This is a genomic window from Actinomadura spongiicola (assembly GCF_003432485.1).
In the GTDB taxonomy this organism is placed as follows: Bacteria; Actinomycetota; Actinomycetes; order Streptosporangiales; family Streptosporangiaceae; genus Spirillospora; species Spirillospora spongiicola.
The window spans coordinates 56,664-168,646 of the sequence record NZ_QVNQ01000006.1; the positions used below are offsets into that span (position 1 = coordinate 56,664).

Annotated in this window: 111 protein-coding genes, 1 pseudogene and 1 riboswitch (2 of these 113 cut by a window edge); of the genes and pseudogenes, 76 read left to right on the forward strand and 36 right to left on the reverse strand. The window is 69.8% G+C overall.

Going from position 1 to position 111,983, the window contains the following annotated elements; all coding sequences use genetic code 11:
• On the reverse strand, positions 1–400 hold the start of the coding sequence (locus D0T12_RS20020; RefSeq protein ID WP_117401181.1) for an EamA family transporter. It extends 521 nt beyond the left edge of the window; 400 of the gene's 921 nt are visible here — the first part of the coding sequence; it begins with the start codon at positions 398–400; its stop codon lies off the left edge, out of view.
• Positions 401–472: 72 nt separating this feature from the next.
• On the opposite strand from D0T12_RS20020, the gene D0T12_RS20025 reads away from it, so the two are divergent.
• From D0T12_RS20025 to D0T12_RS20060, 8 genes are all read left to right on the forward strand, one after another.
• Positions 473–1,399, forward strand: a complete 927-nt coding sequence (locus tag D0T12_RS20025) for a LysR family transcriptional regulator (protein ID WP_117401182.1) — start codon at positions 473–475, stop codon at positions 1,397–1,399.
• Positions 1,400–1,486: 87 nt separating this feature from the next.
• Positions 1,487–2,125 carry a histidine phosphatase family protein gene (locus tag D0T12_RS20030; protein ID WP_117401183.1) on the forward strand — a complete coding sequence of 213 codons (639 nt, stop codon included), beginning with the start codon at positions 1,487–1,489 and terminating at the stop codon, positions 2,123–2,125.
• Positions 2,126–2,189: 64 nt separating this feature from the next.
• Positions 2,190–2,777, forward strand: coding sequence for a TlpA family protein disulfide reductase (locus tag D0T12_RS20035; RefSeq protein ID WP_117401184.1), 588 nt, complete (start codon positions 2,190–2,192; stop codon positions 2,775–2,777).
• Between the two features lie 46 nt (positions 2,778–2,823).
• Complete coding sequence (locus tag D0T12_RS20040; RefSeq protein ID WP_117401185.1) at positions 2,824–3,567, forward strand: cytochrome c biogenesis CcdA family protein; 744 nt, start codon at positions 2,824–2,826, stop codon at positions 3,565–3,567.
• Between the two features lies 1 nt (position 3,568).
• Positions 3,569–5,308, forward strand: coding sequence for a cytochrome c biogenesis protein ResB (gene resB, locus D0T12_RS20045; protein WP_117401186.1), 1,740 nt, complete (start codon positions 3,569–3,571; stop codon positions 5,306–5,308).
• Positions 5,309–5,323: 15 nt separating this feature from the next.
• On the forward strand, positions 5,324–6,310 hold the full coding sequence (gene ccsB / locus D0T12_RS20050; protein ID WP_233526183.1) for a c-type cytochrome biogenesis protein CcsB: 987 nt from the start codon (positions 5,324–5,326) through the stop codon (positions 6,308–6,310).
• Positions 6,311–6,449: 139 nt separating this feature from the next.
• Positions 6,450–7,487 carry a hypothetical protein gene (locus D0T12_RS20055; protein ID WP_117401187.1) on the forward strand — a complete coding sequence of 346 codons (1,038 nt, stop codon included), beginning with the start codon at positions 6,450–6,452 and terminating at the stop codon, positions 7,485–7,487.
• Positions 7,488–7,536: 49 nt separating this feature from the next.
• The gene (locus D0T12_RS20060; RefSeq protein ID WP_117401188.1) at positions 7,537–7,815 is read left to right on the forward strand and encodes a hypothetical protein; all 279 of its coding nucleotides are present in this window, start codon (positions 7,537–7,539) and stop codon (positions 7,813–7,815) included.
• A gap of 111 nt (positions 7,816–7,926) precedes the next feature.
• On the opposite strand, the gene D0T12_RS20065 is transcribed toward D0T12_RS20060, so the two are convergent.
• Entirely contained in the window at positions 7,927–8,130 is a 204-nt protein-coding gene (locus D0T12_RS20065; RefSeq protein ID WP_117401189.1) for a BldC family transcriptional regulator, read from the reverse strand.
• Between the two features lie 246 nt (positions 8,131–8,376).
• On the opposite strand from D0T12_RS20065, the gene D0T12_RS20070 reads away from it, so the two are divergent.
• The 19 genes from D0T12_RS20070 (at position 8,377) to D0T12_RS20160 (ending at position 28,773) form a co-directional block, all read left to right on the forward strand.
• The gene (locus D0T12_RS20070; RefSeq protein ID WP_117401582.1) at positions 8,377–9,357 is read left to right on the forward strand and encodes a threonine ammonia-lyase; all 981 of its coding nucleotides are present in this window, start codon (positions 8,377–8,379) and stop codon (positions 9,355–9,357) included.
• A 19-nt stretch (positions 9,358–9,376) separates the two neighbouring features.
• Positions 9,377–9,616 carry a DUF4229 domain-containing protein gene (locus tag D0T12_RS20075; RefSeq protein ID WP_117401190.1) on the forward strand — a complete coding sequence of 80 codons (240 nt, stop codon included), beginning with the start codon at positions 9,377–9,379 and terminating at the stop codon, positions 9,614–9,616.
• The gene (locus D0T12_RS20080) at positions 9,613–10,314 is read left to right on the forward strand and encodes a demethylmenaquinone methyltransferase (RefSeq protein ID WP_117401191.1); all 702 of its coding nucleotides are present in this window, start codon (positions 9,613–9,615) and stop codon (positions 10,312–10,314) included. The genes D0T12_RS20075 and D0T12_RS20080 overlap by 4 nt, the downstream gene beginning before the upstream one ends.
• Positions 10,315–10,418: 104 nt before the next feature.
• Entirely contained in the window at positions 10,419–11,693 is a 1,275-nt protein-coding gene (locus D0T12_RS20085) for a geranylgeranyl reductase family protein (RefSeq protein WP_267900415.1), read from the forward strand.
• A gap of 160 nt (positions 11,694–11,853) precedes the next feature.
• Complete coding sequence (locus D0T12_RS20090; protein ID WP_117401193.1) at positions 11,854–12,213, forward strand: NADH-quinone oxidoreductase subunit A; 360 nt, start codon at positions 11,854–11,856, stop codon at positions 12,211–12,213.
• 2 nt (positions 12,214–12,215) lie between these two features.
• Positions 12,216–12,761 (forward strand): NuoB/complex I 20 kDa subunit family protein, encoded by a 546-nt coding sequence (locus D0T12_RS20095; RefSeq protein ID WP_117401194.1) that lies wholly within the window; start codon positions 12,216–12,218, stop codon positions 12,759–12,761.
• Complete coding sequence (locus D0T12_RS20100; RefSeq protein ID WP_117401195.1) at positions 12,761–13,507, forward strand: NADH-quinone oxidoreductase subunit C; 747 nt, start codon at positions 12,761–12,763, stop codon at positions 13,505–13,507. The genes D0T12_RS20095 and D0T12_RS20100 overlap by 1 nt, the downstream gene beginning before the upstream one ends.
• Entirely contained in the window at positions 13,504–14,850 is a 1,347-nt protein-coding gene (locus D0T12_RS20105; protein WP_117401196.1) for an NADH-quinone oxidoreductase subunit D, read from the forward strand. The genes D0T12_RS20100 and D0T12_RS20105 overlap by 4 nt, the downstream gene beginning before the upstream one ends.
• Positions 14,851–14,941: 91 nt before the next feature.
• Positions 14,942–15,721: an NADH-quinone oxidoreductase subunit NuoE gene (nuoE, locus tag D0T12_RS20110; protein WP_117401197.1), complete on the forward strand. Its 780-nt coding sequence runs from the start codon at positions 14,942–14,944 to the stop codon at positions 15,719–15,721.
• Positions 15,718–17,016, forward strand: coding sequence for an NADH-quinone oxidoreductase subunit NuoF (gene nuoF / locus D0T12_RS20115; protein ID WP_117401198.1), 1,299 nt, complete (start codon positions 15,718–15,720; stop codon positions 17,014–17,016). Before nuoE ends, nuoF begins: the two co-directional genes overlap by 4 nt.
• Before the next feature lie 41 nt (positions 17,017–17,057).
• Positions 17,058–19,457 carry an NADH-quinone oxidoreductase subunit G gene (locus tag D0T12_RS20120; RefSeq protein ID WP_233526218.1) on the forward strand — a complete coding sequence of 800 codons (2,400 nt, stop codon included), beginning with the start codon at positions 17,058–17,060 and terminating at the stop codon, positions 19,455–19,457.
• Positions 19,454–20,788 (forward strand): NADH-quinone oxidoreductase subunit NuoH, encoded by a 1,335-nt coding sequence (gene nuoH, locus D0T12_RS20125; protein ID WP_117401200.1) that lies wholly within the window; start codon positions 19,454–19,456, stop codon positions 20,786–20,788. The genes D0T12_RS20120 and nuoH overlap by 4 nt, the downstream gene beginning before the upstream one ends.
• A 43-nt stretch (positions 20,789–20,831) precedes the next feature.
• Positions 20,832–21,404 carry an NADH-quinone oxidoreductase subunit NuoI gene (nuoI, locus tag D0T12_RS20130; protein WP_233526219.1) on the forward strand — a complete coding sequence of 191 codons (573 nt, stop codon included), beginning with the start codon at positions 20,832–20,834 and terminating at the stop codon, positions 21,402–21,404.
• Positions 21,401–22,321 carry an NADH-quinone oxidoreductase subunit J gene (locus tag D0T12_RS20135; protein WP_117401202.1) on the forward strand — a complete coding sequence of 307 codons (921 nt, stop codon included), beginning with the start codon at positions 21,401–21,403 and terminating at the stop codon, positions 22,319–22,321. The genes nuoI and D0T12_RS20135 overlap by 4 nt, the downstream gene beginning before the upstream one ends.
• On the forward strand, positions 22,318–22,617 hold the full coding sequence (gene nuoK, locus D0T12_RS20140) for an NADH-quinone oxidoreductase subunit NuoK (protein WP_117401203.1): 300 nt from the start codon (positions 22,318–22,320) through the stop codon (positions 22,615–22,617). The genes D0T12_RS20135 and nuoK overlap by 4 nt, the downstream gene beginning before the upstream one ends.
• A gap of 13 nt (positions 22,618–22,630) precedes the next feature.
• The gene (gene nuoL / locus D0T12_RS20145) at positions 22,631–24,547 is read left to right on the forward strand and encodes an NADH-quinone oxidoreductase subunit L (protein ID WP_117401204.1); all 1,917 of its coding nucleotides are present in this window, start codon (positions 22,631–22,633) and stop codon (positions 24,545–24,547) included.
• Positions 24,544–26,124: an NADH-quinone oxidoreductase subunit M gene (locus D0T12_RS20150; protein WP_117401205.1), complete on the forward strand. Its 1,581-nt coding sequence runs from the start codon at positions 24,544–24,546 to the stop codon at positions 26,122–26,124. Before nuoL ends, D0T12_RS20150 begins: the two co-directional genes overlap by 4 nt.
• On the forward strand, positions 26,121–27,728 hold the full coding sequence (gene nuoN / locus D0T12_RS20155; RefSeq protein ID WP_117401206.1) for an NADH-quinone oxidoreductase subunit NuoN: 1,608 nt from the start codon (positions 26,121–26,123) through the stop codon (positions 27,726–27,728). The genes D0T12_RS20150 and nuoN overlap by 4 nt, the downstream gene beginning before the upstream one ends.
• A gap of 10 nt (positions 27,729–27,738) precedes the next feature.
• Positions 27,739–28,773 (forward strand): polyprenyl synthetase family protein, encoded by a 1,035-nt coding sequence (locus tag D0T12_RS20160; protein WP_117401207.1) that lies wholly within the window; start codon positions 27,739–27,741, stop codon positions 28,771–28,773.
• An 11-nt stretch (positions 28,774–28,784) separates the two neighbouring features.
• Here D0T12_RS20160 and D0T12_RS20165 read toward each other — a convergent pair whose 3' ends face one another.
• The 7 genes from D0T12_RS20165 to D0T12_RS20195 all read right to left on the reverse strand — a co-directional run bounded on the left by D0T12_RS20165 (position 28,785) and on the right by D0T12_RS20195 (position 36,982).
• Positions 28,785–29,414, reverse strand: coding sequence for a GTP-binding protein (locus D0T12_RS20165; RefSeq protein WP_117401208.1), 630 nt, complete (start codon positions 29,412–29,414; stop codon positions 28,785–28,787).
• Positions 29,395–29,838, reverse strand: coding sequence for a DUF742 domain-containing protein (locus D0T12_RS20170; protein WP_117401209.1), 444 nt, complete (start codon positions 29,836–29,838; stop codon positions 29,395–29,397). Before D0T12_RS20170 ends, D0T12_RS20165 begins: the two co-directional genes overlap by 20 nt.
• Complete coding sequence (locus D0T12_RS20175) at positions 29,835–30,260, reverse strand: roadblock/LC7 domain-containing protein (protein WP_117401210.1); 426 nt, start codon at positions 30,258–30,260, stop codon at positions 29,835–29,837. Before D0T12_RS20175 ends, D0T12_RS20170 begins: the two co-directional genes overlap by 4 nt.
• A complete protein-coding gene (locus D0T12_RS20180; protein WP_117401211.1) occupies positions 30,257–32,719 on the reverse strand; it encodes a sensor histidine kinase in 2,463 nt (820 codons plus the stop codon). Before D0T12_RS20180 ends, D0T12_RS20175 begins: the two co-directional genes overlap by 4 nt.
• 212 nt (positions 32,720–32,931) lie before the next feature.
• The gene (locus D0T12_RS20185; protein ID WP_233526184.1) at positions 32,932–34,737 is read right to left on the reverse strand and encodes a prenyltransferase/squalene oxidase repeat-containing protein; all 1,806 of its coding nucleotides are present in this window, start codon (positions 34,735–34,737) and stop codon (positions 32,932–32,934) included.
• Positions 34,734–35,615: a terpene synthase family protein gene (locus D0T12_RS36650; RefSeq protein ID WP_117401212.1), complete on the reverse strand. Its 882-nt coding sequence runs from the start codon at positions 35,613–35,615 to the stop codon at positions 34,734–34,736. Before D0T12_RS36650 ends, D0T12_RS20185 begins: the two co-directional genes overlap by 4 nt.
• Entirely contained in the window at positions 35,612–36,982 is a 1,371-nt protein-coding gene (locus D0T12_RS20195) for a cytochrome P450 (protein ID WP_117401213.1), read from the reverse strand. The genes D0T12_RS36650 and D0T12_RS20195 overlap by 4 nt, the downstream gene beginning before the upstream one ends.
• Before the next feature lie 595 nt (positions 36,983–37,577).
• On the opposite strand from D0T12_RS20195, the gene D0T12_RS20200 reads away from it, so the two are divergent.
• Both D0T12_RS20200 and D0T12_RS20205 read left to right on the forward strand, forming a co-directional pair.
• A complete protein-coding gene (locus D0T12_RS20200; protein ID WP_233526185.1) occupies positions 37,578–38,783 on the forward strand; it encodes a hypothetical protein in 1,206 nt (401 codons plus the stop codon).
• The gene (locus D0T12_RS20205) at positions 38,764–39,537 is read left to right on the forward strand and encodes an alpha-ketoglutarate-dependent dioxygenase AlkB (RefSeq protein WP_117401215.1); all 774 of its coding nucleotides are present in this window, start codon (positions 38,764–38,766) and stop codon (positions 39,535–39,537) included. Before D0T12_RS20200 ends, D0T12_RS20205 begins: the two co-directional genes overlap by 20 nt.
• A gap of 17 nt (positions 39,538–39,554) precedes the next feature.
• Here D0T12_RS20205 and rarD read toward each other — a convergent pair whose 3' ends face one another.
• Positions 39,555–40,439 carry an EamA family transporter RarD gene (gene rarD / locus D0T12_RS20210; protein ID WP_325050826.1) on the reverse strand — a complete coding sequence of 295 codons (885 nt, stop codon included), beginning with the start codon at positions 40,437–40,439 and terminating at the stop codon, positions 39,555–39,557.
• A gap of 75 nt (positions 40,440–40,514) precedes the next feature.
• Here rarD and msrA point away from each other — a divergent pair, with 75 nt between their 5' ends.
• Complete coding sequence (gene msrA / locus D0T12_RS20215) at positions 40,515–41,171, forward strand: peptide-methionine (S)-S-oxide reductase MsrA (RefSeq protein ID WP_117401217.1); 657 nt, start codon at positions 40,515–40,517, stop codon at positions 41,169–41,171.
• A 405-nt stretch (positions 41,172–41,576) separates the two neighbouring features.
• Here the strand turns inward: msrA and D0T12_RS20220 are convergent, their stop codons facing one another.
• On the reverse strand, positions 41,577–41,942 hold the full coding sequence (locus D0T12_RS20220) for a hypothetical protein (RefSeq protein ID WP_117401218.1): 366 nt from the start codon (positions 41,940–41,942) through the stop codon (positions 41,577–41,579).
• Positions 41,932–42,330, reverse strand: a complete 399-nt coding sequence (locus D0T12_RS20225) for a hypothetical protein (RefSeq protein ID WP_158581547.1) — start codon at positions 42,328–42,330, stop codon at positions 41,932–41,934. Before D0T12_RS20225 ends, D0T12_RS20220 begins: the two co-directional genes overlap by 11 nt.
• Before the next feature lie 173 nt (positions 42,331–42,503).
• Here D0T12_RS20225 and D0T12_RS37045 point away from each other — a divergent pair, with 173 nt between their 5' ends.
• The 5 genes and pseudogenes from D0T12_RS37045 to D0T12_RS20245 all read left to right on the forward strand — a co-directional run bounded on the left by D0T12_RS37045 (position 42,504) and on the right by D0T12_RS20245 (position 44,141).
• Positions 42,504–42,983: a Scr1 family TA system antitoxin-like transcriptional regulator gene (locus D0T12_RS37045; protein WP_158581549.1), complete on the forward strand. Its 480-nt coding sequence runs from the start codon at positions 42,504–42,506 to the stop codon at positions 42,981–42,983.
• Between the two features lie 22 nt (positions 42,984–43,005).
• Positions 43,006–43,308: pseudogene (locus D0T12_RS37050) on the forward strand (Scr1 family TA system antitoxin-like transcriptional regulator); the annotation flags it as partial.
• The gene (locus D0T12_RS20235) at positions 43,305–43,496 is read left to right on the forward strand and encodes a DUF397 domain-containing protein (RefSeq protein ID WP_117401221.1); all 192 of its coding nucleotides are present in this window, start codon (positions 43,305–43,307) and stop codon (positions 43,494–43,496) included. The pseudogene D0T12_RS37050 and the gene D0T12_RS20235, both read left to right, overlap by 4 nt.
• Before the next feature lie 226 nt (positions 43,497–43,722).
• Entirely contained in the window at positions 43,723–43,917 is a 195-nt protein-coding gene (locus tag D0T12_RS20240; protein ID WP_117401222.1) for a DUF397 domain-containing protein, read from the forward strand.
• Between the two features lie 38 nt (positions 43,918–43,955).
• The gene (locus D0T12_RS20245; RefSeq protein ID WP_117401584.1) at positions 43,956–44,141 is read left to right on the forward strand and encodes a DUF397 domain-containing protein; all 186 of its coding nucleotides are present in this window, start codon (positions 43,956–43,958) and stop codon (positions 44,139–44,141) included.
• 235 nt (positions 44,142–44,376) lie between these two features.
• Here the strand turns inward: D0T12_RS20245 and D0T12_RS20250 are convergent, their stop codons facing one another.
• Positions 44,377–44,883, reverse strand: a complete 507-nt coding sequence (locus D0T12_RS20250; RefSeq protein WP_117401223.1) for a pyridoxamine 5'-phosphate oxidase family protein — start codon at positions 44,881–44,883, stop codon at positions 44,377–44,379.
• Positions 44,884–44,976: 93 nt separating this feature from the next.
• On the opposite strand from D0T12_RS20250, the gene D0T12_RS20255 reads away from it, so the two are divergent.
• Positions 44,977–45,738 carry a methylenetetrahydrofolate reductase gene (locus tag D0T12_RS20255; protein ID WP_117401224.1) on the forward strand — a complete coding sequence of 254 codons (762 nt, stop codon included), beginning with the start codon at positions 44,977–44,979 and terminating at the stop codon, positions 45,736–45,738.
• Here the strand turns inward: D0T12_RS20255 and D0T12_RS20260 are convergent.
• Both D0T12_RS20260 and D0T12_RS20265 read right to left on the reverse strand, forming a co-directional pair.
• Positions 45,735–46,346: a response regulator transcription factor gene (locus D0T12_RS20260; RefSeq protein ID WP_117401585.1), complete on the reverse strand. Its 612-nt coding sequence runs from the start codon at positions 46,344–46,346 to the stop codon at positions 45,735–45,737. The two genes, D0T12_RS20255 and D0T12_RS20260, sit on opposite strands and share 4 nt — an antisense overlap.
• Positions 46,343–47,431 carry a sensor histidine kinase gene (locus D0T12_RS20265; protein WP_117401225.1) on the reverse strand — a complete coding sequence of 363 codons (1,089 nt, stop codon included), beginning with the start codon at positions 47,429–47,431 and terminating at the stop codon, positions 46,343–46,345. The genes D0T12_RS20260 and D0T12_RS20265 overlap by 4 nt, the downstream gene beginning before the upstream one ends.
• Positions 47,432–47,594: 163 nt before the next feature.
• Here D0T12_RS20265 and D0T12_RS20270 point away from each other — a divergent pair, with 163 nt between their 5' ends.
• From D0T12_RS20270 to D0T12_RS20280, 3 genes are all read left to right on the forward strand, one after another.
• Positions 47,595–48,881: a tannase/feruloyl esterase family alpha/beta hydrolase gene (locus D0T12_RS20270; RefSeq protein WP_117401586.1), complete on the forward strand. Its 1,287-nt coding sequence runs from the start codon at positions 47,595–47,597 to the stop codon at positions 48,879–48,881.
• 450 nt (positions 48,882–49,331) lie between these two features.
• Positions 49,332–49,727, forward strand: coding sequence for a VOC family protein (locus D0T12_RS20275; protein ID WP_117401587.1), 396 nt, complete (start codon positions 49,332–49,334; stop codon positions 49,725–49,727).
• A gap of 82 nt (positions 49,728–49,809) precedes the next feature.
• A complete protein-coding gene (locus D0T12_RS20280) occupies positions 49,810–50,427 on the forward strand; it encodes a TetR/AcrR family transcriptional regulator (protein WP_117401226.1) in 618 nt (205 codons plus the stop codon).
• On the opposite strand, the gene D0T12_RS20285 is transcribed toward D0T12_RS20280, so the two are convergent.
• From D0T12_RS20285 to pdhA, 3 genes are read right to left on the reverse strand one after another with little or no spacing between them, the layout of a single operon-like run.
• The gene (locus D0T12_RS20285) at positions 50,414–51,667 is read right to left on the reverse strand and encodes a dihydrolipoamide acetyltransferase family protein (protein ID WP_117401227.1); all 1,254 of its coding nucleotides are present in this window, start codon (positions 51,665–51,667) and stop codon (positions 50,414–50,416) included. The genes D0T12_RS20280 and D0T12_RS20285 overlap by 14 nt on opposite strands.
• A complete protein-coding gene (locus D0T12_RS20290) occupies positions 51,664–52,677 on the reverse strand; it encodes an alpha-ketoacid dehydrogenase subunit beta (RefSeq protein WP_117401228.1) in 1,014 nt (337 codons plus the stop codon). The genes D0T12_RS20285 and D0T12_RS20290 overlap by 4 nt, the downstream gene beginning before the upstream one ends.
• A complete protein-coding gene (pdhA, locus tag D0T12_RS20295; RefSeq protein WP_117401229.1) occupies positions 52,674–53,780 on the reverse strand; it encodes a pyruvate dehydrogenase (acetyl-transferring) E1 component subunit alpha in 1,107 nt (368 codons plus the stop codon). The genes D0T12_RS20290 and pdhA overlap by 4 nt, the downstream gene beginning before the upstream one ends.
• Before the next feature lie 108 nt (positions 53,781–53,888).
• Here pdhA and D0T12_RS20300 point away from each other — a divergent pair, with 108 nt between their 5' ends.
• Positions 53,889–54,410, forward strand: a complete 522-nt coding sequence (locus D0T12_RS20300) for an Lrp/AsnC family transcriptional regulator (protein ID WP_117401230.1) — start codon at positions 53,889–53,891, stop codon at positions 54,408–54,410.
• A gap of 118 nt (positions 54,411–54,528) precedes the next feature.
• Positions 54,529–56,040, forward strand: a complete 1,512-nt coding sequence (locus tag D0T12_RS20305) for an MDR family MFS transporter (protein WP_117401231.1) — start codon at positions 54,529–54,531, stop codon at positions 56,038–56,040.
• A 209-nt stretch (positions 56,041–56,249) separates the two neighbouring features.
• Here D0T12_RS20305 and D0T12_RS20310 read toward each other — a convergent pair whose 3' ends face one another.
• From D0T12_RS20310 to D0T12_RS20325, 4 genes are all read right to left on the reverse strand, one after another.
• Positions 56,250–57,260 carry an ArsR/SmtB family transcription factor gene (locus tag D0T12_RS20310; RefSeq protein WP_117401232.1) on the reverse strand — a complete coding sequence of 337 codons (1,011 nt, stop codon included), beginning with the start codon at positions 57,258–57,260 and terminating at the stop codon, positions 56,250–56,252.
• A 118-nt stretch (positions 57,261–57,378) separates the two neighbouring features.
• Positions 57,379–58,041, reverse strand: a complete 663-nt coding sequence (locus tag D0T12_RS20315) for a hypothetical protein (RefSeq protein ID WP_147339561.1) — start codon at positions 58,039–58,041, stop codon at positions 57,379–57,381.
• Between the two features lie 100 nt (positions 58,042–58,141).
• A complete protein-coding gene (locus tag D0T12_RS20320) occupies positions 58,142–58,915 on the reverse strand; it encodes a methyltransferase domain-containing protein (RefSeq protein ID WP_117401234.1) in 774 nt (257 codons plus the stop codon).
• 34 nt (positions 58,916–58,949) lie between these two features.
• The gene (locus D0T12_RS20325) at positions 58,950–60,155 is read right to left on the reverse strand and encodes an erythromycin esterase family protein (RefSeq protein WP_117401235.1); all 1,206 of its coding nucleotides are present in this window, start codon (positions 60,153–60,155) and stop codon (positions 58,950–58,952) included.
• Positions 60,156–60,294: 139 nt separating this feature from the next.
• On the opposite strand from D0T12_RS20325, the gene D0T12_RS20330 reads away from it, so the two are divergent.
• The 6 genes from D0T12_RS20330 (at position 60,295) to D0T12_RS35430 (ending at position 63,452) form a co-directional block, all read left to right on the forward strand.
• Complete coding sequence (locus tag D0T12_RS20330) at positions 60,295–60,609, forward strand: ArsR/SmtB family transcription factor (protein WP_117401236.1); 315 nt, start codon at positions 60,295–60,297, stop codon at positions 60,607–60,609.
• Positions 60,606–61,682 carry an ACR3 family arsenite efflux transporter gene (gene arsB / locus D0T12_RS20335; protein ID WP_117401237.1) on the forward strand — a complete coding sequence of 359 codons (1,077 nt, stop codon included), beginning with the start codon at positions 60,606–60,608 and terminating at the stop codon, positions 61,680–61,682. Before D0T12_RS20330 ends, arsB begins: the two co-directional genes overlap by 4 nt.
• Entirely contained in the window at positions 61,675–62,106 is a 432-nt protein-coding gene (locus tag D0T12_RS20340) for an arsenate reductase ArsC (protein WP_117401238.1), read from the forward strand. Before arsB ends, D0T12_RS20340 begins: the two co-directional genes overlap by 8 nt.
• Before the next feature lie 2 nt (positions 62,107–62,108).
• Positions 62,109–62,304: riboswitch (cobalamin riboswitch) on the forward strand.
• Positions 62,305–62,337: 33 nt separating this feature from the next.
• On the forward strand, positions 62,338–62,952 hold the full coding sequence (gene bluB / locus D0T12_RS20345; RefSeq protein WP_117401239.1) for a 5,6-dimethylbenzimidazole synthase: 615 nt from the start codon (positions 62,338–62,340) through the stop codon (positions 62,950–62,952).
• 98 nt (positions 62,953–63,050) lie between these two features.
• Positions 63,051–63,260: a hypothetical protein gene (locus tag D0T12_RS20350; protein WP_117401240.1), complete on the forward strand. Its 210-nt coding sequence runs from the start codon at positions 63,051–63,053 to the stop codon at positions 63,258–63,260.
• 18 nt (positions 63,261–63,278) lie between these two features.
• Positions 63,279–63,452: a hypothetical protein gene (locus D0T12_RS35430; RefSeq protein ID WP_158581551.1), complete on the forward strand. Its 174-nt coding sequence runs from the start codon at positions 63,279–63,281 to the stop codon at positions 63,450–63,452.
• An 80-nt stretch (positions 63,453–63,532) separates the two neighbouring features.
• On the opposite strand, the gene D0T12_RS20355 is transcribed toward D0T12_RS35430, so the two are convergent.
• On the reverse strand, positions 63,533–66,757 hold the full coding sequence (locus D0T12_RS20355; RefSeq protein WP_158581552.1) for an RHS repeat-associated core domain-containing protein: 3,225 nt from the start codon (positions 66,755–66,757) through the stop codon (positions 63,533–63,535).
• Between the two features lie 815 nt (positions 66,758–67,572).
• Here D0T12_RS20355 and D0T12_RS20360 point away from each other — a divergent pair.
• The 6 genes from D0T12_RS20360 (at position 67,573) to D0T12_RS20385 (ending at position 73,142) form a co-directional block, all read left to right on the forward strand.
• Positions 67,573–68,151 (forward strand): M15 family metallopeptidase, encoded by a 579-nt coding sequence (locus D0T12_RS20360; RefSeq protein WP_117401242.1) that lies wholly within the window; start codon positions 67,573–67,575, stop codon positions 68,149–68,151.
• The gene (gene alr / locus D0T12_RS20365; RefSeq protein ID WP_199487583.1) at positions 68,148–69,278 is read left to right on the forward strand and encodes an alanine racemase; all 1,131 of its coding nucleotides are present in this window, start codon (positions 68,148–68,150) and stop codon (positions 69,276–69,278) included. The genes D0T12_RS20360 and alr overlap by 4 nt, the downstream gene beginning before the upstream one ends.
• Positions 69,275–70,252 carry a D-alanine--D-alanine ligase family protein gene (locus tag D0T12_RS20370; RefSeq protein ID WP_117401244.1) on the forward strand — a complete coding sequence of 326 codons (978 nt, stop codon included), beginning with the start codon at positions 69,275–69,277 and terminating at the stop codon, positions 70,250–70,252. Before alr ends, D0T12_RS20370 begins: the two co-directional genes overlap by 4 nt.
• Positions 70,253–70,315: 63 nt before the next feature.
• Entirely contained in the window at positions 70,316–71,011 is a 696-nt protein-coding gene (locus tag D0T12_RS20375; RefSeq protein ID WP_117401245.1) for a response regulator transcription factor, read from the forward strand.
• Entirely contained in the window at positions 71,004–72,152 is a 1,149-nt protein-coding gene (locus tag D0T12_RS20380) for a sensor histidine kinase (protein WP_117401246.1), read from the forward strand. The genes D0T12_RS20375 and D0T12_RS20380 overlap by 8 nt, the downstream gene beginning before the upstream one ends.
• Positions 72,153–72,242: 90 nt before the next feature.
• Complete coding sequence (locus tag D0T12_RS20385; protein ID WP_117401247.1) at positions 72,243–73,142, forward strand: carbohydrate kinase family protein; 900 nt, start codon at positions 72,243–72,245, stop codon at positions 73,140–73,142.
• 21 nt (positions 73,143–73,163) lie between these two features.
• Here the strand turns inward: D0T12_RS20385 and D0T12_RS20390 are convergent, their stop codons facing one another.
• The 3 genes from D0T12_RS20390 to D0T12_RS20400 all read right to left on the reverse strand — a co-directional run bounded on the left by D0T12_RS20390 (position 73,164) and on the right by D0T12_RS20400 (position 77,207).
• Positions 73,164–74,717: an MFS transporter gene (locus D0T12_RS20390; protein ID WP_233526186.1), complete on the reverse strand. Its 1,554-nt coding sequence runs from the start codon at positions 74,715–74,717 to the stop codon at positions 73,164–73,166.
• Positions 74,714–75,280: a TetR/AcrR family transcriptional regulator gene (locus tag D0T12_RS20395; RefSeq protein ID WP_117401248.1), complete on the reverse strand. Its 567-nt coding sequence runs from the start codon at positions 75,278–75,280 to the stop codon at positions 74,714–74,716. The genes D0T12_RS20390 and D0T12_RS20395 overlap by 4 nt, the downstream gene beginning before the upstream one ends.
• 67 nt (positions 75,281–75,347) lie before the next feature.
• Positions 75,348–77,207 carry a PucR family transcriptional regulator gene (locus D0T12_RS20400; RefSeq protein ID WP_117401249.1) on the reverse strand — a complete coding sequence of 620 codons (1,860 nt, stop codon included), beginning with the start codon at positions 77,205–77,207 and terminating at the stop codon, positions 75,348–75,350.
• 596 nt (positions 77,208–77,803) lie between these two features.
• Here D0T12_RS20400 and D0T12_RS20405 point away from each other — a divergent pair.
• Entirely contained in the window at positions 77,804–78,100 is a 297-nt protein-coding gene (locus D0T12_RS20405; RefSeq protein ID WP_117401250.1) for a hypothetical protein, read from the forward strand.
• 262 nt (positions 78,101–78,362) lie between these two features.
• On the opposite strand, the gene D0T12_RS20410 is transcribed toward D0T12_RS20405, so the two are convergent.
• The 3 genes from D0T12_RS20410 to D0T12_RS20420 all read right to left on the reverse strand — a co-directional run bounded on the left by D0T12_RS20410 (position 78,363) and on the right by D0T12_RS20420 (position 80,413).
• Positions 78,363–78,830 carry a DUF3515 domain-containing protein gene (locus D0T12_RS20410; RefSeq protein WP_267900411.1) on the reverse strand — a complete coding sequence of 156 codons (468 nt, stop codon included), beginning with the start codon at positions 78,828–78,830 and terminating at the stop codon, positions 78,363–78,365.
• 69 nt (positions 78,831–78,899) lie between these two features.
• Positions 78,900–79,577 (reverse strand): hypothetical protein, encoded by a 678-nt coding sequence (locus tag D0T12_RS20415; protein ID WP_117401251.1) that lies wholly within the window; start codon positions 79,575–79,577, stop codon positions 78,900–78,902.
• Positions 79,574–80,413, reverse strand: a complete 840-nt coding sequence (locus D0T12_RS20420; protein ID WP_199487584.1) for an ATP-binding cassette domain-containing protein — start codon at positions 80,411–80,413, stop codon at positions 79,574–79,576. Before D0T12_RS20420 ends, D0T12_RS20415 begins: the two co-directional genes overlap by 4 nt.
• A gap of 471 nt (positions 80,414–80,884) precedes the next feature.
• Here D0T12_RS20420 and D0T12_RS20425 point away from each other — a divergent pair, with 471 nt between their 5' ends.
• The 17 genes from D0T12_RS20425 to D0T12_RS20505 all read left to right on the forward strand — a co-directional run bounded on the left by D0T12_RS20425 (position 80,885) and on the right by D0T12_RS20505 (position 99,834).
• Positions 80,885–82,423 (forward strand): ABC transporter substrate-binding protein, encoded by a 1,539-nt coding sequence (locus tag D0T12_RS20425; RefSeq protein WP_158581553.1) that lies wholly within the window; start codon positions 80,885–80,887, stop codon positions 82,421–82,423.
• A gap of 72 nt (positions 82,424–82,495) precedes the next feature.
• Positions 82,496–83,440, forward strand: a complete 945-nt coding sequence (locus D0T12_RS20430) for an ABC transporter permease (protein WP_117401253.1) — start codon at positions 82,496–82,498, stop codon at positions 83,438–83,440.
• Positions 83,437–84,372: an ABC transporter permease gene (locus D0T12_RS20435; protein ID WP_117401254.1), complete on the forward strand. Its 936-nt coding sequence runs from the start codon at positions 83,437–83,439 to the stop codon at positions 84,370–84,372. The genes D0T12_RS20430 and D0T12_RS20435 overlap by 4 nt, the downstream gene beginning before the upstream one ends.
• On the forward strand, positions 84,372–85,394 hold the full coding sequence (locus tag D0T12_RS20440) for an ABC transporter ATP-binding protein (protein ID WP_117401255.1): 1,023 nt from the start codon (positions 84,372–84,374) through the stop codon (positions 85,392–85,394). The genes D0T12_RS20435 and D0T12_RS20440 overlap by 1 nt, the downstream gene beginning before the upstream one ends.
• 74 nt (positions 85,395–85,468) lie before the next feature.
• Entirely contained in the window at positions 85,469–86,503 is a 1,035-nt protein-coding gene (locus D0T12_RS20445) for an ABC transporter ATP-binding protein (RefSeq protein WP_199487585.1), read from the forward strand.
• Positions 86,504–86,605: 102 nt separating this feature from the next.
• Positions 86,606–87,286: a GntR family transcriptional regulator gene (locus tag D0T12_RS20450; RefSeq protein WP_117401257.1), complete on the forward strand. Its 681-nt coding sequence runs from the start codon at positions 86,606–86,608 to the stop codon at positions 87,284–87,286.
• Positions 87,287–87,345: 59 nt separating this feature from the next.
• Positions 87,346–88,470, forward strand: coding sequence for a thiolase family protein (locus D0T12_RS20455; protein WP_158581554.1), 1,125 nt, complete (start codon positions 87,346–87,348; stop codon positions 88,468–88,470).
• 13 nt (positions 88,471–88,483) lie between these two features.
• Complete coding sequence (locus D0T12_RS20460) at positions 88,484–88,912, forward strand: Zn-ribbon domain-containing OB-fold protein (RefSeq protein WP_117401259.1); 429 nt, start codon at positions 88,484–88,486, stop codon at positions 88,910–88,912.
• 16 nt (positions 88,913–88,928) lie between these two features.
• A complete protein-coding gene (locus D0T12_RS20465) occupies positions 88,929–89,735 on the forward strand; it encodes an enoyl-CoA hydratase/isomerase family protein (protein ID WP_117401260.1) in 807 nt (268 codons plus the stop codon).
• The gene (locus D0T12_RS20470) at positions 89,732–92,056 is read left to right on the forward strand and encodes a CaiB/BaiF CoA-transferase family protein (protein WP_158581555.1); all 2,325 of its coding nucleotides are present in this window, start codon (positions 89,732–89,734) and stop codon (positions 92,054–92,056) included. Before D0T12_RS20465 ends, D0T12_RS20470 begins: the two co-directional genes overlap by 4 nt.
• The gene (locus tag D0T12_RS20475; RefSeq protein WP_117401262.1) at positions 92,053–93,225 is read left to right on the forward strand and encodes a thiolase domain-containing protein; all 1,173 of its coding nucleotides are present in this window, start codon (positions 92,053–92,055) and stop codon (positions 93,223–93,225) included. Before D0T12_RS20470 ends, D0T12_RS20475 begins: the two co-directional genes overlap by 4 nt.
• On the forward strand, positions 93,225–93,689 hold the full coding sequence (locus D0T12_RS20480) for a Zn-ribbon domain-containing OB-fold protein (protein ID WP_117401263.1): 465 nt from the start codon (positions 93,225–93,227) through the stop codon (positions 93,687–93,689). The genes D0T12_RS20475 and D0T12_RS20480 overlap by 1 nt, the downstream gene beginning before the upstream one ends.
• A gap of 38 nt (positions 93,690–93,727) precedes the next feature.
• Entirely contained in the window at positions 93,728–95,122 is a 1,395-nt protein-coding gene (locus tag D0T12_RS20485; protein WP_199487586.1) for a 3-oxoacid CoA-transferase, read from the forward strand.
• A 7-nt stretch (positions 95,123–95,129) separates the two neighbouring features.
• Positions 95,130–96,560: an amidase gene (locus D0T12_RS20490; protein WP_233526187.1), complete on the forward strand. Its 1,431-nt coding sequence runs from the start codon at positions 95,130–95,132 to the stop codon at positions 96,558–96,560.
• Positions 96,557–97,996, forward strand: a complete 1,440-nt coding sequence (locus D0T12_RS20495) for an aldehyde dehydrogenase family protein (RefSeq protein ID WP_117401265.1) — start codon at positions 96,557–96,559, stop codon at positions 97,994–97,996. The genes D0T12_RS20490 and D0T12_RS20495 overlap by 4 nt, the downstream gene beginning before the upstream one ends.
• Positions 97,997–98,005: 9 nt before the next feature.
• Positions 98,006–99,052, forward strand: coding sequence for an Ldh family oxidoreductase (locus D0T12_RS20500; RefSeq protein WP_117401266.1), 1,047 nt, complete (start codon positions 98,006–98,008; stop codon positions 99,050–99,052).
• The gene (locus D0T12_RS20505) at positions 99,049–99,834 is read left to right on the forward strand and encodes an N-acyl homoserine lactonase family protein (RefSeq protein ID WP_117401267.1); all 786 of its coding nucleotides are present in this window, start codon (positions 99,049–99,051) and stop codon (positions 99,832–99,834) included. Before D0T12_RS20500 ends, D0T12_RS20505 begins: the two co-directional genes overlap by 4 nt.
• A 118-nt stretch (positions 99,835–99,952) precedes the next feature.
• Here the strand turns inward: D0T12_RS20505 and D0T12_RS20510 are convergent, their stop codons facing one another.
• Positions 99,953–101,323 carry a carbohydrate-binding protein gene (locus D0T12_RS20510; protein ID WP_117401268.1) on the reverse strand — a complete coding sequence of 457 codons (1,371 nt, stop codon included), beginning with the start codon at positions 101,321–101,323 and terminating at the stop codon, positions 99,953–99,955.
• Positions 101,324–101,784: 461 nt separating this feature from the next.
• On the opposite strand from D0T12_RS20510, the gene D0T12_RS20515 reads away from it, so the two are divergent.
• The 4 genes from D0T12_RS20515 to D0T12_RS20530 all read left to right on the forward strand — a co-directional run bounded on the left by D0T12_RS20515 (position 101,785) and on the right by D0T12_RS20530 (position 105,509).
• Positions 101,785–102,684 (forward strand): helix-turn-helix domain-containing protein, encoded by a 900-nt coding sequence (locus D0T12_RS20515; protein WP_158581556.1) that lies wholly within the window; start codon positions 101,785–101,787, stop codon positions 102,682–102,684.
• 370 nt (positions 102,685–103,054) lie between these two features.
• The gene (locus D0T12_RS20520; protein WP_117401270.1) at positions 103,055–104,221 is read left to right on the forward strand and encodes an NAD-dependent epimerase/dehydratase family protein; all 1,167 of its coding nucleotides are present in this window, start codon (positions 103,055–103,057) and stop codon (positions 104,219–104,221) included.
• A gap of 14 nt (positions 104,222–104,235) precedes the next feature.
• On the forward strand, positions 104,236–105,003 hold the full coding sequence (locus D0T12_RS20525; protein ID WP_117401271.1) for a class I SAM-dependent methyltransferase: 768 nt from the start codon (positions 104,236–104,238) through the stop codon (positions 105,001–105,003).
• Positions 105,003–105,509, forward strand: coding sequence for a GtrA family protein (locus tag D0T12_RS20530; RefSeq protein WP_117401272.1), 507 nt, complete (start codon positions 105,003–105,005; stop codon positions 105,507–105,509). Before D0T12_RS20525 ends, D0T12_RS20530 begins: the two co-directional genes overlap by 1 nt.
• On the opposite strand, the gene D0T12_RS20535 is transcribed toward D0T12_RS20530, so the two are convergent.
• Both D0T12_RS20535 and D0T12_RS20540 read right to left on the reverse strand, forming a co-directional pair.
• Positions 105,398–106,225: a glycosyltransferase family 2 protein gene (locus tag D0T12_RS20535; protein ID WP_117401273.1), complete on the reverse strand. Its 828-nt coding sequence runs from the start codon at positions 106,223–106,225 to the stop codon at positions 105,398–105,400. The genes D0T12_RS20530 and D0T12_RS20535 overlap by 112 nt on opposite strands.
• A complete protein-coding gene (locus tag D0T12_RS20540; protein WP_233526188.1) occupies positions 106,222–107,169 on the reverse strand; it encodes an NAD-dependent epimerase/dehydratase family protein in 948 nt (315 codons plus the stop codon). Before D0T12_RS20540 ends, D0T12_RS20535 begins: the two co-directional genes overlap by 4 nt.
• Positions 107,170–107,266: 97 nt before the next feature.
• Here D0T12_RS20540 and D0T12_RS20545 point away from each other — a divergent pair, with 97 nt between their 5' ends.
• Positions 107,267–108,541: a hypothetical protein gene (locus tag D0T12_RS20545; protein ID WP_147339562.1), complete on the forward strand. Its 1,275-nt coding sequence runs from the start codon at positions 107,267–107,269 to the stop codon at positions 108,539–108,541.
• Here the strand turns inward: D0T12_RS20545 and D0T12_RS20550 are convergent.
• The 4 genes from D0T12_RS20550 to D0T12_RS20565 all read right to left on the reverse strand — a co-directional run.
• On the reverse strand, positions 108,484–109,179 hold the full coding sequence (locus tag D0T12_RS20550; RefSeq protein ID WP_199487587.1) for a family 16 glycoside hydrolase: 696 nt from the start codon (positions 109,177–109,179) through the stop codon (positions 108,484–108,486). The two genes, D0T12_RS20545 and D0T12_RS20550, sit on opposite strands and share 58 nt — an antisense overlap.
• 4 nt (positions 109,180–109,183) lie before the next feature.
• Entirely contained in the window at positions 109,184–110,389 is a 1,206-nt protein-coding gene (wecB, locus tag D0T12_RS20555) for a non-hydrolyzing UDP-N-acetylglucosamine 2-epimerase (protein WP_117401276.1), read from the reverse strand.
• A gap of 183 nt (positions 110,390–110,572) precedes the next feature.
• Positions 110,573–111,823 carry a glycosyltransferase family 2 protein gene (locus tag D0T12_RS20560; protein WP_117401277.1) on the reverse strand — a complete coding sequence of 417 codons (1,251 nt, stop codon included), beginning with the start codon at positions 111,821–111,823 and terminating at the stop codon, positions 110,573–110,575.
• On the reverse strand, positions 111,820–111,983 hold the 3' portion of the coding sequence (locus D0T12_RS20565) for a hypothetical protein (RefSeq protein ID WP_117401278.1). The gene runs 73 nt beyond the window's last position; 164 of the gene's 237 nt are visible here — the last part of the coding sequence; the start codon falls outside the window, past its right edge; it ends in the stop codon at positions 111,820–111,822. The genes D0T12_RS20560 and D0T12_RS20565 overlap by 4 nt, the downstream gene beginning before the upstream one ends.

A 111,983-nucleotide genomic window follows, 5' to 3' on the forward strand; every position in this document is an offset into this window, starting at 1 on the left:
GCACCGTGCCGAGCAGCGCCACCCCGCCGAACGCGACGGCCATGCCCGCGATCTGCCGGGCGCCGAGCCGTTCGCGCAGCAGCAGCCCCGCGAACAGCGCCGTGAAGATCGCCTGGACCTGGAGGACGACCGACGCCAAGCCCGCGGGCATGCCCATCCGCATGCCGAGGAACAGCAGCCCGAACTGCCCCACGCCGAGCGGAAGGCCGACCAGGACGAGCCAGCGCACCGGAACGGGCGGGCGCCGTACGAAGAACACGGCGGGCACCGCCGCGAGGACGAAGCGCAACGCGGCCATCAGCAGCGGCGGGACGTCTTCCAGAGCCCAGTGGATGGGCACGAAGTTGAAGCCCCACAGCGCCGCGATCAGGGTCGCCAGCAGGACATGGCGCAAACTCATAACTTGATCGTGAGGAAACACTTGCTTAAGGACAAGCGAGAACTTCTTGACACCTCGATTTAGTATTGCTTCATGCTTGATCTGGAACGGCTGCGCGCGCTGCACTCCGTCGCGACCTACGGCTCGGTCAGCGCGGCCGCCGACGTCCTGCACGTGACCACCTCGGCGGTCTCCCAGCAGCTGGCGAAGCTGGAGCGGGAGACCGGCCAGAAGCTTCTCGAACGCAACGGCCGCGGCGTCCGTCTCACCGACGCCGCCGAACTGCTCGTCGCCCACGCCGAGCGGATCCTGTCGCTCGTCGAGCAGGCGCAGGCCGACCTGGAGGCCCACCGCGGCTCCGTCGTCGGGCAGCTCACCGTGGCCGCGTTCCCCACCGCGATCCGCGGGCTCATGCCCGCGGCGCTGCGCTCGCTCGGCGCCGACCACCCCGACCTGCGCGTGCAGGCCATCGAGGAGGACCCGATGCGCAGCATGCCGCTGGTGTCGCGCGGCGACTACGACATGGCCGTCGTGCAGGACTGGAACAACGACCCCCTGCCGCTGCCCGAGGGCCTGCACAAGGGCGTCATCTGCGACGACGTCGCGGACGTGGCGGTCCCGGCGTCCCATCCGCTCGCCGGGCGCGACACCGTCGACCTGAAGGAACTGGCCGGCGACCCGTGGATCAGCTCCTCGCCGGACAGCATCTGCTGCCACTGGCTGCTGCGGACGCTGCGCGCCGTCGACAGCGAACCCCGGATCGACCACATGGCCTACGAGTTCGCCACGCAGCTCGCCCTCGCCGCCGCCGGTCTCGGCAACGTCATCCTGCCGCGCCTCGGCCGCTGCGACGTCCCGCCCGGCGTGGTGATCCTGCCGCTGGCGGCGCCGCTGTCGCGCCGCGTGTACGCGGTCTGGCGCGAGGAGGCCGCCCGCCGTCCCGCGATCCGCGCCGCCGTCACCGCGCTGCGCGCCGCCGTCCCCGCCGACATTCCCGCCGTCGCGCCCGTGCCGCGCTGACCGTGCCCGCGGGGAGACGAAGCGCACGTCGCCAAGGGCATGGTCGGTGGATAAGTGGAGGCAGGGGCGTAGGTAATCTGACGAGCGATGACCGAGAAGACGATCGTTCACCTGTTGCGGCACGGTGAGGTGCACAACCCCCAGGGGATCCTGTACGGGCGGCTGCCCGGCTACCGCCTGAGCGAGGACGGCGTCCTCATGGCGAAGGCCGCCGCGAAATGGTTCTCCGACCGGGACGTGGCCGCCCTGTTCTCCTCACCGATGCAGCGGGCCCTGGAGACGGCCGCGCCCCTGGCCGACGCGTTCGACCTGCCCGTGACGGTGGACGACCGGCTGATCGAGGCCGGCAACCACTTCGAGGGGCTGACGTTCGGGGCCGGGCCCGGTTCGCTGCGCCGCCCCGAGCACTGGCGGCACCTGGTCAACCCGTTCCGGCCGTCCTGGGGGGAGCCCTACAGGGAGCTCGCCGCCCGGATGCGCGGCGCCGTGATCAGGGCGCGGGAGGCGGCGCGCGGCCACGAGGCCGTCTGCATCAGCCACCAGCTGCCCATCTGGGTGCTGCGGCTGCACGCCGAACGACGCCGCCTCTGGCATCACCCGCAGCGGCGGGAATGCGGGCTGGCGAGCCTCACGAGCCTCACGTTCGAGGGCAGCCGACTGGTGGACGTCGCCTACTGTGAGCCCGCGGCCGGGATCGCGAAGGGCCCCAGTGTCGCGGGTGCCTGACCGCACCACTAGGTTGTGTACTACATCCTGTAGTAGCACATGGACGGTGAAGTAGGAGGGTCCGTTGAGCCCCCGAGTCTCCCCACCGCGCGCCCTCGTCGCCGTGGCGCTCTGCGGGCTGCTGGCCGGGTGCGCCGGGACCAGCGCCTCCGAGAACGGGCAGGGCGGCGACGACACGCGGTTCGTCTCCGGCGACGGCGCCCTGACCGAGTTCAAGCCCGGCGACCGTAAGAGCGTCCAGGGCGTCGGCGGTCAGCGCCTGGACGGGACGCCGGCCAGGCTCGCCGACCTCAAGGGCAAGGTCGTCGTCGTGAACTTCTGGGCGTCGTGGTGCGCGCCCTGCCGCGGCGAGGCGCCGTCCCTCCAGCAGGTGTACGACGAGAACAAGGCCAAGGGCGTCGAGTTCCTCGGCGTCAACTTCAAGGACTCCAAGGACAACGCGCTGGCGTTCGAGCGCCGGTTCAAGGTCACCTATCCGAGCCTGTTCGACGCCGACGGGCAGGTCACGCTGGCGTTCCGCGAGGTCCCGCCCAGCGCGATCCCGAGCACGCTCGTCCTCGACCGGCAGGGCCGCATCGCCGCCCGTGTCATCGGGGCGACGACGTTCTCGAAGCTGAACCCGCTGGTCACCAAGGTCCTCACGGAGAAATGAGCCGGTGAGCACGAGAGCATGAGCGCAGGATCATGAGCACGGGCACATGAGCGCCGTCACCGAGACGGTCGTCAGCGGGTCGCTGGTCGCGGCGGCGCCGCTGGCGGCGCTCGCCGGGCTCGTCTCGTTCGCCTCGCCGTGCGTCCTGCCGCTCGTGCCGGGCTACCTGTCGTACGTGACGGGCATGTCCGGCGCCGACCTCGCCGACCAGCGGCGCGGCCGGCTCCTCGCGGGCGCCGTGCTGTTCATCGCCGGGTTCAGCGTCGTGTTCGTCAGCTACGGCGCTGTCTTCGGCGGCCTCGGACGCTGGCTGCTGGAGTACCAGGATCCGATCACCCGCGTCCTCGGCGTCATCACGATCGTGTTCGGTCTCGCGTTCATGGGCCTCATCCCCGGGCTGCAACGAACCGTGAAGTCCAGTCGGCTGCCCGCGGCCGGGCTCGCGGGCGCGCCGCTGCTCGGCGTCCTGTTCGGGCTCGGCTGGACGCCGTGCATCGGCCCGACGCTCGGCGCGGTGCAGAGCCTCGCCGTCACCGAGGCCAGCGCCGGACGCGGCGCGCTGCTGTCACTGGCGTACTGCGCGGGGCTCGGCCTGCCGTTCATCGCCGCGGCGATCGCCTACCGCCGGGCGCTCGGTGCGTTCGGCGCGGTGAAACGCCACTACCCTCTGGTGATGCGGACCGGCGGCGGCATGCTCGTGCTCATCGGAGTGCTGCTGGTGAGCGGCCTGTGGGGCGACCTGACCATCGAGCTGAAGTCGTGGATCAGCGGCTTCCAACCCGTTATTTGAGATGACTGACATCTGGGACGACGTCAAGGAGTCCGAGCCCGAGTCGGGCACGCGGGCCCCCGCGGCGCGGCAGGCGCCGGAAGAGGTGCCGCGCCCCAGCGGCATCGGCCCGCTCGGCTGGCTGCGCTGGGGCTGGCGGCAACTGACCACGATGCGCACGGCGCTGATCCTTCTGTTCCTGGTGGCGCTCGGCGCGGTGCCCGGGTCCGTCCTGCCGCAGCGGGGACAGGCGCCGGAGAAGGTCGTGGCCTACCTGGACGAGCACAGAACGCTCGGTCCGTGGCTCGACCGGCTCTCCATGTTCGACGTGTTCGCCGCGCCCTGGTTCGCGGCGATCTACATCCTGCTGTTCGTGTCGCTCGCCGGGTGCGTCATTCCTCGTGCGGGCAAGCACTACCGGTCGATGCGGGCCCGCCCGCCGGCGGCGCCCCGCCGGCTGGAGCGGCTGCCGCAGTCCGCGCGGTTCGAGACGGACACGTCCCCGGACGACGTCCTCGCCGAGGCCCGCAAGGTCCTGCGCGGGCGGCGGTTCCGGGTGGACGTGTCCGACGGCGCGGCGTCCGCCGAGAAGGGCTACCTGGGCGAGACCGGCAACCTGCTGTTCCACCTGGCGTTGCTGGCGCTGCTGTTCGCGCTCGGCCTCGGGAACCTTTTCGGCTACCGGGGGGACGTGCTGCTGACCGAGGGCAAGACGTTCGCCAACTCCCTCAACCAGTACGACCAGTTCACGCCGGGACGGGCGTTCAACGACGGCGAACTCGCCCCGTTCACCATCAGCCTCGACGACTTCAAGGCGACCTACGAGACCAAGGGCAGCAAACGCGGCCAGGCCACCGGGTTCAACGCCGCGATCCGCTACCGGGCCGAACCCGGCGGCAAGGACGAGCGGCACGACCTGCGGATCAACCATCCGCTGAAGATCGGCGGCACCAAGGTGTACCTGCTCGGTCACGGGTACGCGCCGGTGTTCACCGTCCGGGACGCCAAGGGCGACGTCGCGTTCCGGGACGCGGTGCCGTTCCTGGAGATGGAGCCCCGGAACCTGACGTCCGAGGGCGTCATCAAGGCCCCCGACGCCCGGCCGGACCAGCTCGCCTTCTACGGCATCCTGTGGCCGACCGCGATGGCCGACGAGAGCGGCAAGCAGATCGTGTCGGCGTTCCCGGCGCCGCTGCGTCCGGTCGTCACCATCTCCTCGTTCAAGGGCGACATCGGCCTGGACTCCGGGACCCCGCAGTCCGTCTACCGGCTGGAGGGCATCGGCAGGACGCTCCAGCCCGTCAAGGACGGCCAGAAGCTCCTGGAGCCGGGCGAGACGTTCAAGCTCCCCGGCGGCGCGGGCTCGATCACGTTCGAGGGCCTCAAGGAGTACGCGACCCTGTCGGTGAACCACGACCCCGGACGCGTCCCGGCCCTGGTCGCGGCCATTCTCGCGGTGCTGGGCGTGGTGGCCTCCTTCATGGTGCGGCGGCGCAGGGTGTGGGTCCGTGCGAGCGCCGGAGAGGGCGGGCGTACGGTGGTCGAGGTCGGCGGCCTCACGCTGGGGAACCCGACCGCGGAGTTCGACGACATCGTGACCGCGCTGCGCGGCCCGGAACAGGAACCGGAGCCCGAAGCCGACCAGGACGCCGGCGACCAGGACGCCGGCGACCAGGACGCAGCCGCCGACCAGAACGACGACGCCGAGCCCGAATCCGACGCCGATCCGGAGTCCGGCCCGGCGACCGAATCGAAGGAGTGACGAGGTGAGCAACAGGTGAACAGCGCCGACCTCGCGAACCTGAGCGACAAGCTCATGCTGACCACCGTGGTGATGTACATCATCGCGCTGGTCGCCTACGCCGCCGACATGGGCTTCGGTCGTCGCGGCGCCGCGACGTCCGCCGTCGCCAAGGCGTCCGTCCGGGAGAAGGCCGAGGCCAAGGTCCTGGTCGGAGCCGGCGGCGCCGAGGACGTCGCCGACACCGCCGCCCCCGCGGACGAGGAGGAGCCGGAAGGCTCCCGGTTCGACTGGGCGCGCCTCGCGGTGTTCCTGAGCGTGCTGGGCGTCGGCGCGCACCTCGGGGTCCTGGTGAGCCGCGGGCTGGCCGCCGAGCGGTGGCCGTGGGGCAACATGTACGAGTTCCTCACCGCCATCTCGTTCGCCGCCGTGACCGCCTTCATGGTCGTGATGGTCAAGTACAAGGCGCGGTTCCTCGGCGTGCCCGTGATGTTCGCCGCCGTCATCGCGCTGGGCGTGGCGAACATCTACCTGTACGACTCGGTGGGCCCGGTCACCCCCGCGCTGGACTCCTACTGGATCGCCATCCACGTCACCGCCGCGATCATCGCGACCGGGGCGTTCACGGTCGCGGGCGCCGCGACCGTCCTCTACCTGCTGAAGGCCCGCGAGGACGCCCGCGGCGGCGCCCCGAGCGTCGCGCTGGCCCATGTGCCGTCGGCCGAGACCCTCGACCGGCTCGCGATGCGGGTCACGATGTTCGCGTTCCCGATCTGGACGGCCGCGATCATCATGGGCGCGATCTGGGCCGACCAGGCCTGGGGCCGCTACTGGGGCTGGGACCCGAAGGAGATCTGGTCCTTCGTCACCTGGATCATCTACGCCGCCTACCTGCACGCCCGCGCGACCGCCGGGTGGAGGGGCCGCAAGGCCGCGATCCTGTCGCTGGTGGCGTTCGCCGCGCTGCTGTTCAACTTCTTCGGCGTGAACTACATGTTCGAGGGTCTGCACTCCTACGCGTGAGATCCGCGCCTGGGAACTTCGTCCTTCGTGACTCCAAGGGATGACGGAGTGTCGGGTTCCGGCTTACCCTTCCTCCGGGACCCGGTCGCGCGGCGAACGCCGCCCGATCCCCCGCGGGTCCCGTGGACAGAGGAGCCCGATGCGCTTCAAAGGCGTCCATCGCAAGCCCCGGGTGCCTCGGCACCGGGAGTCGCCGCGCGGCGTGCGGAGCCGCCGGGACGGCCGCGCCGGGGGAGACGACGCCGCCTACGCGTCCTCGCCGCCCGACTCGGGGCAGGTGCGACCGCGCAGCAACCAGCCGCGTGACCGGTTCGGCCGGTTCCGCAAGGCGGGCCGCGACGACGACTTCGCGTTGGGCCCCGGCGGCGTGGCGGGCGACCGGGCCGCACCCGACGACCGTGGCGGCGGGGCGGGAGGTGACGGCCCGGACGCGGGCGACGCGGCGGGCGGGTTCACGGGCAGGTTCGGCAGGCGCAGGCGGGGCAGGCCGCGGCAGGGCGACTACTCGTGGAGCGACTTCGAGCTGGAGGACGACCGGCTGCGCGTGGAGCCGTACCCGCCGGGGACGCCGCACGTCGCCGACGGCCGCCGCCACTGCGGCGTCCTGGAGAACGTCCTGTACCGCCAGTGGGACGTCCGGGAGGGCCCGCCGAGCCCCGAGGTGATCGCGGCGGTGGACAGCCTGGCGTCGCTGCCCGAGCCGCTGAAGGAAAAGCTCGCGGGCGGGCTCGACGGCATCTATGTGGGCCCCGGTGGCGTTCCGCAGCTCGACGACATGGGCCATCTGCGCGACCGTCCGCTGCCGTCCGGCCGCGCCACCTGGGACATCTGCGCCGGCGCCTATGGCGACCACAAGATCATCGTCGGTGATCGGCCGTCGCCGACGCCGGACGTGATGCTCCACGAGGTCGGGCACGCGCTCGACGACCTCGACGGCGACGACGGCGAGTGGGCCTCCGACAGCCCCGCCTTCCAGCGGCTCTACGAGGAGTGCCTGCCGCATCTGGCGAGCGCCTTCCACCGCCAGCCGAACACGCTCGGCCGCCGGGAGTTCTTCGCGGACGCGTTCGCCGCGATCTCGTCCCGCCAGCGGCCCGCGCTCGTGGATATGCTCGCCGGCAACATCCGGATGGCATTGGAGGTCATGCTCTTCTTCAACCGCAGATTCGGGATCTAGGACACCGGCGAAGGTGGGCGGCAATGGGAAATCGCGAGGGTGATCGACGATGTATGTGATCCGGCTTCCCGACGGCACGCTCCGGGTACCGCACAGCGTTCTCGCCGATGTCGACGAGTCCGGGTCGCGGACCTCCCAGGGGCGGATCATCGCCGACGCCTATGTCGAGATCAAACCGGGCGACCCCGATTACGACCGGCTCCTCGCGGAGTCGCTGACGGAAGAGGAACTGGCGGACCGGCGGCGGCATTGGCGGGACGGTGACGCGGACCTGCTCCGCCGTTTCGAGGAATGGGCGGCGAACGACGCCGGGGAGAGCGCGGACTGAGCCCGGAAACGGAAGCGGCCCCGGCCGCCCGGGCGAGGACTTCCCCCGAAGGACTGCCTCACGCGGCGGTCCGGGCGGCAAGGGCCGAATACGTTCAGCGGGCCCCGCGGGTCAGTGCGCCGAATGCTCGGCGATGGGCTCCTCGCCGCGCAGCAGCGCGTGCACCTCGGACTCGCGAAAGCGCCGGTGCCCCCCCGGTGTCCGGATGCTGCTGATCCGGCCCGCGGCGGCCCACCGGGTGACCGTCTTCGGGTCGACCCGGAAGAGGGCGGCGACCTCTCCTGGGGTCAGCAGGCGCTCGCTCGTGCTCTCCACGTTTTCTCTCCCCCTTTGTCCCGCTCTCGGCGCGGGTGGACTGTTTAACAGTGTGGCGGGTCAAGACCGATTTCTCCCTATGTTTGGGAAAAGATCACGGAGAGTAGTCGACCTATCTGGACGGATCACCCACGGTGCGCGTCCCATGCGGAGCAAGCCTCCCTTTGACCCCATTCGACCTGCCAGGTCACCACCGGAAAGAGCTTAGGCCGCGACCGGTACGGCGCTCGAAGTAGTCTCTTGATCATGGCCGATCTGATATCGCTGCCGGAGATCGAACGGGCCGCCGAGCGCATCGCGGGCGTCGCCGTCCGGACCCCGCTCGTCCCGTTCCGCCACGACCCCGCCGCCACCCCGGCGGGCGCGCCGTCGCTGCTCGTGAAGGCGGAGTCGTTGCAGCCTATCGGCGCGTTCAAGATCCGCGGCGCCTACTCCGCCATCGCGTCCCTCACAGCCGAGGAACGGGCCCGGGGCGTCGTGACGCACTCCAGCGGCAACCACGCGCAGGCCGTCGCGTACGCGGCCCGCGCGCTCGGCGGCAAGGCCGTGCTGGTCATGCCGAACACCGCCCCGAGGGTGAAGGTGGACGCCTGCGTCGCGCTCGGCGCCGAGGTCGTGTACGTGGAGCCGACCCTGCGGGCCCGGGAGGAGACCGCGGCCAAGCTCGCCGCCGCGCACGGCTTCGCGGTGATCCCGCCCTTCGACGACGCCCGGATCATCGCGGGGCAGGGCACGGTCGGGCTGGAGATCGTCCAGGACCGCCCGGACGTGGACGTCGTGCTCGTCCCGGTCGGCGGGGGCGGCCTCGTCTCCGGGGTCGCCGCCGCCGTCAAGGCGCTGCGCCCCGAGGCGCTGGTGGTCGGCGTGGAACCGGAACTCGCCGCCGATGCCCGCGACTCGATGGCCGCCGGACATCCCGTCGCGTGGGAGTCGGAGCGGACCGGCCGCACCATCGCCGACGCGCTCCGCGTCCAGCGGGTCGGCGAGCTGCCGTTCGCGCACATGCGCGTCCATGTGGACCGTGTCGTCACGGTCACCGAGGACCAGATCCGCCTCGCCATGCGCCGACTCGTGCGCGAGACCCGCCTGGTCGCCGAGCCCGCCGGGGCGGTCGCCACGGCCGCGTTCCTCTACCGGCGCGCCGAACTCCCCGAGGGCCGCACGTACGTCTCGATCCTGTCCGGCGGGAACGTCGACCCGGCCCTGTTCCGTGACGTGCTGAGGTAGGCATTAGTCTCGAAGGACCATGCGTTCCGTCATCTTCTACACCGTCGCGCGGCTCGCGATCTTCGCGGCGACCGCGGGTGTGCTGGCGCTGTTCGGGGCCCGCGGGTTCCTGCTCCTGCTGCTGGCGCTGGCGATCAGCGGCGTCGTCAGCTATGTCCTGCTGTCCGCCCAGCGCGACCGGATGTCGGCCGCCGTCACGCGCGGCGTCCGGTCGCAGCGACGGCGGTTCGAGAAGTCGCTGACCAAAGAGGACGCATGAGCCGCGCATCCCTGGACAAGAAGCCCACCGACGTCGCCGCGATGTTCGACGGCACCGCCGCGCGGTACGACCTGCTGAACACGCTGATGACCGGCGGCCTCGACCGGCGGTGGCGGCGGGAGGTCGTCCGGGCGGTCGGCGCGCGGCCGGGCGAGCGGATCCTCGACCTCGCGGCCGGGACGGGAACGTCGTCGGTGCCGTTCGCCGAGGCCGGCGCCGAGACGGTGGCGTGCGACTTCTCGCTCGGCATGCTGCGCGTCGGGGTGCGGCGGCAGGCCGGGGTCAGGGGGTTGCGCTTCGTCGCGGGCGACGCGCTGCGGCTGCCGTTCGCGGACGGCTCGTTCGACGCGGTGACGATCTCGTTCGGCCTTCGCAACATCGTCGACACCGGGAAGGCGCTGCGGGAGCTGCGGCGGGTCGCCAAGCCCGGCGGGCGGCTGCTGGTCTGCGAGGTGAGCCACCCGCCGAACGCGCTGCTGGCGTTCGGGCACCGGACGCATCTGCGGTACGCGCTGCCCTTGCTGGCGCGGGTCAGTTCCAATCCCGACTCCTACACCTATCTCGCCGAGTCGACACTGGCCTGGCCCGACCAGGCGGGGCTGGCGCGGCTGATCCAGGACGCGGGCTGGGACGACGTGCGCTGGCGCGACCTGACGTTCGGTGTCGCCGCGATGCACCACGCGGTCAATCCGGGCTGAGCCGCGGGTCACTCCGAACCTGACCGGCCCCGAATTACGCACCGGTCGTGATAAGGGAATAGACTCCCCTCGGAACCTTGTGAAGTACTTCACAAGCGAACGAGCTGAAGAGGACATTCGCCGTGACCGACTCCGCCCGGCACGCAGATGTGATCGTCGTCGGGGCAGGCCCCGCCGGGGCGTCGACCGCCTACTGGTTGGCGCAGGCCGGCCTGGACGTGTTCCTGCTGGAGAAGGCCACCTTTCCCCGCGACAAGATCTGCGGCGACGGCCTCACCCCCCGCGCCGTGCGCGCGCTCATCGGCATGGGCGTCGACGTCAACGACCCGGCGTGGGGACGCAACCGGGGCCTGCGCATCTACGGCGGCGGCGTCAAGGTGGAGCTGCCGTGGCCGGAGCTCGCGAGCTTCCCCGACTTCGGGCTCGTCCGCAAACGCACCGACCTCGACCAGCTCCTCGCCGAGCACGCCGCCAAGGCGGGAGCCCGGCTGCTCCAGGGCTGCAACGTGACCGGCCCGATCGTCGACGAGCGCACCGACCGCATCGTCGGCGTCACCGCCGAACACGAGGGGGAGGAGGTCGAGTTCCGCGCGCCGCTGGTCGTCGCCGCCGACGGCAACTCGACCCGGCTGTCCCTCGCCATGGGGCTGCGGCGGCGCGAGGACCGTCCGATGGGCGTCGCGGTCCGCCGCTACTTCCAGACCCCGCGCCACGACGACGCGTTCATGGAGGCGTGGCTGGAACTGTGGGACGGCCAGCGCCTCCTGCCCGGCTACGGCTGGGTCTTCGGCGTCGGGGACGGGACGTCCAACGTCGGCCTCGGGCTCCTCAACACCAGCAGGGCGTTCCAGAACGTCGACTACCGCGGCATGCTGAAGCGCTGGTGCGCGCAGATGCCGGAGGACTGGCAGTTCGACGAGGACCACGCCACCTCCAAGATCCGCGGCGCGGCCCTGCCGATGGGCTTCAACCGGCAGCCGCACTACACCCGCGGGATGCTGCTCGTCGGCGACGCGGGCGGCATGATCAATCCGTTCAACGGGGAGGGCATCGACTACGCGCTGGAGTCCGGGCGGCTCGCCGCCGACGTCATGGTGCAGGCGCTCGCGCGCCGCACCCCCGCCCAGCGCGAACGGACGCTGTACGAATACCCGCGAATCCTGAAGGACGAGCACGGCGGCTACTTCACGCTGGCGCGCCTGTTCGTCCAGGCCATCGGCGACCCGCGCGTCATGAAGTTCCTCACCGCGCACGGCCTGCCGCACCCGACGCTGATGCGGTTCACGCTGAAGCTGCTCGCCAACCTGACCGACCCCAAGGGCGGCGACGCGATGGACCGCGTGATCAACGCGATGCAGAAGGTGGCTCCCGCGGCATGAGGCACGGCATGGAAAGGCAGGCTTCCGCAGGTGAGCGGACTACAGTGCAAGACCGACCCCCTGAGGGGAGTGCTATTGATCGCCTTGGCTAGGGTGGCGGCGGCTCGCGGAGGGCCCGTCCTGTACAGCGTTGTACATCGCGAGGAGAGGCTGTAGAGACATGGATCTCTATATTCCGGTCATTGTGCTGGGGGTGCTCGCCTTCGGCTTCGCCGGGTTCTCGGTGGTGATGGCCTCGCTCACCGGGCCGAAGCGATGGAACCGGGCGAGACTCGACGCCTACGAATGCGGAATCGAGCCGACTCCGCAGCCGGTCGGCGGCGGGCGCTTTCCGATCAAGTACTACCTGACGGCGATGCTGTTCATCGTCTTCGACATTGAGATCATCTTCCTTTACCCCTGGGCGGTCGCGTTCGACCGGATGGGGCTCTTCGGCCTTGTCGAGATGGTCCTCTTCATCGTCACCGTGCTCGTCGCGTACGCCTACATATGGCGGCGCGGCGGTCTGGAGTGGGACTAACCATGGGTCTTGAGGAGAAACTCCCCAGCGGCTTCCTGCTGACCACGGTCGAGCAGGTGGCGGGCTGGGCGCGAAAGAGTTCGGTGTGGCCCGCGACGTTCGGGCTGGCGTGTTGCGCGATCGAGATGATGGCGACCGGTGACCCCCGGCACGACTTCTCCCGGTGGGGCATGGAGCGCGCCTCGGCGACGCCCCGGCAGGCCGACCTGATGATCGTGGCCGGCCGGGTGAGCCAGAAGATGGCCCCGGTGCTGCGCCAGATCTACGACCAGATGACCGAGCCGAAGTGGGTCATCGCGATGGGCGTGTGCGCCTCGTCCGGCGGCATGTTCAACAACTACGCCATCGTGCAGGGCGTGGACCACATCGTCCCGGTGGACATCTACCTGCCCGGCTGCCCGCCGCGCCCGGAGATGCTGCTGGACTCGATCCTGAAGCTGCACGACAAGATCCAGAACACCAAGCTCGGCCCGCAGCGCGCGAAGCAGATCGCCGAGCTCGAAGAGGCGAAGCGGCGCAGGCTGCCGCTGCTCGGACAGGGGGCGTGATGAGTTCGCAGCACCCGGAGCAGCAGGCGGAGCAGGCGGCCGACCGGCTTCCCGCGCACGCCGAGGAGGACCGCCGGGAACAGCCGGTCGTCCGCAAGGGCATGTTCGGCGCGAAGACGACGGGCGACACGTCCGGGTACGGCGGGCTCGTCATCCGGCAGGGCCCGAAGGTGTCGGCGTCCCGCCCGTACGGCGGGCCCGGCGGCACCGCCGAACCCGGCGAGTTCGACGTGATCGCCGACGAGCTGGAGCGCGCCTACCCCGATTTCGGGGACGCCATCGAACGGGTCGTGGTCGACCGTGGTGAGCTGACGTTCTACGTGAAGCGCGAGCACCTCCGCGAGGTCGCGAAGACCATGCGGGACGAGCCGTCCCTGCGTTTCGAGCTGTGCTCGGGCGTGTCGGGCGTGCACTACCCGCAGGAGGAGGGCGCCGAGCTGCACTCCGTCACGCACCTGCTGTCGATCACCCACAACCGGCGCGTCCGGCTGGAGACGACCTGCCCGGACGCCGACCCGCACGTCCCGTCGCTGGTGCCCGTCTACCCGACGAGCGACTGGCACGAGCGCGAGGCCTACGACTTCTTCGGGATCGTCTACGACGGTCATCCCGCGCTCACGCGCATCGAGATGCCCGACGACTGGGTCGGCCATCCGCAGCGCAAGGACTACCCTCTCGGCGGTATTCCCGTCGAGTACCGCGGAGCGGAGATCCCGCCGCCGGACGAAAGGCGGTCGTACGTATGAGTTCGACCAAGTACACCGAGTACGACGCCTACGCCGCCGACGAGGCGGCCGAGGGCCGGGTGTTCGACGTCGGCGGGCAGGACTGGGACAAGGTCGTCGCCGGCGCCGAGGACCTCGGCGACGAACGGCTCGTCGTCAACATGGGGCCGCAGCACCCGTCCACGCACGGCGTGCTCCGGCTGATCCTCACGCTCGACGGTGAGACGGTGAACGAGGCCCGTGTCGGCATCGGTTACCTGCACACCGGCATCGAGAAGAACATGGAGTACCGCACCTGGACGCAGGGCACCACGTTCTGCACCCGGATGGACTACCTCGCGCCGATCTTCAACGAGACGGCGTACTGCCTGAGCGTGGAGAAGCTGCTCGGCATCACCGACCAGATCCCCGAGCGGGCCCAGATCATCCGCGTGATGATGATGGAGTTGAACCGGATCTCCTCGCATCTGGTCGCGATCGCCACGTTCGGGCTGGAGCTCGGCGCGACGACCGTCATGCTGAACGGGTTCGTCGAGCGCGAGTACACCCTCGACCTGTTCGAGGAGATCACGGGCCTGCGGATGAACATGGCCTACGTCCGGCCGGGCGGGGTCGCGCAGGACCTGCCGAGCGGTGCCACCAGCAAGATCCGCGACTACCTGGACCGGATGCCGAAGCGGATCCAGGCGCTGCGGAAGCTGATGGACGCCAACCCGGTGTTCCTGGCCCGCACGAAGGACGTCGCGTACCTGGACCTGACCGGCTGCATGGCGCTCGGCGTCACCGGCCCCGTCCTCCGCTCGACCGGCCTGCCGTGGGACCTGCGCAAATCGCAGCCGTACTGCGGTTACGAGACCTACGACTTCGAGGTCGCCACGCAGGACACCTGCGACGTGTACGGCCGCTACCTCGTCCGGATGGACGAGATGGAGGAGTCCCTGAAGATCGTCGAGCAGTGCCTGGACCGGCTCCAGTCCGCCAAGGGCCCGGTGATGATCGAGGACAAGAAGATCGGCTGGCCCGCGCAGTTGGCGATCGGCGCGGACGGCATGGGCAACTCGCCCCGCCACATCGCGCACATCATGGGCACCTCGATGGAGGCGCTGATCCACCACTTCAAGCTGGTCACGGAGGGCTTCCGGGTCCCGGCGGGGCAGGCGTACGCGCCGATCGAGTCGCCGCGCGGAGAGCTCGGGGCCCACGTGGTCAGCGACGGCGGCACCCGCCCGTACCGCGTGCACTTCCGCGAGCCGTCGTTCGTCAACCTGCAGGCCACGCCCGCGATGTCGGAGGGCGGCATGGTCGCCGACATCATCGCGGCGGTCGCCAGTTTGGACCCGGTGATGGGAGGCGTGGACCGATGAGCATTGCGCGTGGTTCGGCCTGCGGCATGGTCGCACCTGCCAGCTTCGCGGCGGTCGCCAGCCTCGATCCGGTCATGGGGGGAGTGGACCGATGACGTACGAACCCGACGTTCGCGCACGCCTGGAGCGGGACGCGAAGGAGATCATCGGCCGGTATCCGCGGCCGAGGTCGGCGCTGCTGCCGATGCTGCACCTGGTGCAGTCGGTGGAGGGGCATGTCACGCAGGACGGCATCGAGTTCTGCGCGGAGCAGCTCGGGATCACCCCGGCACAGGTGAAGGGCGTCGCGACGTTCTACACCCAGTACAAGAAGGCGCCGGTCGGCGAGTACCACGTCGGCGTGTGCATCAACACGCTGTGCGCGGTGATGGGCGGCGACCAGATCTGGGACGAGCTGAGCGAGCACGCCGGGGTCGGGCACGACGAGGCCACCCCGGACGGCAAGGTCAGCCTGGAGCGGATCGAGTGCAACGCGGCCTGCGACTTCGCGCCGGTGATGATGGTCAACTGGGAGTTCTTCGACAACATGACTCCCGAGAAGGCCAAGCGGCTCGTCGACGACCTGCGTGCCGGTAGCCCGGTGAAGCCGTCCCGTGGCGCGGAGCATCTCGCCACGTGGAAGGAGGCGTCCCGGGTGCTGGCCGGGTTCCCGGACGGACGCGCCGGAGAGGGCGTCCAGGCCGGGCCCGAGTCGCTGCGCGGCCTGAAGCTCGCCAAGGATCGGGGCTGGACGGCCCCACGCGCGGACGTCGACCGGGAACGCCCGGAGGAACCGGTGAAGCCGGAGGAGATGGGCGAGCCACCGCACGAGCCGGGCAAGCCCGTCACGGGTGAGGCCAAGCCCGGCAGCCAGGAGGGACGGAACCAGTGACCACGCTCACCCCCGTTCTCACCGGCAACTGGGACCAGGCCGACTCGTTCACCCGCGCGGGCTACGAACGCGACGGCGGCTACTCGGCGCTGCGCAGGGCCCTGCGGATGGAACCGGACGAGATCGTCCAGGCGGTCAAGGACTCCGGGCTCCGCGGTCGCGGCGGCGCGGGCTTCCCCACCGGCATGAAGTGGGGCTTCCTGCCGCCGACCAGCCCGAACCCGCGCTACCTCGTCGTCAACGCCGACGAGTCCGAGCCGGGGACCTGCAAGGACATCCCGCTGATGATGGCCAACCCGCATGTGCTGGTCGAGGGCATCATCATCAGCTCGTACGCGATCAAGTCGAACCAGGCGTTCATCTACGTGCGCGGTGAGGTGCTGCACGTGATCCGCCGCCTGCACCAGGCGGTCGCGGAGGCCTACGAGGCCGGCTACCTCGGCAAGGACATCCTCGGGTCCGGCTACGACCTGGACGTCGTCGTCCACAGCGGCGCCGGGGCCTACATCTGCGGCGAGGAGACGGCGCTGCTGGACTCTCTCGAAGGGTTCCGTGGCCAGCCCAGGTTGAAGCCCCCCTTCCCCGCGGTCGCGGGCCTGTACGGCGGGCCCACTGTCATCAACAACGTCGAGTCGATCGCGTCGGTTCCCTCGATCATCGGGAACGGGCCCGACTGGTTCGCGTCGATGGGCACCGAGAAGTCGCAGGGCTTCGGAATCTTCTCGCTGTCCGGGCATGTGACGCGGCCCGGCCAGTACGAGGCGCCGCTCGGCATCACGCTGCGGGAGCTGCTCGACATGGCGGGCGGCATCCGGGAGGGGCACCGGCTGAAGTTCTGGACGCCCGGCGGATCGTCCACGCCGATCTTCACCGAGGAGCACCTGGACGTGGCGCTGGACTTCGAGTCCGTCGGCGCCGCCGGGTCGATGCTCGGCACCCGGGCCCTCCAGATCTTCGACGAGACGACCTGTGTCGTCCGGGCCGTGCTGCGCTGGTCGGAGTTCTACGCGCACGAGTCGTGCGGCAAGTGCACGCCGTGCCGCGAGGGCACCTACTGGTACAAGCTCATGCTGAAGCGGCTGGAGGCCGGTCAGGGCACCGAGGAGGATCTGGAGACGCTCCTCGACATCTCCGACAACATCCTCGGCCGCGCGTTCTGCGCCCTCGGCGACGGCGCGACGAGCCCGGTCGTGTCGTCCATCAAGCTGTTCCGGGACGAGTACCTCCAGCACTTCGAGCAGGGCGGCTGCCCCTTCGACCCGGCCAAGTCCACCCTCTGGGGAGGTGCCAAGTGACCGTCACCGACGACAAGGGGGCGGTGGAGAAGGCCGTGGAGATGGTCTCCTGCACCATCGACGGCTTCGAGATCGAGGTGCCCAAGGGCACGCTGATCATCCGGGCCGCCGAGCTGCTCGGCATCCAGATCCCCCGGTTCTGCGAGCATCCGCTGCTGGACCCGATCGGGGCGTGCCGCCAGTGCCTGGTGGAGATCCCCGACGCGGGCAACGGCCGCGGGATGCCGAAGCCGCAGGCGTCGTGCACCACCGCCGTGATGCCGGGCATGGTCGTCAAGACCCAGCTCACCTCGCCGGCGGCCGACAAGGCCCAGCACGGCATCATGGAGTTCCTGCTCATCAACCATCCGCTGGACTGCCCGGTCTGCGACAAGGGCGGCGAGTGCCCGCTCCAGAACCAGGCGATGTCCAACGGACGCGGCGAGACCCGCTTCGTGGAGACGAAGCGGACGTGGCCGAAGCCCCTCCCGCTCTCCAGCCAGGTGCTCCTCGACCGCGAGCGCTGCATCCAGTGCACCCGCTGCACCCGGTTCTCCGAGCAGATCGCCGGGGACCCGTTCATCGACCTGTTCGAACGCGGCGCGAAGGAAGAGGTCGGGGTCGCCGACGACCGGCCGTTCCAGTCGTACTTCTCCGGCAACACCGTGCAGATCTGCCCGGTCGGGGCGCTGACCGGCGCCGCGTACCGGTTCCGGTCGCGCCCGTTCGACCTGGTGTCGACGCCGAGCGTGTGCGAGCACTGCGCGTCGGGCTGCGCGCTGCGGACCGACCACCGGCGTGGGAAGGTCACCCGGCGGCTCGCCGGGGACGACCCGCACGTCAACGAGGAATGGAACTGCGACAAGGGCCGCTGGGCGTTCACGTACACGACGCGGCCGGAGCGGCTCACGCACCCGCTCGTCCGCAACGAGGACGGCGTGCTGGAGCCGGCGTCCTGGCCGGAGGCGCTCACCATCGCGGCCGAGGGGCTCGCGGCGGCGCGCGGCTCCGCGGGTGTTCTCACCGGCGGCCGCGTCACCCTTGAGGACGCCTACGCCTACGCCAAGTTCGCCCGGATCGCGCTCGGCACCAACGACGTCGACTTCCGGTCCCGCCCGCTGTCGGACGAGGAGTCCCTGTTCCTCGGCTCGTCCGTCGCGGGACGCCCCATCGAGGTGTCGTACGCCGACCTGGAGAAGGCGCCCGCGGTCCTGCTCGCCGGGTTCGAGCCCGAAGAGGAGTCGCCGATCGTCTTCCTGCGGCTCCGGAAGGCGTACCGCAAGAACCGGCTGAAGGTGTACGGCGTCGCGCCGTTCGCGACGCGCGGGCTGAGCAAACTCGACGGCACGCTGCTGCCGGCGCGGCCCGGCGCGGAGGCCGAGACCCTCGGCGACATCGTCGGCGACTCGGGGCACGCCGACGTCCGCACGCTGCTGGAGACGCCCGGCGCCGTGATCCTCGTCGGTGAGCGGCTCGCGACCAGCCCCGGCGCGCTGACGGCGGCGGTGCGGCTCGCGCAGGTGACGGGCGCGAAGCTGGCGTGGGTGCCGCGCCGGGCAGGGGAGCGCGGCGCGATCGAGGCCGGGGCGCTGCCCGGGCTGCTGCCGATCGGCCGTCCGGTGACCGACCCGGACGCGCGGGCGGAGGTCGCCCGCAGGTGGGGCGTCGCGGAACTGCCCTCCGCGCCCGGCCGGGACACCGACGGGATCGTCGCGGCGGCGCTGGACGGTCGGGTCGGCGCGCTGCTCGTCGGCGGCGTCGACCCCTACGACTCCGCCGACCCGGAGGCGATGCTGCGGGCGCTGGACGCCACCCCGTTCGTGGTGAGCCTGGAGCAGCGGCCGAGCGCGGTCACCGACCGCGCCGACGTCGTGTTCCCCGTCGCGGCCGTCGCGGAGAAGTCCGGGACGTTCGTCGACTGGGAGGGCCGGGGCCGCCAGTTCGACGTCGTGCTGAAGGCGGCCGGGCGGATGTCCGACCTCCGGGTCCTGGACGCGCTCGCCGACGAGATGGACGTCCACCTGGCCCTCCCCGAACCGGCCGCGGCACGCCGCGAGCTGGCCGAGCTCGGCGCCCACCGCGGTGAGCGTCCCGAGCCGCCGAGCGTCGGGCAGCCGCTGCCGCCGCGGCCCGAGCGGGGCGAGGCGCTGCTCGCGACCTGGCGGCTGCTGCTCGACCGGGGCCGCCTCCAGGACGGCGAGCCGTTCCTGGCGGGCACCGCCAAGGCCGCGGTCGCCCGGCTGTCGCCCGCGACGGCCGCGGAGATCGGCGCGACCGACACGGTGACGGTGTCGGGGGCGCGCGGCGAGGTCACGCTCCCGCTGGAGATCACCGCGGACCTGCCCGATCGGGTGGTGTGGCTGCCGACGAACTCGGCGGGCTGCGCGGTGCATCGTGACCTGGGCGCGGTCGCCGGCGGCGTCGTGCGGATCGCGAGCGAGAACGCTGGAGGCGTGAAATGAACCCGTCGGCCCCCGCTCAGACGCCACTGGAGGGCTTCGGCAACGACCCGTGGTGGCTGATCGGCGGCAAGGTCCTCGTCGTCTTCGCGTTCCTCGTCGTGACCGTGCTGATGACGATGTGGATAGAGCGCCGCGTCATCGGCCGGATGCAGCTTCGCGTCGGCCCCAACCGCGCGGGACCGTTCGGTCTGCTCCAGGGCCTCGCGGACGGCGTGAAGCTGGCGCTGAAGGAGGACATCGTCCCCCGCCAGGTCGACAAGGTCGTGTTCGTCCTCGCGCCCGTCATGGCGGCGGTTCCGGCGTTCGTCTCGTTCGCGATCATCCCCTTCGGACCGCAGGTGTCGATCTTCGGGCATGAGACGGCGTTGCAGCTCACCGACCTGCCGGTCGCGGTGCTGCTCGTCCTCGCGATGTCGTCGATGGGCATCTACGGCGTCGTGCTGGCGGGCTGGTCGTCGATGTCGCCGTACTCGCTGCTCGGCGGGCTCCGCTCGTCCGCGCAGATGATCTCCTATGAGATCGCGATGGGCCTGTCGTTCGTCGCGGTGTTCATGTTCGCGGGCTCCATGTCCACCTCGGAGATCGTCGCGGCGCAGCAGGACAAGTGGTTCGTGATCCTGCTGCTGCCGTCCTTCATCGTCTACGTGATCACGATGATGGGCGAGTCGAACCGCATCCCGTTCGACCTGCCCGAGGGCGAGGGCGAGCTGGTCGGCGGGTTCCACACCGAGTACTCGTCGCTGAAGTTCGCGATGTTCTTCCTCGCGGAGTACATCAACCTCACGACGCTGTCCGCGCTCGCCACCACGCTGTTCCTCGGCGGCTGGCGCGCCCCGTTCCCGATCTCCACGGTCTGGGCGGGCGCCAACTCCGGGTGGTGGCCGGTCCTGTGGTTCCTGATCAAGATCTTCCTGTTCATCTTCTTCTTCATCTGGCTGCGCGGCACGCTCCCGCGGGTCCGCTACGACCAGCTGATGAAGCTGGGCTGGAAGGTGCTGATGCCCTTCTCGCTCGGCTGGATCCTGCTGGTCGCCACCATCCGCGCGCTGCGCAACGACGGCTACGACATGCGGCAGATCGTGATCTACGCCGCGGTGGCCGCGGCGGTGGTGCTGGTCGCCACGGTGATCTGGGAGATGGTCCGGGGCGGCGAGGACCGCAAGGAGGTCGCGCCGGGCGCGGCGGAGGCGGGCGGCAGGCCCGACCCGGCCGCCGGAGGTTTCCCGGTGCCGCCGCTGGACGCGCCCCACTACCACGGACGGGCCCGCGAGCCGGCCGGGGCTTCCACGTTCCCAACCCCTCCCGAGGAGGTCACCCGTGGGACTCACTGATTTCCTGAACCCGGTCAAGGGGTTCGGGGTCTCGTTCCACCAGATGTTCATGAAGAGCGAGACCGTTCAGTACCCCGAGGTGAAGAAGCCGACCGCCCCGCGCTTCCACGGGCGGCACCAGCTCAACCGGTGGCCGGACGGTCTGGAGAAGTGCATCGGCTGCGAGCTGTGCGCCTGGGCGTGTCCCGCCGACGCCATCTTCGTCGAAGGCGCCGACAACACCGCCGACGAGCGCTACTCGCCCGGCGAGCGGTACGGCCGCACCTACCAGATCAACTACCTGCGGTGCATCCTCTGCGGGCTGTGCATCGAGGCGTGCCCGACGCGGGCGCTCACGATGACGAACGAGTACGAGCTCGCCGACGACAGCCGCGAGAGCCTGATCTACACCAAGGAGATGCTGCTGGCGCCGCTGCGCGAGGGCATGGAGGCGCCCCCGCACGAGATGCGGCTCGGCGACACCGAGGAGGACTACTACCGCCTCGGCCTCCAGCAACAGGACGACGCCGGCGCCCCGACCGCCCCGACCATCCCGTCGGAGGACGGCGGCCGGGCAAGCGTCGACCAGGCCGTGAAGCGCGAGAAGGCGAAGCGCCGAGGCGGTGAGAAGAAGTGACCTCCGCTCACCTTCTCGCCGCACCTGTACTCGCCGCGGAGGTCGCGGACAAGCAGTCCGGGGAGCCGTTCTTCTTCTGGCTGCTCGCCGTGGTCTCGGTCTGCGGCGCGCTCGGCATGATCCTCGTGCGGAAGGCGGTGCACTCGGCGCTGCTGCTGGCGACCGTGATGCTGTCGCTCGCCGCGCTGTACGCGATCCAGAACGCGCCGTTCCTGGCGTTCGTGCAGGTGATCGTGTACACCGGCGCGGTGCTGATGCTGTTCCTGTTCGTGCTGATGCTCGTCGGCGTCACGTCCACCGACTCCCTGGTGGAGACGATTCGGGGGCAACGCTTCTGGGCGGTCATCGCGTCGGTCGGGTTCGTCGTCCTGCTGACGGTCGGGCTCGGGAACGCGGCGCTGAGCAACTCGGTGGGCCTGGACCAGGCCAACGCCGAGGGCAACGTCGTGGGCCTCGCCCGGCTGCTGTTCTCCAAGTACGTGTTCGCGTTCGAGGTGACCAGCGCGCTGCTGATCACCGCGGCGCTCGGCGCGATGGTGCTGGCGCACCGGGAGCGGACGGAGCCGAAGGCGACGCAGAAGGACCTGTCCAAGGGACGGTTCCTGTCCGGCGACCACCCGGGCCCGCTGCCCGGTCCCGGCACCTACGCCCGGCACAACGCCGTCGACATGCCGGCGCTGCTGCCCGACGGGACGCCGTCCGAACTGTCCGTCAACCCGGTCATCGCCGCCCGCACCGACACGGCGGAGCGGCACGCGGACCTGTACGGCGGCACCGAGGAAGAGGCGGTCGAACGCGACGTCCGCGCCGTGCGGGCCGCGACGGAGGAGGCGAGGGACGCGGACGCCGAGTCCCGCGTCGTCAAGTCCGGATCGCCCGCCGTCGGCGGCGATCGTGAAGGCGAGGCTGGTTCATGAGTCCGGGGCACTACCTGGCGCTCTCGGCGATCCTGTTCACCATCGGAGCGCTCGGCGTCCTCGTACGCCGCAACGCGATCGTGGTGTTCATGTGCGTCGAGCTCATGCTGAACGCGACGAACCTGGCGTTCGTGTCGTTCTCCCGCATGCACGGCAACCTCGACGGCCAGATCATCGCGTTCTTCGTGATGGTGGTGGCCGCGGCGGAGGTCGTGGTCGGCCTGGCGATCATCATGACCGTCTTCCGGACCCGCAGGTCGTCGTCGGTGGACGACGTCAACCTGCTGAAGTACTGAGAGGCCGGACGGAATGAAAGCGGAAGGCATCCAGGCCGCGTCCTGGCTCCTCATCGCGCTCCCGCTCGCGGGCGCCGCGATCCTGCTGCTCGGCGGGAAGCGCACCGACAAGTGGGGGCACCTGCTCGGCGTCACCATGTCGGTCGCGTCGTTCGCGGTGGGCGCGGCGATGTTCGTGCAGATGCTCGGGTACGAGGCCGAGGAACGGCGCCGCACCCTGCACCTGTGGGACTTCATCGACGTCGGCTCGTTCAAGGTCGGCATGGACCTGCTGGTGGACCCGCTGTCCATCAGCTTCGTCCTGCTGATCACCGGGGTCGGGTCGCTGATCCACATCTACTCCATCGGCTATATGGCCGAGGACCCCGAGCGGCGCAGGTTCTTCGCCTACCTGAACCTGTTCGTCGCGGCGATGCTGCTGCTGGTGCTCGGCGAGAACTTCCTCGTCATGTTCCTCGGCTGGGAGGGCGTCGGCCTCGCCTCGTACCTGCTGATCGGGTTCTGGCAGTACAAGCCGACCGCGGCGACCGCCGCGAAGAAGGCGTTCGTCGTCAACCGCGTCGGCGACATGGGGCTGATCATCGCGATCGCGCTGATGTTCGCCACGTTCGGGACGGTCGACTACGGCTCGATCCTCGGCACCGGCGCCGAGCACGCGGGGCTCGCGTCCAAGCTCAGCACCGGCACCGCCACCGCGATCGGGCTGCTGCTCCTGCTCGGCGCGTGCGGCAAGTCGGCGCAGCTGCCGCTCCAGTCGTGGCTGCTGGACGCGATGGAGGGCCCGACTCCCGTGTCGGCCCTCATCCACGCCGCGACGATGGTGACCGCCGGCGTGTACCTGATCGTCCGGTCCGGGCCGATCTTCGAGATGTCCGACACCGCGCAGCTGGTGGTGACGATCGTCGGCGCGGCCACGCTGCTGTTCGGTGCGATCATCGGGTGCGGCAAGGACGACATCAAGAAGGCCCTCGCCGGGTCGACGATGTCGCAGATCGGCTACATGCATCTCGCCGCGGGCCTCGGCCGGGCCGGGTACGTGTTCGCCATCGCGCACCTCATCGCGCACGGCTTCTTCAAGGCCGGCCTGTTCCTCGGCGCCGGTTCCGTCATGCACGGCATGAAGGACGACGTGAACATGCGCCACTACGGCGCGCTCCGCTCGGTGATGGTCCTCACCTACGGCACGTTCGGGCTCGGGTACCTCGCCATCATCGGCTTCCCGGGCCTGTCCGGCTGGTTCACCAAGGACGGCATCATCGAGGTCGCGTTCGACAAGGGCGGCACGTCCGGCGCGATCCTCGGCTCCTGCGCCCTGATCGGCGCGGGCATCACCGCGTACTACATGTCGCGGGTGATGTTCATGACGTTCTTCGGGGAGAAGCGGTGGTCGGAGGACGTCCACCCGCACGAGTCCCCGGCCGTCATGACCTGGCCGCTGATCCTGCTGGCCGTCGGGTCGGTCTTCGCGGGCGGGTTCCTCGTCCTCGGCGGGTTCGGCGACTTCATCGAACCGGTCGTCGGGGCGCCCGAGCACGCGCACGAGTTCAAGCCGCTCGCCGTTCCCGGCATCGCCACCTTCGTCCTGATGATCATCGGGGTGGCGATCGCGTGGCGGCAGTACGGCGCCCGGAAGGTGCCGCGTGAGGCGCCGAAGGGGTCGTTCGTCACCGTCGCGGCCCGCAAGGACCTGTACGGCGACGCGCTCAACGAGTCGCTGCTGATGCGTCCCGGCCAGTGGCTGACGCGGCTCGCGGTCTGGTTCGACGGACGCGGCGTCGACGGCGCCGTGAACGGCACCGCCGCCGGAATCGGTGGGACGTCCGGCCGGTTCCGGCGCGTCCAGACCGGCTTCGCCCGCTCCTACGCCCTGTCGATGTTCGTCGGCGCCGCCCTCGTCGTCGCGACGCTCCTGGTGGTGAACGTTTCATGAGCGACTTTCCGTGGCTGAGCGTCCTCATCGCGCTGCCGCTGGTCGGCGCGGTGCTGCTCAGCGTCATCCCGCGCGAACGGGAGACGCTGGTCAAGCAGTTCGCGCTCGGTGTCTCCCTCGTCGTCGCGGCGCTCACCGGCGTCATGGCGGCGGGCTTCGACCCGGACGGCGCCCGCTTCCAGTACGACGAGAAGTACTGGTGGATCAAGGAGTTCGGGGTCCACTGGGCGCTCGGCGTCGACGGTGTCGCGCTGGTGCTGATCCTGCTGTCGGTGATCCTCGTCCCGCTGGTGATGCTGGCGTCGTGGACGCAGGACGACCGGTCCGGCGGCGTGGACGTCCCCGCGAAACGGTCCGTGAAGACGTACTTCGCGCTGCTGCTGTCCCTCGAAGCGGCCATGATCGGCGTGTTCGCCGCGACCGACGTGTTCCTGTTCTACGTCTTCTTCGAGGCGATGCTCATCCCGGTGTACTTCATCATCGGGTACTACGGCGGCGCGCAGCGTTCCTACGCGGCGGTGAAGTTCCTGCTGTACTCGCTGTTCGGCGGGCTGCTGATGCTCGTCGCGGTGATCTGGCTGTACCCGCTGTCGAGCAAGCCCACCTCTGAGGGCGGGCTCGGACGCGGCACGTTCATGTTCGACGAACTGTCGCGGATGAACATCGACCCGACCACGGCGAAATGGCTGTTCCTCGGCTTCTTCATCGCGTTCGCGATCAAGGCGCCGATGGTGCCGGTGCACACGTGGCTGCCGGACGCGGCGCAGCAGTCCCCGCCCGGCGCCCTCGTGCTGATCGTCGGCGTCCTCGACAAGGTCGGCACGTACGGGATGCTGCGGTTCTGCCTGGAACTGTTCCCCGGCGCGTCGAAGTGGGCGACGCCGGTCGTGCTCGGGTTCGCGGTGCTCAGCATCATCTACGGCGCGGTCCTCGCGATCGGGCAGGTCGACCTGAAACGCCTCATCGCGTACACGTCGGTGTCGCACTTCGGGTTCATCGTCCTCGGCATCTTCGCCATGACGTCGCAGGGCCAGTCCGGCTCGGCGCTGTACATGGTGAACCACGGGTTCTCCACCGGCGCGCTGTTCCTCGTCATCGGCTTCATGATCGTCCGACGGCGGTCGGCGAAGATCTCCGACTATGGCGGGGTGCAGAAGGCGGCGCCGGTCCTCGCCGGGACGTTCCTCGTCGCGGGCCTGTCCGGACTGTCGCTGCCCGGCATGTCCACGTTCGTCTCGGAGTTCCTGGTGATCGTCGGGACGTTCGACCGCTACAAGTGGGCGGGCGCGCTCGCGGTCAGCGGTGTCGTCCTCGCCGCGATCTACATCCTGTGGATGTACCAGCGGACCATGGGCGGCCCGAAGGCCCCCGCCGTGGAGGGCATGAAGGACCTGAACGCCCGGGAGAAGTGGGCCGTCGCCCCGATCATCGCGATCATCATCGCGATGGGCGTGTTCCCGCAGCCGGTGCTGAACGTCATCAACCCGTCGGTGAAGGAGACCCTCGTCCGGGTCGAGAAACAGGACCCGGCGCCGGACATCACCGGCAACGTCGCCGAGAACGGAGCCCGCCCATGAACACCGGCGGTCAACTGAGCGCCCAGGCAGGCGCCGCCCTCGCGCCGGGGGGTGACATCCCCGCGCCGCACATCGAGTACGGGCAGCTCGCCCCGATGCTGCTCGTCTTCGGCGTCGCCGTGGTGGGCGTCCTGGTCGAGGCGTTCGTCGGGCGCCGCGCCCGCTACTTCATCCAGGTGCCGCTCGCGTTCCTCGGCCTCGCCGGGGCGTTCGCCTGGACGGTCGTGCTCGGCTGGCGCGACGACCCGCACCATGTCGCCGCCGAGGGCGCCCTCGGCGTGGACGGTCCCACCCTGTTCCTCCAGGGCACCATCCTGATTCTGGCGCTCGTCAGCCTTCTGCTGATCGCCGAGCGCGGCGACGGCCGGGCGGGCGCGGTCGGCGGGCACTTCGCCGCGCAGGCGTCCGCGCTGCCCGGCTCGGACGCCGAACAGCGCTCCGCCCAGGCGGGGATCACCCAGACCGAGGTGTTCCCGCTGATGATGTTCGCCGTCGGCGGGATGATGATGTTCCCGGCGGCCAACGACCTGCTCACGATGTTCGTGGCGCTGGAGGTCCTGTCGCTGCCGCTGTACCTGCTGTGCGGGCTCGCCCGCAGGCGGCGCCTGCTGTCGCAGGAGGCGGCGGTCAAGTACTTCCTGCTCGGCGCGTTCTCCTCGGCGTTCTTCCTGTACGGCGCGGCGCTGCTGTACGGGTACGCCGGGTCGGTGCGGCTGTCGGACATCTCCGCGCAGATCGGCAAGGACGCGGGCAACGAGACGCTGCTGCTCGCGGGTGTCGCGCTGCTGTCGGTGGGGCTGCTGTTCAAGCTCGGCGGCGTCCCGTTCCACATGTGGAAGCCGGACGTGTACCAGGGCGCCCCGACGCCGATCACCGCGCTGATGGCGTCCTGCACGGTCGTGTCCGCGTTCGGCGCGATCCTGCGCGTCTACTACGTCGTGTTCGAGACCCTCGCATGGGACTGGCGGCCGTTCATGTGGGCCGTGGCGATTCTCACCATGGCCATCGGGTCGATCATCGCGATCACGCAGACCGACATCAAGCGGATGCTGGCGTACTCGTCCATCGCGCACGCCGGTTTCCTGCTCATGGGCGTGATCGCCGCGTCGCCGAACGGCCTGTCGAGCACCCTGTTCTACCTGCTCGCCTACGGGTTCACCTCCGTCGGCGCGTTCGCGGTCGTCACGATGGTGCGGGACGCGGGCGGCGAGGCGGGCCACCTGTCGCGGTGGGCGGGGCTCGGCAAGCGGTCCCCGGTCGTCGCGGGCGTGTTCGCCTTCTTCCTGCTCGCGTTCGCGGGGATTCCGCTGACCAGCGGGTTCACCGGGAAGTTCGCGGTGTTCAAGGCGGCCGTGGAGGAGGGCGCGACCCCGCTCGTCATCGTCGCGGTCGTGTCGTCGGCCGTCGCCGCGTTCTTCTACGTCCGTGTGATCGTCGTCATGTTCTTCAGCGAGCCGGACGCGGACGGGCCGGTCGTCGTGGCCGGGCCCGCCACCGCGGTCGCGGTCGCGCTCGGCGTGACGGCTACTGTGGTACTCGGCGTGCTCCCACAGCCCGTGTTGGACCTTGCGGGACAGGCCACGACCCACATGTTCGTCCGGTAGGGAGACCTGGGTGAGCCACCCGTCCACCGAGAAACCCGGCGGGCCGGAGGAGACCGGCCCGTTCGGGCTTTCCCTCGACGCCGCGCTCGCGGCCGACGCCACGGAGCGTCTCGACGCCGTCGAGACGCTGCTCCTCGACTGCGTGCGCGGTGAGGACCCGCTGCTCACCGACGCGTCCAAGCACCTTCTGGAGGCGGGCGGGAAGCGGTTCCGGCCGATGCTGGTGCTGCTCGCCTCCCACTTCGGCGACCCGTCGGCGCCGGGCATCGTCCCCGCCGCCGTCGTCGTCGAGCTGACGCACCTCGGCACCCTCTACCACGACGACGTGATGGACGAGGCGACCGTGCGGCGCGGCCAGCCGTCGGCGAACCTGCGCTGGACGAACACCGTCGCGATCCTCACGGGCGACTACCTGTTCGCCCGCGCGTCCGACCTGCTCGCCGACCTCGGACCCGACGCGGTCCGCATCCAGGCCCGCGCGTTCGGTCGTCTGGTCCGCGGCCAGATCCAGGAGACCGTGGGGCCCGCCCCGGGAGCCGACCAGCTGGAGCACTACCTTCAGGTGGTCGCCGACAAGACCGGCTCGCTCATCGCGGTCTCGGGTCATTTCGGCGCGCTGCTCGCGGGCGCTCCGCCGGAGGTCGTGCGGACCGTCACGTCCGCGTGCGAGAAGATCGGCATCGCGTTCCAGCTGTCCGACGACATTCTCGACATCGCGTCCGAGACGGAGGAGTCCGGCAAGACACCGGGCACCGACCTCCGCGAGGGCATCCGCACGCTGCCGGTGCACCATGTCTTCGGCGGTGTCGGCTCCGGCCCGGACGACGCCCGGCTCCGGGAACTCCTCGTCCAGGATTTGACCGACGACGCGCTCCACGGCGAGGCGCTCGCCCTGCTGCGCGCCCACCCGGCCATGGACCGCGCCCGCGCCGACCTGCGCCGCTGGGCCGAGGACGCCCGCCGGGAGCTGCTGACCCTGCCCGCCATCCCCGCCCGGGACGCGCTGACCCACCTCTGCGACTACGTCGTCTCCCGGACGGGCTGACGGGCCGCGGCTCAGGCCTTCTGGGGCTGGGGCTCCTCGGTGAGCCCCCGGTACTTCATGGCGTGCAGGACGAGGTTGATCAGAACCTGTTTGCAGGACTCCAGGCTGCGGGCGTCGCAGAGCATCACCGGGACTCTCGGACCCAGGTTGAGAGCCATCTCGATCTCCGCGAGCTCGTACTGTTTCGCGCCCTCGAAACAGTTGACGGCGACGACGAACGGCGTCTTGCGGCGCTCGAAGTAGTCGACCGAGGGGAAACAGTCGGACAGGCGGCGCGTGTCGGCGAGGACGACGGCGCCGAGCGCGCCGAGCGTGACCTCGTCCCACATGAACCAGAAGCGCTTCTGGCCGGGGGTGCCGAACAGGTAGAGGACGTACTCGTCCTGCATCGTGATGCGACCGAAGTCCATCGCGACCGTGGTGGTGTCCTTGCGTTCCACGCCCGCGACGTCGTCCACGCCGATGCTCTGGTCGGTGAGGAGTTCCTCGGTGCGCAGCGGCCGGGTCTCGGAGACCGTCCCCACCATGGTGGTCTTGCCGACCCCGAAACCGCCCGCGATCACGATCTTCACCGCGGTGGGGAGCCGGCGGGCGCGCACACCGCGGGTCGGCGCGTCGCGTCTAGAGGGCCCGGAGACCATCGATCACCGCCTTGTAGAGCCTGATGTCGTGCATGTCCGCCTCCGGTTCCGGTTCCTGTAGGGAGACGAACCCCTTGTCGAGCAGATCGCCGAGCATCACCCGCACGGTGGCGACGGGAAGGTCGAGGTGTCCGGTGAGTTCGGCGACCGACATCACGTTCTGGCAGAGCCGGATGATCGCCAGGTGTTCGGGACCCAGCCCGATCGTGGTGTCGGGTTCCACGCCGACCGCGACCACCAGCGTGATCAGGTCGAACCTGCCGTGGGACGGCTCGATGCGGCCGCTCGTCATCACGTACGGGCGCACCATGGGGCCGGCCCGGTCGTCGAGCCACCGGTCGGCGTTGTTCTCCGGCGCCGGCGCGGGCGGCTGCGGCGGGTCCTCGGACCAGAAGTCTGGCGTGGGGTCCTCGGGCGGCATCATGTGGAGCGCGCCTCCGTGGCGACCTCCGCACGCGACGGGGACGTGAGATGGTGCCCCATCGCCGTGACGAGCATGGCCATCTCGTAGGCGATGAGGCCCACGTCGGCGTCCTCCTCGGCCAGCACCGCCAGGCAGGCGCCCTTGCCCGCCACCGTCACCAGCAGGTACGCCGACTGCATCTCGACGATCGTCTGCCGGACCGGTCCGCCGCCGAACCTGGTTCCGGCCCCCTTGGCGAGGCTCTGGATTCCGGCGGCGACGGCGGCCAGGTGCTCCCCGTCGTCCTGGGTCATGCCCTCCGACGCCGCCATGAGCAGACCGTCCGCCGACAGGACGACGGCGCTGCGGGCGTGCGGCAGCCGGTGGACGAGGTCGTCCAGCAACCAGCCCAGATCGGATGCGGCACCGGTCTTCTGCGTCACTGATCTTCCTCGCCTTCCGCTGCGTTGCTGTGGTCACGCTGCCGCGTCCGGGCGGCGTCAGAGCGGCCCTGCCTGCTGCCGCGCTGATAGGAGCCCATGATCCGCTGGATTTCCTCGGGAGAGCGGCCGGGATCGTCATGCTCCTCCGGCTCTTCGGCGACGACCGGCTCGTCGGTGCGCAGGGGCTCGGCGAGATTCGCCTGCGGCACCCGGACGGGAAGACCGGACGGGGTGGTGGGAGTGTCGGGCACGGGTGGCTGGTCCTCCGGCTGGGGATGCTGGTCGTCCTCCGGCTGGGGCCGCGGGTCCGCTGCGGGAGCCGGATCCGCCTGGGGCGCCGGATCCCGCTGGGACGCCGGGTCGGCCTGGCGGGGTTCGGCGGGTGGTTCGGCGGGTGGTTCGGTCTGGGGCGCCGGGTCCACGCGGGCCGGCGGCACCGCCATCAGCGCGGGCGGGGCGGGCGGGGAACCGGCGACCGAGGAGTGGCGCGTTCCCGTCGTGGCGCCGACCGTGGTGGGGCGGCGCACCTCCAGCCCGTTCTGGGTGGTGGCGCGGACCGGGGCCGCTGGGCGTTTCTCCTCGACGACGAGTTCCCTGGGGATGACGATGACGGCCGTGGTCCCGCCGTAGGCGGAGCGCTTCAGCGAGACCTGCACGTTGTACCGCTCGGCGAGCTTGCTGACCACGAACAGGCCGAGCTGGACAGAGCTCTGCAGGTTGAAGTCGGGCGGGTTCGCGATCCGCTCGTTGATCTCGGCGAGCTTCTCGTCGGTCATGCCGAGCCCGCGGTCCTCGATGTCGATGGCGTAGCCGCTGGCGACGAGGTGCCCGCCGACCTGGACGATCGTGTCCGGCGGGGAGAACGACAGCGCGTTCTCGATCAGCTCGGCGAGCAGGTGGGTGACGTCGCCGACCGCGCGTCCGACCAGCTCGACCGGTCCGAACGGCAGCACGGTGACGCGGGTGTAGTCCTCGACCTCGCCGACCGCGGCGCGGACGACGTCCACCATCGGGACGGAGTTGCGCCAACCGCGGGCGGGCAGCGCGCCGGACAGCACGATGAGGTTCTCGGCGTTGCGCCGCATCCGGGTCGCGAGGTGGTCGAGCCGGAACAGCTCCTCCAGCTCCTTGACCTCGATGTCGCGGCGGCGCTCCATGGTGTCGAGCATGGCGAGCTGCCGGTGCACGAGGGTCTGGGTGCGGCGGGCCAGGCTGAGCAGGACGTCCCGGATGCCGCGGCGCAGTTCGGCCTGCTCGACGGCGGTGCGGATCGCGGTCTCCTGGACGACGTTGAACGCCCGTCCCACCTGCCCGATCTCGTCGGTGCCGAACTCCAGCGGCGGCGCTTCGAGCGCGACGTCCACCTTCTCGCCGTGTCCGAGGCGTTCGACGACGCCGGGCAGCCGCTGCTCGGCCAGTTCCCGCGCCGCGTTGCGGAGCCGTTCCAGTTGCCGCACCAGCGCACGCGCGGTGGTGATCGACACGACGACGGACGCGATGACCGCGAGCAGCCCGAGCCCACCGGCGAGCGCCAGCCGGACGATGACCCCGATGGCGATCGGTTTGGCGCGTTCGACCAGCCGGTCACCGGCGTTCTGGATGGTGGTGCGCATCTCGGCGAGCGCGGGTTCGGTGGTCGTCCGCCACTCCTCGGCGGTGACCCGGAACCGGGGGACGGACCTGCTCGGTCTGGCCCGCGAGAGCAGGGAGTCCTCAAGGGCCCTGACCTCAGCGAGCCTCTTGTTGCCGGTCAGCTCGATCCAGGCCCGCCGGTCGGCGGGTTCGAGGTCGACCATGGCGCGGTCGAAGTGCAGCCGCCGGGCGCCGACGGTCTGGGCGATCTCCAGCTGGTCGGCGGCGGTGTACCGGCCGGTCGCGAGCACCCCGGCGATGACCGCGTCCTCGTGGGCGAGCAGCTCCCAGGACCGGTTGACGGCGATCTCCGCTCGCAGCGCGGTGGTGAAGCCCTTGTCGTCGAGCGTGGTCGTCCCGTCGTACATGCGGAAGATCGACTCGATGGCCGCGGAGTAGACCTGGATGACCTTGCGGCGGTCGGCGGTCCCGGCGTCGATCGCCTGACGGTCCCGGTCGAGCCCGCGCAGCAGCTCGACCATGGCGTCCAGCCGTTCCTCCATGGCGTCGTCCGCGGCGCGGTGGACGGACCCGCTGTTGGCCCGGTCGATCACGATGGACCGCTCCCGGTCGGTACGGGCGCGTTGGGCCGCGAGCAGGTCGGGACGGCGCTGTCCGGATGCGATCAGCGTCACCGTGAGGCGGCGTTCGTGCTGGAGTTCGACGAGCAGCGGGTCGCTCGGGCCCACCACGCTGTCGAGGGTGCTCACGAACAGCAGATTCACACCTTCGCGCAACGTCACCCAGGCGGCGAAGGCCCACAGCGCGGTCATGGAGACCAGCAGGGCCACAATCTTGGTCCGCAGCCGTGAGTTGCGGAAACGCATGATGATCGCCCCAACAATTGTCAAGGTGTCCGCAATGCGAGGGTGCTCTGGCCCGGCTGCGGAACACTGGTGGCGGTGAGTGCGGGTGGCGCTCTGCCGGGTGACCGGTCAGCGCACCGCTGAACCTTACCAACGCCACCAAATCACCTCAAGGTGAATGGTTTACCTTTCCCAGGTCGGGGCAGGCCGGGAGTGGAGTGGAGTGATGAAATTCACTTTCTGGAAACGTGGATGTCATCCACTTCCTGTCGGGCGCGGTGAAGAGCGCTGAGAACCGCCGCCTGCACGATCGTTATAGGACGATATAGGTCCTTATCGTGCCAAAGAGGTGATTTGTCGGAGTCGACGTCCCCGACCCCCTCGGTCGAGGCCGTGCGCAGGGACGTGCGGAGGGACGTGCGCACGGCCGCGCGGAGGTAGGCCGCGCCGTGCCGTACGGCTCGTCCGACCGCCGCCGTCCGTGAGGGGTCGCGTCCGGCCCGGGGGAGAGTCAGGATCTGGACGGCGTAGGCGGTCTCCTCGGCCGTGCCGCCCCATCGTCCCCAGGAGCCGTCGGCGAGTTGTCCATCCAGCACCCATCTGATCGCCCGATCCACGGCGTCCTCCGATTCCGGCCCGCCGAACGCGTTCAGCGCCAAAGCGCAGCAGGCGGTGGCGTACATCGGTGAGGCATGCCAGCGGTCCTCCCACCGACCGTCCTCCTTCTGCCGGCCGATCAGCCATGCCGTCACTTTTTGTGCGGTCGCCACGTAACGTTTACGAGGTCCGCTGTCCGCACACTCCAAGTAATGGCCGAACGCTTCTAGGACGTGGGCGTTGGTCGTGACCGAGCGCCCGTTTTCACCGGGCCAACTGCTGAAATGCGTGTCTGTTTCGTACTGCCAGAGCAGGTCGGGCGGGTGCGGTTCACCGAGCAGTGAGAGCGCGTAAAGGAGACCGGAACTCGTGTCGGCGTCGCGGGGCAGGCCCGGCCCGCCGGGTGCGCCGTCCTCCCCGAGCGCCGCCCGCATCTGGTCGACCAACTCCGGCGGCACGGTGAGCGGAATTCCGGCCCGCGCGAGCCAGCTCAGCACCCAGCCGCGCTCGAAGTTGGTCATCGGCGCCGTCACGGGCACCGGACCGTCATGCTGCTCGACGGCCGCCTCCAGGTAGCGCCGCACCGGTGCCTCGTCGCGCGGGGCGCGGCCGCAGTGCGCGGTCCGGACGCCCTGCGCGGCGCGGGGTCCGCCCAGCCAGGCGGCCGTGGCCGCGGTCGACGCGCCGACGGTCGCGAACGTCTCGCGTTCGTCGCCCGGAGCCGTTTCCGGCACCGGACGCGCCGGTACGGGGATCGGCACGGGACGGACCGCGCGGGCACGTCCGGCGACGGGACCCGCGATCTCCAGGGCGTGCAGCATCTTCGGCGGTACGGCGCCGCCCGTGCCGAGATGGTCCCGGACGGCGGCGACGACCGCGCCGTCCATTCCCGCGGGCGCGCTCAGCCGGCCGCTCGGGCACCAGAGGGCCAGGGCGCCGGGCGCATGCGGTCGCAGCCGGTCGAGGTGCCCGTTGATCTGCTCGACGAGCACCGGCGTGATGTGCTCGATGGCCGGGACGTCCGGGTAGTCCGCGGCCTTGCTGCCGTCGAGGCGGCGCGCCAGGGTCCGCAGGGCCCTGCCGACGGCCCGCACGATCTCGGTGTGCAGCGGGCAGTGCGGCCGGAGTCGTTCGCGCGGACGCAGGGTGGAGAGGAGGGCCTCGCTCGCGCTCAATGTCGGGACGAGCGCGTATCCCGGGTCGGGTGGCCCCCACGTGCCGTCCCGCCGCTGCGTGTCCAGCAGGAACCGGAGCCGTCGAACGTGCCCGGTCAGCCACGGGGCGAGGCTCACCAGCCGTCCGGTCTCGTACACCGACGGGGAGGACCGTCCCCAGGGTTCGCGGACGAGCCCGGTCACCAGCGCGGCGGCGGCCGCGGTCAGATCGTCGGGGTCGGCGGCGACCGTGTCGGCGGACGCCGGCTTCGCCTCTTCAACGGTCACAGTGACCCCCAGTAGTCGCTCAGGCCGTAGAACCCGGTGCTGTAGCCGATCTGTCGTTCGAGGTAGGCGACCGCGTCGGGGCAGTCGGCCCGAAGCGGTCGGAGCAGTTCCCGGCAGCGCGCCACGATCTCGTCGATCCTGGCGGTGATCGTGGCCCGGTCCACACCGAGCATCTGGGCGTTCAGGTCGCCCCATGTCACGTCGCGCTCGTAGGTCGCCAGGTCGTTCAGCAGCCGGAGGACGCGTTGCACCTCCCGGCTCACGACCTGGAGTTCGCCGATGTGGTCGAGGACGCCCTCATGGGCGTGGACGATCCAGTGCGAGACGTTCACCCAGGCCGAGCCGTAGTTGTCGGCGTTGTCCAGGTACTCGTCGAAGGTGGGCCGGTTCGCCCGGTCACCCGACTTCCACGTCCACTCCCGGGCCCCGCACTCCAGCAACCTGCGGAGCTGCGCCAGCCAGTCGTCGCGCAGCACCTCGAACGCGGACGATTTCGCGGCGTCGTCCCGGATCTCGGCCAGGAAACGGGTGAGACCGTCCCCCGGCACGGGCGGGCCGCCGGACGCGACGGCGAGGCACCGCCGGTTCACGTCGTCGACGACGGACCGCTCCGTGGCGACATGATCCACCAGCCAGTCCAGGCCGAAGATCCACAGCGAGGTGCGGGCCGCCATCCTGATGCCGGACGCGTCGAGGTCCGGCGACCCGAACGCGTTCGCGCAGGCGACCGCATTGAACAGCGTCTCGTCGATCGGCTTCGCGTCGAACAGGTCGGGGTAGGCCGCGGCGCGGTCGGCGAGGTCGCGGGCGCATCTCACGGCCCGGGCCATGACGGTCCCGGCGTCGCGCGCTTCCGTGAGTGCGTCCGGCCGCGTCACCTCTCCCGCCCGACGGGCGTCAGCGTCATCTCCAGCGACTGCCGCGGGCGCAGGGTCGCGCCGATCCGGGGCATGGCGGAGATCGTCTCCGACAGGGAGGGGCGGAACCGGCTGAGAATGCTCGTCAGGATCATCTGCGCCTCGACGTTGAACACGTGCCGGCCGAGGCATTGGTGCGGTCCACCACCGAACGGGAAATAGGCGTAGCGGTGCCGCTTGCGGGAGTTCTCGGGCGTGAACCGTTCCGGGTCGAACTCCAGCGGCCGGTCCCACACCGACGCCAGCCGGTGGGTGAGGAACGGACTGATGAGCACGGGATCGCCCGGCTCGATGGGGACGCCGCCGAGCACGGTCGGCCTGGTCGCCATGCGCGGGAACATCCAGCCGACGGGATAGAGGCGCAGGAGTTCCTGGACGACCCGGGTCACGTACGGCAACTCGGGCAGGTGCTCCGGGCGGACGCGTGCGCCGCCGACGACGCCGTCGATCTCCGCGACCAGCCGGTCCTCGACGTCCGGATGATCGTGTAGCAGCGGCCACAGCCAGGTCAGCGCCAGCGTCGTCGTCTCGGTGCTGGTGGCGAACATGGCGAGCAGGTTGTCGCGGATCCACCGGTCGTCGGGCGGGCCGCCGTCCTCGGTCGGGGCCTGGCAGAGCGCGGTGAAGATGTCGCTGCCGTCGCCCGGGTCGTCCCGGTACCGTGCCACGAGGTCGAAGAGCACCTCGTCCATCACCCGGACGGCGTCCTTGAAAGCCCGGTCACCGGGCAGCGGGATCGCCCGCGGGACGAACGGCAGCAGGAACCGGAACGAGATCGACGTCGCGATCTGGTCGAACGTGGGTATCAGCCGGTCGGCGTCGGCGGGCGAGATCTTGTCGCCGAACAGAACCTTGATCACGGTCTCGTTGACGATGCGGCCCATCTCCGGCAGCACGTCGATCGGCCGCCCCTCGCGTGCCGGTTCGTCGAGCGCGTCGACGGCGTCGTTGATCGCCTCGGCCATCAGCCCGGTGAGCCTGTTGACGTTGCGCGTGGTGAACACCGGTTGCAAGGTCCGCTTGCTGTGCTCCCACTCGGCGCCCTCGGCGAGGATGCTGTCGCCCATGAGGTCGCGCAGCGGGCGCCAGAAGACGCCGTCCCGCTGGAAGTTCTCCGCCTCGCGCCGGAGCACCTGCTGCACGTGGTCGGGATGGGTGGCGAGGTAGGGCCGCGAGGCGCCGAGGTCCAGCCGGATGAGCCGGCCGTCTCCCTCCGTGCTGATCCGCTCCAACTGTCGGAGTGGATCGCGAACGAACCCGGCGACCGTGCGATAGAGGGGGAAGTTCTTGGGCTTCTGGCGTGGAACCGCGCCGACGTCAACGGACATGTACCGATGGCCCCTTGTGTGAAGCGACTCGTCCTGTGGCTTGGGCACGGGGAGGTCCGCCGCTCGCAGCACAGGCCTCGGTCACCCTCCCCGTTGGTCGGATGGGTGTTTAGAGTCTTCTGTTGCTTCCTGCGTCCTATGGGCGATATGTAAGTTTCGTTGGAAGTATCACATGATCATTTAACATGAACAAGGTTTACCACGTTAGGTATTTTGGTCGCCACTGGTGTGCTCGTGTCACTATCTGGGTTGGTTGTCTCATTTGTTGAGGCAACTTGACGCGTCCGCCCAGGTGGGAGCGTTTCGGTCGGGTCGGGGCGTCCCGGCGGGCGGAGTTCGGGCCGACTCGGGCCAACCTCCTGAGGGCCGCCCCCGCCAGGAGGCCTCCGATCGGCGGTGCGGTGATCTTGAACGGCGTTGTCGAGAGCTCCGCCATCGCCATGATCATCTTCTGGGTCTCGGCGGCGGTGAGCGCCGTGGCCGAGGCATGATCGGCTGTAAGCTGCTGACCATACGTCCGCTACTGTCCGGATGTTTATGAGATGGGTCGGACGAAGTGCGAATGGCGAGTACGGGGTTGTACACGACAGAGCCGGTGGAAGCCGATATCGACGATGCGAGCAATATTCTGGTCGTGCCGTCGACGTTTCACGATGATGACCTGATCAGAGACTTCTTCGGGTCTGTGATCAGGCTGGAGGACCTCGCCTCCGGGTCGGTGGAGCTTGCGGAGAAGACCGTCTACCTTTGCGGCGATGTCTCCGGGATCGATGGCCGCCAACTGCACGAGGCGGCCCGGGTATTCGTGGTCCGGGAATTCTCGCACGGCTACCACGAGGAGGACGACAAACCTTGGACCGTCGTCGACCTCGGCCGAGTCCCCATCCGTGTACACGGCGTCGGCGTGTACTACCGTCGCTTTTTCGACCTCGACGCCGATCACTTCAACAAAATCTGTGCGGAGCACGAGTTCCAGTCACTGACGGAGTCCACCAAGCCTGGAACGGCCCGTCGCAGTGGCATCTATCTGACACCCGTCACACAGGACGGTGATAAACTACATTTCCGCCTGCTCCGATGCTCCACGAATCTTTCGGGGCCGACCGAGAACTTCGGTCCGACCGACACGCGCATCGTCGAGGCCCTGAATCGTGAGGCGGCCACCGTCTTCCGGAACCAGGCGCCGCTCAATCACGTCCTCGCGCAGATCTACCACAACACTCCCGCCACGGCCGGGCGCAAGCAGTCCAAGGCCAAGATCTCGTCCCATGCCGACAAGACCAAGGACATGCCCGCCAACGGCATCATGGCCTTCTGCACCTTCTATGACCGGCTCGACAGGTTGCGGCGCCGCGCCGAAGACCCCTTCGACCTCGGCGTGCGGGGAGCCAGCGGTCTGACCAAGCTCCACTTCCGCCTCAAAGAGCCGACCGAAGAACGCGACGGGCTCCCTCCGACGTTCAGCCTGACTCTCTATCCCGGCTCCGTGTTCTTCATGCCCCTGTCCACCAATCGCCTGTACACGCACGAGATCCGGCCCTCGGGGTTGGACGCGGAGTCGCTCCCGATCCGCCTGGGCTACGTGGTGCGCTGTTCGAGCGCCGAAGCCGTCCACAAGAATGGTCACACGTTCCTCAAGAAGGACGGAGACCTGGTGAAGCTGGGGCCGCCCACACCGGAGGGCATGAACGAGCTGCGCAGGCTATACGCCGAAGAGAACAGAACCTCGTCCTTCATCGACTACGGCGACGAGCTTCTCTTCAGTATGAACACGGGAGACTATGTTGCCCCCCGAGTCTAAGATCTCGGACGAAATCCTGACGTGCACGTTGCCGACCGAGAAGAACCTATTCTCGCAGCTGTCCGCGTCGGTTCGTTGGGAAGACGTGGGAAAAGGTCGGCGAAGCGCCGTGCTCACCAAGGTCGACGAAACCGGCGGCGTGCCTCTCGTACGCACCACCACGCGATACGGCAGCCCAACGCAGCGTTTCCAGCCGATACACGAACGCCTGGCGCGACAGGTTCAAGAACACGCGGCGCTTTCAGTCGACGTCAACAACGCCCTCATCGAGATCTACACGAACGCGTACAAGACCATGGGCAGCCACTCCGACCAGGCCCTCGATCTGGCCGACGGATCGTCCATCGCCGTCTTCTCCTGCTACGAGCACCCCGAAGCGGGCCCGCCAAGGAAGCTGATCTTCGAATCGAAGGCCCCCGGTGACGAGAGGTTCGAGGTCCCCCTCACCCACAACAGCATCGTCGCGTTCTCCATCGCCTCGAACCGACGGCTCAGACACAAGATCGTCGCAGACACGTCCGTCCCCCCGGCGGACAACCGATGGCTGGGAGTCACCTTCCGAACCTCGAAGACCCTCCTCCGCTTCCGCGACGGCCACGCCCACCTCCCCCAAGGCGAGCGCCTCGTACTGGCCGACGAAGAGCAAAGACGCGACTTCTACCGGCTACGCCGCCGCGAGAACACCGAAACGGACTTCACCTACCCCCCGCTCACGTACACCATCAGCGAGAGCGACCTGCTTCCCCCCACCTGACCAAACCGAAGAAGCATCTAAGGCGTTTCGAGGACGGCCTCCCGCCGCGCGGCGTTCAAGCCGTCCCAGGTCAACATCACCAGCGCGACCCACACCAGCAGGAACCCCGCCCACCGACTCGGAGGCATCTCCTCATGGTGGACGGTCAACCCGATGACGAACTGCAACACCGGCGCCAAATACTGCAACATGCCGATGACGGACAGCGGCAGCCTGATCGCCGCCGCGTTGAACAGCAGCAGCGGGACGGCCGTCACCACACCCGCCAGCGCGACCAGCGCCGCGTGCCCCACCCCGTGATGCCCGAACGCCGCGTCCCCCCGCCCCTCCAGCACGAGCACGAAGCCCAACGTGGGGAGGAACAGCATGGCCGTCTCCACCGCCAACCCCTCCGCCGAGGGCATGTCGGCGAACTTCTTGAGCAGCCCGTAGATCCCGAACGCGAACGCCAACACCAGGGCGATCCAGGGTGGACGCCCGTAGTCGACGGTCAGCACGAGCACCGCCAGCGTCCCCATCCCGACCGCGCACCACTGCCACGTCCGCAGCCGCTCCCGGAAGATGAGGACGCCGAACACCACGCTGATCAGCGGGTTGATGAAGTACCCCAGGGCCGACTCGATCGTCTGCCCGTTGTTGACGGCGTAGATGTAGGTGCCCCAGTTGAGGCTGATCACCACCGCGGCCAGCGCCAGCAGCACGCCCTGCCGCAAGGTCAGCGTCCTGACCCACCCCCACCGGCGCCGCAGGGCGAGCACCGCGACCACCGCGACCAGCGACCACATGATCCGATGCGCCAGGATCTCGACGGCCCCCGCGGGCTTCAGCAGCGGCCAGTAGAGGGGGAACAGCCCCCAGAGCGCGTACGCCCCGGCCCCGAACGCCATCCCCCGTTTCACCACGCAGGCAACTTACCAGGACGTAATCAGCCAAAAAGATCCACGCTCATGACTCCGTCCGCGAGCTAACCTGAAAGCATGTTCGGCTTCGCGAAGACCCAGATGGTCCCCCCGGAGAAGGCCCTCTCCGGCAGGGACCAGCCCCTCCCGGTACCGCCGCGCCACGAGGTCCTCGACGCCCCGCTGGCCCCGCCCTTCCCGGACGGCACGGAGATCGCCGAGTTCGCCCTCGGCTGTTTCTGGGGCGCCGAACGCAAGTTCTGGCAGACCCCGGGCGTCGTCTCCACCGCCGTGGGCTACGAGGGCGGCTACACGCCCAACCCCACCTACGAAGAGGTGTGCAGCGGCCGAACCGGCCACACCGAAACCGTCCGCGTCGTCTACGACCCCACCAGGGTCACCTACGAAGAGCTGCTCCGCGTGTTCTGGGAAGCCCACAACCCCACCCAGGGCATGCGCCAGGGCAACGACATCGGCACCCAGTACCGCTCAGCCGTCTTCTACCGCACCGACGCCCAACAGAAGTCCGCCGAAGCCTCCCGAGACGCCTACCAGGCTGTTCTTACGAAGGCAGGCCACGGCCCCATCACCACCGAAATCACCGAGGCCACCGACTTCTACTACGCCGAGGACTACCACCAGCAGTACCTCTCGGACACCAAAAACCCGAACGGCTACTGCGGCCTAGGCGGCACCGGCCTCTCCTGCCCCGTAGGCGTGGCCCGCGCCGAGTAACAACCGATCAATCGCGCCTCGCCCCGTCTGAGCCCTCCACCCAGACGAAGACCCCGGTACTTCTATGCAGAGCTGACGACGTCGGCCGCTCCCGGGGGCCTCTGCTTCGCGTCCGGCTCCTCCGCCTGGTGGAAGGGGGACACCGGGCCAAGGGCTGACAAAGATGGACAGGGTCACACGGACGGCCCCCGGGAGCGCCAAAGATCCCGGAGGCCGTCCTGCTGTCCGGGTGACCTCACCCGTACGGCCCACCCCACCTACTACGGGGGTCACGCGCCGGACAGCGGCCCGTCCACGCGCGTGAAGCTGCGAGACCTACACACGCGGGTCGGGACGAATGGATGCCCCGGGACTCGGATCGGGGGAGCTGAGTCCCGGGCGCTCACGCGAGGGGACGTTGGGGGATTACGTCCGCCGCATGAGGTCTCGGAAGCCAGGCGGAGACTTCGGGGCCGTTTCGGTTTCGTCCAGTGTGTCCCGCATGATCTCGGACGCCAGCGCCCGCAGCCGGTTCGCGGTGTCCGGAAGGTAGCCCCGCGTCAACAGGAGTGAACGCATGACCGGGTGCACCACATCGCACGCTGTTCTCAGGGCCTCACTGGCGCGCGTCTCCGCCGTCGCGGCCAGCAACCCCCGGGCCTCGTCTTCGGCGATCGCGAGAACGACATGCCCCAGCCTCATGGGCATCCGCTCTTGACGCCACGCCTGCTCGTACGCGGCGACCGCCAGGGGCACGAACGCCTCTGGACGCGCGGTCAGTTCACCGGTCACGACCCGGCCCTCCCACCAGGAGTTCAACGACTGCGCGCGCCGCGTAGGGGAGCCGATTCACGTCGGCGATCCAACGCGTGTTCTCGCCCCAGCCGGTCACGAACCGGTAGTACGCACAACCGACCAACAGGGACCCGCGCCCGTCCAGCCGTGCGACGCGCAACGCCGGGTACCCTCGATCCTCCGTGAGGACGGCTGCGAGCCGCCTATCCGGAGTCAGAATTTCCTGCAATTCTCTGAGCGCCGCCAGCCGCTCAGAATGCACCGGCGAAAGCACCTGAAGGATATCCGGCATCGCGGATGCATCCGGCACATCGGGCACATCCGGAATACGACGCGCGGTGTGCGGTCGCATCCCCTCACGGACATTCGGCTCCTGCCATGCCATTCCGGCCTGTGTCGTTTGAGCCTGCACCGGTTCTCGGCCGGAGTGCCTTCCATACATGCTCATGCCCGATCCCAACTCCCAGGGCAGAAGTTTGTATCTCGGACCACAAGAATGCGCTCTTCGGGTGTAGGTTCTCTACGTTCGCGGAACACCGGAAACGTGCGGAGCGAAACATGCCAGAACCCGAAGCGCTCGACCCGGACAGATCATTATGGGACTACATCGCCGTTGAACTGCGCAGACTGCGCGAGGCGCGCGGGCTGTCAGGAAACAAGCTCGCCGAGCGACTCGGATGCGATCGTTCGTACGTTTCCCGAGTAGAAAACGGACGGCTGCGCCTCTCTCCCGGCTACGCCCAGAAGCTGGATGCCCTCTGGGGGGCAACTTTTGCCCGGCGCGTCCGTTTGGCGGAGGCAAGTGACGACGGTGACTGGTTCACGGGGCTCACGGAGCACGAGGAACGGTCGACACGGCACCGTATCTGGGCCGCGCTGCTGGTCCCCGGCCTCCTTCAAACTCCGGACTACGCGCGAGCCATGCTGGCTACCGGAATGGTCTCCGGTGTAGAGGAGGCGCTGGAGCAGCGGCTGGCGCGACAGGCGGTCGTGTGGCATCGGGCCGAACCACCGCTAATGAGCGTCATATTGAACTGACCGTACTCGCGCAACCCGTGGGGGCTCGGACGTCATGCGCGCACAGCTCTCGCACCTGGCGGAACTCGCAGATGCGCCTAACGTCTCCATACGCGTCTTGGAAGGGGCCAGCGAAGCACATAATGGGCTGGACGGGTCGTTCCGACTACTGGCCGCGGGAGACAGGGAAGTCGCGTTCACAGACGCCCCCGAAAGGGGGCGACTGGTGACCATCCCAACGGAAGTGATGAAGTACGCAGTACGCTACGACCGACTAGGCGACGTAGCGGCACCTGTCGGCACGTCGCGAACCATCCTCGAAGAGAGCATGGAGACCTACCAATGACCGAGTGGCGTAAGTCGTCGCACAGCGGCTCTACTGCGCAGTCGGACTGTGTGGAGATGGCGGCCCTCCCCCGCGCGGTCGGCATCCGCGACAGCAAGAATCCGGATGGGCCGAGGTTCGCTCTCCCAACGTCCGCCGCGCGTGCGTTCCTGACCCGGATCAAGTGCGGGGACCTGGACAAGCTCTAATCGCAAGTCATGGCCCCGTTCCGGCAATGTCCTGGGACGGGGCCTCGCACGCGCAACGCGCGGTGGCCGTCAACGGTCGCGTGCTGCGGTGGGCGAGCCCGACCATCCCCCGGCGGACTCCCTGTCCAGATGTGGCCCTCGGTGTCGGATGTACCGAATAAGCGACACGCGCGGAGGGAATCGGCTCAATGCGGGCCATCCTCGAAGAAGCTCTGGAGACCTACCGATGATTGCTTGGCGTAAGGCGTCGCGTAGCAACACGTCCGGCGGTGACTGTGTGGAGGTTGCGCGGCGTCCAGGAAGCATCGGAGTACGGGACAGCAAGGACCCGAACGGCCCCAAGATCGCACTTCCCGCGGTGCGCTTCCATGAACTTGTGAACTCGATCAAGCGCGGGAGTCTGGACACGCACTCTCTGTAGGTGACTTCGAGAGGTGATCGAGGAGCATGGCAGTGATCATGTGGAGGAAGTCCAGCCGTAGCGCCAACTCTGGGGACTCGGGTTGTGTGGAAGTTGCGGCACTCGCCCGTGACATCGGCGTGCGTGACTCCAAGGACCCCCACGGTGCCCGCGTCGCGCTCCCTGCCCCGAAGTTCCGCGACCTCGTGACCGCAATCAAACGCGGCCAGCACGGCATGCCCTAGTAGGCAGGCAACGCCCCGATCAGCACGTATGGTCGGGGCTTTTGTGCGTATCGGTGCGGGGCTGCCTCGGGTGGCGCGGTGCGGTACGTGCGGGCCGTCTACTGTCCCGCCCTGCAGTCGTGGGCCCGACCACGCACCCGGCCTCCGCGGCGCAGATACCCAACTACCGTCCGCAACGCGAGTGTCGTTGGGGAACTTGTGCTTCGCGCGGGTTGGTCGTCGACGACTGGGATGCTCAGTCGAAGTTGTAGGTGGTTTGGGTGTAGGGGCTCTTGGTGAAGGTGAGGATTCTGGTTGGGTGTACGGCGAAGACCAGGGCGGTGGCGGAGGCTTCGTGGGAGAAGCCGGTGTCGGTGGCCTGGAATTGCCATTGGCCGTCCCACTTTGTCGCCCATGCGGTGGCTAGGCGTTCGAGGGTGGGGCGGTCGGTGATGCGGTGGGCCTTGCCTTCGACCATGACGTCCAGGCCTGTGTTCCAGGTGTTGCAGCCCGTGGTCAGGACTACGTGGGGATTTGTGGTCAGGTTGTGCGCCTTTTGTTCGGCGGGGCCGGTGCAGAAGTGGAGAGCGTCGTCTAGCCAGACGGCCACCAGGGGGGTGACGTGGGGGTGTCCGTTTGCGCGGACTGTTGTGATCCAGAAGAGTTGCGCGTTTTCTAGGGTTTCGCGGGTGGTCGGCCAAGGGGTGGCTTGTGTGTCAGGGTCGCTGAACCGGGAGTCCAGGGTGGGGATCGGGTCGGGCATGACACTCCTGAGTGAGATGTGAGTCGGCTGTCTGTGCCACGTTTCCTTGGTTGAGGGCGGACGGCAACGGACACGCCGGGGTAGGGTCGGGGGATGGGATTTGAGGTGGTGTGTGAGGTTGAGCCGCCCACGCGGCCGGATTTGACGCGGGTGCGGCATCAGATCGGGGTGTTGAGTCCGGTGGCGGACTCGTTTCTCATTCCGGACAACCACATTGGGCGGGCGACCGTGTCGAGTGTGGCGGTGGCGCATGAGGTGCAGGCGATGGGGGCGCGGGGGATCGCTTGTCTGAACTCGCGTGATCGTAATCTGCTGGGGTTTCGTCGGGATCTGTTGACGGCTGCCGCTTATGGGGTTGAGCGGTTTCTGTTTGTATATGGGGATAAGCCGTCTGTGGGGGGACGGACCAGTGAGTTGACCGTTCGGGCGATGATGGATGAGGCTCGGGACGCTGTTTTTCCTGGGTGTGAGCCCTTTCAGGTCGGGGTGGCGGCCGGGCTGCGGAAGGTGCCGGAGTGGAAGCGGGCGGCCGACTTCATGTTCGTGCAGGTCAGTTATTCGGTGGAGAAGCTGCTGCGGTGGCGGGAGAGTGTTGGGGTGGACGGGCCCGTGTACGCGGGTGTGATGGTGTTGGCCAGTGCGGGCATGGCCCGGAGACTGGCGGGGGCCATTCCTGATATCGAGATTCCCGAGGAGCTCGTCGACGCCGTCGAACGGGATCGGGCTGCGGGGGTCGCGGCGGCCTGTGAGCAGGTGCTCGCCATTCGGGACAGCGGCGCGTTCGATGGGGTGCATCTGGTGCCGGTCAGCCGGTATCGGGAGGTCGCCGCTGTTTTGGAACGGGAACTGGCTTAGAGGAGGTTCTGGTCGCGGGCGTAGAGGGCGGCCTGGGTGCGGTCGCGTAGGCCCAGGCGTTGCAGGATGCGGGAGATGTGGTTCTTGACCGTGCCTTCGCTGAGGTAGAGGCGTGCGGCGATCTCCTTGTTCGTGGCGCCTCCGGCGATCAGGCGCAGTACCTCCGTTTCGCGGGGGGTGAGGACGCCCGGGTCGGGGAGGGCGGCGGTCAGGCGGCGGGTGATCGTGGAGTCGAGTTGGGTGATGCCGGAGGCGGCCAGGCGGGCGGCGGCGGCGAGTTCGGCGGCCGGGAGGTTCTTGAGGAGGTAGCCCGCCGCTCCGGCCCGCATGGCCTGGACGACGTACTCGTCGTCGTCGAACGTGGTGAGTATGACGACCTTGCACGACGGGTGTCGGGCGAGGATCTGCGCGGTGGCGGTGACGCCGTCCATGCCGGGCATGCGGACGTCCATCAGGACGACGTCGGCGGACGCGGACGCGTCGACGGCGGTGGCACCGTCCGCGGCGGTGCCGATCACCTCGATGCCGGGTTGGATGCCGAGGAGCGAGGCGATGCCCTCGCGGACGAGTTCCTGGTCGTCCACGACGAGGACGCGGACGGGCCTCACCACGGCACCCGGATCGAGATCGTCGTCCCGGCGGGGGTGCTCGCCAGGTCGAAGTGGCCGTCCAGGACTTCGATGCGTTCGCGCATGCCGCGCAGGCCGAACCCTTCGCGCAGGTCGAAGCCTCGGCCGTCGTCGGTGACGGTGAGGCTCGCACCCGATTCGTCGTAGGACAGGGACAGGCGGACGTTGGTGGCGCCGGAGTGGCGGCACGCGTTGGTGAGGGCCTCCTGCGCGGCGCGATACAGCGCGTGGAGGGGGGTCAACGGGCGGCCGTCCTCGTCGCCGGTCACGTCCAGGCTGATGGTGAGGCGGTCGTCGTTGAGGTGGTCGATCAGTTCGGTGAGGGTGTCGGTGAGGCGGAACGGGCGTCGTCCGAGTGCCCGGACCGAATGTCTGACCTCGGTCAGGGCCCGGTCCGCCGACCAGCGGGCGCTGCCGACGGCGTTCCGGGCGCTGGCGGGGTCGAGGTCGGCGAACGCGGTGGCCTTCTCCAGCTGGACGGCGATCGCGGTGAGGTGGTGGCCGAGGCTGTCGTGGATCTCGCGGGCGAGCCGGTTGCGTTCCTGGGCGGCCGACAGCGTCTCGACCTCGCGCAGGGTCGCTTCGAGGCGGACGCGGGCCTCCCGTTCGCGGACGGCGACCGCCGCCATCGTGATCGCCAGGACGACGCCGAGCGCGAACATCACGACGTCGGACACGCGCTCCGCATTGGTCTGCCAGTTCGGGATGTTGAGGGTGAAGAGCAGCGGCAGCGCCGCGACGCAGCCCGTGCCGAGGACGATCGCGGTGCGGGGGCCGAAGGTGAAGTACGCGGTGAACGGCACGAGGACGATGAGGGCGCGCGAGATGCCGGAGTCGTCCAGCGTGTTGACGGCGATGTAGAGGGCGACCTGGACGAGGAGGAGGGCGGGCGCCGGGATGTGTCTTTCCAGGAAGTCGAGGCCGATGAGGACGAGCAGGAGGGCGGAGAAGCCCGCGAGGCGGAGTGACGGGCCGTCGTCCACGAGGGCGTAGTACCCGCCGCCGACCAGTACCGCCAGGCAGAGGAGGGGCGACACCCACGGCACCGGGCGCGTCGAGGACATGGACGGAGGCTACGCGGGGATCGGACGGCCCGGCCACCGGCGCGGCGAAATCCGGCCGAAGGTCATGTGCCGTTCGGAGGGGGCGAGTCCGGCCGTTTCGCACTTACCCGCGAAAGACGGCGCTCATTACGGTGCGTGAATTCCCTCACGAAAGGTGTTCGACATGGTGCGTGCCCTGATGCTCGTTCCCGTTCTGTTGGCGTCCCTGGCCGCTCCTGCCTCGGCGGCGGATACGGGATGTGGGGAGCGAGGGCTGCGGGTCCCCGGCGCCGCGCGGTCCGACGCCGTGTGCCTGCCCGATCTGACGACGGCCGGGACGGTTCGGGGCGGGCACACGGATCCGGCCGACTGGGCGGGGTTGGAGGCCCCCGGGACGGTCAATCCGTCCGGTGTTCCCGGAATCCAGATCGACGGCTATTTCCCTGACTCGTCCAGGAGTAATGCCACGCACGGGTGGAATCACGACTCGCAGTTCGTCATCCGGCTGCCACGGCGTTGGAACGGCGGGCTGGTCGTCAGCGGGCCGCCCGGCGTCCGGGAGCAGTACGCCAACGACCGGATCATCGGCGACCACGTCCTGGCCAGGGGATACGCGTTCGCGGCGACGGACAAGGGCAACACCGGGCCCACCATCTACAAGGACGGGCGCCGACCCGGTGACGCCATCCAGGAATGGCACTGGCGGATGGCCCAGTTGACGCGGGCGGCCAAGCGCGTCGCGGCGCAGAGGTATGGTCGTCCGCCGCGCCACACGTACGTCGCGGGGCTGTCCGCCGGGGGTTACCTCGTCCGGGGCCAGCTCGAACGATTCCCGTCGCTGTACAGCGGAGGCGTCGACTGGAACGCGTTGTTCTTCGCGGCCGAGGGGCCGAGCCTGCTCACGACATTGCCTCCGGCGCTGCGCGCCTATCCGCGGTATGCGGCGGGCGTGCCGGGGGCGCGTGAGGAGATGCTCGCCGCCGGATATCCGGCGGGATCGGAGCCGCTCTGGGACTACCACCACAAGAACCTTTGGGACTTCTTGCAGCGGATCGTCCGGGAGGAGTTGGACCCGTCCTATGACGGTGCCGGTGAGGCGGGAACACCGTTCTGCAAGGAGGGTTCGGGCGGGGGGTGCGACACCGACTACCGCCTTGAGGCGCGTCCAGGGGAGGTGCACGCGGCCGTTCGCCGGGTTTCGTTGACCGGGCGGATCTCTCGTCCGCTCATCAGCGTTCAAGGCACGCTCGACGTTCTGACGCCGAGCAGCGAGTACGGCGACGTATACGCCGGAATGGTCCGGAAGGCGGGACGGGAGAGGCTGCACCGCTACTACCGCGTGCCCGGCGGCACCCACACCGATGGGCTGAGCGGCGCGTTCCCCGGGCTCGTCCGGCCGATGCAGTCCGACTTCCTGACCGCGTTCGACCGGCTCGTCGCGTGGACACAGCGGGGTGTCCGTCCGGCGTGAGCGCGTGAAACGGCGCGGGTCTTCCCCGACCGGGAAGGCCCCGCCGGAGGGCCCCGTCGAAGGGTCGTGGAAGACGCCGCGAAGGAAACGGTCAGTACGGCAGGAGGCGGCCAGATGGGGTCCGAAGGTCGGGTGGGCTCGGTTGACGCGGGGGTCTGGGGCGCTTGATGAGCTGCTGCCGTGCCATGTTGATCATCTCCCCTCGCCGGGCCCGGATGTAACCCGGCGATTCGAGCCGATGTCGCCGCCGCACTAGGTAGGACGCGCTCACCGTGTGCGAGGTTCGCTGAGCTTATGCGACAACCTCTGCCTTTTCGACCGATTTTGAAGCCATGATCGTCGCGTTGCGTGGCCGGACGGCCGCACAGGGGGTCTGGTCAGGGCGGACCCGGGCGAAGCGGTCAGGAATCGAGAAGCGGCCGGAACAGGCCGGTCCCTAGCGTGAACCTCATGAACGAGAAACTGAAGGTGAGCGCCATCATGCTCGGCGTCACGGACGTGGCCCGGGCCAAGAAGTTCTACGCGGAGGGGCTGGGCTGCGAGATCGCCCAGGACCACGGCGACTACGTCAAATGCGACCTGGGCGACGGGTCCTCGTCGCTGGTCCTCTACCGGTGGGAGGCGGCGGCGCAGGACGCGGGCGTCCCGGCGGAGGGGTCGGGGTTCCGCGGCTGCTCGTACCACTTCGTCGCCGACTCCAGGGAGACGGTGGACGAGGTCATCCGCGCCGCGGTGGCCGCCGGCGGCGCCGTCGTCAAGGAGGCGGCGGCGGTCGAGTGGGGCGGGTACTCCGGCTACTTCAGCGACCCCGACGGCCATCTCTGGAAGGTCGCCACCGCCGCCTGACCGTCGGCCCGCCCGCCGGGCAACCTACCGGCCGTTCGGTCAGAGAGAGCGGCGGCGCTGCGATAATGGCGCCGTGAGCAATGTGCGCGACGGGCGGGCGACCCGGCGGGGGCGGCCCGGGTACGACAGGGAGTCGCTGCTGCGCGTCGCCGTCAAGGTGTTCAACGAACGCGGCTACGACGGCACCAGTATGGACGAGCTCGCCAAGCGCCTCGGCATCAGCAAGTCGGCGATCTACTACCACGTGTCCGGAAAGGACGAGCTGCTCAGGCTCGCCGTCGACCGCGCGCTCGACAGGCTGTTCGCCGCCGCCGACGAGGCCGCGGGCGTGGAGGGTCGCGCGATCGACCGGCTGGAACACCTGGTCAGGGCCAGCGTCGCCGTCCTCGTCGCGGAGCAGCCGTTCGTCACCCTGCTGTTGCGGGTGCGCGGCAACACCGCGGTGGAGAAGCGGGCGCTGGCCCGCCGCCGGGAGTTCGACCGGCTGGTGGCCGGGCTGGTCGAGCAGGCCGAGGCGGACGGCGACATCCGCCCCGACATCGACCCGGTGATCACGGCCCGGCTGCTGTTCGGCCTGGTCAACTCGTTGATCGAGTGGTACAGGCCGCGGCGCGGCGGAGCGGGCGCTGACGACATCGCCGACGCGCTGTGCAAGGTCGCGTTCGACGGGCTGCGCCGCCGGTCCGCTACAGGTGGGTGACGAGCGTCTCGGGACGCTCCACACAGTCGGCGACGAATCGGAGGAACCCTCCGGCGACGGCGCCGTCACAGACCCGGTGGTCGAAGGTGAACGACAACTGGGTCACCTTCCGCGACCGGACCTTGCCCTTGTGCGTCCAGGGCCGGTCGGCGATCCGGCCGACGCCGAGCATCGCGGCCTCCGGATGGTTGATGATCGGGGTGGAGCCGTCCACGCCGAACACGCCGTAGTTGTTGAGCGTGAACGTGCCGCCGGTGAGGTCGTCCGGTGACAGCCCGCCGTCGCGGGCCGCGGCGGTCAGCCGCTTCAGCTCGGCGGCGAGTTCCGCCAATGTCAGGCGGTGCGCGTCGCGGACGACCGGCACCATGAGACCCCGGTCGGTCTGCGCCGCGAACCCGAGATGGACCTGCGGCACCTGGACGATCTCGTGGCGTTCGACGTCCACGTGGGCGTTGAGCTCGGGGAAGCGGCGGAGGCCCGCCACGCAGATCCGGGCGAACAGGGCCAGCATCCCGACGGCCGCGTCCGGGTCGGTGCGCTGGATGTTCCTCTTGAGTTTCAGCAGGCGGGTGGCGTCCGCGTCGACCCAGGTGGTCGCGTCCGGGATCTCGCGGCGGCTGCGGGCCACCCTGTCCGCCGTCGTCCGCCGCACCCCCTTGAGCGGGATGCGCACCACGTCCGCGCCGTCCCGTGGGGAGGCCGTGGCGGCCTCCTTCTCAATGGCCTTCTCGACGTCCTTGCGGAGGATGACGCCACCCGGGCCGCTCGGGGTGAGCGCGGCGAGGTCGACACCGTGATCCTTGGCCAGACGGCGCACCACGGGGGAGATGACGCGCGGGGTCCCTACCCGTGGAGTCTCCGGGCGTGGGGGTGTCTGGGGACGGGCGGCGGCGCGTCGGGAGCGGCGGGTCGTGCTCGTTCCGTAGCCGACGAGGACGTTGCCGGAGCCGGCCCGTTCCTCTTCCCGGTACCGTTCGGCCGCCTCCGTCCCGGCGGTCTTCCGGGCGGTCACCGCGATGAGGGGCGCGCCCACGTCCATGACCGTCCCCGCGTCGCCGTACAGCCGTGTCACGGTTCCGGCGATCGGGACGGGCACCTCCACGGCCGCCTTCGCGGTCTCCACCTCGACGACGGCCTGGTCGACGGTCACGACGTCCCCGACCGACACCTTCCATTCGACGATCTCCGCCTCGGTGAGCCCCTCACCCAGGTCCGGCAGCCGAAAGATCGTTTCGCTCATGCGGCACCGTCCCGGACGTCGAGGTACCGGGTGTCGGGACGGTCGTCGCGCTGGAGCCGGTCGAGGGCGTCGAGGACGCGGTCGACGTCCGGCAGATGGTGGTGCTCCAGCATCGGCGGCGGGTACGGGACGTCGAAACCCGTCACGCGCAGCACCGGCGCCAGCAGGTTGTGGAAACAGCGTTCCTGGACGCGGGCGGCGATCTCCGCGCCGACCCCGGCGAAGCCCGCGGACTCGGCGACGACGACGCAGCGTCCGGTGCGGCGCACGGACTCGGCGACGGTCGCGTCGTCGAACGGGACGATCGTCCGCAGGTCGATGACCTCCAGGTCCCAGCCCTCGGCCGTGGCGGCGTCGGCGGCCTCCAGCGCGACCGGCACGCCCGGCCCGTACGCGACGACCGTCGCGTCGGTGCCGGGGCGGCGTACGGCGGCGCGGCCGAACGGTTCCGTGCGTTCCAACCGCTCGATGTCCGCCTTCGACCAGTACAGCTTCTTCGGTTCCATGAACACGACCGGGTCGGGGTCGTCGATCGCCTCCAGCAGGAGCGAGTACGCGTCCTCGACCGTCGCTGGAGTGACGACTTTCAGGCCGGGCGTGTGGGCGTAGTAGGCCTCGCTGGAATCGCTGTGATGCTCGACGCCGCCGATCCCGCCCGCGTAGGGGATGCGGATGACGAGGGGCAGTTCGATCCGTCCGCGCGTGCGGTTGCGCATCTTCGCCACATGCGAGGCGATCTGCTCGAAGGCCGGGTAGGCGAACGCGTCGAACTGCATCTCCACGACGGGCCGGTAACCGCCCATCGCCATTCCCACGGCGAACCCCACGATGCCGGATTCGGCGAGCGGGGTGTCGAAGCAGCGGTCGTCCCCGAATTTCGCGGCGAGCCCGTCCGTGACGCGGAACACGCCACCGAGCGCGCCGACGTCCTCGCCGAACACCAGGACGCGTTCGTCGCCGTCCATGGCGTCCTGGAGTGCCGTGTTGAGGGCCTGCGCCATTGTGGTCATGACAGCGCCTCCGGGGTGGACGTGGTCTCGAGTTCCGCGCGGAGCAGCGCCCGCTGCTCGTCGAGTTGCGGTGTCGGTGTGCCGTAGACGTGGTCGAACAGCCCCAGCGGGACGAGTTCGGGATCGGCGTTCATGCGGGTTCTGAGGCTCTCGGCGAACTCCTCGGCCTCGGCGGAGAACGCGGCGACGTCGGTGTCGGTGAGGTGGCCGCGACGCCGCAGATAGGCCTCCAACCGCGCGATCGGGTCGCGCCGCCGCCATTCCTCGGCCTCCGCCTCCGTGCGGTAACGGGACGGGTCGTCGGCGTTCGTGTGCGGTTCCAGCCGATAGGTCTGCGCCTCGACGAGGAACGGCCCGTTCCCCTCCCGGGCGTGCTCGACGGCCGCCGTCAGAACGGCCAGGACGGCGACCGGGTCGTTGCCGTCCACCCGCTCGGAACGGACCCCGTATCCGATTCCCTTGTGGGCCAGTGAGGGCGCGGCGGTCTGGCGTTCCAGCGGCACCGAAATGGCGTACCGGTTGTTCTGGACGAGAACGACCACCGGCGCCTTGAACACGGCGGCGAAATTGAGCGCCTCGTGGAAGTCGCCCTCGCTGGTGCCGCCGTCGCCGACGCACACCAACGCGACCCGTCCGGTCCCCTTGCGGCGCTCCGCGTACGCGAGGCCCGCAGCGTGCAGGGCCTGGGTCGCGAGCGGTGTGCACTGCGGCGCCGTGTGATGGCGCCGGGGATCGTATCCGCAGTGTGAGTCGCCCCTGAGGAGGGAGAGCACCTCGACCGGGTCGATGCCGCGCGTGACCAGCGCGACCGACTCCCGGTAGGTGGGGAAGAACCAGTCGTTCTCGTCGAGGACGAGTGCAGAGCCGACCTGGCAGGCCTCCTGCCCGCGGCTGGACGGGTAGACGGCCAGGCGACCCTGTTTGGTCAGCGCGGTCGCCTGCGCGTCGAACCGCCGTCCGACCACCATCGCCCGGTAGGCCCGGCGCAGGAGTTCAGGGTCTGGCGTCGGATAGTTCGTCCGTCCGCGCGCCGCCGCACCGCTGTCGGTCAGGAACCGCACGGGCTCCGCCGAGGGGAGCAGCGTCTCCGTCCGACCGGCCATCGACCCCACCTCCGAACTCCATCGATGCTAGAAATATGAACCGGACGGAACATAAGTCTCAAGACGCCGCCGCAATTTGGGACACTTGGCCGAACTCAGGGAGGGCGGATGGACCAATCGTCTTCCGGGGGACCGTTGCCGCCCGGTCCCGCCGGACGAACGCCGCCGCCGCTCGACGACATCGACCGCGCGATCCTCCGCGAACTCGCCGCCGACGGCCGCCTGTCCATGCGGGCGCTCGCCGAACGGGTCAACGTGTCGCGCTCCAACGCCTACACGCGTGTCGAGCGGCTGATCGCCGACGACGTCATCACCGGTTTCGCCGCCCGCGTGAACCCGGCCCGGGTGGGGCTCGGCACCGCCGCCTACGTTCTGATCAACATCGAGCAGAACTCGTGGCGCAACGTGTCGGCCCAGCTCCGGAAGATCCCCGGCATCGAGCACATGGCGTTCGTCGGCGGCGATGTCGATCTGATCATGCTGCTGCGCACGCCCGACAACGCCTCGCTCCGCGACATCGTCCTGTCCCGCATCCACACGGTGGAGGGCGTCCGCTCCACCCGCACCTGGCTGATCTTCGACGAGACCCCGCCGGTCCCCGACGACGACGGCCCCGCCGCGACCCCGTAGACGACGGCACGCCGTCCGCGGCGACGTATCGATCGAGGTTGCCGCCCGATTGACCAAAATCTGGCCGAAATCTGGCGTTGACCGATGAGTTCTCGCCGCGGCGCGGGTCTACCCCGGCATGAAGAGCTCACCCGAACCCGCCGCCCCCAAGCAGCGCGCCCGCCATGGCGCCCCGTCCGGCCCAACCTCCCAGACCCGCAAGACCCCCGCCGTGGTCCGGCTGCTGGTGCTCGCGACGTTCGTGGTCATCCTCAACGAGACCATCATGATCAACGCGATTCCGCGGTTGATGACGGACCTGGAGATCACCGAGCAGGCCGCGCAGTGGCTGTCGACGGCGTTCATGCTCGCCATGGCCGCCGTGATTCCGGTGACCGGTTGGTTCCTGCAGCGGGTCACCACGCGCCGCGCCTACGCCATCGCGATGGGCGTGTTCCTCGGCGGCACCACCCTCGCCACGGTCGCGCCGGTCTTCGAAGTGCTGCTGGCCGCGCGGATCGTCCAGGCGGCCGGCACCGCGGTGATGATGCCACTGCTGATGACGACCCTGATGACCGTCGTCCCGGAGGAGGACCGTGGCCGGGTGATGGGCAACGTCACCATGGCGATCTCCGTCGCCCCGGCGATGGGCCCGGCGATCTCCGGGGTGATCCTGCAACTCGGCTCGTGGCGGCTGCTGTTCGCGGCGGTCCTGCCGATCGCGGGGCTGATCACCTGGCGCGGCATGGCGAAGCTGGAGAACGTCGGCGAGCCGCGGCTCAGCACCATCGACTGGTTCAGCGTCGGCGCCGCGGCCTTCGGGTTCGGTTCCCTGGTGTACGGGCTGAGCCGCTTCGGTGAGGGCGGCGCTACCGCTCCCACGCTGATCGTCCTGGTCGGTCTGGCCACCATCGCGATCTTCGTCGTCCGTCAGCTCCGGCTCCAGCGCCGCGGCACGCCCTTGCTCGACCTGCGCATCCTCCGTCACCCGACCTACACGCTGTCGCTGGTGCTGATGTCGCTGGGCTTCATGGCGATGATGGGCTCGATGATCCTCCTGCCGCTCTACCTGCAGAACCTCCGCGATCTCACCCCGCTGGAGACCGGCCTGCTGGTGATGCCCGGCGGGCTCGCGATGGGCCTGATCGGACCGTCCATCGGACGGCTCTTCGACCGCTTCGGCGCCCGCAAGCTGATCATCCCCGGCTCCGTGGCCATCGTGCTCGCCCTGGCAGGCCTCACCCGGATCTCCTCGGCGATGCCGTACTGGCAGATCCTCGGCCTGCACGCCGTGCTGATGGTCGCGCTGGCCGCGACGTTCACCCCGGTGTTCACGCTCGGCATGGGCGCGCTGCCCGCCGACCTGTACTCCCATGGCAGCTCGATGCTGGGCACCCTCCAGCAGGTCGCCTCGGCCCTCGGCACCGCCCTGGTCGTGACCCTGATGGCGGGACGCGCGGAGAGCCGGATCGCGGACGGCGCCGCGGCGGCCGTCGCCCAACTCGACGGGATGCGGCTGGCGTTCGTCGTCATCACCGCGCTGTCCGTCGTGACGATCGGCATCGCGTTCCTGCTGCCGAAGCGTCCGAAGCCCGCCGAAACGCCGGACGCCGCCACCGCGGACGACCCGGAGCTCGAACCGGTCTGCTGACCGTCCCCCGGGCGCCGACGGCCACGGTCCCGATCACCTGATCGGGACCGTGGCCGTCTCATCGGCATCGAACGGGCGAACGACACTCCAGGAGTGTGAAATTCGAACGTCCGTGCCCCCGCATATGCCTCATCGAAACCGGCGATTGCGCGATTCCGGTTTTACCGACAGCACAATCCTGACCGGTCGCACCTGCCGCGACAATCCTTTCAACGCTCGCTAAAAGGATGCTCGACCGTCGTCAGGGGTGTGCTGGAAGGCCCGATGCCGCCATCGGCGAGAAGCGCGTCACCGGTCGTTGTCGTCGTGTGCAGGACGGCCTTTCCGACCCGTCGCGTGACGATGAGGCCCGCGTCTCGAAGCACGGCGGCCTGCTGGCTGGCCACCGAGATCGAGACACCGGCCCGGCGGGCCAGCCCACCGGTCGTGACCGGCCCGGCGGCCACCGCGCGCAACACCGCCGCCCTGGTCCGGCCCAGCAGTGTGGCGAGCGCGTCCCCGTCCGCGGCCCGATCGGTCAGCGACGCGGGAGAGGTGCCGGGCACGTCGGCGACGGGAACGAACAGCCACAACTCCGGAGCCTCGCCTTCTCCCTCGGGATAGTCGAGCATCGGAGCGGGCAGCGGGCGGCAGAACATCGAAGGGATCACGACCATCCCGCGGCCGCCCAGACGGAACTCACGCGCGTGCGGGCTCGGCATCTCCAGAACCGGAGGACGCCACCGCACGCTGGGGTGCAGACTCGCCAGCAGACGCTCGACGCCGAAGTCCGCCAGCGCCCTGCCGTGCCTGCCGCGTTCGGTGTTCAGGCACGCCCGGATCTGCGGCCAGTACGGCGCCACCGTCGCCCGGTGGGCTCCGCGGACGGCCGTTCCGAGCAGGTCGATCCATTCCCGGTCGGCCGCGGCGACGTGGCGCGTCCAGCCGGGCAGCGGCGTCACCGCGGCTGCATGGGCGACCTCGGCGGACAGGCGCTCCACCGTACGGCCGCGCAACGTCTCCACCGCACCGTCGACGGATCCGGTGAGCCCGCACAGGGTGAACAGGTCGAACGCCAATTTTCCAGGTGGCAGCAACGGCGCGAGCAGGGAAACCTCCTGGCTCCCCGAAATTCGGGCCCGGACGTCGACACGCCACTGACGGAACATTCCACGCTCGCCGCGCTGTTGCAGAAATCGGAGCGCGAACAGCGCCTCCGTCACCGGATCCGCCGTCGCCACCCGGACTCGCGCGAGATCTTCAAAGGTAAAATGGAAACGTACCGTCGCCACGCTTCTCACCCCGGCCGTCGTGCCAGCGACCAATACGCTACAACACTTCGATCGGCCGCCCTGAAGATCAGCCGGATCGGCCCGACGGGGTCAGTTCGTGGCTGACCAGGTAATGGACGACGGGCATGACCACGATCGACGTCGCCACCACGGCCGCCAGGACGCTGCTTCGCAGCCACAGCGGTTCCAGCAGGGCCGCGGCCCCTCCGATTCCGGCGGCGACCAGATAAAGGACGAACGCCACCGCGATCGCGGCCAGAACGCAGCCGTGCCGCCGCAGAGTGGGATCGAGGTCCTTGTAAAGGCCCTGGGCCCCGTCGATCTCGATCCGGTTCTTCGCCAGTTCTCCCATGCGGTCGGCGGCCATCCACCGGGCCACGCCGAGGCCCGTCGTCGCCAACCCCGCTCCGGCCCCGACCGCGGCGACCAGACGGGACCACCGTCTCTCGCGACCGAGCCACCGCGCGGCCAGCGCACCGGCGATCACGGCGCACACCTGGCCCACCTCGCTACCGGAGGTGTAGGCGAGGACGGCCGCGCCGCGCCATGCCGCCAGCCGCTGCCGGTCGTCCTGCGGGTCGGTAACGAAATCGAGCCCGAGATCGACACTGAATTCGAACAGGAGGACGGCCGAGAATCCGGTGACCAGAAGCAGGCACCCGTACGCGACTCCCAATGCGACATTGCTTCGCACGGCGGGTGACGACTGAACCGGCTTCAGGCTGGTCATCCACGCAGCCTACTCGCCGACGAAGCATTTGCGATCTTCATGGCGAGAACAGTGACCGGCGGGAGACCACGCCTTTTCGCAGCGTGGTCTCCGTCCGGTTTCACCGGCGCGTGGCGGCGGTCATGAACAGTGGAAGGGCGAAGAACAGCCGTCCGTTCTGGGCGCGGTCACGTTGTTCGTCGATCCAGGTTTCGGCCTCCGCGTCACTGATCGCTCCGGCCGCGTGCGCCTTTCCGGCGAGGTCGACCAGTACGGGCAGCATCGTCTCGTCGGTGAAGACCGCCGTGTGGACCTCGACGGTGATGTCGGTGAAGCCCGCGTCCAGCAGAAGGTTGCGGGAGCGGCGGACGACGCGAGGACTCACGACCTGGTCGGCACGGGCGTGCACGATGGTGCGCGTGAGCGCCGCGTCGTCGGCGTCGATGACGAAGGTGTCCCAGTCCTGCCCGACCAGCACGATGCGTCCGCCGGGGGCGAGCACGCGTCGCGCCTCTTCGACCGCGCGGGCGGGGTCGTCCAGGACGTGGAACACCTTGTCGGCCCGGTAACCGTAGAGCTCTCCGTCGTCGAAGGGCAGCTCGTAGGCACCGGCGACACGGAAGTCCATGGTGGGCCAGCGCTTCCAGGCCACTCCGATCATCCGTTCGTTGGGGTCGACGCCGACCGCCCGCGCGCCCCGTGCCGCCATTTCCGTGACCGCGCGTCCGGCCCCGCAACCGACATCGACCACGGCCGCTCCGGGGGTGATCGCGAGCGCCTCGTAGGAACGTTCGCGCAGTTCGCTCGCCTGCGGCAGGGTGTCCGCGAGGTCGAGCAGGGCGATGAGCGCGTCGGTGGCGTCGACGGGACGGTCGGTCGTCTGGTTCGTGTCCATGCCCCCGATCGTGCGACTTCAAGTCGACTTGAAGTCAAGGGAGCCGCGTCCGGGCGTCCTTGACGAACACGATCCCGTCCTCGTGCGCCACGCGGGCCGGATCCAGCGGGAAGTAGCCGAACCAGGGGGACACGCGGGGAGCGGGCGTCGCGTCGCCGAAGACCTCCATCAGCCGGCGGGGGTCGACGACGTATCGATCCTCGGGGAGCGCGTAGAGGTGCCCCTCGATGGTGTCAGGCGGCGGAGCCCCCACCCCTCGGTGCCAGATCGTGCCCAGGGCCGTCGCCACGAAGGCGTACTCCTCACCGAGCCGGGCGCTGACGATCGCCCCGGCGCACCACCATTCATGCGGCTGACCGCTCATCTGCATCGAGCTCCGGTGCCGCTGGAGATGGAGGTTGTGGGCGCTCACCAAGGTCGGGCCCCGGTCGGCGAGGGCGAGCAGGTTGGCGGCCATCATCGAGTCCCGCCCCGCCAGCAGCTTCGCCATGCGGGTCGGCGACGTGTCCGCCATCCAGTGGTGGTAGCGCAGCAACCCGGTGGCGGTCCGTCCGTACATGCGCGCACGATCCCAGTCGTCCGGTGAGGACGTCGCGACGAGGAGCGGTGTCTGCGCGTCAAGCAGGGCGACCAGGTCATCGACGAGCAGCCGCAGCCGCTGGGCCTCGGCCGTCCGCCCCACGGACTGGGACGGCTCCATCATCGCGGCCGGATTCGTCCATTGGTCGTCGGCGCCGAGTAGCTCGTCGAGTGTTTGCGCTGTACAGGGCAGCAGGCCGCCGTCGACCCGTTCGGCGAGATACGCGTGAAGCGCCGTGACGGCCTGTCGTGGGCTCGCGGCGCCGGTGATCTCCAGCGGGCCGTCGAACCCGGCGAACCGCAGCCGCTCGGACGCGGGACGCTCCGCGTTGTACGCGCGCATCCAGCGCACCAGTTCGCGATTGCCCGGGAAGGCGCCCCACTCGTGGCTGAACCCGCGCGTCATGACGTCGTCGAGGTCACCGGCGCCCGAGCTGACGTGGTCGTCGACGACCAGGCCCATCATGCAGTCGCTCTCGATCGTGATCGTCCGGTAGCCCTCCCGCTCGACGAGTCGCCGGAAGAGGTCGTTGCGCGCTTCGAGCAGATCCTCCTCGCCGTGCGTGGGTTCCCCGAGCGCGAGCAGCCTAGGCCGAGCCGAAAGCAGCCCCATGACGGCAGCGGCGTCGACGACATGGACGGCGTTCTCAATGGCAGTCATACCTTAAACGCTAGCGTTGAAGGTACGAGGAATACTTTGTCGAGCAAACGCCAGGAAAGCCGGTCAGAACTCTCAAACACGAGTACATGTCGGTCGGCGTGGTCGCTTTCGGGTGGGCGGTCGGATAACGTATCAGCCTATGGTGATGTCAGTAGAGGCTGATGTGTTGAGGGTGCTGGCGGATCCGCTTCGGGCCAGGATCGTGACGTTGCTCGCCGAGGAGGCGTTGTGCACGTGTCACCTGGTCGAGGAGACCGGGGCCAGACAGACCAACGTCTCCAACCATCTGCGGGTGCTGCGGCACGCCGGGCTGGTGGAGGCCGAGCCGTCCGGGCGGTTCACCTACTACCGGCTCCGGCCGGACGCGCTGGACGCGGTCGCGGTGTGGCTCGGTGACCTCGCCGCCACGGCCCGTGCCGTCCAGGGCGAAGGTCGCAGGAGGCCCTGCACATGACCGCGCGGACCGGAGCCGAGACCGGGCTGGTCGGAAGGCTGTCCATGCTGGACCGGCTGCTGCCGGCCTGGATCATGGTGGCCATGGCCGCGGGGCTCGGACTCGGCCGCGCCGTGCCGGGGCTGGACGACGTTCTGTCCGCGGTCGAGGTCGGGGGAGTCTCGCTGCCGATCGCGGTCGGGCTGCTGGTCATGATGTACCCGGTCCTGGCCAAGGTTCGGTATGACCGGCTCGACACCGTTACGGGCGACCGGCGGCTGATGGTCTCGTCGCTGTTGCTCAACTGGGTCGTCGGGCCCGCGGTGATGTTCGCGTTGGCGTGGGTCTTCCTGCCCGACCTGCCGGAGTACCGGACCGGGCTGATCATTGTCGGGCTGGCCCGCTGTATCGCCATGGTCATCATCTGGAACGACCTGGCGTGCGGTGACCGGGAGGCCGCAGCCGTCCTCGTCGCGTTGAACTCCGTCTTCCAGGTCGTCGCGTTCGGTGCGCTGGGCTGGTTCTACCTCAAGGTGCTGCCGGGGTGGCTCGGCCTGGCCACTGACGACCTGCACCTGTCGACCGGCAAGATCGTGGTGAACGTGCTGGTATTCCTCGGGGTGCCGCTGGCAGCCGGGTACTTCACCCGCCGCGCCGGGGAGGGGGCGCGTGGTCGGGACTGGTACGAGAACCGGTTCCTGCCCCGCGTCGGTCCGGTCGCGTTGTACGGTCTGCTCTTCACCATCGTCGTACTGTTCGCCCTCCAGGGCGAAACGATTACCGACCGGCCCTATGACGTCGCCCGCATGGCGGTGCCGCTGCTGATGTATTTCGCGGTGATGTGGGGCGGAGCGTTCATCGTCGGTCGCGCCGTTCGGCTGGCCTACGCACGGACGGCGACGTTGGCGTTCACCGCCGCCGGAAACAATTTCGAACTCGCCATCGCCGTCGCCATCGGCACTTTCGGTGTCACCTCCGGCCAGGCCTTGGCGGGTGTGGTGGGGCCGCTCGTCGAAGTGCCCGTCCTGGTGGCCCTGGTGTACGTCTCCCTGTGGGTTCGCCGCCGTACGGAAGCGAGGACGATCGATGCCTGACAAGCCCAGTGTCCTGTTCGTCTGCGTCCACAACGCCGGACGTTCGCAGATGGCCTCCGCATACCTCACGCACCTCGCCGGGGAGAGCGTCGAGGTGCGTTCCGCGGGGTCGATGCCTGCCGAGCACGTCAATCCGGTGGTGGTCGAAGTAATGGCGGAAGAGGGGATCGACATCTCCGCCGAGACGCCCAAGGTGCTCACCGTGGACGCCGTCCAGGCGTCGGACGTGGTCATCACCATGGGGTGCGGCGATGTCTGTCCTGTCTTTCCCGGCAAGCGTTACCTGGACTGGCGGCTCGATGATCCGGCAGGACAGGGGGTGGACGCCGTCCGCCTCGTCCGCGACGAGATCCGTGCCCGGGTCGAAACCCTCGTCGCGGAACTCGCCGCCGGACGCCACGGCGGCGGACACCGGTACCTTTGAGGCGGCATGTACTGATGCGAGGTGCCCCTTGCGGGGAGAATCGGGAAGCCGGTGGAATTCCGGCACGGGCCCGCCGCGGTGACCGGGGAGCCGTCGTCCATGCGCGATATCGCGCGGTCACTGACCGTCAGGTCGGGAAGGCGGACGAATAGGCGTCGATCCGGAAGTCCGAAGACCGGCCTCGCTCCGGCGGCCACCGTTCACGGTGGCCCGACGCAGCGGGAGCCTGCCTTGAACATCTACGACGTCATCCACCGCCGCCGCGACGTGCGCGCCGAGTTCACCGGGGCGCCGATCCCGGGCGACGCGCTCGACCGCGTTCTTGCGGCCGCGCATGCCGCGCCCAGCGTCGGGTTGTCGCAGCCCTGGGATTTCGTCCTCGTCAACGATCCGGCCGTACGGGGCGCCTTTCACGCGCACGTCCAGACGGAACGCGCGACGTTCGCCGCCACCCTTGAGGGGGACGCCGCCGCCCGGTTCGCCGGAATCAAGGTCGAGGGGATTCTGGAGTCGAGTCTCTCGATCGTGGTCACCTACGATCCCGAGCGCGGCGGCCCGGCGGTTCTCGGACGCCATGCGATCGCCGACACGGGCCTGTACTCGGTGTGCCTGGCCATTCAGAATCTGTGGCTGGCGGCGACCGCGGAACGGCTGGGCGTCGGCTGGGTGTCGTTCTACCGGGAGCCGTTTCTGCGTCGCCTGCTCGGCATTCCGGAGACGATCCGTCCGGTGGCCTGGTTGTGCGTGGGCCCGGTCGCCCGTCATCACGACACTCCGGACCTCGAACGGCACGGCTGGCGCCGTCGCCGCCCTCTGACCGAGGCCCTCCACCACGACCACTGGTGATCCACCGTCGAATTGTCGTGCCGGCCCGGCGCCGTTTGGTTCGACCAGCGAGGGAATAAGGGAAGATCGAACGCCGAACTCAGCGAGGGTGATACGGCATGGACGCGATCTTCGTGGTGATACTCGCCTTCATGATCATTGTGATGGCGGTGACGTTGCTGAGACTGCGGAAGAGGGGACCCGGGCCCGCCGTCTACTGGGTCCCGCGAGGCCTGCGTTCTCGCGTCAACCGCCATTACGCCGAGCAGGGCTGGTCAACGCCCTACGACGAGCGGGGCCACCGGAAACGGGACCGCGAACTTCCTTGATGCCGAGCGTCGGCGACGGTGACCGTCCACAATGATTGGAGGCTCGCGATGCGCGGTTCGATATCCGCCGAGAACATCATCGCAGCCAACGGAATCAACAGTCCGATAGCGGTGGTTCTGACCGCCGTGCTGATCGTGGGAATCCTCGTGATGACCCTCGTGACATTGTCCCGGATGGCGCGGCGGAAGTGACCAGGACCGGTGTGATCCCGGCCGCCGCTCCACGATGGGAGAACGGCCGGGATCACTCCGTCAGGGAAAGCCCGGGGATGTCACATGGTGAACGTCTCCTCCAGGGCACATCCGTACTCGGTGCCCGTGGTCACCCCCGCGCTCGCACCGGCCTCGCCGGTCATCGAGATCTCGGACGCGGCGGTGAGGCCCGGTGCGCTACAGCTACCACCGACCGTGACCCCTTGCTGGACCTGGCCGGTGTTGGCGGTCGCGGAGCCGCCGACGCCGACGTCCAGGCCGAGGCCCACCGTGCCGATCGGACGTGTCCCGCCGTCCCCGGTCGCGACCCCGAAACCGACACAGGCGAAGTAGCAGACATCGATCTTGAACTGCTCGTAGTAGTGCCCCGTGGGATCGAGGTTGTTGATGGGATTGTCACCGGCGTAGGCGTACCGGTTGCCGGTCCTGGGGTCGCCGACGGCGTTGACCGTGTCCTGCTGGGTGAAGCGGCCGTGACCGTAGTCATAGAAGCGGTCGCCGAGTTTGAGTAGGCCGCTCGCCGGGTCGTGCAGGCCGCCCGTGTAGCGCATAAGGTTGATGGCCGACTGCCAGCCGTTGTCCGCGGTGGTCTCGCCGTACGGACCGTAGGTGTAGGCGGCCGCCCGCGTGCCGGCCGGGGACACGATCGAGGTGACCGAGCCCAGGCCGTCGCTTCCGAACGCGTGGGGTTTGCCGTCCCAGAGGTAGCCGAGCGGGGTCCCGCCGCTGTCATGGATCATCCAGACGGTGGTGCTGCCGTTGGTGTAGGAGACGATTCCGCCGCTCGTGCTCGCGGACCGCCCGTAGACCACCGACAGGCCCTTCGCGGTGGTCATCTCGGCCTGGCCGGGACCGGCGTACGCGTAGGCGATCGTGCTGGTGCCCCTGGTGAACCGGGTGGTCTGGCGGGCCGCGTTGTAGGTGCCTTCGAGCCCGTTTCCGGCGGTGCGGTTGCCGGCGGCGTCGTAGGTCTCGCCGCCGGTCGTCACCTGGTTGGCGGAGTTGAAGGTCAGCCGCTGGGTCTCGGTTCCGTCCCTCGTGACGGAGGTGCGGTTGCCGCGTTCGTCATACCGGTATTCGTAGGTGTGTCCGGCGACGTTGGTGGCCTTGGTCAGGCGGTTGCCCTTGTCGTAGGTGTAGTCGCTGATCGTTCCGGTGAGGTTGTCCTTGCTCCACTGCCGCAGGCCGGTGTCGTTGGACTTGCCGGTGTCGCACGACGTGGCGGAGCCCCGTTCGGAGTAGCAGTAGGAGACATCGGAGATCTTCTTGCCGTCGTCGCCGGCCCGCGAGGTGACGACGCGGGTGATCCGGCCGGAGTCGTCAAAGGTGTTGCGGGTGTGCATCGCCCAGGCGGTGGCGGAGGTCCGGTTGAAGTAGGTGTCGGTGCGGTTGCCGTCGTCGTCGTGGTCGAACTCCCACGTCCCGCCCGCGTAGTCGGTCATGCTGGTCAGCAGGTTCCGGACACTGTGCACGTAGTGCAGGGTGCCCGCGTCGTTGAGCTGGTTGACCAGGTTCCCGGTGGCGTCGTACTGCCAGGTGATCTCACCGCCGCCAGAGGTGGAGTGCCGTCCGCCGAGCAGGTTGCGTTGGGTGTACGTCCATGTGGTCGTGCCGGTCGCGTCGGTCCGGGTACGGACGTTGCCGGCGCGGTCGTACGTGTAGGTGATCTCCGGGGTGCCGTCGGAGTAGGCGATCGTCAGGACGCGGTCGTTGTCGTCGTAGGTGTAGCTGGTCTTCTTGCCGTTGCCGTCCGTGAGGGTGTCGAGCCGCCCGTAGCCGTCGTAGGTGAGGCTCTTGCGTCCGAGGCTGTTGCCGGTCGGCGGGGTGACCGACTTCAACTGGTGGTTGTCGTCGTAGGAGTAGGTGGTGGAGTTGGTGCCGTTGCCGGGGTCGGTGGACTCCTTGACCGTTCCGTCGCCGTTGTAGGCGAGCTTGGCCTCGGCCGCGAGCGCGTTCTTGGCCGATGACAGATTGCCCGGACCGTCGTAGGTGTAGGCGCTGGCGTTCCCCTGGGTGTCGGACCCGGCCGAGGGCTGGTACGCGGCGGTCGGGTTCTGGCCCGTGGGCGAGTTGCCGTACGTGAGCGACGACGTGGCGCCGGTCGGCGACGCGGACCGGGTCGGCGACTCGCCCCCGTTGGCGCCGAAGGTGTTGGAGGTCAGGCCCTGGTTGGCGTTCTCGTACGAGGCGACGTCGCTGAACGGGGTGTAGGACTTGGAACGGGTCTTGCCCGCCGGGTCGACGGTCTTGGTGACCCGGTCGTTGGAGTTGAGCGTGTAGGTGGTGTGCGGGACGTCCTCGACGGGCTTGGACTGGTCGGTGTTGGGGTCGGCCACCTGCGTCTCGGTGTCGGACGGGTAGGCCAGTCTCGTCACCTGCCGGTCGGTGGACCCCACCCGCGTGACCGACAGGACGCGGTGGTCGCCGTCGTAGACCAGTTCGGTGACCGCGCCCTTTCCGTTGGAAACGGAGTTGAGCCGGCCGGAGCCGTCGTAACCGAACGACATCACCTCACCCGCCGGTTCCTGGATCCGCTGGAGCCGGTTGGCGGCGTCGTAGGTGTAGACCGCGACGCGGCGACCGCCCCCGGCCTTCTCCTGCGCGTACCTGGTGATGCGATCGCCGTACGAAGCGACGTTGATCTGCCGGCCGGTCGTTTCCCCCTTGGGTTTGTAGGTGATCGTGGAGATGTTCCCGGAGGTGTAGCCGAAATCGGTGACGTTGCCGTTGCGGTCCTCCAGTTTGGTCGGCAGGCCCGAGGAGTCGAAGTGATGCTTCCGGCCCGAGCCGTGGTCGGTGTACTTCCATCCGCCGCCTGACTGGGTCACCAGATCGCCCTTGAACTCCTTGGGCGTGGTGTAGCCCGATCCGGACGGGGTGAACACACCCGACACCCCGTCCGGTCCGGCGAAAGTGACCGAGTCGTCGCTGTTCTTGTATAACCGGACGTCCTGACCCAGGCGGGTGCGCCAGCCCGGCGAGACGACACCGGTGGGCACGTCGGCGGCATGCAACAGGCTGTTGTAAACGGCCCCCACGGTCACATTGCCGCCGACCCCGGGAAGCGACATGTCAGTGGTGCGCACCATCGCGTTGCCGGAGCCGGTGTTCACCTTGAGTTGCAGGTAGTCGGCCAGGTTGAAGGAGAGGAACGTGCCGTTGCGGACCGGGCCGATGCCCACCGGCACCGACGCGAGGGCAGCGGTCCCGGGGGTCCGGGCGCCGGACGGTGCGCGCGCCGGAATCCTCGTCTTGGAGGCGTCCGCGACCGTTCCCGGACTCACCAGACGTACTCCGCCGCGTCTGGACGGTCCTAACCTGGGATTGGCCGCGTTCGGAGATCCGATTTCCGAGTACAGGCGCTGGAATTGGTGGGCCCGCGGGGCGTCGGCGGCGGCGCCGGTGGTGGCGGGCAGGACGAAGCTTGAAACCGTGAGCGCCGAAACGGCCACCCACGTTGCAGGACTTCTGAACACGTTCCCTTCTTTCTTGCTCGGTGCATACTGCCGTACCGGTTTCACTCCAGGGCATGGCGAAAGACTTCCGCGTGTTTCTGTGTTGCCCGGGCGAAGCGAGAGGGGCATGGCCGTGCCGAAGACGATGCTCGTCGGGCAGGGCGGAACCCGGCCGGCCGGAAAGGAGGCCCTTTCTGCGGGGGTGGGGCAGATGTTTGTCGCCGTGATCTTGACGACACGAGTTATGGTGGACTTGAAATCATCAGAAGTAAACCCCCCGCAACAGGTTTAAACGGATGACCGCAGGTGGTTGTCGCATTTCTTTTTCGCGGAACCGCACCGAGAGCGGCGAGGCGCGACCCGCCTCCCGCGCGGTCAGGAGCGAGCAGAAGGTCCGCCGGGGCGAGGGCGGTCGGCGCCGGGGGGGCGGGCGATGTATCGCGGGTGTATCGAAAACCGGATACGCCCTGACAACGGCCTTCCGCCTTCAGTGGAGGCATGGACCACAGCGCATCACCGCCATCAGCGACCCGTTGCCCGCGCGGATCCGTCCCGGCCAGCCTGACGATCTTCTCCGACGGTCGAGGTCGAAGATCGGACGGTCGTCATGCCGTCCGGGTGTGGGTGCGCGGTGGCGGTGAGCGATGACGAGGTCCCTGGAGATCAGAGTTCGTGTCCTGGCCGTCGTCACCCGGCTCGTCGCGGTGTTGCTGGTGCCGGTCGCCTGGTGCCGCGCGCCGGGCCATGCCCGGTTCCTGGCCTGCCAGTGGGCGTTGGGGATGCGTTTTCCCGCCGAGGATCTGCGTGGGCTGGCACCGGAGGCGTTGGCGGCGTTCACCCGAGCGCGGGCCGAGGCGTTCTGGCGTGACCGGCAACTGATCGGTCTCACCTCGGGGTACCGGGACCCGGTCGAGCAGTACCAGATCTTCACGAAGGAGGTGCGGCGCACCGGCTCGGTGGCGGCGGCGCGGCGCCGGGTGCTGCCGCCGGAGGAGTCCAGCCATGTGCGGGGGCTCGCGATCGACGTCCGACCGACCGAGGGCGCGCGGTGGCTCGAACAGCACGGTGGAAGGTACGGGCTCTACCGCGTCTACGACAACGAATGGTGGCACTTCGAGTACCGAACGGTTCCCCCGGTCCGTTTGCCGCATCCGGGCGCGCGGCGTGCGCGTGCCGCCGACGACGGGTGCCCGCCGATGTACATGCAGGGGAGGCGGCCGTGAACCGGGGCCCGGTCGCGCTTGAGCGCCGCGCGGAGATCCTCCGGCCGCCGACCTTGCGGACGCTGCCGGTGGCGGTGACCGCGAACGTGGCCAAGGTCCGTGCGCGGACGCAGAGCCCCATCATGGCGGTGGTCAAGGCCGACGGCTACGGGCACGGTGCCGTTCCGGTCGCCAAAGCCGCGGTCGCCGCCGGCGCCGGGTGGCTGGGGACGACGAGCGTCGCGGAGGCGTGCGCGTTGCGCGCCGCGGGGTTGACGGTGCCGATCCTGACCTGGCTGCACCCCGGCGGCATCGACGTCGAGGCGGCGGTGGCCGCCGGGATCGATGTCGCGGTCGGGTCGGTGGACGAACTCGGCGCGCTCGTCGCCGGAGCCACGTCGCCGGTGCGGGTCCATCTCCATGTGGACACCGGGATGTCGCGCGGCGGTTGTCCGCGCGGGCGGTGGGACGAACTGGTCGATCTCGCCCGGCGTGGTGGCGAGGCCCGCAGGGTCCGCGTCGTGGGGGTCATGGGGCACCTCGCGCTGTCGGACCGGGCCGACCCCGCCGCGAACGTCCCGGCGGTCGCCGCCATGCGCCAGGCGCGGCGGACGGTCCGGGCGGCGGGGCTGGGATCGCCGCCGGCCCATCTCGCGGCCACGTCGGGGACGCTGACCGACCCGGCGACCCACTTCGACATGGTCCGCGTGGGGGCGGGGCTGGTCGGCATCGACCCCTCCGGAACCGTGGAGATGAACGGCGCGTCCCGTCTGACGGCACCGATCGTCCACACCACGGAGGCCGCTGCCGGCACGCCGGTCGGTTACGACGGCGCGTACGTCACCGATCGCGCCACCCATCTGAGCGTCCTGCCCGTCGGGTACGCCGACGGGATCCCGCGTGAGTGCTCGTCCGAGGCGGGTGTCGAGGTCCGCGGGCGGCGTTTCCCGGTCGTCGGACGGATCTCGATGGATCAGATCGTGATCGATACCGGTGCCGTGGCGTTCCCGGTCGGCACGTCCGCGACCGTGTTCGGGCCGGACGGGGGAGCGACGCCCACCGTCCAGGACTGGGCCCGCTGGGCCGGGACCATTCCGCACACCATCGTCACCGGCATCGGGCCGCGCGTGCGAAGGAGCATCGGATGACACGGCGAATCGCGGTGGTCGGCGGCGGCGAGAACGCCGAACACGACGTCTCCCTGGCCACGGCCAGAGCGATCGCGCGGGGGCTGCATGAGGGCGGGTTCGAGGTCGAGGAGTTGACCATCGACCGTGACGGGACGTGGCGAGCGGGGGCCGCCGCGCTCGGGTCGCGGGCGGCCGGTTCCCTGGCGGCGGCGTTGAGCGTCATCGAATGGGCCGACGTCGTCTTCCCCGCGGTGCACGGTCCGTCCGGCGAGGACGGCACCCTCGCGGCGTTGTGCGCCCTGGCGCACGTCCGGATGGTCGGCTCCGGCCTGCGCGCCGGGGCGATCGGCATGGACAAGTGGACGACGAAGCTCGTCGCGCGGGCCGTGAACGTCCGCACCGCTCCGGGCCGCCTGGTCGCGGCGTCGGACATCGCCGATGTCGAGTTCGAGAAAGAGGCTGTGGTGAAGCCCGTCTCGGCCGGGTCGAGTTTCGGTGTCGCCCTGGCCCGCGACGCCGCCGAGTTGCGCGAGGCGCTGCGCCACGCGGCGCGGTTCGACGACCGGATCCTGGTCGAGGACGTCGTGGCGGGACGGGAGATCGACGTGGCCGTCCTGCGGGAGGCCGATGGCCGTCGATGGGCGTCGCCGCCACTGGAGATCCACGCCGACGGCCTGTTCGACACCCGGGCGAAGTACGACGGGTCGGCCCGGTTCAGTGTGCCCGCCGACCTCGACGGCACGGAGTCGGCGGCGCTGACCAGGGCGGCGCTGCGGATGTTCGACGCGCTCGGCTGCGCCGGCGTCGCCCGCGTCGACTTCTTCCTCACCGACCACGGGCCCGTCCTCAACGAGGTCAACACCATGCCGGGCATGACGGCCCACTCTCAGGTGCCGAGGATGTTCGCCGCGGCCGGGCTGCCCTATCCGCGGCTGCTCGGGCGGCTGGTCGACGGCGCCACCGTGCCCCGCCCGGGGCAGGGAAAGTCATGATCCCTGGCGGGGGGTTCCGGTTCGAATATGCTGGCGATATGTCCTGTTGCATACCCTTCGGGGATGCGCGTGCTGATCGTGGAGGACGAGCCCTACCTGGCCGAGGCCATCCGTGATGGGCTGCGGCTGGAGGCGATCGCCGCGGACATCGCGGGCGACGGCCACTCCGCCCTGGAGCTGCTCGGCGTCAACTCCTACGACCTGGCCGTCCTCGACCGCGACATCCCCGGACCGTCCGGCGACGAGATCGCCCGCAGGATCGTCGCGTCCGGCAGCGGCATCCCGATCCTCATGCTGACCGCCGCCGACCGGATCGACGACAAGGCGTCGGGGTTCGAGCTCGGCGCCGACGACTATCTCACCAAGCCGTTCGATTTCCGGGAGCTGGTGCTGCGGCTGCGGGCGCTGGACCGCAGGCGCGCGCACGCCCGGCCTCCCGTCCGCGAGATCGCGGGCCTGCGGCTGGACCCGTTCCGGCGGGAGGTCTTCCGGGACGGACGCTATGTCGCGCTGACCCGCAAGCAGTTCGCGGTGCTCGAGGTCCTCGTCGCCGCCGAGGGCGGTGTCGTCAGCGCCGAGGAGCTGCTGGAGCGGGCCTGGGACGCCAACGCCGACCCCTTCACCAACGCCGTCCGCATCACCGTTTCCGCTCTGCGGAAACGTCTCGGGCAACCATGGTTGATCGCCACGGTGCCCGGTGTCGGCTACCGCATCGACACCGGCGGCGCCCCGGCCGGCCCCGGCGGCGCCGGTGACTAGGCCCCCGGGGCTCAGCGCCCGGCTGAAACTCACCCTGAGCTACGCCGGGTTCCTCATGGTCGCCGGGTTCCTCCTGCTGGCCGTGGTGTGGGTGTTCCTGCTGCGCTACGTGCCCGACGGGGTGCTCGTCGTCGAGCCGGGCCACCGGAAGGACGGCGGGCCGCCCCAGCCGTCCATGCCGAACCGCTCCGACCTCCAGGCCGCCTTCGTTCCCCGCGCGACCCAAGCCCTGATCTTCCTTCTGGGGTTCGGGCTCGTGGGAGGGTGGCTCCTCGCGGGCCGGATGCTCGCGCCCCTCAACCAGATCGCGGACGCGGCGCGCCGGGCCGCCAACGGATCCCTGTCCCACCGCATCCGTATGGAAGGCCCCAACGACGAGTTCCGCGAACTCGCCGACGTGTTCGACACCATGCTCGGGCGGCTTGAGGCCCACGTCACCGAGCAGCAACGGTTCGCCGCGAACGCCTCCCACGAACTGCGCACCCCGCTCGCCATCTCGCAGACGCTCCTCGACGTCGCCCGCAGTGACCCCGCCTGGGACCGCGGCGAACTCCTCAAACGCCTCCGCATCGTCAACACCCGGGCGATCGACCTCACCGAGGCCCTTCTGCTGCTCAGCCGCGCCGACCGGCAAAGTTTCACCCGCGAACCCGTCGACCTGTCCCTCATCGCCGAGCAGGCCGCCGAAATGCTGCTCCCGCTCGCCGAACAGCGCCAGATCACCCTGGACGTCACCGGCGAGGAGACGCGGACCTTCGGCTCCGCGGAGCTTCTCCTGCGGATGGTGACGAACCTCGTCCAGAACGCCATCGTCCACAACCACCCCACCGGCGGCACCATCACCGTCCACACCCGGACGGAGCGGGACGTGAGCGTGCTGTGGGTCGAGAACTCCGGTGAGCTGGTCTCGCCGGACCTCGTCCCGACCCTCACCGAACCCTTCCAACGCGGAACGCAACGGGTGCGCGCCGAGGAGCACGCCGGTGTCGGCCTCGGGCTGGCCATCGTGCACAGCATCGTCCGGGCGCACGGCGGAACCCTCGACCTCACGCCCCGTCCCACCGGCGGCCTCCTCGTCGCGATCCGACTTCCGCACACGCGGTTGACGCCGTCCCCGAACGGGACCCACCAGACCAGGTGACGGACCCGACCCCGGCTCGGCCACAGACGCGGCCGCCCGCACGGAGGAGAATGTGGACACGCCGGACGCCGGCTGCTGAGGAGGGACGCGATGGCCCGGATCGTGGTGGTCGGCGAGGCCCTGGTCGACCTGGTCGGGGACGCCGGTGGACGGCGGTTCCGGGCCGATCCCGGCGGCGGCCCCGCGAACGTCGCGGTCGGACTCGGGCGGCTCGGCCTCGCGGTGACGCTCGTGACGGGCCTCGGTGAGGACGCGTTCGGCCGCCTGGTCACCGAGCATCTGACCGCGTCCGGGGTGACGCCCGCCGGGTGGGCGGAGCCGTTCACCCCGCTCGCCGTCGTGTCGGTGGACGAGCTGGGCGTCCCGTCCTACGACTTCGCGATCTCCTGGGCGTCGGCCCGGCCGGAGCCGCCGCCGGACACGGCCGTCCTGCACGCCGGGTCCATCGCGGCGGCGCTCGCGGCGGGCCCGGTGGAGGCGGCGATGGCGGCGGCGCCCACGGTCGGCTACGACCCGAACATCAGGCCGCCGCTGCTGCGCGACCGGGCGTCCGAACGGCGGCGGGTCGAGCGGCAGGTGGCCCTCAGCGACGTGGTCAAGGCCAGCGACGAGGACCTCGCCTGGCTGTATCCGGGGGAGGACCCGGTGGAGGTCGCGCACCGGTGGGTCCGCCTCGGCCCAGCGCTCGCCGTGGTCACCCGCGGCCCCGGCGGATGCGTCGCCGTCACCGCGTCCGGGCAGGTCGAACGGCCCGCGCCGGTCGTCGAGGTCGCCGACACCGTGGGCGCGGGGGACGCGTTCATGTCGGGCCTGCTGTCCGGTCTCCTGGCGGGGGGCCTGCTCGACCCCGCCCGCCGCGGCGATCTGGCGCGCGGCGACGCGGCGTCGCTCTCGGGTCCGCTGGCCGCGGCGCTGGCCTCCGCCGCGATCACGTGCACGCGTCCCGGCGCCGACCCGCCGACCGCCGACGAGCTCGACGCGGTGCTCTGACAGCCGTCGGGACGAGGAGTCTCAGTGCTCGGCGTCGCCGATGTCCAGGTCACGGGGCGTGAGCGCCCAGACCACGCCCGCGGCGCCGAGCATCAGGGCGCCGCCCGCGAGGCTCGCCCAGCTCAGCGAGGTGGTGAACACCTCCTGGGCACGGGCGGCCAGCTCGTTTCCGGCCGCGCCGGCACCGCGGGCCACCTCCATCGCGCCGCCGAGCGACTCCCGGACGTCATGCGCCGCCCGCCCCGAGACGCCGTGCCCCGCGAGGTCGAAGCCGGAGAGCCCGTCGCGGTACACGGCGGCGGCGACGCTGCCCAGGACGGCGACGCCCAGCGTGGCGCCGAGCTCGTAGCCGGTCTCCTCGATCGCCGCCGCGCTGCCGGACCGTTCGGGCGGCGCCCCGGCCATGATGACCGCGGACGCGACGGCGAGCGCGCCCATGCCGACGCCGACCAGGAACGTCGAGGCCGCGACGGGCCAGTAGCCGAGCGGCTCCCCGGCCACGAAGATCACCAGATAGCCGATGCCGCCGACGGCCAGCCCGCCCGCGAGGACCGTCCGGGCGCCGAGCCGGGCGGCCAGCGCCGGCGCCAGCGGTGAGAACACGGCCGCGCCGACCACCTCGGGCAGCAGCCGGATGCCGGTCTCCAGCGCCGAATAGCCCTGGACGAGCTGCATCCACTGCGCCAGCAGCAGCATCATCGCCGCGATCGAGAGGCTGGAGATCAGCGCCACGGCCGTGCCCGCGGTGAACGCCCTGCCGCGGAACAGCCGCACGTCCAGCAGCGGCTCCGGGCGCCGCAGGCATCGCCGGACGAACCAGCCCAGCCCGGTGACGGCGACGATCCCGGTCACGAGGTTCGCGCCGGTGATCCCGTCCTCCCCGACGTCCTTGATCGTGTAGACGAGCGCGGTCATCCCGACGATGGACAGCACGGTGCCCGCCGCGTCCCAGCGACCCGGCCGGGGGTTGCGGGACTCGGGCAGCAGCCACAACGCCGCGACGATCGCGACCGCCATCACCGGTACGTGCACGAGGAACGCCGAATGCCAGCTGGATGCCTCCAGCAGTAGCCCACCGATGATCGGGCCGAGGGCGGCGCCGAGCGCGGCGGTGGTGGCCCACACGCCGAGCGCGGTGGCCCGTTCCCGGGGGTCGGTGAACAGGTGCCGGATCATCGACAGCGTGGACGGCATGATCATCGCGCCGCCCGCGCCGAGCAGCGCGCGGATCGCGATCACCTCGCCGGGGGAGCCGGCGACCAGGACCGCGAGGGACGCGAGCCCGAAGACCGAGAACCCGGCGACCAGCATCCGCCTGCGTCCCCACCGGTCCCCGAGCGCGGCGGCCGTCACCAGCAGCCCCGCGACGACCAGCGAGTACGCGTCCACCATCCAGAGCAGTTCGACCGCGCCGGGCCGCAGGTCGGCCGACATCTCCGGCAGCGCCACGTTCAGGATCGTGATGTCCATGACGATGAGGAGCAGGCTCGCGGACAGGACCGCGAGCCCCGCCCACCGGTGCGGGTGCGGCGGCGGGACGGCGCCGACGCCGCGCGGCGAGGCGGTGGCGGTCACGAGGTGGGCCCGCCGATACCGTCGCGCAGGGTGGTCAGGACGTGTTCCTCGATGTCGCGGCGGGCGACACTGCCCTGGTGGAGGCTTTCGCGGACGGCGACCATGAGCCCGTACACGTGGTTGCCGATCCAGGCGGCCGGCAGGTCCGGCCGGATCACACCGGCGCGCTGGGCCGCGGTGTAGAAGGCGAGTTCCCGCCGTTCCAGCCGGTCGGTCCGGTCGGCGAGGTCCGGTAGCGCGGCGGTGGTGTGCGCGGTCAGGGCGTAGCCGTGTTCCTCGGCGTCGGTGACGAACCGGCGGATCAGTGTCTCCAGCGTGACGGCGATACGGACCGGATCGCCGGACGCCCCGGCCTCGTCGATCCCGGAGAGGTCCTGGCTGGTCTCCCAACTGTCCAGGGCCCGGGACCCGAGCGCGTGCATGAGCGCGTCGCGGGTGGCGAAGTGCCGGTGCAGGGTGGCCCGGCTGACGCCGATCGCCTCGGCGAGCCGTCCCATCGACAGCGTCGGATCCGCGTTCAGGCACCGGATCGCCGCGGTGACGATCTCGTCCTGCTGACGCATGGTGCTCCAATCATGCTTCGTTTGCGACAAATCTGTCTCAAACAGTACATGATCGTTCAAGGTGCGGTCAGCGCCGGTCGTGGACGTGCAGCGCGATCCACAGGTCGTACCGGGCGGAGGGGGCGCCGAGCAGTGATCGCTCCAGGAGCCCCTCGATGCGGACGAGCCGTTTGCGCAGACCCGGTACCGAAATGCCCAGGCTCGTCGCCGCAGACTTCAGGTTCGCGTCGTGATCCAGCCAGCAACGCAACGTGTCGAGGAGCAGCGGCGAAGTCTGGTCGAGAAGCGGTCGGAGCTGGTTCTTCGCCCACTGCCGCACATGATCCGTGGCTAGGAGGGCGTCCAGCGCGATCTCCTTCGACGCGTCCCCGTCCTCGGGAGAGCCGAGCAGCCGCAGAGCCAGATGCACCTCGGTCTGCGTCGCCAGCCCGCTCAGGTCGCACCCCAGAAGCCCCTCGATGCGGCGCAGGCGGGAGGCCAGCGTGTTGCGGTGAATCTTCAGCACCTTCGGCACGCCGCTGGAGAAGCTCAGCCAGGAGCGCAGTGTCTCCGTCAGTTCCGCCGCATCGGGATCCTGCGGACGGTCCGGCCGGTGGCGCAGGAGCGGGCGGAGTCTCGCCGACGCCCACTGACGGCCGTCCGGGCCCAGCAGCCCGGCCAGCGACTCCTGCGGATTGAACCGCGCGAACCGGTCGGCGCTGTTCCGGGCGACGGCCAACGCGTGGTACGCCTGTTCCCACCCGACGCCCGTCTCGGCCAGCGGGACCGGCAGCCCGACGCCCACACAGAGATCGCCGCGCCGGGGGACGAGTCTTCGGAGCGCCCGGGTCAGGGCGTCTTCAGGGGTCTTCGGCGCGGACACCGGAGCGAGCACGATCACGTGTCGCGCGTAGAGGGGACACCGGACGACCCAGGCCCGGTCGTCGGTCGCCTCGACGCACCGCGCCACGAGCCGGTCCCTGGCCTTCTTCGGCCCCTCCACGACATGGACGCGGACCACGTCCGCGAGTTCCGGTCGCAGCGCGGCCGCCGTGCGGCGGGCGGCCGACAGGTGGCCCGTCATGAGGAAGTGCAGCACGGCCTCCCGGTTCCGCAGGTCCACCTCCTCGATCCGCGCCTGCCGCCCGGTGAGCTCGTCCAGGTGCCAGCGCGTCCCGATCAGCCGGGCCGCGTCCGTGACCAGGCGCCGGGCCTCCGGCGTGAACGGATCCCCGCCACTGACGACGAGGACCGGAGACCGTTCCTCCGCACCGATCGCCAGCACATGTACCCGTTCACCCTGGTAGCTGACGGAGGCCGAGCTGATCTGCCCGGCCGCGACCCGCCGGACGTCCTCGCGCACATGCCGGAGAAGACCGTCGGGTACGCGTGGACGACCCGAGCGTGGCCGCCCGGACCGATCGACGAGGACGGCGTATCCGTCCAGGTGCCGGGCCATGAGTTCCAGCAGGCGCGACAGGCCGTCCGGCCGCACGAGTTCGCGCTGCATCTCCCGCAGGGCGTCCGAATCCTCGTGCCGGCGCCGTTCGTCGAGAATCGCCGCGTGGACGGCCGCGGACGTCCACGGTCCGTCGTCGGCGAGGAGCAGCAGAGGCAGGCCGCACCGCTCCCCGGCGGCTCTCCACCGATCCGGCGTGCGGCCCGACCGCAGGATCACACCGGCGACGTCGAGATCGGCCAGGCGTTCCAGCAACTCCTCGACACGTCCGGGGGCCTGATCGAGGAGGGCGGGGGAGACGAGAACGAGAAGGAACCGGAGCAGATCACGGTCCGCCACCGTCTCGCCTCGTCGAAGGAAGTCGTCGAGCGGCAGTTCCGGCTGGACGACGCCGTCCACCGGCCGGTCCCCGTACCGCTCCTCGTCCGTGTCGGTGAGGAACCGCAAGTCGAGACCGGGCCGGTGCACCAGCGCCCCGAGAGTGGTCATCGGGCACCTCCCTTCAGCTCGACCGTCGGTGCGAGCAGCCCGAAGGCAAGACCTAGCTTTACCAGGACTCCGACAGGCATGAAGAAAGGACGCCGCCACTCGTGCGGGTCGCGCCGGGCGACATCGCGGGCCGGCGCGAACGGTGCCGGGCTCGCCCCCTCAGAGCCCGGTACGGTCCGACATTAGGACCCCGGTCCCGCGACGAACCAGGACCACCCTGCACAGTGAGCCCGCCAATCGGTACGAAAACGCTGAGTCAGCCGCACGGCGCGGCAGGTCAGCCGCGCCCCGGCGGCGACCGGCGCGTAGGGAGAATGCGACGTCGTCCGGTCCGAAACTGATCGAATGTCCTGGGCCTGCTCTGCGTGGTTGCGGCACCTGGGAAATATCGACCGCTCGGCGCGTTGTTCGTCGGGGTCTTCGACGGAAGTGGACGACGCGCGGGGATCGCCCGGCAGGAAAACGAGGATTCGGCCGACGGATCTCGATGGATCGGTTGAGTGCGACGATTCTCGGAGGACAGCCGTTTCCGTTTCAATTAGGCTGACCGTGGTACGGCCCTCGAGTTTCTTTCTCCATAAAAGGATGTAGTGCCCATGCGTCGAAAGATCGCCACCGTATTCGCCCTGATCGCGGTCGTCCTCGGTTTATGGACGGCCATTAGTGTCACTCCGGCCATGGCAGGGTCATGTAAGAAGTGGACCGACAAGAACACGCACGGAGTGGCCTGCTACGGCTACACACAGAAATACTACGCCGCCATGGCGCGATGCAACAATCGCAAGGTCGTCCAAGGGGTGGCCCGGAGGATGGGCAGCGGCGCATGGTCCTACGCCTACTGCACCAGCGTCAACTCGTCACTCACGTACGGCTACAACAAGGTGTGGGGATGATGAAGCGCTCGACCGCGCCTGCACCGTGTCGACCTGAATCCGCGCCCGAGGCGCTCGTCGCGGCGTCTTACCCCTGTGTACCGCCAGGTTAGGGCGCTCCTGACGGGCTGAAGCCAGCCCACCCCTGATGCTCCGGGCCGCCTGGCCGTCTCCCGCATCGAGCGAGCCGCGGGAATGCCGGGTGGCCCGGCGGCCCGGGGGTGCTGCCGACGGCGCTTCCAACGCCGGGAGGGAATCCACCGCCGCATCGAGGGTCGGGGCTTCAGAGTTCACCTTCGGGCTTTTCGGGCATGGCCGCCTGTATGGCCGGATTGAATTCCATGAGGATCTCTCCGGGGGCACTCCCCCCGTTGGTGTAGGAGTGCGGGATCGTCACCTCCACATAGGCCTTTCGTCCCACGGCCGTGAAAGTGACGGGCTTCTCCTCTGGTGTCGGCAACCATTGCACGCCGTTGATGACGGCGATCACCGCCCGCATGTCGTGCCTGGGGAGCGGAACTCCGCAACGTAACGCGATCGCAGGAGACCCCCAAGCCGCCGTGAACGTTGATTGCGGACTCACCTCGCGTCGCGTTCGGCCGTGGACCTTGTCCGGCAACTTGAGTCTCTTGCACAGTTCCGCGGCGGCGACGTCCGGCCGTGGTACCGGCACCTGAACAGCACCCGCACCGCAACCGGTAATTGTCGCGGCCAGAGCAAGGGCCGCGGAGACGCCGGGTAAGGTTCGCACACGTCCATATTAGTGTCGACCTTCAACCGTTTGCGGGTTTTAGGCGTCCATTGAGAAAGAACGCGCGGGTCAGTCGCGGCGGGTGGTGATGGTGTTCGTTGCGACGATGGAGGCGGTGAGGAGGAGGGTGGCGGTCAGGGCGAGTGCGAGGAGCGGGGTGGCGACGTCCTCCGGTGAGCGGTCGCTGAGGAGGAGTTGCACCGTCGGCCGGACGGGGGTCAGCCACGGCACCAGCACGGCCGCGAGCGCGGCGGTGACCGCGGTCGCCACCGCGTAGCCCTGGCGGGCGATGACCGGTCGGGAGCACACCAGGCCCACGGCGACGCCGACCGCGGCGGTCGTGAGCTGCGCTCCGGCCCCGACCGCGACCCCGGCCGCCGTCACCACGTGCTTGCCCGTCATGGCGGGATAGCCGACGCCGAAGACGGTGAGGAGGGCGCAGCAGCTCACCGCCACCGCGGCGGTCGCCGCCAGCGGACGCCGCGCGCCGCCCGCGCTGACGATCGTGACCCCGCGCCGCACCGGGTCCTCGTTGTTCACGAGGGTGGCCGTGAGCCAGATGGCGCACAGGAACATGAACATGGCGCAGAGCGAGTACGCGCCGATGAGCGGGCCCGAGTCGGAGCTCGTCCCGACCACCACCGCGGCGCAGAAGAGCAGGGCGGGCGCCGCATAGCGCTGCGAGAGGACGAAACCCGTGAAGGTGTAGCGATAGAGCGCGAACACGGTGAGTTTCCGTCCTCTCATGTCTCGCTCGTGACGGTGGTGATCGACCAGCCGTTCTTCAACGCCGCCAGAAGAATGTCCTCCTGGTGCTCGTCGAGGACGTGTATCTCCACTCCGTCGTCGCTGGGCCGAGTTCGCACCACGCCCCGCATGTTCGCCCAGTCGAGTTCGTGGGAGGCCTCTCGCGGTTTGGGGACCACACCGACCCGAAATATTTTTCTCGGGTGTCGGGTCTCCGGGAGTGAAGTCGCCGGTTCCAGCGAACCATTGGTGATTCTGCAGATTCTGGTGGCGTTCTTCCGGACGAATGCGTCGTGGTGCTCGGTGAAGAGGACGGCGCCGCCCGACGCGGCCTCCCGCATGAGGTCGGCCAGCACCCCGTGGACGGATTCGGCCAGGCCGGAGGCGGGTTCGTCGAGGACGAGCAGCCGGGGCGGCACCATCATGGCCTGGGCCAGCGCGACCTTCTGGGCGTTGCCCTTCGACAGTTGCCGCAGGGGCGTGCCGCTGCCGCCGACGAGCGCCAGCCGCTCCAGAAGCTCGTCCGCCCGGCGCCGCGCGGCCCGGGAGCCCAGCCCGCGAATTCGCCCGAGATGGCGCAGGTAAGACGCCGCCGACATCCGGTCATGGCAGGGAAAGCGTTCGGGGACGTAGCCGATCGCGCCTTTGGGTGACCGCACGGTTCCGGTCGAAGGACGGGACAGCCCGACGATGATTCTCAGCAGCGTGGACTTTCCCGATCCGTTTCCGCCCACGATCGCCAGGCGTTCTTCCGGTGCCACTTCGAGATCGACGTCGCGCAGGACCGGCCGATCTCTTTCGTAGCGTTTGGAGATTCCCTGTAGCTGCAACACCACGACGCCCTCCGGCTGCTCTGGTCACCCGCCCTCACCATAAATGGTCTTGGCGCTGGGGCGTGTAGTGGTCGTCCCGGCGGTCCAGGCGCCGGTCGGGGGAGACGCCGGTCCGCGCGTCGTCGGTCTCGCCTGGGCGCGGAGCGATTTCGCGTCCTTGACTGGCAAGCAGACGTATGTTCTCATTCATCAGACAAAGTACGAACTGGCAGCACGGTGACACCCAGGCAGCCCCCGCAGGGACGCCCCTGTGGACGATCGGTCCCGTTTCCGCCGACCGCAGGAACCCTGCGAGCGATCCGGGTCCGCCTCCTCCTCTGACTCCCTTTCTCCCTCTTCTCCGCTTCGGACGTCCGGCACTTCATTCACCGGAGGGCAAGGCCAACCCCCATCAACACCACATCCCCTGCTTCGGAGGACCCCTAGATGCGGAAACAGCTCATCGTTGCGGCTGCCGCAACATTTGTGATGCTCGTGAGCGCGTGTAGCGCTGACAGCGGCGATCCGGACGGCGGCGGCGGTGGTGCGGCCAAGCCGAAGCAGAACGTCGCCTGTCCCCCGGTGGACCAGGCGGCGATCGACAAGAACGCGACGTTCACCTGGATGTACAGCGTCGCCAACACGAGCTTCGACCCGGACAAGGTCACGACCAGCAACAGCTGGATGTACCTCTATCCGGTCTACGACACGTTGATCCAGATGGACGCCAACGGCGAGCCGCGGCCGATGCTCGCGAAGGAATGGAAGATCGGGGACAGTGGCAAGAGCCTGACCCTGACCCTCATCGACAACTGGAAGTACCACGACGGAGCGCCGTTCGACGCCGCGTCCGTCAAGGCGAACATCGACCGGCACCGGGCGGACAAGAGCTTCAACAAGCAGGCCCTGAGCGACGTCACCGGGGTGGAGGTGGTCGACAAGGCCACCGTGAAGATCAGCACGAAGCAGGGGGCGGCCCCGCTCGTCGGGATCCTGGCCAGCTCCGCGGGCATGATGATGAGCCCGAAGGTGTTCGACGACCCGGGCCAGGCGAGGATGCCCACCGGCGGGTCGGGCGCCTTCAAGGTGACCGCCTACGAACCCGCCACCAAGGTGGAGTACACGCCGGTCCCCGGCTACTGGGATCCGAAGGCCGTCAACGTCGCCAAGATGGTCTTCCTCATCTCCAGCAACGACAACGCGCGCCTGAACGCCACCATCACCGGCACGGCAGATGTCACGTTCCTGCGTTCGAGCATGTACCAGCCTGCCAAGGACGCCAAGCTCGTCGTGTGCCAGAAGCCGAGCCTGGCGAGCTTCACGATCGCGCTGAACGTCAAGAAGGCGCCGTTCGACAAGAAGGAGGTCCGGCAGGCGCTGAACTACGCGATCAACCGCGAGGCGGTCAACGAGCTCCAGGGCGGTTTCTGCCAGCCCGGCGTCCAAATGTTCCCGGCCGACTACTACGCGGCGGACCCGTCCCTCTCCCCGGAGGCGTACAAGTACGACCCCGGCAAGGCGCGTGAGCTGCTCGCCAAGGCGGGGGTGAAGGACGGCCTCTCGTTCACGCTGGAGACCAACAACCTCGACGCCTACACCAAGGTCGCCGAGCTCATCCAGGCCAACCTCCAGGAGGTCGGCATCAAGATGACCATCCGGCCGGTCGAGCTGCCGAAGCTGATCGAGGGCTTCTCGGTCAACAAGTCCGTCGACGCGATCATGGTGCAGCAGAAGGCCGACGCGGACCCGAGCATCCAGGTCGCCGCCTACTACCTGCCCGACGGTTTCAGCAACCCGGGCGGCTACTCGAACCCGACGATCACCGACCTCGCCACCAAGGCCAAGGCCGCCGAGACCCGGGAACAGAGCGCGAGCATCTACAAGCAACTGTTCCGGACGGCCCACGAGGACGCGGCGCAACCGGTCACGCTCTGCCACCTCAACACGCCGATGGCGATGAACGACAAGGTCATGGGACTCCAGATCTTCGTCGACGGTTCCCGCCAGTTCCGCGGCATCGCCATCAAGAAGTGACCCGCCGATAGCGAGCGGGTCCCGGCCGGTCCGCGCCGGCCGGGACCCGCTCCGACAGAACGGAGGCACCGGGTGCTGCGGTTGCTCAGTGTCCGACTCCTGGCGATGATCCCGTTGCTCGTCATCGTCAGCTTCCTCATCTACAGCCTCATCGCGTTGGTGCCGGGCGGGCCGGAGGTGGTGCTCGCCGGCGACAACCCGACGCCCGAGAGAATCCAGGAGATCCGCGAGGAACTCGGCCTGGACGATCCGTTCCTCGTCCAGTACTGGAACTGGCTGACCGACGTGCTCCAGGGAGACCTGGGGAACTCCTTCGTCGATGACCAGAGCGTCTGGTCGGCGGTGGCCGCCGGGTTCCCGGTCACCCTCTCGCTGGTCGCCCTCACGCTGCTCATCGCGGCGGTGCTGGGGCTGGCCCTCGGTCTCGCCGCCGGGCTGCGTCCGGGCAGCTGGATCGACCGGCTGTCGACCGTCACCGCGAGCGCGTTCATGGCGCTGCCCTACTTCTGGGTCGGCATGATGCTCGTGCTCCTCTTCGCGATCCAGGTCCGGATGCTGCCGGCCGTCGGGTACGTGCCGTTCACGCAGAGCCCGCTGGAGTGGCTGGAGCATCTCATCCTGCCCGCCTTCTCGCTCGCGACCGTGCCGACCGCCGTCGTCGCACGGCAGACCCGCGCGGCCGTGACCTCCGTGATGCAGGAGGACTACGTCCGCACGGCGCGGGCCAAGGGCCTGCACCCCCGGCGGGTGGCGGTCAAGCACGTCATGAAGAACGCCGCCGTTCCCGTGGTCACCGCGTTCGGCGTCGAGGCCAACCGGCTGATCGGCGCGACCGTCGTCATCGAGCAACTGTTCGCCCTGCCGGGCGTCGGGAAGCTGGCGTACTTCTCGGTGTTCTCCCGGGACTTCCCGATGGTGCAGGGGATTCTGCTGATCACAGCCGTTCTGATCATGCTCGTGAACCTCGCGGTCGACCTGTCGTACGGCTACTTCAATCCGAAGGTCAGAACGTCATGACGCGTAGTGAGAGCGTGGACATCGGCAAGCCGGTCGCCGTGCCGGTCAAGGAGGACGGGGACGGGGACGGCGGCGACGTCGCCGCGCACGTCTCCCGGACGCGCGCCGTCGTGCGCCGCTTCCGGGCCAACAGGTCGGCCGTCGTCGGCTGCGCCCTGCTCCTGCTGATCATCATCGTGACCGCCGCCGCTCCCCTCATCGCCCCGTACGGGCCGACCCAGGTCGACATCAGCGACCGGCTGTCGGGACCGACCGCCGAACACTGGCTCGGCACCGACTCGCTGGGGCGCGACACCCTGACCCGCCTCATGTACGGCGGACGGGTGTCGCTCGCCGCCGCCGGGCTCGCCGTCCTGATCGCGACCGCCATCGGCCTGCCGCTCGGTCTGATCAGCGGCTACTTCGGCGGCGTGGTCGACTGGTTCCTGGACCGCGCCGCGGACGTGCTGATGTCGTTCCCCGCGATCGTCCTGACGATCGCCATCATCGCGGCGGTCGGCCCCGGACTGACGACCGCGATGGTGTCGCTCGGCATCGTGTACGCGCCGCGCATGTTCCGCGTGGTCCGCGGCAGCACCATCGAGGTCCGGCGGGAGGTCTACATCGAGGCGTCGACCAGCATCGGAACGCCGAGCCTGATGATTTTGCGCAAACGGGTGATGCCGAACATCCTGCCCGCGACGCTCGTCCAGCTGTCGTTCCTGCTGGCGTCGGCGCTGCTGGCCGAGGTGACCGTCAGCCTGCTGGGCCTCGGCGCCCTGCCGCCGACGGCGAGCTGGGGCAGCATGCTCGGCCAGGCGTTCCAGGAGATGCGCAGCCAACCGTGGCTCGCCGTGTACCCCGGCATCGCGATCGCGATCGCGACCCTGTGCTTCAACCTGGTCGGCGACGGGCTCCGGGACGCCTTCGGCCGCGAGACGAGGAAGGCCTGATGACGAGGAAGAAGGAGAAGGACGCGCGGGACGACGGGGAGCTGCTGCGGATCGAGGACCTGCACGTCGACTTCCTGACCGACCGCGGCTGGACGAACGTCGTCGCGGGCGTGTCCTTCGACGTCGGCCCCGGCGAGATCGTGGGGCTGGTCGGCGAGTCCGGGTCGGGCAAGAGCGTCACCAGCCTGTCGGTGCTGCGGCTGCTGCCGAACGCGTACTCCCGCACCCCGTCGGGCCACATCTGGTACCAGGGCCGCGACCTCATCAAGATGCCGGAGCGGGAACTGCGCGACGTCCGCGGCAACGAGATCTCCATGATCTTCCAGGAGCCGATGACGAGCCTGAACCCGGCCTTCACGATCGGCGACCAGATCGCCGAGGTCTACCGGCGGCACAAGGGCGGCTCGCGGCGCGCCGCGTTCGCCCGCGCCGCGGAGATGCTCGACCTCGTCGGCATCCCGGACGCGGGCAGCCGCGTCAAGGACTACCCGCACGAGTTCTCCGGCGGGATGCGGCAGCGGGCCATGATCGCCATGGCGCTGGCCTGCGAACCGAAGCTCCTCATCGCGGACGAACCGGCCACCGCGCTGGACGTGACGGTGCAGGCCCAGATCGTCGCGCTGCTCTCCCGGCTCCGCGACGAGACCGGGTGCGGGATCCTGTTCATCACCCACGACCTCGGGCTGGTCGTCGAACTGGCCGACCGGGTCGTCGTGATGTACGCGGGCGAGGTGGTCGAGACCGCGGCGGCGCTCGACCTGTACAACGCGCCGAAACATCCGTACACGGCGGGGCTGCTGAGCGCCATGCCGCATCTCGGGGTGCGCGGGAAGGAACTGCCGACGATCCCGGGCCGTACCCCCGAGCCGTGGCGGATGCCGGAGGGCTGCCGGTTCGGCCCCCGCTGCGGGCACACCAGCGAGGAGTGCGTGGTGGCGGCGCCCGCGCTCCGGATCGTCGAGGCGGGCCGCAGCAGCCGCTGTTGCCGTACCGAGCAGCTGAACTTGGCAGGTTCCCCATGAGCGTCAAAGGTGTTGAAGGTTCCGGCGCGAAGGCGCCGTCGTCGGGTGCGCCGGCCGAGGCGTCCGGTGCGCCGGTGCCGGACTCCACGACCGGGCCGCTCGTCGACGTCCGCGACGTCAGCGTGGTGTTCCGGAAGAAGCGGACGCTGGCGGCGGCGCGGCAGGTGCGCGCGGTCAACGACGTCACCTTCCACATCGCGGAAGGTGAGACGTTCGGCCTGGTCGGCGAGTCGGGATCGGGCAAGTCGACGACCGGGCGCGCGCTGTTGAAGCTGGTCCCGACGGAGAGCGGGTCGATCAAGGTCGCCGGGCACGACGTCACCAACCTGCGCGGCGGGAGCCTGCGCAGGGCCCGGCGCAGTATGCAGATGGTCTTCCAGGACCCTTACTCGTCGCTGGACCCTTCGTCCACGGTGGCGGCGAGCATCGCCGAACCGCTCGTCGTCCACGAGAGACTGTCGGCGAAGGAGGCGCGGAGCCGGGTGAACGACCTCATCGAGATGGTCGGGCTCCGGGCGAGCTACGCCGAGCGCTACCCGTACGAGTTCTCCGGCGGGCAGCGGCAGCGGCTGGCGATCGCGCGGGCGATCGCGTTGAACCCGCGGTTCATCGTGTGCGACGAGGCCGTGTCCGCGCTGGACGTCTCCACCCAGAACCAGGTGATCAACCTTTTGGAGAGGCTGCGCGCGGAGTTCCGGCTGACCTATCTTTTCATCGCGCACGACCTGGCCATCGTGCGGCACATCTCGCACCGGGTCGGCGTGATGTACCTGGGACGGATCGTCGAGACCGGCCCGGCGGAACGGGTCTACACCGCTCCGGCGCATCCGTACACGCAGGCGCTGCTGTCGGCCATCCCGGACCCGCGAAGGCGGTCGGGACGGATCGTCCTGGAGGGGGACCTGCCCGACCCGGCACGGCCACCGGTCGGTTGCCCGTTCCAGACCCGGTGCGGTTTCGTCATGGACATCTGCAAACAGCGGGTGCCGGAGCACACCGCCGTCGAGGGCGGGGGAGAGGTGGCGTGCCATCTGCAGACGACGGGCCCCACGCTCGCGGGCTCCCCCCTGAACGATCTGGTTCCGACGCGTGCCACGTCCACCCCGTAAAGGCCCTGCTCGGGGCACTGGCGGTCGTGACTCGCCCCACATTGACCGACATAAATCGGACGACGTAATCTGTACTATGTCAGACAAACGCAAAGGACTGCCGTGACCGACCCCAAGCTCGACCTGACGATCGACCGCCCGGCCGAATCCGTCCCGGAGATGGTCGTACGCCGCATCCGTGACGCGATCGCCGCTGGGCTGCTCCCACCGGGTCGTCAACTCACCGAGCGTGAACTCGTGGAACTGACCGGTGTGAGCCGTACGTCGGTGCGGGAGGCCATGCGTCACCTCCAGACCCTGGGGCTCGTGGAGCCGTCACCGAGTCGCGGCGTCCGCGTCGCCAGGCTCGGCAGCGCCGAGGTGCGGGAGATCTATGAGGTGCGGGACGCCCTGGAGCCCGCCGCCGCCGAACTGTTCGTGCTGCGCGCGACCGACGAGGAGGTCGCGGCGCTGGTGGAGAAGGTCCAGCCGCGCGCCTCGGGCGAGGAACGTTTCCAGGCCATATTCGAGTTCGACAACCTGCTTCTCGCGGGCGCCCGCAACTCGTTGCTGAAGTCCATGCTGGAGCCCCTGCACACGCGTATCCACGCGCTGCGCAGCCTCTCGGTGACCATCCCGGGCCGGCACGCCGAGTCCCGGCAGGAATACCTCGAAATCGCCGAGGCCATCGCCGCCCGTTCCCCCGAACGCGCGTCGGAGGCCGCGCACCGCCATGTCCGGGCGGCCGCCAAGGCCGCGCTGAAGGCCGTGGAAATCCTGGAGAAGGAACACCCGAATTCATAACTCCACATCGTGGCGTGAGGCCACGTCGGCACGAGTGCGAGGGTGATATCGCCATGGCCATGAAGGATGTGGCAATCGTCGGCGTCGGGTCGTCCGATTTCGGACGGCTGTACGCGAACAAGAGCCATCCGAACGACGCGTACGAGCTCGCCGCGGAGGCGTTCAAAGAGGCGCTTGACGACTGCGGAGCCACTCAACAGGACATCGACGGGCTCCTCTGTATCAACATCAAATACGGCCAGTTCGGGGAGACCGTCGGGCTCACCGCCCCGGGATTCGTCCACGACCTGGAGGGCACCGGTCGCATGAGCGGTGTCGCGTTGCAGGAGGCGTACGCCCTGATCCGCTCGGGAACGGCCGACATGGTCGCCTGCGTCTACGCGACGAACGGACGGTCGGCGGGCCTGAAGTACGGCGGCGGCGACGCCGACCCCGCCGGGGCGTACGACGCCATGTACGGAATGACGTCCACCGGCGCGTACGTGTCGATGATGTACCAGCGGTACAGCCGCCTGTACGGGGCTCCGGAGGACGCCCTCGCACCGCTCGCCGTCAACAACCGCGCCAACGGGGCCCGCAATCCGATCGCGGTCTTCCAGAAGGAGATCGACCGGGACGAGTACATGGCGTCCCGGTTCATCGCCGAACCGCTGCGCAAGCTCGACTACTGCATCATCAACGACGGCGCGGTCGCGTTCATCGTGACGTCCGCCGACCGGGCCCGCGGGATGCGCAAGAAGCCCGTGAAGGTCGCCGCCACGGCCGGACGCGCCGAACTGAGCCGCAGCTACATCAGCCCCGACTTCTATTTCTCCACCAGCGCCGCCGTGGCCGAGGACCTATACAAGAAAGCGGGAATCGGCCCGGACGAGATCGACTGCATGCAGGTCTACGACAACTTTCTGCCGACGATCCTGTTCACCCTCGAAGGCTTCGGTCACGCGCCCCGCGGAGAGTCCTGGGAATGGGTCCGGGACGGCCGTGTCGAACTCGGTGGCGAGCGGCCTCTCAACACGTCCGGCGGGCATACCAGCGAAAGCTACATGCAGGGCTTCGCGCTCCATGTGGAAGCGGTACGGCAACTGCGCGGCGAAGCCGGCGACCGGCAGGTCGAAAATTGCAACACCGTGCAGTACATGTGCGTCTCGCCCATCGTGACCTCGCACATTTTCACGGCCGAATAGGGAGGGGCAGCCGATGGACGTCGCGGCGTACGAGAAACTCTTGCCGGACATCACCCCGCGCAACAAGCCGTTCTGGGACGGTTGCGCCGCGGGCGAGCTTCGGTTGCAGCGGTGCACCGACTGCGGGCGGCACCGCTTTCCCGACGCGCCGGTGTGTCCGCAGTGCCTTTCCAGTTCGGCCTCCTGGGAGGCGGTGAGCGGAACCGGGACCATCTGGTCGTGGTGCACGATGCACCAGAGGTATTTCGCCGCCTTCGCCGACGAGGTTCCCTATCGGCTCGTCTACGTGCGGCTCACCGAGGGCCCGCTCGTCATCAGCGTCCTGGCCGACGAACCGGACGAGCTGCGGCTCGACCTGCCGGTTCGCGTGGTCTTCCGTCCGAGCCCCGGCGGACGTGTCATTCCGCAGTTCAGCACCGGCGACCTGGTCACCGCAGCCTAAGGTTGGGAATTTTTTCATGGACTCGATCGCTGATCACTCTCTCGTCCGCTACGAGGACCTGTCCGACGGCGTCGCCCGCATCACGTTGAACCGGCCCGAGAAGCGCAACGCGATGAGCCGCGCCGCGCGTGCCGCCCTGCTCGAGGTGCTGGACCGCTGCGACGGCGAGGTCAAGGTGATCATCCTGACCGGCGCCGGACCCGCGTTCTGCGCGGGCGTCGACATCAAGGAGGCCGGAGAGGAGCCCATCGACACCGACCGCCGCGGCGCGGGCAGGCACACGAGCTGGCTGACCGTCCAGAACCGGATCCGGGCGCATTCGGCGATCGTCATCGCGGCGGTCAACGGGTTCGCGCTCGGCGGCGGACTGACGCTGATCAACTCCAGTGACCTCGCCATCGCGGCGGAGGACGCGCCCATCGGCATGCCCGAGGTCGGCTTCGGCCTGTACCCGGGGCTCGCGGGCCCGTCCACGCAGCTGCGGCTCGGGGCGAAGCGGGCCGCGTGGATGGTGCTGACCGCCGACCGGATCACCGGCGCGACCGCGGCGGAATGGGGCCTGGTGAACCAGGCCGTCCCCGCCGACGAACTCCAGTCGGCCGCGCTGGAACTGGCGCGGCGCATCGCCCGGCACAACCAGGTGACGCTGGCGTGGTCGAAGCGCGCGCTCCACGAGATCCCCATGTACATCTCGGACTGGACGAAGGCCATCGAGTACGGCGAGGACGTCCGGTACCAGATCTCGGCGCGCACGGACGTCCTCGACGACCCGGAGGCGACCCACCGCAAGGCGGTCGGCCGCGCGGGCGACGGCGTGCGATGAGCGGACGAGAACACGCGGGCGGGCTCCTTCGGGTGGTGGAGCTGGCCGAAGGCGTGGCGGGCCAGGTCTGCGGACGGCTGTTCGCGGGCTTCGGCCACACCGTGACCAAGTGCGAGCCGCCCGGCGGCGATCCGCTGCGGACGCGGGAGCCGGTCGACGCCGACGGCCTCGGCTACACGTTCACCGCGTTGAACGCCGACAAGCAGAGCGTGTGCGTCGACCCGGAGAGCCCGGACGGCCGGGCCCGGCTGGCGGAGCTGCTGTCGTCCGCCGACATCCTGATCACCGACTTCGGTCCGGGCCGCGCGGCGCGGACCGGCCTGACACCGCACCGCCTGCGCTCGGCGCACCCGAAACTGGTCGTCGTCGCGCTCACGCCGTACGGCGTCACCGACGAGCGCTCCGACGTCCACGGCGACAGCCTGCTCGCCGAATGCTACGGCGGGCTCGCCGCGATGGTAGGCGAGCCGGGCCGGGCGCCGCTCAGCCTCGGCGGCGAGCAGACGGCGCACGCCGCCGCGTTCGTCGGCTTCTACGGTTCCATGCTCGCGCTGCGCCGCGCGGACGGAGACGTCGTGGACGTCGCGCTCTGCGACGTCGCCGCGTACATCGACTGGAAGAGCGACGTCGTCTACGCGGAGACCGGTCAGGTCCCCACGCGGACGGGCACGAGCATCGGTCGCTGGCGGACCGTCCGTGCCGCGGACGGATGGATCGGGTTCATCTACACGCCCGAGCAGTGGGACCGCGTCGTCGAGCTCATCGGCGACCCGGCGCTCGAAGACCCCCGGCTGCGCGGCGACAAGGCGCGGCTGGACCTCGTCGACCTGTGGTGGCCCGCCGTCGAGAGATGGGCCGTGGCGCGCACCAAACGGGAGATCTACCGCGACGCGCAACGTCTCGGCCTGCCGTTCGGGTACGGCGCCGACCTGGCCGATCTCGTCACCGACCCGCAGTACCGGGCGCGGTCCTTCGTCTCGGACGGCGCCGCGCGACTGGCTCCCGTCGTCGGCCTGCCGTGGAGGTTCGGTTCCCCCCGGGACCTCCACGGCACCGACGGGACGACCGGGCCGCGCCCCCGCCCCCGCGAGGTCGACGGTGCGGGCACCGGCGGCGATCCGGCCCCGCTGGCCGGTGTGGTCGTCCTGGACCTCGGCACCATCACGGCGGGCGCCGCCACCGGACGGCTCCTCGCCGACTACGGCGCCACCGTCATCAAGATCGAGTCGATGGGGCGTCCGGACGCGTTCCGGGTGTGGCCCGTGCCCACCGAGGGGGACGCCGACGTCACCGAGGAGTCGCCGCTCTTCGAGTCGAACAACGCGGGCAAACTCGGCATCACGCTCGATCTGAAGACCGACTCCGGGCGGGCGGAGATGCGGCGGCTCGTCGAACGGTCCGACGTCCTGATCGAGAACTTCACCGTCGGCGTCACGCGGCGGCTCGGCATCGACTGCCCGACGCTGATGGAGGTCAACCCGCGCCTGATCTACCTGTCGCTGTCCAGCCAGGGGCAGTCGGGCCCGGAGTCGGGGACCCGCTCCTACGGGTCCAGCCTCGACCTGCTGTCGGGCCTGGCGTCGGTGACGGGGTATCCGGGCGAGCAGCCGATGTGGTCGTCGGCCGACATCAACTACCCCGACCAGATCGTCTCCCTGTTCGGCGCCGGGCTGATCGCGTACTGCCTCGCCCAGGACCTGCGCGGAACGTATCTCGACGTGTCACAGCGGGAGCTGGTCAGCTGGACGCTCGCCGACCGCATCCTTGAACACCTTGACACCGGGACCGTTCCAGAACCGACCGGGAACCGGCGTCCCGGCAGCACCCCCCACGACGTCTACCGCTGCGCCGGCGACGACCAGTGGATCGCGATCGCCTGCCGCACCGACACCGAGCGGGCCGCGCTGGCGACGCTCGTCGGCGCCGAGGGCATGGCGAGCAAACCGTCCCCCTGGTGGGAACGGAACCACGAAGAGGTCGACGCCGTGATCAACGCGTGGTCCGGGAGCCGCTCGAAACAGGAGTGCCTGCGCGAGCTGACTCTGGCGCGGGTCCCGTCCGCCCCGGTGCTGTCGGCGCGGGAACGCGCCGAGGACCCGCATTTCCGTCGCCGCCGGGTGTTCCTCGACGACCCCCGCCGCCAGAAGGGGTTTCCGCTGCGGCTGCTCGGCTATGAGCCACCGCCGCCGCGCCCCGCCCCCCGACTCGGCCAGCACGACGCCGAAGTACGCGATGGTCACCGGCCGGGCGCCGAGGCCCGGCCCGCCGCGGGGCGGGTCCCCGTCGAAGTACCGCCCCAGCGTTCAGGAGGATCGACATGAATGCCAATGATGCCGCCGTCATCATCGGAGCGTACGAGCATCCGGGGCGTGAGCTGCCCGACAAGTCGCTCGCGCAGATCCACGCCGAGGTCGCGATCGGCGCGCTCGCGGACGCGGGACTGACGCTCGACGACGTCGACGGCTTCTTCCTCGGGCACGACGCGCCGGGCTACGGCGGCGGCTGGGTCTCCATGGCCGAGTACCTGGGGCTCCGCAGCCTCACCTACATGGACTCGACGGAGAGCGGTGGGGCCTCGCCGATCTACCACGTGTCGCACGCGGCGGCGGCCATCGCGGCCGGCAAGTGCAACGTCGCGTTGATCACGCTCGCGGGCAAGCCGCGCACCGGCATCCAGCCCGGCGGCGGTGGGCCGTTGCGGCCCGAGGACAGCTTCGAGATGGGCATGTTCACCGGCGCCGGGCTGGTCAGCACGTACGCGCTCGCGGCCCAGCGCCACATGTACGAGTACGGCACGACCAGCGAGCAGCTCGCCGAGATCAAGGTGGCGGCGACGATCCACGCGTCCCACAACCCGAACGCCTTCCTCCAGAAGGTGATGACGGTCGAGGACGTCGTCAACTCGCCGCTGGTCGCGGACCCGCTGCACCGGGCCGACTGCTGCCTGGTGACGGACGGCGGCGGCGCCGTGGTCGTGGTCAGCCGCGAGGTCGCCCGGAGCCTGAACCGGCAGCCGGTGAAGATCCTGGGCCAGGGCGAGGCGGCGAAGCTCACCGACGGCGGCCGGGTCGACCTCACGTACACCAGCGCCGTCCAGTCGGGGCCGCGGGCGTTCGAGCAAGCGGGCGTGACCGTCAACGACATCGACTACGTGTCGATCTACGACAGCTTCACCATCACCGTCCTGGAGATCCTTGAGGACCTCGGGTTCTGCGAGAAGGGCGAGGGCGGCCGCTTCGTCATGGACGGGACGCTCGTCGCCCCGCACGGCCGCCTCCCGTTCAACACCGACGGCGGCGGGCTCAGCAACAACCACCCCGGCCACCGCGGCGGCATCACGAAGATCATCGAGGCGGTGCGGCAGCTGCGGGGCGAGGCGAACCAGGGCGTGCAGGTGCCCGACTGCGAGATCGCCCTGGTGCACGGTAACGGCGGCGACCTGGGCACCCGGATGCGCAGCGCCACGATGATCTTGGGAAGGGACGCCTGATGGGCGAGGTAAGGAGCCCGGTGCTGCCGGCGCCGAAGCCGGTGGTGAACCCGGACACCGCGGAGTTCTGGAAGGCGACGGCCGAGGGACGGTTCCTCGGCAGGCGCTGTGACGACTGCGGGGAGGCGATCTGGTACCCGCGGCCGATCTGCCCGTTCTGCCACAGCGCGAACACGCGGTGGGAGGAGTTCACCGGCCTGGGCAGCGTCTACTCCTACAGCGTCGTCCACCGTGCCGGGGGCGAGTGGAAGGGCGTCACACCGTACGTCCTCGCCTACGTTGAGTTGGACGAGGGCCCCCGGATGATGACCAACATCGTCGACTGCGACGTCGACGAGGTCGCCATCGGAGACAAGGTCGAAGTGGTGTTCGAGGACACCGGTGACGGCAACGCGCTGCCGCGCTTCCGTCCGGTGCAGAGCCAGTCGGCGCAGAGCCAAACGGCGCAGAGCCAAACGGCGTAGAGCCAAGCGGTGCAGAGCTAAAAGGAAGTTGGACAGGCATGACCATCAACAAGGTGTACGAGTCTCCGCTGGCAGCCGTCGCCGACGTCCCCGACGGCGCGAGCGTGTCGATCGCCGGGTTCGGAAAGACCCACAGTTTCCCGACGAGCCTCACCGTCGCGCTGCGTGAGCACGGCGCCCGGCAGTTGTGTCTCGTGGCCAACTCGCTCGGTGAGGGCCCCTACCGTTCGATCAGCCTGGTTGAGAACCGGCAGGTCAACAGGCTGATCGTGTCGTTCTCGGCGCGTGCGGGGGAGGCGACCTCCGCGGCCGAGAAGCAGATCGCGGCGGGGGAGATCGAGGTCGAGCTGGTGCCGCAGGGCACGCTGGTCGAGCGGCTGCGCGCGGGCGGCGCCGGGATCGGCGCGTTCTACACCCGCACCGCCGTCGGCACGGCGGTGGCGGACGGCAAGGAGACCCGCGTGATCGACGGGGTCGAGCACGTTCTGGAACACGCACTGAAGGTCGACTACGCGCTGATCCGCGCCGCCCGCGCGGACCGTTTCGGCAACCTGGAGTTCGACGGCGTCGGCCGCAACTTCATGCCCGCGTTCGCCAAGGGCGCCGAGATCACGATCGCCGAGGTCGACGAGATCGTCGACGGTGAGCTGGACCCGGAGCGGATCGGCCTGCCCGGCATCTTCGTCAGCCGGGTCGTCACCAAGACGGTCGAGGTCGAGCACGACTTCCCGGTCGTCCGGGAGGGGCGCGGCGCCGACAGCGCCCGCACCTACAACGGGAAGCAGGCGCTGACCCGCAGGCAGATGGCGGAGGTGGCGGCGGGGCTCGTGCCGAGCGGCAGCTACATGAACCTGGGCCTCGGCATTCCCACGCTGATCTCCGACTACATCTCCGGGCGTGACATCGTCCTGCACTCGGAGAACGGCGTCCTCGGCTACGGCACCATCGCCTCCAAGGACGACTACGACCCCGAGATCTACAACGCGGGCGGCCAGTACGTGCACCTGGAGAAGGGCGGTTCGTTCTTCGAGAGCGTGACGTCCTTCGAGATGGTCCGCGGCGGGAAGGTCGACTACGTCGCGCTCGGCGCGTTCGAGGTGGACGCCGCCGCCAACCTCGCGAACTGGACCACGCCGAAGATGGTGGGCGGCGGCATCGGCGGGGCCATGGACCTCGTCGCGGGCGACGTCAACGTCATGGTGCTGATGACGCACCTCGACTCCAAGGGACGGCCGAAGCTCGTCAAGTCCTGCGAGTACCCGCTGACGGGACGCAACTGCGTGAACATCGTCGTCACCGACCTGTGCGTGCTGCGCCGCGTCGACGACGTGTTCAGGTTGGAGCACGTCGCACCGGGCTTCACGGCGCAGGAGGTCGCCGAACTCACCGATTTCGAGTTCGACTTCGGTGACTTCGCCACGGCAGGCGCGTAGGTCCGCCGTGTCGGATCTCGTGGGGATGAGCGCCGCGGAGCTGGCACAGGCGTACGAGCGGCGCGACGTCTCGCCGGTGGAGGCGACGCGGGAGGCGCTCGCCGCCATCGAGGAGCGGGACGCGGAGCTGAACGCGTTCGTCCTGGTCGACGCCGACTCGGCGCTGCGCGCGGCGGCCGAGTCGGAGGCCCGCTGGTCGGCCGGGACGCAGCTCGGCTGGGCGGACGGCGTCCCCACCACCGTCAAGGACCTCGAACGGACCCGGGGGTGGCCGACGCTGCGCGGGAGCTGGCTGGCCGACGAGTCGGGTCCGTGGACGGAGGACTCGCCGAGCGTGGCGCGGCTGCGGGAGGCGGGCGCCGTCCTCGTCGGCAAGACCACGACCCCGGAGTTCGGGTGGAAGGGCACCACGGACTCGCCCCGGTTCGGCGTCACGCGGAACCCGTGGGATCCGGCGCTGACCCCCGGCGGGTCCAGCGGCGGCTCGTCCGCCGCGGTGGCGGCGGGGATGGGCACGTGGTCGGTCGGCACGGACGGCGGCGGCTCGGTCCGGCTCCCCGCGGCGTTCACCGGCACGGTCGGGTTCAAACCGACCGGCGATCTCGTCTCGACGTATCCGCCGGGCAGCAACGGGCCGCTGTCCCATCGCGGGCCGATCACGCTGTCGGTGCTGGACGCCGCCGTCCTGCTCGACGTGATCGGACGGCCCGATCCTCGTGACTGGGCGGCGGCGCCCGCCCGCGACCGCTCGTTCGTCGTCGGGATCGACGCGGGCGTCTCCGGTCTCCGGGTCGGGTACTCCCCGGACCTCGGATACGGCCGCAACGATCCCGAGGTCGCGTCCCTGGTGGCCGCCGCCGTCGGCGTGCTCGCCGAGCTGGGCGCGCGGGTGACGGAGGTCGAGCCGATCTTCGACGATCCCGTCGAGGCGTTCCAGACGCTGTGGTGGTCGGGAGCCGCGCGTTCGCTCGGGTCGTACGGCCCCGAGCGGCTCGAACGCGTGGACCCGGGGCTGGTGGAGTGCGCGGAGCGGGGGCGCGCGGTCTCCGCCGTGGAGTACCTGGACGCGATGGCGGTGTGCGCCGACCTCGGGCTGCGGATGGGGCGGTTCCACGAGTCCTACGACGTCCTGGTCACGCCGACCGTGCCGACCGTCGCGTTCGAGGCGGGACGCAGCGGACCCGGCACGGAGCCGCCGCACCTCTGGGCGTCGTGGACGCCGTACACGTATCCGTTCAACATGACCCGGCAGCCGGCGCTGAGCGTGCCGTGCGGCGTCACGCGTTCCGGACTTCCGGTCGGGCTCCAGCTGGTCGGCGCCCGCCACCGGGACGGCCTCGTGCTCAGGGCCGGACGCGCCTACGAGAGGCACACCGGCTGGTCACCGGTCACCGAGGCCTCGCGAACGCGGGACACGAAGAGAGGACAGTCGAGATGACCGAGCTACCCACGGTCGCGAACCTGGTCAACGGGGAGTGGCTGCGCAGCGACCACGAACGCACCGTCCACCACAAGTTCACCGGCGCGCCGCTCGCGACGGCCTACGACGCGACGCCCGGCATGGTCGCCGACGCCGTGTCCGCGGCGCGGGAGGCGAGCCGCACCCCGCTGAACCCCCTCGAACGCTTCGAGATCCTGCGGGCGGTGGCCGACGAGATCGCCAAGAACCGTGAGCGGCTCGCGCTCGACGTGGCCCGCGAGTCGGGGTTCAGCGTGAAGGACTGCCTCGGCGACACCGACCGGGCCGTCCAGACGATGCTGATCTCCGCCGAGGAGGCCAAGCGGATCGACGGCGCGGTCGTGCCGATCCAGGCGGCGCCGGGGTTCGCGCACCGGCTGGCGTTCACGATCCGGCAGCCGGTCGGCGTGGTCGGCGCGATCACCCCGTTCAACTCGCCGCTGAACACCGTCGCGCACAAGGTCGGTCCGGCGCTGGCGGCGGGCAACGCCGTGGTGGTCAAGCCGTCGCCTTTCACGCCGATCGCGGCGGCGGAGCTGTGCCGGATGCTGCTGGACGCGGGCCTGCCGCCCGGCCTGCTCGGGCTGGTGCTCGGACCGGGCGACCCGGTCGGGCACGCCCTCGTCGACGACGAGCGGGTCGACTTCATCACGTTCACCGGCAGCACCGCCGCCGGTAAGGCCATCTCCGCGCGGCTCGGGATGCGGCGCGCGACGATGGAGTGCGGCAACGTGTCCGCGACCATCGTGTGCCGGGACGCCGACATCGCGTCCGCGGCGCAGCAGTGCAGCCGGGGCGCGTTCCGCAAGTCGGGGCAGGTGTGCACGTCGGTGCAGCGCCTCTACGTCCACGCGGACGTGCTGGACGAGTTCCTCGGCCAGCTCACCGACGCGGCCGGCAAGCTCGTGCTCGGAGACCCGGAGGACCCGGCGACCGACATCGGCCCGATGATCACCGAGGCGGCGGCGAAGCGGGCCGAGGAGTGGGTGAACGCCGCGGTCGACCAGGGCGCCAGGGTCGTCACGGGCGGAACCCGGTCGGGGCCGGTGATGCACCCGACGATCCTGGTGGACGTGCCGGGCGAGGCGCGGCTGCTCTGCGAGGAGGCGTTCGCCCCCGTCGTGTCGGTGGTCCCGTTCGAGGACCTCGACGCCGTGATCGACGCGGTCAACGACACCCCGTACGGCCTCCAGGCGGGCATCTTCACCCGCGACCTCGACACCGCGCTCACCGCGGCACGGAACCTTCGGATGGGCGGGGTCGTCATCAATTCGACGTCCAGTACACGCGCGGACCTGATGCCCTACGGCGGGGTGAAGGACAGCGGGTACGGGACCGAGGGCCCTCGTTACGCCATCCGCGAGATGACGGAGGAACGGCTCATCCTGATGGAGCCCGCGGGCGGGCCGAGGTGAGGACGGACGATGCCGGTACGGATCTCCGCTGACGAGCTGCGGGACGCCGCGACGCGGATCTTCGTCGCGTGCGGGGTCCCGTCCGCCGACGCCCTGCTGGTGGCCGACAGCCTCGTCCAGGCCGACCTGTGGGGCCACCAGTCCCACGGGGTGCTGCGCGTGGGCTGGTACGTCGACCGCATCCGGTCGGGCGTCATGACCGGCCAGACCAAGGCCGAGATCGTCTCCGGCACCGGCGCCGTGGCGACCCTGGACGGCCGGGACGGCATCGGCCAGGTCGTCACGGCGCGGGCGGCGCGGGAGGCCGTCGACCGGGCCGGGCGGCACGGCGTCGGGGTCGTCGCGGTCCGTAACTCCAACCATTTCGGCACCGCCGCGTACTTCACCAGGATGGCGCCGCCGCGCGGCTGCATCGGCATCCTCACGACGAACTCCAGCCCCGCGATGGCGCCGTGGGGCGGGCGCGGGAAGCTCGTCGGCAGCAACCCCTGGTCGATCGCGGCGCCGCTCGGCGGCGACCGGCAGTTCGTGCTGGACATCGCCAACACGGCCGTCGCCAGGGGCAAGATCTATCTCGCACGGAACCGGGGCGAGGAGATCCCGGACGGGTGGGCCGTCGACGCGGACGGCGCGCCCACCCGCGACCCCGAGACGGCCCTGCTCGGCGCCGTGCTGCCCATGGCGGGCCACAAGGGCTACGGCATCTCGGTGATGATGGACGTCCTCTCCGGGGTGCTGAGCGCGAGCGGCTTCGGGTCGGCCGTCAACGGGCCCTACCAGTCCGAGAAACCGGGCCGTTCCGGACATCTCTATATGGCCCTGGACATCGCCTCCTTCAGCCCCGTGCGGGAGTTCGAGGAGCGCATGTCGACCCTGGTGACGGAGCTGAAAGCCGGGTCGCGGGAAGGGGAGGACGAGGTGCGCTACCCCGGTGAGATCGAGGACCTCGCCGAGGCGCGGAACGCGCGGGACGGGCTGCTGCTCCCCGAACGGACCGTCGCCGACCTACGCCGGGTCGCCCACGACCTGGGCGTCGACGTTCTGGAGGGGCGATGAGCGTCACCGTCAACGCGATCCGCGTCGGACGGTCGGAGAACGTCCCGCTGGCCGCCGCCGTCTACGGTTCGGCCAGCGACGAGACGATCGACATCCACATGTTCATGTTCGTGATCGAGGCCGCGGGCACGCGCGTCGTCGTCGACACGGGGACGCTCGCGCCCGAGTACGTCCGGGAGCACCACCCCTACGCGTTCGTCCGCGCCCCGGAGGAGCTGCCCGAGACCGCGCTCCGCGAATGCGGAGTCGACCCCGACGACGTCGACTACGTCGTCAACACCCACCTGCACTGGGACCACTGCTCGAACAACGCCCTTTTCCGGAACGCCCGCATCCTGGTGGGACGCCGCGAACTCGAATACGCGATCCATCCCTTGCCGCTGCACGAGCGCGCCTACGAGAAACTGCCGGGGCTCCAGGCGCCCTGGATGTCGGCGTGGGACCGCACCGAGGCCGTCTCCCACGAACAGGAGATCTGTCCGGGTGTGACCGTCGTTCCGCTGCCGGGGCACACGCCGGGTTCCCAGGGCGTCCTCGTCGAGACCGACGCCGGACGCTTCCTGCTCGCCGGTGACGCCATCGGCGTCTACGAGAACTGGGACCCGCACGACTGGCGCAAGTGCGTCGCGCCGACCATCCACACCAATCTCTTCGAGTGCTACGACACCTTCCAGTTCGTCGCCGACCTGGACTGCGAGGTGATCCCGAGCCACGACCACCGCATCCTCGACAGCCCCCTGTTCCAGGGAAGGCGCCGGGACGACGTGGTCGCGGCGGGGTGAGGTCCGGCCACGACGTGGTTGGGCCCCCTCCCGGCGGCAGCAGGGAGGGGGCCCGGGGAGCAGCGCCCCGTCAGCGGTACGGGGCGCCGTTATCACGGATGCCGGGTCGTGCCCGTCATCACACTCGCTCCCACAGTGCCGGTACATTCTCCGGGGTCCAACCCGAGATGGCCTGGTGGGCCTGGATGCACCGGTACTGGACGTCGTTGTAGGTCACGACGTCCCCGACCTTGTAGACGGTTCCCTCGGCCCAGGAACCGCTCGGGTCACCAGGGTCGCCCGGGTCAGGATCGCCCGGGTCGGTGGCGCCCGTGTACAGCGTGAGGCCGTACACCTGGAGCAGCTCGTTGATCGGCTGGAAGAACGTCGTGCCGCCACGGCTGCAGTCGCCGGAGCCGCCCGACGTCACGCCCTGCGCCTGGGTGCCGCTGATGTACGAGCCGCCCGAGTCGCCGGGCTCGGCGCACACCGTCGTCTGGGTCACCCCGGTGATGGTGCCCTCGGGGTAGGTGACGCTGGTGTTGAGCCGCGTGATGGAACCGCAGTGCCAACCGGTGGTGGAGCCGGACCGGCAGACCTGCTGGCCCGCCTGCATCACGGTCGAGCCCTCCACGGCCCGGTCCGCGACCTTCCCGTAGCCGTTGACCCGCGCGGTGGGCGTCCACTGGCTGTTGGCCGCCACCCACGCGTAGTCGTTGCCGGGGAAGCTCGAACCCTGGAAGCTGCCCAGCTGGGCCCGGTTGTGGCCGCTGACGCTCGTCCCGGCCTTGCCGCAGTGCCCCGCGGTGGCGAAGCCCGCCTGTGTGCCGCCCCGGGTGACGGGGAAGCCGACCGAACAGCGTCCACCGCTGCCCATGTAGTAGGCGTCGCCGCCGCGCAGGTCGTACAACGGGCGCGGCTGGATGTTCGAGCGCTCGATGGTCAGCATGCCGAGGGCGACCCCGGCCGCCTTGGCGAAGGCGCGTGCCTTCTCGGGAGCGGAGGTCTGCAGCACGACCCTGTTGCTGCGGACGTCCACGGCCCAGACGGGCGTGTGCGAGGTGTCACTCCCCGCACTGGCACGGTCCAGCTTGGCCTTGGCGGCGTCGAGCTGCGCCAGGCTGTACTTGACGACCGTCGCCTTGGCGCCGTGCGCGGCGATCACCGCGGCCTTGCCGCGATCGGTGGTGGAGACGTGCAGCGTTCCACCGGTCTTGCCGGTGACATAGCTGCCCGCGTAGCTTCCCGCGAGCCTCAGCTGGAGCTTGCCGGCGGTGGCGCCCGTGTCGACCTGGTTGGCCAGCGCCTGCTTCGCCTCGGCCGCGGTGAGGCCGAGGTCGCGTTGCATGGCCTGGAGCATGGCCGCGGGGACGTTCGCCGCCGTCGCCGCGGAGTACGGCGAGGGCTGCTGGGGAGCGGACGGTTGGGCCGTGGCGACGCCCTGCGTGCCGGCGAGGCCCAGTACGCCGGCGGCGAGTACGGCGACCCGAAGGCCGCGTCTGTGAGACATGGTCTCTCCTCGTGTGGGGGGTGCGGCAAAGGTAAATGGCCGTGCCCAGGCGAGAAAGCCTCTCTCGGCCCGCGTTCTGGCGAGTTGTCGCCGGTGTCGATCTTCGCCACCGCGCCCACTTGCCCCGCCCGGCCGATCGGGCGGAAAATCCAATTGCTCATTTGGAGTTCGGTCGAGAGCGCCCGAGAAGTGGAAGACATGCGGCCGGCGCCGTGGCCGAGGCAAGATTTTCCGGGTTTCGGACGTGAACACGAGCCGTCATGGCCGCGCCGCACGAGAAATGTGGGCATTCGATGGGCGGTAGAGGCTTGGCTGCCTCCCGCCACTGCTAGATAATCCCGTCCATGTCTCCCGCCTCCGCGACCGGTGAGAATCCGTTCGCGGCACTTGGTGTCACCGCATCGCAACAGGCCATTTACTCTGCGTTGCTCTTCCATCCCGGCAGCACGTTGGGTGAACTGGTGAAGCTGACGGGCGAGCCACGGGCCCGGCTGGCGGCCCTGCTCACCGAACTGGAGGCCCTCGGCATGGTCGGCGTCGACGCCTGCGCCGGTCCGGCGGCCGGCGAGCGGAACGATCCGAGATACGCGCCCTACCCACCGGACGCCGTCGTCGAGGCGCTGATCCACAAGCGGGAGACCGAGTTCATCCGCGCCCGCATCGAGGCGAAACGACTCAGCGGCGACCTGCTGGCCGCCGAGCAGCGCACGAACCCGCAGAAACTCGTGGAGGTCATCGACGGGACGGACGCCGTCGCGCAACGCTACGAGCAGGTGCAGCGCGCCGCGGTCAAACAGGTCAAGGCCATCGACAAGCCGCCCTACACCGTCGACCCCGTCGGCCCCAACGAGATCGAACGGGAACGGCTCGCCAACGGGGTGGAGTACCGCGTCATCTACACCCCGGAATCCCTCGCCATCCCCGGGAAACGCGACGTGGTGCGGCAGGACGCCGTGCTCGGCGAACAGGCCCGCGTGCTGGAGAACCCGCCGACGAAACTCGTCATCGTGGACGACGAGATGGCGCTGATGCCGCTCCAGGGCGACGAGCCGGGGATGACCGCCGTCATCCGTCCCTCGACACTGCTCGACATTCTCATCAGCGTGTTCAACAACTGCTGGGAACAGGCCACGCCGCTGCACGCCGACCGCGAGTCCTGCGACGTCTGGCCCCGGCTGTCCGACGCCGACCGGCACCTGCTGACCCTGCTCGCCGCCGGCCTCAAGGACGAGGCCGTGGCCCGGTACACCGGCATGGGCGCGCGCACCGTCAGCCGGCACGTCGCCCGCCTGCTCCGCACGCTCAACGCCCGCACCCGGTTCCAGGCGGGGGTGCACGCGGCCCGCCGTGGTCTCGTCTGACCGCGCGCCCCTTACGATCTTTAGAGCCCCCGACCGAGGTGCGCGCGGCCGCGCGCCGCAAGGAGACGTCCCGTGAGCTCGCCCCCGCACCGCTGCTCGACCTCGGGCATCTCGATCTCCGGATGGTTGCCGTCACTTGACGGGGGAATGTGGGAACTTCCGGCGGTGCCCGTGCGGTTACGCAGGTGATGCGACCACGGTGGGGCGGTCTGTAGGGTGTCCGCCAGGTGAGCCGGGAAGCCTGGTCGGCATGGCGGTGACGGCTCGGCTCATGTGAGGGAATCCATGCTTATCGCGGTCTTATCCGGCCTGCCTTGACTGAGGCGGTTCCGGTTCCCTTTTCACACCCCTGTACCAGCGGGAGAGATGCATGCGTGTTCTAGTTCTCGGCGGCGACGGATACCTCGGCTGGCCGACGGCCCTCCACCTGTCGCGCCGCGGCCACGACGTCGCGGTCGCCGACAACTTCGTCCGGCGCCAGTACGACTACGAGCTGGGTGTGGAGAGCCTGGTACCGATCGAGTCGCTCCAGACCCGGATCGCGGCATGGAAGGACGTGACGGGCGAGTCCATCGGCATTTACGTCGGTGACCTGACCGACGCCGACTTCACCTACGAGATGCTGCGCGACTTCCGTCCGGAGGCCGTCGTGCACTTCGCCGAGCAGCGGGCCGCGCCGTACTCGATGATCGACCGCAAGCACGCCGTGTACACGCAGGTCAACAATGTCGTCGGCACGCTCAACCTGCTGTACGCCATCAGCGAGGTGGACCGCGACATCCATCTGGTCAAGCTCGGCACGATGGGCGAGTACGGCACCCCCGAGATCGACATCGAGGAGGGCTGGCTGGAGGTCGAGCACAAGGGCCGCACCGACCGCGTCCTGTACCCCAAGCGGCCCGGGTCGTTCTACCACCTGTCGAAGGTCCACGACAGCCACAACATCGAGTTCACCTGCCGGATCTGGGGGCTGCGCGCCACCGACCTCAACCAGGGCGTCGTCTACGGGCAGCAGACCCCCGAGACCGTGCTGGACGACCGTCTCGCGACCCGGTTCGACTACGACGCCGTGTTCGGCACCGTCCTGAACCGGTTCGTCATCCAGGCCGTGCTCGGCCACCCGCTCACCGTCTACGGCACCGGCGGCCAGCGGCGCGGGATCATCGACATCCGCGACACCGTCCGGTGCATCGAGCTCGCCTGCGAGAACCCCGCCGAGCGCGGCGAGTTCCGGGTGTTCAACCAGATGACCGAGGCGATGTCCGTCCAGGAGCTCGCCGACACCGTCGCGCGATGTTTCCCGGGGGGCGTCGAGATCGACCACCTCGACAACCCCCGCGTCGAGAAGGAAGAGCACTACTACAACGTCGTCCACACGCGGCTGCTGGACCTCGGCCTGACCCCGCACCTGCTCTCCGATACGCTGATCACTTCGCTGTTCGACGTCGCCAAGCGGTACGCGGACCGGGTGCGTCCCGAGGCTCTGCTACCGAAGGTGAACTGGCGTGACCACGCCAGTCCCGTGCAGGAGACGTGACGATCGGGAGCCCCATGAGCGACGCACAGGGCGCGTTCACCCGCGCCACCGGCCGCGGCCTCGGCGATCGGGACGCCGAGGCGGCGGGGCCGGACAAACCCCGCTACCGCCGCTACCAGTTCGACCTGATCGCCCCGCACTGCGGCGCCTCCGTGCTGGAGGTCGGCGCGGGTCTCGGCGAGTTCTCCGCCCAGTTCTCCGGCCTCGCGCGGCTCGTCGTCACCGACGTCGATCCGGGTGCGGTCGAGCTGGCGCGCAAACGCTTCGCGCCGGACGGACGCGTCGCGGACGACATCGAGGTCCGCGTGTTCGACCTGGACGCGGGCGATCTCCTCGACCGGCCCGTCCACTCCGCCGTCGCCATCAACGTGCTGGAGCACTTCGAGGACGACGCCGCCGTCCTGGCCTCGCTGGCGCGGTCGGTCGTCCCGGGCGGCACGGTCGTGCTGTGGGTCCCCGGCTACCAGAGCCTCTACAGCGACTTTGACCGAAAGGTCGGGCATTTCCGGCGGTACACGCCCGCGACGCTGCGGGACGCGATCGTCCGCGCCGGGCTCGGCTGCGAGCTGGCGCGGCCGGTGAACCTGCTCGGCGGGCTCGCCTGGTGGACGGCCATGCGGCTCGGCCGGGCCCAGAAGCCGAACTCCGGCGCCGTCGGCATGTACGACCGGGTGATCGTCCCCGTCACCCGGGTGCTGGACCGCGTCCTGCCCGTGCCGTTCGGCCAGTCGGTCCTCGCGGTCGCGCGGGTCCCGGCCGACGCCGGGACCGCACCCGACTGATGCGCGGATTCCGGCTGATCTTCACCCGCTACACGGTCGGTTCGGTGCTGGCCGCCGTGCTGAGCGAGGCGACGCTGCTGCTGACGTACGGGCCGGGGCTGCTCGGCCCCGGCGCCGCGTCCGTGGTCGCCTGGGGCGCGGGCGCGGCGCTGAACTACGTCCTCAACCGCTGGTGGGCGTGGGGGCGGCGCGGACGCGCGTCACTGTGGCGCGAACTCGTGCCGTACTGGGTGATCGCCGTGGCGAGCATGGTCCTGTCCGCTTGGGCGACGGGCGCGGCCGACCGGTTCGCCCCCCGGCTTGTGGAGTCCGACGCGCTGCGGACGGCGTTCGTCGGCGGGGCGTTCCTCGCCGTCTACGGTGTGATGTTCGTGGTGAAGTTCGTCCTGTTCCACTACTTCGTCTTCGCGGGCGCCCCGACGACCCGTTCCGCGGAGGCGGGGGCGGAGACGACGGGCTCGGCGCGGCGTTCCCGCCACCAGGTCCCGATCACGACCCGCGAGTAGCGGAAGCCGTACACGAGGTTCCCGCCCTTCTTCGTCTTCCCGGCGGCGCGCAGCCGCATCGTCGCGGGCACCTCCCGCACCCGGTACCCGCGCGAGATGACGCCGATGAGCAGCTCGGACGACTGGTACTGCGGCTGCCGGAGCGTGACGGTGCCGGTGACCTCCGCCCGCATGGCGCGCAGCCCGAACGAGGTGTCGGTGATGCGCTGCCCGGTCAGCACGCTGACCACCCACGCGAAGACGTGCACGCCGACGCGGCGGACGCGGTCGTAGGTCTCCTGCCGTCCCAGCAGCCGCGACCCGGTGACGAAGTCGGCCTCGCCGTCCAGCACCGGCCGCAGCACCCGCGGTATCTGCGCCGAGTCGTACTGGCCGTCGGCGTCGGTGGTGACGATGAACTCGGCGCCGCCCTCCCGGGCCAGCCGGTAGCCGAGGCGCAGCGCCGCGCCCTGCCCGCGGTTGACCGGCACGTCGCAGACCATCGCGCCGTGCTCGCGGGCGACGGCGGCGGTGCGGTCGGTCGCGCCGTCCACCACCACGATCACGGCGGTGTCATGCCCGGCGACGCTCGGGGGGATGGACCGGACGACGTCGCCGATGCCCCGCTCCTCGTCGTAGGCGGCGATGACGACCGCGATCGGGGGGAGTCGCGTCCCGTACTCGGCGGTGAAGGCGGCCACGGCCGCGCGGTCGATGCCGACGTCGTCCCGGCTCATGCGACTTCCACGGGCGCGAAGTCGGGCCACACGGTCTCCATACCGGTGCGCAGGTCGTGGCGCGGCTCGTAGCCGAGCTCGCGCGCCAGGGAGATGTCGAGGACGACCGCGGGCATCTCACCCGCCTTGGCCGGCACGTACTCGGTGGGAATGGGCGCGCCGGTCACCGCCCTGGCCGCCTCGATCAGGTCGTTGACGCTGGTGGAGAGGCCCGACCCGACGACGAGCGGGCCGGTGTGCCCGGTGCGCCACGCCAGCAGCACGGCCTGCACCACGTCGTCGACGTGGACGTAGTCGCGCAACTGGGTGCCGTCGCCGTACACCTGGACGCCCTCGCCGGCGCTCGCGGCCCGCATCAGGCGCGGCACGAAGCTGTCCTTGTGCCGCATCCCGGGACCGTAGACGTTCGCGAAACGCACCGCGCAGGTCTGGATGCCGTACACGCCGGTGTAGGCGCTGAGCAGCATCTCCGCCGCCGCCTTCGTCGCCCCGTAGGGGGTGAGCGGCCGGAGCGGCAGCCGCTCGTGGATGGGGGTGCCGCCGACGTCGCCGGTGACGGCGTTCGTCGAGGCGAACACCACGCGCGGCACCTCGCGCTCGCGGCACAGCTCCAGCAGGGCTGCGGTGGCGTCGACGTTCAGCCGGTAGACCCCCGCCGGGTCCTCGATCGACCGCAGGACGGAGGTGGCCGCCGCGAGGTGCACCATTCCGTCCAGATCCGTGGAGACGGCGGCGTCGCGCACGGCCGGGTCGCGCAGGTCGCCCACGACCGAGCGGACGGCGGGATCGGGGTGCGGACGCTGATCGACGACGACGGGTTCCGCTCCGGCGGCCAGCAGCGCCCCGACCAGGCGCCCCCCGATGAATCCGGACCCTCCCGTCACCAGCACCCGCCTACCCGCGAGGCCGGCATCCTCCTGCCGGTCCATCGCCGTTCCACTCATGGGTTCACCCGCCGTACGCTCGTGGACATATGATCGCCGACCCTAACGGAACCGGACGCCGGACACCGAACTCCGCCCCGTGGATGAGAGGCCAGCGGTGACCCATGTTCTCGTGATGGGCCTGCCGCTGGTGGCGGGACTCGCCCTGGCACTGCTCGCCGAGCGTGGCCGGTGGGCGCCGCCGCTCGCCGTGGCGCTGGCCGTCGGCGCGGCGCTGCGCGTCACGGTGATGCTGATCGCCGCCCAGGACACCTTCCAGCCCTACGACCTCGACGAGGACTTCCGCAGCACCGCCGACACCGTGCTCGACGGCCGCGACCCCCTCTTCTACCTGCGGGAAGGCGGCTGGCACTTCCTGCCGATGCTGGCCTACCTCCTGGCGGGCGTCCGGTACCTGAGCGAACTGGTCGGGCTGCCCTGGGAGGTGGCCGGACGTGTCGTGCCCGTCCTCGCCGACCTCGCACTGGTGCCGCTGGTGGCGAAACTCAGTTCGGACCCGTCGTCGCGGGTCCGCGCGCTGCGGAGCTTCCAGTACGCGTGCGCGCCGGTGGTGCTGATGGTGAGCGCCCTGCATGGCCAGTTCGCGCCGATCACGTTGGCGTTGGGCGCGGCGGCGCTGCTGGCCGCCCGGGGTGGACGGGCGCATCTCGCGGGCGTCCTCATCGGGATGTCGGTGACGTCGGCGAGTTGGTCGGTGCTGCTCCTGCCGGGCGTCCTGTTGACGCTGCCCGCGCTGCGGCAGCGGATCATGGTGCTCGTCTGGACGGCCGCGGTCCCGTTGGCGTTCCTGCTCAGCAGCGTGCCGCTCCTCGGGACGCCCGCGGGCCGGCTGCGCGAGAGCCTGTCGGCGTCGATGGGGACGCGGCCCGTGGCGGGGGACTGGGGCTGGTCCGCGGTCGTGACCGGCGGCGACCAGGTGGTGTCGCCCGGGTACGGGACCGTCGGCACCCCGCTGCTCGCGGTCGCGTTGCTCGCCGCCGCGTGGTGGTGGCGCCGCGCCGATCCCGTCTCCCTGACGCTCGCGCTGCTGCTGGTCTTTCTGATCGTCACCTACCGGTTCGGCACGCAGTATCTGGCGTGGCCGGTGCCCTACCTGCTCATGCGCTCGACGAGCCGCGGCGCCCTGCCCGTGATCGCCGTGAGCGGCGTCTGGGCCGCGTTCGGGTATCTGTACATGTCGCGTCTCGAACCGGTCGCCTGGCGGGAGGCGCACGTCTGGTGGGCGCTGTCGTCGCTGCTGGTCATCGCGCTCCTCGTGTACGCCCTGCCGGGACGGCGCCGGGACGGTGGCGACTCTCCGTCCGATACGTCGGGTCAGGGACGAGGGTGGACGGTGATGTCGCGGAACTCGACCTCGGCGTCCTCGGTGTAGAGGCCCACGGACCCGCCCGTGTACGGGCGTTCGGTGTCGGTGAACGTGGTCAGCAATTCACCGTCCACGCGGACGGCCATGCGGGGACCGTTGTGCACGACGCTGACCGTGTACTGGCGGCCGATGGAGAAGCGGCCCCCGCCGGTGGCCAGGAAACGCTGGCCACCCGGGTAGGCGGGATCGCGTTTGCCCAGCTCCCAGCCCGTGGGCTTCGGGATGAAGTAGTAGAAGTGGCCGTCGTCGGAGTAGGCCCACACGATCCAGGCCGCCTCCCAGGGGTTGGGCTTCCCGACCCGCAACTGGGCGACGGTGCGGGCGCGCAGGCGGAACTCCATGTTCCCGTGCCGCTCCCGGGAGACCACCAGACCCGCGTGCGTCTTCGCCGGGTCGGTGGCCTTCTTCGGACACAGCGAGATGACGTCCCCGCGCGTGCCGTTGAGGCCGTGCCCGTCGTACACCGACCGCCAGGGGCCGTGGACGGTGCCGTCCCGCCACCGGACGAACGCGTCCCCGCCGCCGCGGTCGGCCACGATCGACACGGCCGCGACGGTCAGGAGGGCGGCCAGGGCGAGCGCGGGCGACCACCGGAGGGCACGGGTCGCCCGGTGGGTGGTGGGGTGGTCGCCGACGTCCGGCATGGCATCAGTCCGACGCGACGGCGCCGTCTGCCCGGGTGCCGTCTGACACGGTGTGTCTCGGCAGGTCGCCCGTAGCGGTGCCGTTCGAGGCGGCGGGGCCTAACGCGGGACGGTTCTCGGCGTCCGGCCGGAGGCAGTCGCGGATCATGGCGCCGATGATACGGTCCGCGGCCTCCCCGTCGCCGAAGGGATTGACGGCACGGGCCATTCGGTCGTGTTCGTCCGCGTCGTCCAGCAGGAGGGACGCCATGGCGAACACCTCGTCCGGGTCGGTCCCGACGAGCCGCGCCACGCCCGCGTCGATCGCCTCGGGCCGTTCGGTGGTGGCGCGCAGGACCAGCACAGGTTTGCCCAGGCTGGGGGCCTCCTCCTGGACGCCGCCCGAGTCGGTCAGGACCAGGTCGCACGCGGCCAGGGTCGCGGTGAAGTCGGGGTAGCCGAGCGGCTCGCGGATCGTGACGCCGGGGTGGCCGGACAGGCCGGGCAGCAGCGACTCGCGCACCGTCGGGCTCCTGTGCAGCGGCAGCAGCACCTCGCAGTCGCCGCGGTCGGCGAGGCGCCGCACGGCGCCCGCGAGCCCCCGCATCCCGCTTCCCTGGTTCTCGCGGCGGTGCAGCGTCACGAGGATCCGCCGCTTCCCGGTGGTGCGGAACGCCTGCTCGCCGGTGCCCTGGCGCAGCATCCAGTGCAGGTTGTCGATGACGGTGTTGCCGGTGGTGAGGACGTCCGCCGCCGGGATCCCCTCGGCGCGCAGGTGGGCGGCGGCGCGTTCGGTCGGCGCGAAGTGCCAGTGGGCGATGCGGCCGATGAGCTGCCGGTTGAGTTCCTCGGGGAACGGGTTGTACAGGTTGCCGGTCCGCAGCCCGGCCTCGACGTGGGCGACGGGGATCTGTTCGTACGAGGCGGCGAGCGCGCCGCACATCGCGGTGGTGGTGTCGCCCTGGACGATCACCACGTCGGGACGTTCGTCGCGGATGACGGTGTCGAGCGCGGTGACGAGCCGTCCGGTGAGTCCGGACAGCCGCTGCCGGTCCCGCATCACGCCGAGGTCGGCGTGCGCCCGGACGCCGAGGGCCGCCAGCATGGGCGTGAGCATCTCCCGGTGCTGGCCGCTGCTCACCACGATCGGTTCGCAGACCGGGGAGGCGTCCATCGCCCGGACGACGGGGGCGAGCTTGATCGCCTCGGGCCGGGTGCCGAGCACGACCATGGCGCGAATCGTCGTTTCGGCCGCGCCGTTTCTTGGCCGGTTCCGGGCAGGATGACGCGGGTCGAGAACGGCCATGTTCTGGTCCTCGCAGACGTGGTTCGGGGTTGGTCGGGGGGCACGTGAAGAGGCCGCCGAACGGAGTGCTCCGGGCCGTCACGCCGAGAAGGGTCGGGGGAGAGGAGGCTAGGTCCGCGCGGTCTTGAGCCAGCCGTGTCTGCCCATCAGGACACGGCCGAGGGCCCACCAGCCCGAAACGAACCAGATGTAGCCGTACAGCACGTAGAGGTGGCCGAGCAGCAAGGAGTACGTGCGGCTCACCGGCTCACGTTTGCGGTAGACGAACGCGTAGGCGGCCGCCATGCCGAAGGTCATCACATAGAACCAGGGCAACCACCACGGTGAGAGCAGGCTGTGCCCGGTGCGGATCGACGCCACGGCCGTGTCGCCGATCATGAGGGCGAACGAGATCGGCAACAGTGACGTGAGCAGCAGCAACGCGGGGCTCGACAGGTGGTAGAGCAGGTCCGCCGCCGGTCGCGGCGCGATGCCGCGCAGGATCAGTGGCGCCAGCCGGGAGGCCTGGATATGCCCCTGGAACCAGCGGGATCTCTGCCGCAGCAGCCGCCCGAGCGTGAGCACGGCCTGCTGGTGGACGGCGGCCGTGCCGCAGTAGGCGTTGCGCCACCCGGTGGCGATCAGCCGGACGCCGAGGTCGAGGTCCTCGGTGAGGCAGTCGCTCCAGGGCTTGCCGGGCAATGATCGCAGCGCCGCCAGCCGCATGAACTGGCCGTTCCCGCCCATGCCGACGCTGCCGAGATGGCGGCGGGCGTTCTGGAAGATCTCGCCGTAGACGACGAACTCCATGTCCTGGAGGCGGGCGAGAAGCCCTTTGCGGCGGTTGTACATGCGCACGCCCACTTGGACGGCGCCGATGCCGGGGTCGTTGAAGTAAGGGTCAACTTGCTCGGCGGCGTTCTTGTCAAGTCTGCCGTCAGCGTCGATGACACAAATGATGACTTCCTGTGGATCCTTACCGTCGAGGATCGCCGATTCACGCAGCCACTCCAGCCCGGCGTTGAGGGCGGCGCCTTTTCCTTTTCGAGCGTCCGGGAAACGGCGCTGGTAGAGATGGACTCGGCCGGGTTCGGCCACCTCGGCCGCCGCGCTGACGATCTTGGCCGTGCCGTCGTCGGACGCGTCGTCCACGACGAGAACCAGAAAGTCGTTCAGGGGAAGACCGGTGAGGCGCGCCAGGCTTTCGCCGATCACCTTTTCCTCATTCAAGCATGCCAGCATGAACACATAGGTGCGTGTCTTCCCGGCCGTGTCCGGTTGTGGCGTCCGGCGCCGGGACAGAACGAACATTCCACTGTTGTAGGCGACGGCGAGCACGATGATGGCGAGGCTTCCGGCCACCGCCAGTTGGCCGATCATGGCCACTCGCTGGGCTGACGGGCCTGTGTCTCGGTGACGGCGGTCGGCCGGAGCCGCATCCGCAGACCGGCGAGAAAAAGGCCGATAGCGGCCAGGCAGTAGAAACCGAAACCGATTCCAGTGATCTGTAGAAAGACGCGTGCGACCCGCATGACCGGCG

Excerpts from the sequence above, each read along its gene's own strand:
- D0T12_RS20245 (WP_117401584.1), top strand. The coding sequence starts at position 43,956 with ATGTGGAGGAAGTCCAGCCGTAGCGCCAACTCTGGGGACTCGGGTTGT.
- D0T12_RS20225 (WP_158581547.1), bottom strand. The coding sequence starts at position 42,330 with ATGGCATGGCAGGAGCCGAATGTCCGTGAGGGGATGCGACCGCACACC.
- D0T12_RS20075 (WP_117401190.1), top strand. The coding sequence starts at position 9,377 with ATGCGTTCCGTCATCTTCTACACCGTCGCGCGGCTCGCGATCTTCGCG.
- D0T12_RS20530 (WP_117401272.1), top strand. The coding sequence starts at position 105,003 with ATGCGCGGATTCCGGCTGATCTTCACCCGCTACACGGTCGGTTCGGTG.
- D0T12_RS20305 (WP_117401231.1), top strand. The coding sequence starts at position 54,529 with ATGAAGAGCTCACCCGAACCCGCCGCCCCCAAGCAGCGCGCCCGCCAT.
- D0T12_RS20170 (WP_117401209.1), bottom strand. The coding sequence starts at position 29,838 with ATGATGCCGCCCGAGGACCCCACGCCAGACTTCTGGTCCGAGGACCCG.
- pdhA (WP_117401229.1), bottom strand. The coding sequence starts at position 53,780 with ATGGCCGGTCGGACGGAGACGCTGCTCCCCTCGGCGGAGCCCGTGCGG.
- D0T12_RS20400 (WP_117401249.1), bottom strand. The coding sequence starts at position 77,207 with ATGACCACTCTCGGGGCGCTGGTGCACCGGCCCGGTCTCGACTTGCGG.
- D0T12_RS20525 (WP_117401271.1), top strand. The coding sequence starts at position 104,236 with ATGAGCGACGCACAGGGCGCGTTCACCCGCGCCACCGGCCGCGGCCTC.
- D0T12_RS20105 (WP_117401196.1), top strand. The coding sequence starts at position 13,504 with ATGAGTTCGACCAAGTACACCGAGTACGACGCCTACGCCGCCGACGAG.
- D0T12_RS20415 (WP_117401251.1), bottom strand. The coding sequence starts at position 79,577 with ATGAGAGGACGGAAACTCACCGTGTTCGCGCTCTATCGCTACACCTTC.
- D0T12_RS20435 (WP_117401254.1), top strand. The coding sequence starts at position 83,437 with ATGACGCGTAGTGAGAGCGTGGACATCGGCAAGCCGGTCGCCGTGCCG.
- D0T12_RS20250 (WP_117401223.1), bottom strand. The coding sequence starts at position 44,883 with ATGCCCGACCCGATCCCCACCCTGGACTCCCGGTTCAGCGACCCTGAC.
- D0T12_RS20240 (WP_117401222.1), top strand. The coding sequence starts at position 43,723 with ATGATTGCTTGGCGTAAGGCGTCGCGTAGCAACACGTCCGGCGGTGAC.
- arsB (WP_117401237.1), top strand. The coding sequence starts at position 60,606 with ATGACCGCGCGGACCGGAGCCGAGACCGGGCTGGTCGGAAGGCTGTCC.
- D0T12_RS20235 (WP_117401221.1), top strand. The coding sequence starts at position 43,305 with ATGACCGAGTGGCGTAAGTCGTCGCACAGCGGCTCTACTGCGCAGTCG.
- D0T12_RS20350 (WP_117401240.1), top strand. The coding sequence starts at position 63,051 with ATGGACGCGATCTTCGTGGTGATACTCGCCTTCATGATCATTGTGATG.
- D0T12_RS20040 (WP_117401185.1), top strand. The coding sequence starts at position 2,824 with ATGAGCGCCGTCACCGAGACGGTCGTCAGCGGGTCGCTGGTCGCGGCG.
- D0T12_RS20495 (WP_117401265.1), top strand. The coding sequence starts at position 96,557 with ATGACCGAGCTACCCACGGTCGCGAACCTGGTCAACGGGGAGTGGCTG.
- resB (WP_117401186.1), top strand. The coding sequence starts at position 3,569 with ATGACTGACATCTGGGACGACGTCAAGGAGTCCGAGCCCGAGTCGGGC.
- D0T12_RS20455 (WP_158581554.1), top strand. The coding sequence starts at position 87,346 with ATGAAGGATGTGGCAATCGTCGGCGTCGGGTCGTCCGATTTCGGACGG.
- D0T12_RS20270 (WP_117401586.1), top strand. The coding sequence starts at position 47,595 with ATGGTGCGTGCCCTGATGCTCGTTCCCGTTCTGTTGGCGTCCCTGGCC.
- D0T12_RS20370 (WP_117401244.1), top strand. The coding sequence starts at position 69,275 with ATGACACGGCGAATCGCGGTGGTCGGCGGCGGCGAGAACGCCGAACAC.
- D0T12_RS20205 (WP_117401215.1), top strand. The coding sequence starts at position 38,764 with ATGTTGCCCCCCGAGTCTAAGATCTCGGACGAAATCCTGACGTGCACG.
- D0T12_RS20285 (WP_117401227.1), bottom strand. The coding sequence starts at position 51,667 with ATGAGCGAAACGATCTTTCGGCTGCCGGACCTGGGTGAGGGGCTCACC.
- D0T12_RS20120 (WP_233526218.1), top strand. The coding sequence starts at position 17,058 with ATGGTCTCCTGCACCATCGACGGCTTCGAGATCGAGGTGCCCAAGGGC.
- D0T12_RS20060 (WP_117401188.1), top strand. The coding sequence starts at position 7,537 with ATGTATGTGATCCGGCTTCCCGACGGCACGCTCCGGGTACCGCACAGC.
- D0T12_RS20055 (WP_117401187.1), top strand. The coding sequence starts at position 6,450 with ATGCGCTTCAAAGGCGTCCATCGCAAGCCCCGGGTGCCTCGGCACCGG.
- nuoN (WP_117401206.1), top strand. The coding sequence starts at position 26,121 with ATGAACACCGGCGGTCAACTGAGCGCCCAGGCAGGCGCCGCCCTCGCG.
- D0T12_RS20095 (WP_117401194.1), top strand. The coding sequence starts at position 12,216 with ATGGGTCTTGAGGAGAAACTCCCCAGCGGCTTCCTGCTGACCACGGTC.
- D0T12_RS37045 (WP_158581549.1), top strand. The coding sequence starts at position 42,504 with ATGCCAGAACCCGAAGCGCTCGACCCGGACAGATCATTATGGGACTAC.
- D0T12_RS20475 (WP_117401262.1), top strand. The coding sequence starts at position 92,053 with ATGAATGCCAATGATGCCGCCGTCATCATCGGAGCGTACGAGCATCCG.
- D0T12_RS20535 (WP_117401273.1), bottom strand. The coding sequence starts at position 106,225 with ATGAGCCGGGACGACGTCGGCATCGACCGCGCGGCCGTGGCCGCCTTC.
- D0T12_RS20405 (WP_117401250.1), top strand. The coding sequence starts at position 77,804 with ATGCGTCGAAAGATCGCCACCGTATTCGCCCTGATCGCGGTCGTCCTC.
- D0T12_RS20290 (WP_117401228.1), bottom strand. The coding sequence starts at position 52,677 with ATGACCACAATGGCGCAGGCCCTCAACACGGCACTCCAGGACGCCATG.
- D0T12_RS20275 (WP_117401587.1), top strand. The coding sequence starts at position 49,332 with ATGAACGAGAAACTGAAGGTGAGCGCCATCATGCTCGGCGTCACGGAC.
- D0T12_RS20480 (WP_117401263.1), top strand. The coding sequence starts at position 93,225 with ATGGGCGAGGTAAGGAGCCCGGTGCTGCCGGCGCCGAAGCCGGTGGTG.
- D0T12_RS20070 (WP_117401582.1), top strand. The coding sequence starts at position 8,377 with ATGGCCGATCTGATATCGCTGCCGGAGATCGAACGGGCCGCCGAGCGC.
- D0T12_RS20180 (WP_117401211.1), bottom strand. The coding sequence starts at position 32,719 with ATGCGTTTCCGCAACTCACGGCTGCGGACCAAGATTGTGGCCCTGCTG.
- D0T12_RS20150 (WP_117401205.1), top strand. The coding sequence starts at position 24,544 with ATGAGCGACTTTCCGTGGCTGAGCGTCCTCATCGCGCTGCCGCTGGTC.
- D0T12_RS20560 (WP_117401277.1), bottom strand. The coding sequence starts at position 111,823 with ATGATCGGCCAACTGGCGGTGGCCGGAAGCCTCGCCATCATCGTGCTC.
- D0T12_RS20100 (WP_117401195.1), top strand. The coding sequence starts at position 12,761 with ATGAGTTCGCAGCACCCGGAGCAGCAGGCGGAGCAGGCGGCCGACCGG.
- D0T12_RS20025 (WP_117401182.1), top strand. The coding sequence starts at position 473 with ATGCTTGATCTGGAACGGCTGCGCGCGCTGCACTCCGTCGCGACCTAC.
- msrA (WP_117401217.1), top strand. The coding sequence starts at position 40,515 with ATGTTCGGCTTCGCGAAGACCCAGATGGTCCCCCCGGAGAAGGCCCTC.
- D0T12_RS20330 (WP_117401236.1), top strand. The coding sequence starts at position 60,295 with ATGGTGATGTCAGTAGAGGCTGATGTGTTGAGGGTGCTGGCGGATCCG.
- nuoH (WP_117401200.1), top strand. The coding sequence starts at position 19,454 with ATGAACCCGTCGGCCCCCGCTCAGACGCCACTGGAGGGCTTCGGCAAC.
- D0T12_RS20340 (WP_117401238.1), top strand. The coding sequence starts at position 61,675 with ATGCCTGACAAGCCCAGTGTCCTGTTCGTCTGCGTCCACAACGCCGGA.
- nuoK (WP_117401203.1), top strand. The coding sequence starts at position 22,318 with ATGAGTCCGGGGCACTACCTGGCGCTCTCGGCGATCCTGTTCACCATC.
- D0T12_RS20500 (WP_117401266.1), top strand. The coding sequence starts at position 98,006 with ATGCCGGTACGGATCTCCGCTGACGAGCTGCGGGACGCCGCGACGCGG.
- D0T12_RS20255 (WP_117401224.1), top strand. The coding sequence starts at position 44,977 with ATGGGATTTGAGGTGGTGTGTGAGGTTGAGCCGCCCACGCGGCCGGAT.
- D0T12_RS20375 (WP_117401245.1), top strand. The coding sequence starts at position 70,316 with ATGCGCGTGCTGATCGTGGAGGACGAGCCCTACCTGGCCGAGGCCATC.
- wecB (WP_117401276.1), bottom strand. The coding sequence starts at position 110,389 with ATGGTCGTGCTCGGCACCCGGCCCGAGGCGATCAAGCTCGCCCCCGTC.
- D0T12_RS20325 (WP_117401235.1), bottom strand. The coding sequence starts at position 60,155 with ATGACTGCCATTGAGAACGCCGTCCATGTCGTCGACGCCGCTGCCGTC.
- D0T12_RS20540 (WP_233526188.1), bottom strand. The coding sequence starts at position 107,169 with ATGAGTGGAACGGCGATGGACCGGCAGGAGGATGCCGGCCTCGCGGGT.
- D0T12_RS20550 (WP_199487587.1), bottom strand. The coding sequence starts at position 109,179 with ATGCCGGACGTCGGCGACCACCCCACCACCCACCGGGCGACCCGTGCC.
- D0T12_RS20195 (WP_117401213.1), bottom strand. The coding sequence starts at position 36,982 with ATGTCCGTTGACGTCGGCGCGGTTCCACGCCAGAAGCCCAAGAACTTC.
- D0T12_RS20470 (WP_158581555.1), top strand. The coding sequence starts at position 89,732 with ATGAGCGGACGAGAACACGCGGGCGGGCTCCTTCGGGTGGTGGAGCTG.
- D0T12_RS20465 (WP_117401260.1), top strand. The coding sequence starts at position 88,929 with ATGGACTCGATCGCTGATCACTCTCTCGTCCGCTACGAGGACCTGTCC.
- D0T12_RS20505 (WP_117401267.1), top strand. The coding sequence starts at position 99,049 with ATGAGCGTCACCGTCAACGCGATCCGCGTCGGACGGTCGGAGAACGTC.
- D0T12_RS20510 (WP_117401268.1), bottom strand. The coding sequence starts at position 101,323 with ATGTCTCACAGACGCGGCCTTCGGGTCGCCGTACTCGCCGCCGGCGTA.
- D0T12_RS20520 (WP_117401270.1), top strand. The coding sequence starts at position 103,055 with ATGCGTGTTCTAGTTCTCGGCGGCGACGGATACCTCGGCTGGCCGACG.
- D0T12_RS20385 (WP_117401247.1), top strand. The coding sequence starts at position 72,243 with ATGGCCCGGATCGTGGTGGTCGGCGAGGCCCTGGTCGACCTGGTCGGG.
- D0T12_RS20300 (WP_117401230.1), top strand. The coding sequence starts at position 53,889 with ATGGACCAATCGTCTTCCGGGGGACCGTTGCCGCCCGGTCCCGCCGGA.
- D0T12_RS20360 (WP_117401242.1), top strand. The coding sequence starts at position 67,573 with ATGACGAGGTCCCTGGAGATCAGAGTTCGTGTCCTGGCCGTCGTCACC.
- D0T12_RS20485 (WP_199487586.1), top strand. The coding sequence starts at position 93,728 with ATGACCATCAACAAGGTGTACGAGTCTCCGCTGGCAGCCGTCGCCGAC.
- D0T12_RS20030 (WP_117401183.1), top strand. The coding sequence starts at position 1,487 with ATGACCGAGAAGACGATCGTTCACCTGTTGCGGCACGGTGAGGTGCAC.
- D0T12_RS20080 (WP_117401191.1), top strand. The coding sequence starts at position 9,613 with ATGAGCCGCGCATCCCTGGACAAGAAGCCCACCGACGTCGCCGCGATG.
- nuoL (WP_117401204.1), top strand. The coding sequence starts at position 22,631 with ATGAAAGCGGAAGGCATCCAGGCCGCGTCCTGGCTCCTCATCGCGCTC.
- D0T12_RS20395 (WP_117401248.1), bottom strand. The coding sequence starts at position 75,280 with ATGCGTCAGCAGGACGAGATCGTCACCGCGGCGATCCGGTGCCTGAAC.
- D0T12_RS20460 (WP_117401259.1), top strand. The coding sequence starts at position 88,484 with ATGGACGTCGCGGCGTACGAGAAACTCTTGCCGGACATCACCCCGCGC.
- nuoI (WP_233526219.1), top strand. The coding sequence starts at position 20,832 with ATGTTCATGAAGAGCGAGACCGTTCAGTACCCCGAGGTGAAGAAGCCG.
- D0T12_RS20165 (WP_117401208.1), bottom strand. The coding sequence starts at position 29,414 with ATGGTCTCCGGGCCCTCTAGACGCGACGCGCCGACCCGCGGTGTGCGC.
- D0T12_RS20320 (WP_117401234.1), bottom strand. The coding sequence starts at position 58,915 with ATGGACACGAACCAGACGACCGACCGTCCCGTCGACGCCACCGACGCG.
- nuoE (WP_117401197.1), top strand. The coding sequence starts at position 14,942 with ATGACGTACGAACCCGACGTTCGCGCACGCCTGGAGCGGGACGCGAAG.
- D0T12_RS20265 (WP_117401225.1), bottom strand. The coding sequence starts at position 47,431 with ATGTCCTCGACGCGCCCGGTGCCGTGGGTGTCGCCCCTCCTCTGCCTG.
- D0T12_RS20440 (WP_117401255.1), top strand. The coding sequence starts at position 84,372 with ATGACGAGGAAGAAGGAGAAGGACGCGCGGGACGACGGGGAGCTGCTG.
- D0T12_RS20315 (WP_147339561.1), bottom strand. The coding sequence starts at position 58,041 with ATGACCAGCCTGAAGCCGGTTCAGTCGTCACCCGCCGTGCGAAGCAAT.
- D0T12_RS20090 (WP_117401193.1), top strand. The coding sequence starts at position 11,854 with ATGGATCTCTATATTCCGGTCATTGTGCTGGGGGTGCTCGCCTTCGGC.